117 protein-coding genes and 11 tRNA genes (1 of these 128 running past the window's edge) are annotated in these 111,632 nt (G+C 48.8%); 47 read left to right on the forward strand and 81 right to left on the reverse strand.

Going from position 1 to position 111,632, the window contains the following annotated elements; all coding sequences use genetic code 11:
- The 6 genes from HY455_00005 to HY455_00030 all read right to left on the reverse strand — a co-directional run.
- Positions 1 to 1,229: hypothetical protein (locus tag HY455_00005; GenBank protein MBI4117920.1), on the reverse strand; the 1,229-nt coding region annotated here is incomplete at its 3' end.
- 667 nt (positions 1,230 to 1,896) lie between these two features.
- Entirely contained in the window at positions 1,897 to 3,333 is a 1,437-nt protein-coding gene (locus HY455_00010) for a methionine--tRNA ligase (protein MBI4117921.1), read from the reverse strand.
- 24 nt (positions 3,334 to 3,357) lie between these two features.
- Entirely contained in the window at positions 3,358 to 4,416 is a 1,059-nt protein-coding gene (locus HY455_00015; protein MBI4117922.1) for an AI-2E family transporter, read from the reverse strand.
- 47 nt (positions 4,417 to 4,463) lie between these two features.
- Entirely contained in the window at positions 4,464 to 5,735 is a 1,272-nt protein-coding gene (locus tag HY455_00020; protein MBI4117923.1) for an insulinase family protein, read from the reverse strand.
- A 57-nt stretch (positions 5,736 to 5,792) separates the two neighbouring features.
- A complete protein-coding gene (locus HY455_00025) occupies positions 5,793 to 7,103 on the reverse strand; it encodes a glycine--tRNA ligase (GenBank protein ID MBI4117924.1) in 1,311 nt (436 codons plus the stop codon).
- Between the two features lie 29 nt (positions 7,104 to 7,132).
- On the reverse strand, positions 7,133 to 9,070 hold the full coding sequence (locus tag HY455_00030) for a hypothetical protein (protein MBI4117925.1): 1,938 nt from the start codon (positions 9,068 to 9,070) through the stop codon (positions 7,133 to 7,135).
- A gap of 140 nt (positions 9,071 to 9,210) precedes the next feature.
- Between HY455_00030 and HY455_00035 the strand changes: the two genes are divergently transcribed.
- Positions 9,211 to 10,110 (forward strand): transposase, encoded by a 900-nt coding sequence (locus tag HY455_00035; protein MBI4117926.1) that lies wholly within the window; start codon positions 9,211 to 9,213, stop codon positions 10,108 to 10,110.
- A 43-nt stretch (positions 10,111 to 10,153) separates the two neighbouring features.
- Here the strand turns inward: HY455_00035 and HY455_00040 are convergent, their stop codons facing one another.
- Positions 10,154 to 11,020 (reverse strand): MBL fold metallo-hydrolase, encoded by an 867-nt coding sequence (locus HY455_00040; GenBank protein ID MBI4117927.1) that lies wholly within the window; start codon positions 11,018 to 11,020, stop codon positions 10,154 to 10,156.
- Between the two features lie 93 nt (positions 11,021 to 11,113).
- Here HY455_00040 and HY455_00045 point away from each other — a divergent pair, with 93 nt between their 5' ends.
- Complete coding sequence (locus tag HY455_00045) at positions 11,114 to 11,710, forward strand: superoxide dismutase (protein ID MBI4117928.1); 597 nt, start codon at positions 11,114 to 11,116, stop codon at positions 11,708 to 11,710.
- A gap of 10 nt (positions 11,711 to 11,720) precedes the next feature.
- Here the strand turns inward: HY455_00045 and HY455_00050 are convergent, their stop codons facing one another.
- A complete protein-coding gene (locus HY455_00050) occupies positions 11,721 to 13,187 on the reverse strand; it encodes an ATP-dependent Clp protease ATP-binding subunit (protein ID MBI4117929.1) in 1,467 nt (488 codons plus the stop codon).
- 149 nt (positions 13,188 to 13,336) lie between these two features.
- Here HY455_00050 and HY455_00055 point away from each other — a divergent pair, with 149 nt between their 5' ends.
- A complete protein-coding gene (locus HY455_00055; protein MBI4117930.1) occupies positions 13,337 to 14,173 on the forward strand; it encodes a protein phosphatase 2C domain-containing protein in 837 nt (278 codons plus the stop codon).
- An 82-nt stretch (positions 14,174 to 14,255) separates the two neighbouring features.
- Entirely contained in the window at positions 14,256 to 15,290 is a 1,035-nt protein-coding gene (locus tag HY455_00060) for a phosphotransferase (protein ID MBI4117931.1), read from the forward strand.
- Between the two features lie 111 nt (positions 15,291 to 15,401).
- Here HY455_00060 and HY455_00065 read toward each other — a convergent pair whose 3' ends face one another.
- The 3 genes from HY455_00065 to HY455_00075 form a co-directional block, all read right to left on the reverse strand.
- Entirely contained in the window at positions 15,402 to 16,538 is a 1,137-nt protein-coding gene (locus tag HY455_00065; protein MBI4117932.1) for a trypsin-like peptidase domain-containing protein, read from the reverse strand.
- A gap of 129 nt (positions 16,539 to 16,667) precedes the next feature.
- Positions 16,668 to 17,735: a serine protease gene (locus HY455_00070; protein ID MBI4117933.1), complete on the reverse strand. Its 1,068-nt coding sequence runs from the start codon at positions 17,733 to 17,735 to the stop codon at positions 16,668 to 16,670.
- A 124-nt stretch (positions 17,736 to 17,859) separates the two neighbouring features.
- A complete protein-coding gene (locus HY455_00075; GenBank protein MBI4117934.1) occupies positions 17,860 to 19,257 on the reverse strand; it encodes a ComEC family competence protein in 1,398 nt (465 codons plus the stop codon).
- A gap of 332 nt (positions 19,258 to 19,589) precedes the next feature.
- Between HY455_00075 and HY455_00080 the strand changes: the two genes are divergently transcribed.
- The 3 genes from HY455_00080 to HY455_00090 are packed head-to-tail and all read left to right on the forward strand — an operon-like array spanning position 19,590 to position 21,554.
- Complete coding sequence (locus tag HY455_00080) at positions 19,590 to 20,300, forward strand: hypothetical protein (GenBank protein ID MBI4117935.1); 711 nt, start codon at positions 19,590 to 19,592, stop codon at positions 20,298 to 20,300.
- Positions 20,290 to 20,889, forward strand: a complete 600-nt coding sequence (locus HY455_00085) for a hypothetical protein (protein MBI4117936.1) — start codon at positions 20,290 to 20,292, stop codon at positions 20,887 to 20,889. Before HY455_00080 ends, HY455_00085 begins: the two co-directional genes overlap by 11 nt.
- Positions 20,886 to 21,554 carry a hypothetical protein gene (locus HY455_00090; GenBank protein ID MBI4117937.1) on the forward strand — a complete coding sequence of 223 codons (669 nt, stop codon included), beginning with the start codon at positions 20,886 to 20,888 and terminating at the stop codon, positions 21,552 to 21,554. The genes HY455_00085 and HY455_00090 overlap by 4 nt, the downstream gene beginning before the upstream one ends.
- A gap of 99 nt (positions 21,555 to 21,653) precedes the next feature.
- Here the strand turns inward: HY455_00090 and HY455_00095 are convergent, their stop codons facing one another.
- From HY455_00095 to HY455_00105, 3 genes are all read right to left on the reverse strand, one after another.
- Positions 21,654 to 22,109, reverse strand: a complete 456-nt coding sequence (locus HY455_00095) for a ribonuclease HI family protein (protein ID MBI4117938.1) — start codon at positions 22,107 to 22,109, stop codon at positions 21,654 to 21,656.
- A 22-nt stretch (positions 22,110 to 22,131) separates the two neighbouring features.
- Positions 22,132 to 23,832, reverse strand: a complete 1,701-nt coding sequence (recJ, locus tag HY455_00100; protein ID MBI4117939.1) for a single-stranded-DNA-specific exonuclease RecJ — start codon at positions 23,830 to 23,832, stop codon at positions 22,132 to 22,134.
- 76 nt (positions 23,833 to 23,908) lie between these two features.
- Positions 23,909 to 24,703 carry an SIMPL domain-containing protein gene (locus HY455_00105; protein MBI4117940.1) on the reverse strand — a complete coding sequence of 265 codons (795 nt, stop codon included), beginning with the start codon at positions 24,701 to 24,703 and terminating at the stop codon, positions 23,909 to 23,911.
- Positions 24,704 to 24,761: 58 nt separating this feature from the next.
- Here HY455_00105 and HY455_00110 point away from each other — a divergent pair, with 58 nt between their 5' ends.
- A complete protein-coding gene (locus HY455_00110) occupies positions 24,762 to 25,535 on the forward strand; it encodes a ZIP family metal transporter (protein MBI4117941.1) in 774 nt (257 codons plus the stop codon).
- A gap of 7 nt (positions 25,536 to 25,542) precedes the next feature.
- On the opposite strand, the gene HY455_00115 is transcribed toward HY455_00110, so the two are convergent.
- The 24 genes from HY455_00115 to HY455_00230 form a co-directional block, all read right to left on the reverse strand.
- A complete protein-coding gene (locus HY455_00115; GenBank protein MBI4117942.1) occupies positions 25,543 to 25,971 on the reverse strand; it encodes an NUDIX domain-containing protein in 429 nt (142 codons plus the stop codon).
- 5 nt (positions 25,972 to 25,976) lie between these two features.
- Positions 25,977 to 27,896, reverse strand: coding sequence for a cadmium-translocating P-type ATPase (cadA, locus tag HY455_00120; protein MBI4117943.1), 1,920 nt, complete (start codon positions 27,894 to 27,896; stop codon positions 25,977 to 25,979).
- Between the two features lie 84 nt (positions 27,897 to 27,980).
- Complete coding sequence (locus HY455_00125; GenBank protein ID MBI4117944.1) at positions 27,981 to 29,084, reverse strand: DUF2914 domain-containing protein; 1,104 nt, start codon at positions 29,082 to 29,084, stop codon at positions 27,981 to 27,983.
- 49 nt (positions 29,085 to 29,133) lie between these two features.
- Positions 29,134 to 30,144, reverse strand: coding sequence for a cation diffusion facilitator family transporter (locus tag HY455_00130; GenBank protein MBI4117945.1), 1,011 nt, complete (start codon positions 30,142 to 30,144; stop codon positions 29,134 to 29,136).
- 35 nt (positions 30,145 to 30,179) lie between these two features.
- Positions 30,180 to 30,254 (reverse strand) — tRNA-His (locus tag HY455_00135).
- Positions 30,255 to 30,326: 72 nt separating this feature from the next.
- On the reverse strand, positions 30,327 to 31,163 hold the full coding sequence (locus HY455_00140) for an aminotransferase class IV family protein (protein ID MBI4117946.1): 837 nt from the start codon (positions 31,161 to 31,163) through the stop codon (positions 30,327 to 30,329).
- Positions 31,164 to 31,264: 101 nt separating this feature from the next.
- Entirely contained in the window at positions 31,265 to 31,642 is a 378-nt protein-coding gene (locus HY455_00145; GenBank protein MBI4117947.1) for a response regulator, read from the reverse strand.
- 42 nt (positions 31,643 to 31,684) lie between these two features.
- Positions 31,685 to 32,212 (reverse strand): PH domain-containing protein, encoded by a 528-nt coding sequence (locus HY455_00150; GenBank protein ID MBI4117948.1) that lies wholly within the window; start codon positions 32,210 to 32,212, stop codon positions 31,685 to 31,687.
- A gap of 12 nt (positions 32,213 to 32,224) precedes the next feature.
- On the reverse strand, positions 32,225 to 32,509 hold the full coding sequence (locus HY455_00155) for a DUF1905 domain-containing protein (GenBank protein ID MBI4117949.1): 285 nt from the start codon (positions 32,507 to 32,509) through the stop codon (positions 32,225 to 32,227).
- Positions 32,510 to 32,593: transfer RNA gene (locus HY455_00160), tRNA-Leu, on the reverse strand.
- A gap of 85 nt (positions 32,594 to 32,678) precedes the next feature.
- Positions 32,679 to 33,152, reverse strand: coding sequence for a 50S ribosomal protein L19 (gene rplS, locus HY455_00165; GenBank protein MBI4117950.1), 474 nt, complete (start codon positions 33,150 to 33,152; stop codon positions 32,679 to 32,681).
- 23 nt (positions 33,153 to 33,175) lie between these two features.
- Complete coding sequence (locus tag HY455_00170) at positions 33,176 to 33,901, reverse strand: RluA family pseudouridine synthase (protein ID MBI4117951.1); 726 nt, start codon at positions 33,899 to 33,901, stop codon at positions 33,176 to 33,178.
- A gap of 20 nt (positions 33,902 to 33,921) precedes the next feature.
- Positions 33,922 to 34,593 (reverse strand): di-trans,poly-cis-decaprenylcistransferase, encoded by a 672-nt coding sequence (uppS, locus tag HY455_00175; protein MBI4117952.1) that lies wholly within the window; start codon positions 34,591 to 34,593, stop codon positions 33,922 to 33,924.
- Between the two features lie 4 nt (positions 34,594 to 34,597).
- A complete protein-coding gene (locus tag HY455_00180; protein ID MBI4117953.1) occupies positions 34,598 to 34,873 on the reverse strand; it encodes an acylphosphatase in 276 nt (91 codons plus the stop codon).
- A 22-nt stretch (positions 34,874 to 34,895) separates the two neighbouring features.
- Entirely contained in the window at positions 34,896 to 35,690 is a 795-nt protein-coding gene (locus tag HY455_00185; GenBank protein MBI4117954.1) for a sulfite exporter TauE/SafE family protein, read from the reverse strand.
- Between the two features lie 2 nt (positions 35,691 to 35,692).
- Positions 35,693 to 35,911 carry a hypothetical protein gene (locus tag HY455_00190; protein MBI4117955.1) on the reverse strand — a complete coding sequence of 73 codons (219 nt, stop codon included), beginning with the start codon at positions 35,909 to 35,911 and terminating at the stop codon, positions 35,693 to 35,695.
- Positions 35,912 to 35,915: 4 nt separating this feature from the next.
- Positions 35,916 to 35,988: transfer RNA gene (locus HY455_00195), tRNA-Val, on the reverse strand.
- Positions 35,989 to 36,167: 179 nt separating this feature from the next.
- Positions 36,168 to 36,239, reverse strand: a tRNA-Arg gene (locus HY455_00200).
- A 41-nt stretch (positions 36,240 to 36,280) separates the two neighbouring features.
- Positions 36,281 to 36,616: a hypothetical protein gene (locus HY455_00205; GenBank protein ID MBI4117956.1), complete on the reverse strand. Its 336-nt coding sequence runs from the start codon at positions 36,614 to 36,616 to the stop codon at positions 36,281 to 36,283.
- Positions 36,617 to 36,628: 12 nt separating this feature from the next.
- Positions 36,629 to 37,249, reverse strand: coding sequence for a hypothetical protein (locus HY455_00210; GenBank protein MBI4117957.1), 621 nt, complete (start codon positions 37,247 to 37,249; stop codon positions 36,629 to 36,631).
- A 9-nt stretch (positions 37,250 to 37,258) separates the two neighbouring features.
- Entirely contained in the window at positions 37,259 to 37,843 is a 585-nt protein-coding gene (locus HY455_00215) for a hypothetical protein (GenBank protein MBI4117958.1), read from the reverse strand.
- A gap of 29 nt (positions 37,844 to 37,872) precedes the next feature.
- Positions 37,873 to 38,973 carry a type IV pilus assembly protein PilM gene (pilM, locus tag HY455_00220; protein MBI4117959.1) on the reverse strand — a complete coding sequence of 367 codons (1,101 nt, stop codon included), beginning with the start codon at positions 38,971 to 38,973 and terminating at the stop codon, positions 37,873 to 37,875.
- A 40-nt stretch (positions 38,974 to 39,013) separates the two neighbouring features.
- Entirely contained in the window at positions 39,014 to 39,631 is a 618-nt protein-coding gene (locus HY455_00225) for a DedA family protein (protein MBI4117960.1), read from the reverse strand.
- Positions 39,628 to 40,008 carry a pre-16S rRNA-processing nuclease YqgF gene (locus HY455_00230; protein ID MBI4117961.1) on the reverse strand — a complete coding sequence of 127 codons (381 nt, stop codon included), beginning with the start codon at positions 40,006 to 40,008 and terminating at the stop codon, positions 39,628 to 39,630. Before HY455_00230 ends, HY455_00225 begins: the two co-directional genes overlap by 4 nt.
- Positions 40,009 to 40,057: 49 nt before the next feature.
- Here HY455_00230 and HY455_00235 point away from each other — a divergent pair.
- Positions 40,058 to 40,142, forward strand: a tRNA-Ser gene (locus tag HY455_00235).
- A gap of 266 nt (positions 40,143 to 40,408) precedes the next feature.
- On the opposite strand, the gene HY455_00240 is transcribed toward HY455_00235, so the two are convergent.
- Both HY455_00240 and HY455_00245 read right to left on the reverse strand, forming a co-directional pair.
- Positions 40,409 to 40,612, reverse strand: a complete 204-nt coding sequence (locus HY455_00240) for a helix-turn-helix transcriptional regulator (GenBank protein ID MBI4117962.1) — start codon at positions 40,610 to 40,612, stop codon at positions 40,409 to 40,411.
- A 27-nt stretch (positions 40,613 to 40,639) separates the two neighbouring features.
- Positions 40,640 to 41,140: a DUF2975 domain-containing protein gene (locus tag HY455_00245; GenBank protein MBI4117963.1), complete on the reverse strand. Its 501-nt coding sequence runs from the start codon at positions 41,138 to 41,140 to the stop codon at positions 40,640 to 40,642.
- 133 nt (positions 41,141 to 41,273) lie between these two features.
- On the opposite strand from HY455_00245, the gene HY455_00250 reads away from it, so the two are divergent.
- On the forward strand, positions 41,274 to 41,654 hold the full coding sequence (locus HY455_00250; GenBank protein MBI4117964.1) for a hypothetical protein: 381 nt from the start codon (positions 41,274 to 41,276) through the stop codon (positions 41,652 to 41,654).
- A gap of 3 nt (positions 41,655 to 41,657) precedes the next feature.
- Entirely contained in the window at positions 41,658 to 42,209 is a 552-nt protein-coding gene (locus HY455_00255; protein MBI4117965.1) for a disulfide bond formation protein B, read from the forward strand.
- A gap of 66 nt (positions 42,210 to 42,275) precedes the next feature.
- On the opposite strand, the gene HY455_00260 is transcribed toward HY455_00255, so the two are convergent.
- Positions 42,276 to 42,497: a hypothetical protein gene (locus tag HY455_00260; protein ID MBI4117966.1), complete on the reverse strand. Its 222-nt coding sequence runs from the start codon at positions 42,495 to 42,497 to the stop codon at positions 42,276 to 42,278.
- Between the two features lie 95 nt (positions 42,498 to 42,592).
- Between HY455_00260 and HY455_00265 the strand changes: the two genes are divergently transcribed.
- Together HY455_00265 and HY455_00270 are read left to right on the forward strand one after the other, a co-directional pair.
- Positions 42,593 to 43,006, forward strand: coding sequence for a type II secretion system protein (locus tag HY455_00265; protein ID MBI4117967.1), 414 nt, complete (start codon positions 42,593 to 42,595; stop codon positions 43,004 to 43,006).
- A gap of 33 nt (positions 43,007 to 43,039) precedes the next feature.
- Positions 43,040 to 43,537 (forward strand): hypothetical protein, encoded by a 498-nt coding sequence (locus tag HY455_00270; GenBank protein MBI4117968.1) that lies wholly within the window; start codon positions 43,040 to 43,042, stop codon positions 43,535 to 43,537.
- A gap of 11 nt (positions 43,538 to 43,548) precedes the next feature.
- Here HY455_00270 and HY455_00275 read toward each other — a convergent pair whose 3' ends face one another.
- Positions 43,549 to 44,106: a methyltransferase domain-containing protein gene (locus tag HY455_00275; protein MBI4117969.1), complete on the reverse strand. Its 558-nt coding sequence runs from the start codon at positions 44,104 to 44,106 to the stop codon at positions 43,549 to 43,551.
- A 101-nt stretch (positions 44,107 to 44,207) separates the two neighbouring features.
- On the opposite strand from HY455_00275, the gene HY455_00280 reads away from it, so the two are divergent.
- On the forward strand, positions 44,208 to 44,480 hold the full coding sequence (locus HY455_00280; GenBank protein ID MBI4117970.1) for a hypothetical protein: 273 nt from the start codon (positions 44,208 to 44,210) through the stop codon (positions 44,478 to 44,480).
- A 129-nt stretch (positions 44,481 to 44,609) separates the two neighbouring features.
- Here the strand turns inward: HY455_00280 and HY455_00285 are convergent, their stop codons facing one another.
- Positions 44,610 to 45,191, reverse strand: a complete 582-nt coding sequence (locus tag HY455_00285) for an exonuclease (GenBank protein ID MBI4117971.1) — start codon at positions 45,189 to 45,191, stop codon at positions 44,610 to 44,612.
- An 83-nt stretch (positions 45,192 to 45,274) separates the two neighbouring features.
- Positions 45,275 to 45,349, reverse strand: a tRNA-Arg gene (locus HY455_00290).
- A gap of 89 nt (positions 45,350 to 45,438) precedes the next feature.
- On the opposite strand from HY455_00290, the gene HY455_00295 reads away from it, so the two are divergent.
- Positions 45,439 to 46,050 carry a hypothetical protein gene (locus HY455_00295; GenBank protein ID MBI4117972.1) on the forward strand — a complete coding sequence of 204 codons (612 nt, stop codon included), beginning with the start codon at positions 45,439 to 45,441 and terminating at the stop codon, positions 46,048 to 46,050.
- A 77-nt stretch (positions 46,051 to 46,127) separates the two neighbouring features.
- On the opposite strand, the gene rpsT is transcribed toward HY455_00295, so the two are convergent.
- Positions 46,128 to 46,391 (reverse strand): 30S ribosomal protein S20, encoded by a 264-nt coding sequence (rpsT, locus tag HY455_00300; protein MBI4117973.1) that lies wholly within the window; start codon positions 46,389 to 46,391, stop codon positions 46,128 to 46,130.
- A gap of 161 nt (positions 46,392 to 46,552) precedes the next feature.
- On the opposite strand from rpsT, the gene HY455_00305 reads away from it, so the two are divergent.
- From HY455_00305 to HY455_00320, 4 genes are all read left to right on the forward strand, one after another.
- Complete coding sequence (locus HY455_00305) at positions 46,553 to 47,164, forward strand: class I SAM-dependent methyltransferase (GenBank protein ID MBI4117974.1); 612 nt, start codon at positions 46,553 to 46,555, stop codon at positions 47,162 to 47,164.
- Positions 47,165 to 47,241: 77 nt separating this feature from the next.
- Complete coding sequence (gene ruvA / locus HY455_00310) at positions 47,242 to 47,814, forward strand: Holliday junction branch migration protein RuvA (GenBank protein ID MBI4117975.1); 573 nt, start codon at positions 47,242 to 47,244, stop codon at positions 47,812 to 47,814.
- A gap of 7 nt (positions 47,815 to 47,821) precedes the next feature.
- The gene (murE, locus tag HY455_00315; GenBank protein MBI4117976.1) at positions 47,822 to 49,129 is read left to right on the forward strand and encodes a UDP-N-acetylmuramyl-tripeptide synthetase; all 1,308 of its coding nucleotides are present in this window, start codon (positions 47,822 to 47,824) and stop codon (positions 49,127 to 49,129) included.
- A gap of 180 nt (positions 49,130 to 49,309) precedes the next feature.
- Positions 49,310 to 50,278, forward strand: coding sequence for a hypothetical protein (locus HY455_00320; GenBank protein ID MBI4117977.1), 969 nt, complete (start codon positions 49,310 to 49,312; stop codon positions 50,276 to 50,278).
- A 65-nt stretch (positions 50,279 to 50,343) separates the two neighbouring features.
- Here HY455_00320 and HY455_00325 read toward each other — a convergent pair whose 3' ends face one another.
- Positions 50,344 to 50,820: a TrmH family RNA methyltransferase gene (locus HY455_00325; GenBank protein MBI4117978.1), complete on the reverse strand. Its 477-nt coding sequence runs from the start codon at positions 50,818 to 50,820 to the stop codon at positions 50,344 to 50,346.
- A gap of 103 nt (positions 50,821 to 50,923) precedes the next feature.
- On the opposite strand from HY455_00325, the gene HY455_00330 reads away from it, so the two are divergent.
- Both HY455_00330 and HY455_00335 read left to right on the forward strand, forming a co-directional pair.
- Entirely contained in the window at positions 50,924 to 51,277 is a 354-nt protein-coding gene (locus HY455_00330) for a hypothetical protein (protein ID MBI4117979.1), read from the forward strand.
- Positions 51,278 to 51,375: 98 nt separating this feature from the next.
- Positions 51,376 to 51,447: transfer RNA gene (locus HY455_00335), tRNA-Lys, on the forward strand.
- A 50-nt stretch (positions 51,448 to 51,497) separates the two neighbouring features.
- On the opposite strand, the gene HY455_00340 is transcribed toward HY455_00335, so the two are convergent.
- Positions 51,498 to 52,040 carry a hypothetical protein gene (locus tag HY455_00340; protein MBI4117980.1) on the reverse strand — a complete coding sequence of 181 codons (543 nt, stop codon included), beginning with the start codon at positions 52,038 to 52,040 and terminating at the stop codon, positions 51,498 to 51,500.
- 414 nt (positions 52,041 to 52,454) lie between these two features.
- Positions 52,455 to 53,186 (reverse strand): hypothetical protein, encoded by a 732-nt coding sequence (locus HY455_00345; protein MBI4117981.1) that lies wholly within the window; start codon positions 53,184 to 53,186, stop codon positions 52,455 to 52,457.
- An 89-nt stretch (positions 53,187 to 53,275) separates the two neighbouring features.
- Here HY455_00345 and HY455_00350 point away from each other — a divergent pair, with 89 nt between their 5' ends.
- Positions 53,276 to 54,049, forward strand: a complete 774-nt coding sequence (locus tag HY455_00350; protein ID MBI4117982.1) for a serine protease — start codon at positions 53,276 to 53,278, stop codon at positions 54,047 to 54,049.
- Between the two features lie 140 nt (positions 54,050 to 54,189).
- On the opposite strand, the gene HY455_00355 is transcribed toward HY455_00350, so the two are convergent.
- From HY455_00355 to HY455_00365, 3 genes are all read right to left on the reverse strand, one after another.
- Positions 54,190 to 56,565, reverse strand: coding sequence for a hypothetical protein (locus tag HY455_00355; protein MBI4117983.1), 2,376 nt, complete (start codon positions 56,563 to 56,565; stop codon positions 54,190 to 54,192).
- 2 nt (positions 56,566 to 56,567) lie between these two features.
- Positions 56,568 to 57,017, reverse strand: a complete 450-nt coding sequence (gene tsaE, locus HY455_00360) for a tRNA (adenosine(37)-N6)-threonylcarbamoyltransferase complex ATPase subunit type 1 TsaE (GenBank protein ID MBI4117984.1) — start codon at positions 57,015 to 57,017, stop codon at positions 56,568 to 56,570.
- Positions 57,018 to 57,090: 73 nt separating this feature from the next.
- Positions 57,091 to 57,570: a glycine zipper 2TM domain-containing protein gene (locus HY455_00365; protein ID MBI4117985.1), complete on the reverse strand. Its 480-nt coding sequence runs from the start codon at positions 57,568 to 57,570 to the stop codon at positions 57,091 to 57,093.
- Positions 57,571 to 57,889: 319 nt separating this feature from the next.
- On the opposite strand from HY455_00365, the gene HY455_00370 reads away from it, so the two are divergent.
- The 4 genes from HY455_00370 to ruvC all read left to right on the forward strand — a co-directional run bounded on the left by HY455_00370 (position 57,890) and on the right by ruvC (position 62,001).
- Positions 57,890 to 59,569 (forward strand): type II/IV secretion system protein, encoded by a 1,680-nt coding sequence (locus HY455_00370; protein MBI4117986.1) that lies wholly within the window; start codon positions 57,890 to 57,892, stop codon positions 59,567 to 59,569.
- 307 nt (positions 59,570 to 59,876) lie between these two features.
- The gene (ruvB, locus tag HY455_00375; protein ID MBI4117987.1) at positions 59,877 to 60,890 is read left to right on the forward strand and encodes a Holliday junction branch migration DNA helicase RuvB; all 1,014 of its coding nucleotides are present in this window, start codon (positions 59,877 to 59,879) and stop codon (positions 60,888 to 60,890) included.
- 78 nt (positions 60,891 to 60,968) lie between these two features.
- Positions 60,969 to 61,499 carry a YebC/PmpR family DNA-binding transcriptional regulator gene (locus tag HY455_00380; GenBank protein ID MBI4117988.1) on the forward strand — a complete coding sequence of 177 codons (531 nt, stop codon included), beginning with the start codon at positions 60,969 to 60,971 and terminating at the stop codon, positions 61,497 to 61,499.
- Between the two features lie 13 nt (positions 61,500 to 61,512).
- Entirely contained in the window at positions 61,513 to 62,001 is a 489-nt protein-coding gene (ruvC, locus tag HY455_00385) for a crossover junction endodeoxyribonuclease RuvC (protein ID MBI4117989.1), read from the forward strand.
- A gap of 332 nt (positions 62,002 to 62,333) precedes the next feature.
- Here the strand turns inward: ruvC and HY455_00390 are convergent, their stop codons facing one another.
- Complete coding sequence (locus tag HY455_00390) at positions 62,334 to 63,548, reverse strand: tyrosine--tRNA ligase (GenBank protein MBI4117990.1); 1,215 nt, start codon at positions 63,546 to 63,548, stop codon at positions 62,334 to 62,336.
- A gap of 100 nt (positions 63,549 to 63,648) precedes the next feature.
- Here HY455_00390 and HY455_00395 point away from each other — a divergent pair, with 100 nt between their 5' ends.
- Positions 63,649 to 66,159: a penicillin-binding protein gene (locus tag HY455_00395; protein MBI4117991.1), complete on the forward strand. Its 2,511-nt coding sequence runs from the start codon at positions 63,649 to 63,651 to the stop codon at positions 66,157 to 66,159.
- 83 nt (positions 66,160 to 66,242) lie between these two features.
- Here the strand turns inward: HY455_00395 and HY455_00400 are convergent, their stop codons facing one another.
- The 3 genes from HY455_00400 to dnaA all read right to left on the reverse strand — a co-directional run bounded on the left by HY455_00400 (position 66,243) and on the right by dnaA (position 69,231).
- Positions 66,243 to 66,500 (reverse strand): hypothetical protein, encoded by a 258-nt coding sequence (locus tag HY455_00400; protein MBI4117992.1) that lies wholly within the window; start codon positions 66,498 to 66,500, stop codon positions 66,243 to 66,245.
- Between the two features lie 4 nt (positions 66,501 to 66,504).
- Entirely contained in the window at positions 66,505 to 67,605 is a 1,101-nt protein-coding gene (gene dnaN, locus HY455_00405; GenBank protein ID MBI4117993.1) for a DNA polymerase III subunit beta, read from the reverse strand.
- Positions 67,606 to 67,857: 252 nt separating this feature from the next.
- Positions 67,858 to 69,231, reverse strand: coding sequence for a chromosomal replication initiator protein DnaA (gene dnaA, locus HY455_00410; protein ID MBI4117994.1), 1,374 nt, complete (start codon positions 69,229 to 69,231; stop codon positions 67,858 to 67,860).
- A 284-nt stretch (positions 69,232 to 69,515) separates the two neighbouring features.
- On the opposite strand from dnaA, the gene rpmH reads away from it, so the two are divergent.
- The 5 genes from rpmH to HY455_00435 all read left to right on the forward strand — a co-directional run bounded on the left by rpmH (position 69,516) and on the right by HY455_00435 (position 71,680).
- Entirely contained in the window at positions 69,516 to 69,650 is a 135-nt protein-coding gene (gene rpmH, locus HY455_00415) for a 50S ribosomal protein L34 (protein ID MBI4117995.1), read from the forward strand.
- A gap of 21 nt (positions 69,651 to 69,671) precedes the next feature.
- Positions 69,672 to 70,013, forward strand: a complete 342-nt coding sequence (gene rnpA / locus HY455_00420; protein ID MBI4117996.1) for a ribonuclease P protein component — start codon at positions 69,672 to 69,674, stop codon at positions 70,011 to 70,013.
- Positions 70,014 to 70,068: 55 nt separating this feature from the next.
- Positions 70,069 to 70,299, forward strand: coding sequence for a membrane protein insertion efficiency factor YidD (locus HY455_00425; protein MBI4117997.1), 231 nt, complete (start codon positions 70,069 to 70,071; stop codon positions 70,297 to 70,299).
- Positions 70,300 to 70,336: 37 nt separating this feature from the next.
- The gene (locus tag HY455_00430; protein MBI4117998.1) at positions 70,337 to 71,095 is read left to right on the forward strand and encodes a membrane protein insertase YidC; all 759 of its coding nucleotides are present in this window, start codon (positions 70,337 to 70,339) and stop codon (positions 71,093 to 71,095) included.
- 84 nt (positions 71,096 to 71,179) lie between these two features.
- Positions 71,180 to 71,680 (forward strand): hypothetical protein, encoded by a 501-nt coding sequence (locus HY455_00435; protein ID MBI4117999.1) that lies wholly within the window; start codon positions 71,180 to 71,182, stop codon positions 71,678 to 71,680.
- Positions 71,681 to 71,732: 52 nt separating this feature from the next.
- Here the strand turns inward: HY455_00435 and HY455_00440 are convergent, their stop codons facing one another.
- The 13 genes from HY455_00440 to HY455_00500 all read right to left on the reverse strand — a co-directional run bounded on the left by HY455_00440 (position 71,733) and on the right by HY455_00500 (position 87,623).
- Positions 71,733 to 72,965 carry a hypothetical protein gene (locus tag HY455_00440; protein MBI4118000.1) on the reverse strand — a complete coding sequence of 411 codons (1,233 nt, stop codon included), beginning with the start codon at positions 72,963 to 72,965 and terminating at the stop codon, positions 71,733 to 71,735.
- A 35-nt stretch (positions 72,966 to 73,000) separates the two neighbouring features.
- Positions 73,001 to 73,786 (reverse strand): hypothetical protein, encoded by a 786-nt coding sequence (locus HY455_00445; GenBank protein MBI4118001.1) that lies wholly within the window; start codon positions 73,784 to 73,786, stop codon positions 73,001 to 73,003.
- Positions 73,787 to 73,798: 12 nt separating this feature from the next.
- Positions 73,799 to 74,800: a hypothetical protein gene (locus HY455_00450; protein MBI4118002.1), complete on the reverse strand. Its 1,002-nt coding sequence runs from the start codon at positions 74,798 to 74,800 to the stop codon at positions 73,799 to 73,801.
- 23 nt (positions 74,801 to 74,823) lie between these two features.
- A complete protein-coding gene (locus HY455_00455) occupies positions 74,824 to 76,659 on the reverse strand; it encodes a DUF87 domain-containing protein (GenBank protein MBI4118003.1) in 1,836 nt (611 codons plus the stop codon).
- Between the two features lie 10 nt (positions 76,660 to 76,669).
- The gene (locus HY455_00460) at positions 76,670 to 77,317 is read right to left on the reverse strand and encodes a hypothetical protein (protein ID MBI4118004.1); all 648 of its coding nucleotides are present in this window, start codon (positions 77,315 to 77,317) and stop codon (positions 76,670 to 76,672) included.
- Positions 77,318 to 77,367: 50 nt separating this feature from the next.
- Positions 77,368 to 77,790 (reverse strand): PrgI family protein, encoded by a 423-nt coding sequence (locus HY455_00465; protein ID MBI4118005.1) that lies wholly within the window; start codon positions 77,788 to 77,790, stop codon positions 77,368 to 77,370.
- A gap of 36 nt (positions 77,791 to 77,826) precedes the next feature.
- Positions 77,827 to 78,594, reverse strand: coding sequence for a hypothetical protein (locus HY455_00470; GenBank protein MBI4118006.1), 768 nt, complete (start codon positions 78,592 to 78,594; stop codon positions 77,827 to 77,829).
- A 13-nt stretch (positions 78,595 to 78,607) separates the two neighbouring features.
- The gene (locus HY455_00475; GenBank protein MBI4118007.1) at positions 78,608 to 80,608 is read right to left on the reverse strand and encodes a hypothetical protein; all 2,001 of its coding nucleotides are present in this window, start codon (positions 80,606 to 80,608) and stop codon (positions 78,608 to 78,610) included.
- A gap of 17 nt (positions 80,609 to 80,625) precedes the next feature.
- Positions 80,626 to 82,173 (reverse strand): hypothetical protein, encoded by a 1,548-nt coding sequence (locus HY455_00480; protein ID MBI4118008.1) that lies wholly within the window; start codon positions 82,171 to 82,173, stop codon positions 80,626 to 80,628.
- A gap of 11 nt (positions 82,174 to 82,184) precedes the next feature.
- Positions 82,185 to 83,183 (reverse strand): hypothetical protein, encoded by a 999-nt coding sequence (locus HY455_00485; protein ID MBI4118009.1) that lies wholly within the window; start codon positions 83,181 to 83,183, stop codon positions 82,185 to 82,187.
- An 86-nt stretch (positions 83,184 to 83,269) separates the two neighbouring features.
- Positions 83,270 to 84,901 (reverse strand): apolipoprotein N-acyltransferase, encoded by a 1,632-nt coding sequence (lnt, locus tag HY455_00490; GenBank protein MBI4118010.1) that lies wholly within the window; start codon positions 84,899 to 84,901, stop codon positions 83,270 to 83,272.
- The gene (gene rsmA / locus HY455_00495) at positions 84,898 to 85,677 is read right to left on the reverse strand and encodes a ribosomal RNA small subunit methyltransferase A (protein MBI4118011.1); all 780 of its coding nucleotides are present in this window, start codon (positions 85,675 to 85,677) and stop codon (positions 84,898 to 84,900) included. Before rsmA ends, lnt begins: the two co-directional genes overlap by 4 nt.
- Before the next feature lie 17 nt (positions 85,678 to 85,694).
- Complete coding sequence (locus tag HY455_00500; GenBank protein MBI4118012.1) at positions 85,695 to 87,623, reverse strand: UvrD-helicase domain-containing protein; 1,929 nt, start codon at positions 87,621 to 87,623, stop codon at positions 85,695 to 85,697.
- A 425-nt stretch (positions 87,624 to 88,048) separates the two neighbouring features.
- On the opposite strand from HY455_00500, the gene HY455_00505 reads away from it, so the two are divergent.
- Both HY455_00505 and HY455_00510 read left to right on the forward strand, forming a co-directional pair.
- On the forward strand, positions 88,049 to 89,014 hold the full coding sequence (locus tag HY455_00505) for a M23 family metallopeptidase (protein MBI4118013.1): 966 nt from the start codon (positions 88,049 to 88,051) through the stop codon (positions 89,012 to 89,014).
- A 256-nt stretch (positions 89,015 to 89,270) separates the two neighbouring features.
- Entirely contained in the window at positions 89,271 to 90,299 is a 1,029-nt protein-coding gene (locus HY455_00510; GenBank protein ID MBI4118014.1) for an exodeoxyribonuclease VII small subunit, read from the forward strand.
- A 42-nt stretch (positions 90,300 to 90,341) separates the two neighbouring features.
- Here the strand turns inward: HY455_00510 and HY455_00515 are convergent, their stop codons facing one another.
- From HY455_00515 to rpsO, 7 genes are all read right to left on the reverse strand, one after another.
- Positions 90,342 to 91,097 carry an HAD-IIB family hydrolase gene (locus tag HY455_00515; protein MBI4118015.1) on the reverse strand — a complete coding sequence of 252 codons (756 nt, stop codon included), beginning with the start codon at positions 91,095 to 91,097 and terminating at the stop codon, positions 90,342 to 90,344.
- A 7-nt stretch (positions 91,098 to 91,104) separates the two neighbouring features.
- The gene (locus tag HY455_00520) at positions 91,105 to 92,697 is read right to left on the reverse strand and encodes a YifB family Mg chelatase-like AAA ATPase (protein ID MBI4118016.1); all 1,593 of its coding nucleotides are present in this window, start codon (positions 92,695 to 92,697) and stop codon (positions 91,105 to 91,107) included.
- A gap of 233 nt (positions 92,698 to 92,930) precedes the next feature.
- A complete protein-coding gene (locus HY455_00525; protein MBI4118017.1) occupies positions 92,931 to 93,284 on the reverse strand; it encodes a TraR/DksA C4-type zinc finger protein in 354 nt (117 codons plus the stop codon).
- A 46-nt stretch (positions 93,285 to 93,330) separates the two neighbouring features.
- Positions 93,331 to 94,647: a hypothetical protein gene (locus HY455_00530; protein ID MBI4118018.1), complete on the reverse strand. Its 1,317-nt coding sequence runs from the start codon at positions 94,645 to 94,647 to the stop codon at positions 93,331 to 93,333.
- A gap of 66 nt (positions 94,648 to 94,713) precedes the next feature.
- The gene (locus HY455_00535) at positions 94,714 to 96,942 is read right to left on the reverse strand and encodes a polyribonucleotide nucleotidyltransferase (GenBank protein ID MBI4118019.1); all 2,229 of its coding nucleotides are present in this window, start codon (positions 96,940 to 96,942) and stop codon (positions 94,714 to 94,716) included.
- A 724-nt stretch (positions 96,943 to 97,666) separates the two neighbouring features.
- A complete protein-coding gene (locus HY455_00540; protein ID MBI4118020.1) occupies positions 97,667 to 98,191 on the reverse strand; it encodes an NYN domain-containing protein in 525 nt (174 codons plus the stop codon).
- A 105-nt stretch (positions 98,192 to 98,296) separates the two neighbouring features.
- Complete coding sequence (gene rpsO / locus HY455_00545; protein MBI4118021.1) at positions 98,297 to 98,560, reverse strand: 30S ribosomal protein S15; 264 nt, start codon at positions 98,558 to 98,560, stop codon at positions 98,297 to 98,299.
- A gap of 341 nt (positions 98,561 to 98,901) precedes the next feature.
- Between rpsO and HY455_00550 the strand changes: the two genes are divergently transcribed.
- Both HY455_00550 and HY455_00555 read left to right on the forward strand, forming a co-directional pair.
- A complete protein-coding gene (locus HY455_00550) occupies positions 98,902 to 99,588 on the forward strand; it encodes a tyrosine-type recombinase/integrase (protein ID MBI4118022.1) in 687 nt (228 codons plus the stop codon).
- Positions 99,589 to 99,703: 115 nt separating this feature from the next.
- Positions 99,704 to 100,540: a hypothetical protein gene (locus HY455_00555; protein ID MBI4118023.1), complete on the forward strand. Its 837-nt coding sequence runs from the start codon at positions 99,704 to 99,706 to the stop codon at positions 100,538 to 100,540.
- A gap of 211 nt (positions 100,541 to 100,751) precedes the next feature.
- Here HY455_00555 and HY455_00560 read toward each other — a convergent pair whose 3' ends face one another.
- Both HY455_00560 and HY455_00565 read right to left on the reverse strand, forming a co-directional pair.
- A complete protein-coding gene (locus tag HY455_00560) occupies positions 100,752 to 102,221 on the reverse strand; it encodes an HD domain-containing protein (protein ID MBI4118024.1) in 1,470 nt (489 codons plus the stop codon).
- Positions 102,222 to 102,227: 6 nt separating this feature from the next.
- Positions 102,228 to 102,302 (reverse strand) — tRNA-Arg (locus tag HY455_00565).
- Between the two features lie 101 nt (positions 102,303 to 102,403).
- Here HY455_00565 and purD point away from each other — a divergent pair.
- Together purD and HY455_00575 are read left to right on the forward strand one after the other, a co-directional pair.
- Complete coding sequence (gene purD, locus HY455_00570) at positions 102,404 to 103,780, forward strand: phosphoribosylamine--glycine ligase (protein MBI4118025.1); 1,377 nt, start codon at positions 102,404 to 102,406, stop codon at positions 103,778 to 103,780.
- Between the two features lie 100 nt (positions 103,781 to 103,880).
- Positions 103,881 to 104,306, forward strand: coding sequence for a hypothetical protein (locus HY455_00575; protein ID MBI4118026.1), 426 nt, complete (start codon positions 103,881 to 103,883; stop codon positions 104,304 to 104,306).
- Between the two features lie 62 nt (positions 104,307 to 104,368).
- On the opposite strand, the gene HY455_00580 is transcribed toward HY455_00575, so the two are convergent.
- Positions 104,369 to 104,944 (reverse strand): phosphoribosylglycinamide formyltransferase, encoded by a 576-nt coding sequence (locus tag HY455_00580; protein MBI4118027.1) that lies wholly within the window; start codon positions 104,942 to 104,944, stop codon positions 104,369 to 104,371.
- Positions 104,945 to 105,546: 602 nt separating this feature from the next.
- Here HY455_00580 and HY455_00585 point away from each other — a divergent pair.
- The 5 genes from HY455_00585 (at position 105,547) to HY455_00605 (ending at position 107,136) form a co-directional block, all read left to right on the forward strand.
- Positions 105,547 to 105,620, forward strand: a tRNA-Gly gene (locus HY455_00585).
- Between the two features lie 498 nt (positions 105,621 to 106,118).
- Positions 106,119 to 106,280, forward strand: a complete 162-nt coding sequence (locus HY455_00590) for a DUF4177 domain-containing protein (GenBank protein ID MBI4118028.1) — start codon at positions 106,119 to 106,121, stop codon at positions 106,278 to 106,280.
- A gap of 56 nt (positions 106,281 to 106,336) precedes the next feature.
- The gene (locus HY455_00595) at positions 106,337 to 106,759 is read left to right on the forward strand and encodes a YraN family protein (protein MBI4118029.1); all 423 of its coding nucleotides are present in this window, start codon (positions 106,337 to 106,339) and stop codon (positions 106,757 to 106,759) included.
- 125 nt (positions 106,760 to 106,884) lie between these two features.
- Positions 106,885 to 106,955 (forward strand) — tRNA-Pro (locus HY455_00600).
- Between the two features lie 110 nt (positions 106,956 to 107,065).
- Positions 107,066 to 107,136: transfer RNA gene (locus tag HY455_00605), tRNA-Pro, on the forward strand.
- A 42-nt stretch (positions 107,137 to 107,178) separates the two neighbouring features.
- Here HY455_00605 and HY455_00610 read toward each other — a convergent pair.
- On the reverse strand, positions 107,179 to 107,730 hold the full coding sequence (locus HY455_00610) for an HD domain-containing protein (protein MBI4118030.1): 552 nt from the start codon (positions 107,728 to 107,730) through the stop codon (positions 107,179 to 107,181).
- Between the two features lie 104 nt (positions 107,731 to 107,834).
- Between HY455_00610 and HY455_00615 the strand changes: the two genes are divergently transcribed.
- The 4 genes from HY455_00615 to HY455_00630 all read left to right on the forward strand — a co-directional run bounded on the left by HY455_00615 (position 107,835) and on the right by HY455_00630 (position 110,468).
- Complete coding sequence (locus tag HY455_00615) at positions 107,835 to 109,019, forward strand: PLP-dependent transferase (GenBank protein ID MBI4118031.1); 1,185 nt, start codon at positions 107,835 to 107,837, stop codon at positions 109,017 to 109,019.
- A gap of 335 nt (positions 109,020 to 109,354) precedes the next feature.
- On the forward strand, positions 109,355 to 109,783 hold the full coding sequence (locus tag HY455_00620; GenBank protein MBI4118032.1) for an S-adenosylmethionine decarboxylase: 429 nt from the start codon (positions 109,355 to 109,357) through the stop codon (positions 109,781 to 109,783).
- A complete protein-coding gene (locus HY455_00625; protein MBI4118033.1) occupies positions 109,741 to 110,121 on the forward strand; it encodes an S-adenosylmethionine decarboxylase in 381 nt (126 codons plus the stop codon). Before HY455_00620 ends, HY455_00625 begins: the two co-directional genes overlap by 43 nt.
- Positions 110,122 to 110,198: 77 nt before the next feature.
- On the forward strand, positions 110,199 to 110,468 hold the full coding sequence (locus HY455_00630; protein ID MBI4118034.1) for a hypothetical protein: 270 nt from the start codon (positions 110,199 to 110,201) through the stop codon (positions 110,466 to 110,468).
- A 69-nt stretch (positions 110,469 to 110,537) separates the two neighbouring features.
- On the opposite strand, the gene HY455_00635 is transcribed toward HY455_00630, so the two are convergent.
- Positions 110,538 to 111,581 carry a fructose-bisphosphate aldolase class I gene (locus HY455_00635; protein MBI4118035.1) on the reverse strand — a complete coding sequence of 348 codons (1,044 nt, stop codon included), beginning with the start codon at positions 111,579 to 111,581 and terminating at the stop codon, positions 110,538 to 110,540.
- Between the two features lie 35 nt (positions 111,582 to 111,616).
- A protein-coding gene (locus HY455_00640) for an inositol monophosphatase (protein ID MBI4118036.1) crosses the window boundary here: on the reverse strand, positions 111,617 to 111,632 show its final stretch. The gene runs 770 nt beyond the window's last position; only the last 16 of its 786 coding nucleotides appear in the window; its start codon lies beyond the right edge, outside the window — the gene reads right to left on this strand; it ends in the stop codon at positions 111,617 to 111,619.

Below are 111,632 nucleotides of genomic sequence, written 5' to 3' on the forward strand. Positions count from 1 at the left end.
TCTGAGGTGAGCTTGTTCTCGAGGACTTGGAGCTGGTTTGTGAGGTCAGCTTGGGAGATGCCGGAGATGATGCGCTCTACCGTACGTTCGATGACGGTTGGAGCTTGGGGTGAGGTGATGATGAGAGGGCGGGGGGTCTGAGTTGGTGTGGTGAGGATGGGTCTGTCCTGCGTAGCCTTTGGCGAAGCAGGGGGTGTGGGCGGTGTTTCAACTAAGGTGGGTGATGATTTTGGGGTGTCAGGATTTGTTAACTCTGACGCTGGGTCGGGACTGAAGAGCGATGTTACACTTTCGTAAAGAGTTCGCGCTATGGTGGAAGAGATGTCGGAGAGAGAAATATCTGCTGTGACCGCAGCAGTTTCCACTTCAATCTCGTAGAAACTCTGAACAAGGAGGCTGGGTGCATCTCCAAGTGCCTCTGCAAACGCAACGACATTGTTCGTCGCATCAAGAAAAGTTGCCTGTATTTCTTTTTGCTTTCTCGTCGCTTCTTCGCTCATCGCGACGCGCGCACTTTCATAACCAAACCTCAACACTTCTCGGGACTCATACGCTGCTGAAGCAATATCATTACGAAAACTTTTCCCTGTCTCAACACTTGCATCAACTTTTTTTGCAAACGCAGCTGCGCTGCGCACAAGCGTACGCTCCGTTTCTCGCGCCACCCCGCCCATCATGTCATATGCACGTGTGGGGTAGGTCGTATTAAACGCGATGTGCCCGCCCACAAAGCCGGAGACAATGAGTAATGCTCCAATGGCGAATGATGGAATTGTGGTGGGAGTAATAGTGACCGGAATTGGACTAGAAGAAATTGCTGGTTCTCCTCGAGGAGGCGCGGTGACTTTGATCTCACTTTGGGCAGATCCCATCAGAGTCGAGATCTGCACATGGTGGGCTGACTCTAACGGGACAGGCGAAATACTGTTATTTTGCAGATGTTGTTTAGCTTCTTCTTGCGGAGAAACAAACTCAGGTTTTGTCACCACCTCGGGAGGAGAAAGACGAGACTCAAGTCGGAGTGATTTCGTTTTTCCGTTTTGTCCATTTGAGGCGAGAAATACGCGGAGGGAATCTTCTTCTGCGTACCATGTCTTGCCAATGCGGCGCCCGCTTACCTTTCCTTCACGGCAAAGACGGCTCACGTAGTCGTGTGTGTAGCCAAACATTTCGCCACTTCGTTTAGACGAAATATGCCGTTTGTTATTGAAGAAAAGCTCTCCCTCCATATGCTTTTAATTTTACAAAGTACCGGCCGTATTTCAGAGAAAAAAGTGTGGACAAAAACTAAGAAAAATCTTTTCTTTTTTGGGCTATTGGACCCTTTGGGCGCAAAGGAAACAGATTAATTTGCACACACAGTATAAGGTCCCGTGAAACACGTCCGCGACAAAAAACGTAATCTCCCCTGTCATTCACAGGCTTGTTCGTGGAGGTATTGAGAAACAAACATATATCGTCTAAACGACCAAGTTTCACAGAGATTCTTGGGTGCTAAGTAGCGCGCGAGTAAAACGATTTCTTGAGAAACATTGATTTCGGGTCCGTCTATTGAGTGCCGACCTTCATGAGTTTCCAAAAGGAAACAAAAATAGTAAAAAATAAAACCTTCTAATGTCAACCCCGACGATGTCGGGATTTCTGAAGAAACGACGGCGGTCGTCTAAAAGGTCATCCGGCACTACTGGGAACAAATAAAAAACGCGGGTGTCCCGCGTTTTTTATTACGACGAGCGAGGAGGGAAAATGCAATACAACGTTTTGCATTTTCTCCGAGCGAAGTCGTACCAAAGGTTAATACCGCGCGGCTTGCTGCGCATCTGTGCGAGCGAAGCGAGTCCCCTTCAATACCTCGGGGCTTGCCCCGAGGACACCTTTATTTGTTCCCCATTTTGATCAAACTCTCTTGAATAATGTTTCCGGTTTTTTGTTTTCTTTGATTGCTGTTTTTATTTTCTCTGCTGTATCTGGTAGAAACGGGACAAGCATGTGCGCAACACAAGCAAGTTCTCGGACAAGATGAGTGATATCCTTTTTTGCTCCATCGCTATCAGTTGCTATCTTTTCGAAAGGCCGCTCCTTCGTCACGTATTCGTCTGATGCTCTGATCCGTCCCCAAATGACATCGGCCGCTTTTTGGAGTTGGAGACTTTTCATGTGCGTCTCGTACTCCCCGCTCACGGCGGTGTCAAAAATCCCCTGCTCCAAAACAACTGGGGCTTCGAGATGTGTCTCGGCAAGCTTCATGACGCGCGCAACCAGATTGCCGAGCCCATTCGCAAGATTCGCATTATAGCTTGCAATAAATTTTTCTTCAGTGAAATCACCGTCTTCAAAAGTCGGCAGATCGCGCACAAAGAAATACCTGAGTGCATCAGTTCCATATTTTTCGAGAAGCGCAAAAGGGTCGACAACATTGCCAATGGTCTTTGACATCTTCTGTCCACCGACTGTGATGTATCCGTGTACAAACACCGTGTCGGGAACTCGAACCTTTGCAGAGAGAAGCAGTGCAGGCCAATACAGTGTGTGAAAGCGGTTAATCCCCTTTCCGATGACGTGCGTAATATTCTCTGCCTCTCTCCAATAACGAGAGAACATCTCGTCATCAGTCGAATACCCAAGAGCATTGATATAGTTTGAAAGCGCGTCCACCCATACAAACATAATCTGATTTTCGTCACCGGGAACCGGGACTCCCCATCCGTGGGCGCGTTCTTTTGAGCGTGAAATACTAAAATCTTCGAGTCCTTGGTCAATAAAAGCGAGGGCTTCATTTTTCCTTACGTCAGGAACAACGGCGAGTTTGCCCGAAACGATGAGTGTCCGAAGCTCCTCGGTATACCGGGAAAGGCGAAAAAAGTAGTTCTCCTCCTCAACAAGCTCGAGTTTTTTCCCAGGATGTTCGGGGCAAAAACCGCCAACTAGGTCGCGCTCTAGCTTGAACTCCTCACAACCGACGCAATAAAGCCCGGAATATGCCTTTTTGTAGACATCATTGGGGTCAAGAGCCTGCCACAGTTTTTGGGCACCATCGAAATGGCGTTTTTCTGTGGTCCTGATAAAGCCATCGGTGGCAACAGAAAGCTTGGCAGCCAAACGCTTAAACGCCTCCGCGCGCTCTTCGACAAACGTCGGAACGGTTACCCCCGCCTCGCGGGCAGCTTGGACATTTTTGAGCGCGTTTTCATCGGTGCCCGTCAAAAAGAAAACGTCGCCGCCCATGAGGCGGCGATATCGTACGAGCACGTCTGCCTGCACGAACTCAAGCGCATGACCCAAATGCGGGTACGCATTTACATACGGTATGGAGGTTGAGATAAATGATCGCATAAGGAGAAACTCGCGGTTATCGTACTAGGCCGTCTGCTTTCCCTCTCGCTCTAGCTGTTCTGCCTTCCCCCTCTGGACATCTGCGGTCAGCTCCATGAGAGCGGCAGCTACTGGCACAGCGAGGATAAGCCCCAAGAAACCCGCGAGTTCGCCTCCCACAATAAGTGCGATGATTACGAGGATGGGTGAAACACCAACAACTTTCCTCACGACAAGCGGATAAATGAGGTGGTTTTCGAATTGTTGAATAATGGCGTACAGACCCATGACCATAAGTCCGAGCGGCACGCTCTCGAGAAAACCGAGAATGACCGCGGGAATGGCCGCAAGGAGAGGACCAAAAAGCGGAATAAGTTCAAACACCGCCGCCAACACAGCGAGGAGGAGTGCGTACTTAACACCAATGATGGTGAGCCCCAAGTATACGAGAATACCAACAATGAGCCCGAGCAAGAGTTGTCCTTGCATCCAGAGACCAATCTTCATCTGCGTGCGCTCCCAGAGGTTAATGATGCGCCGCTCGTGACGAACTGGGCTAATGAGCCGCAAAAAATTTTCAATCCCCCGCTCTTGCACGGCGAGATAAAACGAGAACACAAGAATAAGTATGAATGAGAAAAGTCCGCCGAACACCGCGCTTATGGTCTGCACGAAACCGCCCGAAACGACGGAGAGCGATGAACGCAACTCATTGACGGCGTTTTCAAGGGAGAGCCCGCCGGGAATACCATTCGTGAAGCGGTCTTCTCCAAGGAGATCATTCTCAATTCTTTGGACGTGTTCCGGAAGGACAGCGAGAAATGCGGACATATCTTCGACAAGCGGGGGCAAAAAGAAATAGAGAACTCCAAAGAGAAGCGTGATGAGCGTTGCGTACATGATGAGGACCGCTATGACACGCGGGATTCTGTACTTTCCAAGGAACTGCGTTGCGGGCTCTATCGACGAAGCGATGACAACCGCCGCCAAGAGTACGAGGACGAGGTCGATTAAGACATAGAGTGCGACAAAAAGGAGAACGATTAAAATCGTTTTAAAAATTGTTTCGGTTGAGATGGTTATGGTCGTATTTGTAGATGGCATGGCTCTAATTATACCACAAAATGCCCAAAAGCCCATTCGTTACTTCGTTATGGTAGACGAAAAATCTTCTCTAAACTCTTGGTGTTTCGTATCGGGCCGATAGCCGCGAGGCACATGCGATCGTTTCGAAAAATTTCTTGAGCCGTCTTTTGTATGTCCTCTGCTGTAACACGGTGGACCTTATCGGCAACCTCTTTTGGTGTAAGGAGCTGTTGCCCCAATACTTCTTCGCGCCCATAAAACTCGGCAAGTCGACTTCCTGTCTCAAGACCTGTGGCGAGCCCACCGGCAATGTAATTCTTGACGCGCTCAAGCTCGTCGGCGGGAATTGTCTCCTCCCGAAAGCGGGCAATCTCTTCGAGGGTGACTCTAATGACATCTGTCACCCCCTTGTGCCCAATGCCTGCGTATGCAAAAAACTCTCCGTGGTCCAGGTACGATTCGTTTCCTGCATGAACTGCGTACGCAGCCCCCATTTCTTCACGTATGCGCTGGAACAATCGCGAAGAAGAACCGCCGCCGAGAGCCGCTCCCAAGACATCGGCCGCAAGACGCCGCGGATGGGATACTGGGTATGAATGAAACCCGAGAACAAAGTGGGTCTGGCTTGATTTCTTGTACTCCACATGAACGCGGGGTTTACCTTTCGTAACCTTTGTCTTTGGTTTCCGCATTACCCGCCCTTCGGGAATCCTCCCAAACGCCTTGGAAACCTCTCCCACAACTTCACGTACGTTTACATTGCCAGCTACGACTACGACGGTGTTTTTTGCTGTGTAGTATTTTTCCCGGTAGGCGACAAAATCTTTGCGCTCGAGACCCTTCACTGTTGCGCGCGTCCCCAGTATGTCCCAGCCCGCCGGTTGGTTACCATAGAGACACGACATGAAGAGATCGAAAACGCGGTCGGACGTTTCATCCTCCGACTTTCCAATCTCCTGAATGATGACACCGCGCTCTCTCTCAATCTCCTTATTTGGAAAAACTGGATTCAAAAAAATATCAGACACGATGTCGAGTGCCTTTTTGAAATGACGCGCTTCTGTCTTTATGTAGTACCCCGTCTCCTCAAGGCCCGTAAACGCGTTGGAGCGTCCGCCGATGCCTTCTATTTCTTCGAAAATTTCTCGAGGAGTCGGACGATTGGTCGTGCCTTTGAAACACATGTGCTCCAAGAAGTGCGAGAGGCCGCTCGTGCGCTTTACCTCACACTCCGACCCTGCTGTCGTCAACACCAAAACAGTCACCGAGGCGCTTGGGGGCATCGGGACTGTTATGATTCTAAGGCCGTTTTTGAGGACGTTTCTGGTGAACTGCATAGTCGGGCTATTCTATACTACAAAAACACCTTGGGGCAACTCTGCCTGTCGCGGACATTACAAGAGACTCTCTTGTACAAAGGAATAGAGATCGGCTATCTTGATTCTCTGTTGTTCTCCTGTGTCACGGTTCCGAACGGTCACCGTGTCATCTTCTAATGTGTCAAAGTCAATCGTGACACACCACGGCGTGCCGATCTCATCTTGCCTCCTGTAGCGCTTGCCGATATTCCCGTTGTCATCCCAGGCAACCTGCGGAATTTGCTTTTTGATACTGGTGAATACTTCTCGAGCTTTAGCGACGAGCTCGGGCTTGTTGCGAAGGAGCGGGAAAATCGCCGCCTTTACGGGGGCAATGGCTGGGTGCAATTTCAAATACGTTCGCGTATCATCTCCCACACCATCCTCCTGGTACGCGGAGAGTAAAACAGCAAGTACGGTTCTGCCAAGCCCGAACGTGGGTTCAATAACGTGAGGAATAAACTTCTCCCCAGAGACGGGGTCAGTGTATGAGAGGTCAACCCCCGAAGCCTCTGAGTGCTTTTTGAGATCGTAGTCAGTTCGATATGCCAATCCATACAACTCCTTTCGCCCGAAAGGATAATCAAACTCAAAATCAACAGTGCGTTTGGAGTAGTGCGCGCGATCTCCTTCGCCCACCTCCAGTTCGTGGACATACTCGCGCGCAATGCCGACGCGATCGATCCATTCCCACACCCTGTCTTTCCATCGATTGAAATGTTGTTGCCATTCGGATTCTCTGACAAAGTACTCGAATTCCATAAGATCAAACTCCCGTACCCTAAAGAGAAAATCTCTCGGTGCGATTTCGTTTCGGTATGCCTTACCGATTTGCGCAATCCCAAAAGGAAGCGTGGGGCGCATTGTGTCGAGAACATTTTTGAAGTTTACGAACATTCCCTGCGCTATTTCGCCGCGGAGATACGCCATATCTCCACCCCCCTCGGTCGCCCCCATTGCGATTGGAAAAAGGAGGTTAAACTTTTTCTCCTCGCCAAACTTCCCGTCGCACTCCGGGCACACATCCCCAACATGATCTTTCCTGAATCTTCGCTTGCACTTTTGGCACGAGACCATGGGATCAGTAAACCCCTCGAGGTGTCCCGATGCTTTCCATACCGCTTCCGGCATAATGGTAGTTGTTTCTAAGGGGTACATATTCTCCTCCTCATAAACAAAGTGTTTCCACCACAAGTCTTTAATATTACGTACCAACTCTGCTCCAAGCGGCCCGTAATCCCACATGCCTGCGAGGCCACCATAGATCTCGGAGCCTTGAAATACAAAACCTCGCCGCTTCGCGAGCGACACAATTTTTGCAAGTTTGTCTTGGGAGTCCTTTGTCATGTTCCTAAATCCTAATGCATAGCGAATCACTATTCAACCACCCTACCCTCGACAGAGGTAAACTGCGGATCACTAGAAAGTTGCGTGTTAATCGGGCGTGCAGAGGCGTTAATGTTTGTCTCTGAAAATGTGTCAAAGCCTGTAAACACGGCTTCATTAACAAGTGTGGGCACATCACCGACTTGAGAAATGCTCGGGCGAAACCCGATGCGGAACGAGACCTCGCGAGGAGAAGCCCCGACCCCAGCCCCTGCGCTCACCGCGCCCAAATCCCAAACGATGGATCGGTCTGTTTCAGAAAATGTAACTGATTCATTTGCCGGACTTGTCTGTCCCAACACACGTATATACGGCGGCAACGTGGCGCGCACTTTCCCACGTGCGACATCGCTTGCAGTATTAACTACATTCCAGAGAATGGTATATGTCGTCTCCTGCCCCACCTTGGGCGGCAAGGGGCCCGTGTTGCTGAAGGCTCCAGAATAGTAGAGTGCCCTTTGTGAAAGAGATACGTCCGTCTCAACCCTAAGAAGATGCTCTACCGAACTCTGAATTTGTTCTCTGCCGGTTTCCCCGATACGCGTCCCTTCCCCTGTCACAGTAAGTGTGATGAGTGGCTCTTTGATAATTGTTCCGCCTGACAAAACGAGTTCACGTGGCTTGAATCGGAGCGAAACTATGCCGCGCTCACCAGGCTCTAGCTCGACAAGCTCCTGAACTGTAGTCCCGTCCCAAACTACGGTTCTGTTAAACGATTGATAGAAACCCTGAATGGGTGACACAGATGCCGTATCGAGTGCTTCCCCAACCAGTTTCACTTCGATTTTTGCATTACTGATTTTAACGGGAAGGTTGTTGGTCCAAGAGATTTCTGTTGTCACTTCTTCATTCGCCGGTAAGACATGCTCCTTGCCGGGGCGGCCATTTACGAGGACTTGGAGGGCGAGGAGCGGCCGCGTCACAGCAACATCATGAAGAAGCGTTCCGAACGCAATCCCAATTTCACGTTCGTCTTTTTCTTTGGGTGTACCCGACACGACACGGAAAATCTTTTCTTCCCCGTCTTGTCCTTCCACGACACCGCGGATAACGATTGTTCGGTCACTCCCGGGAGGAAGATCTCCCAAAGCCCACGTGTCGTTGCCATATGTTGGCTTGGGTGTCGCCTCGAGGAATGAGAAGCCGAATGGATAATCGACTGAAAGCAGCACATTGCCGACGCGCTCGCTTGCATTTGATGTTATCGTAACTTCAAGAGCAAACTCCTGCCCAGAACTTATTTCTGTGACTCCTTCTACCCCGATACGGACGGGCGATGAGCTCACGACGACAGTAAAAGTCTCTTCAGCAACGAAAATTGCGTTTGAATCGGGAACACGATACTCGAGGGCAATGCGAACCTTTTTCTCCTCTCCCTCTTGGCCGAAAAACACCGCACGGACATTTTCTTCGACAACACGACCTTTGGGTATAACACCGAGGGACGTACGAGTGCGCGGTAGTGCTTCTTCAAGGTCGCCGGCAACCCGAGTCCCTTCGGGGTACTCAATGAGTAGATCCGTTGATTCGAGGTCGACGCTATTTTTATTATGTATGGAAATCTGTAGTGGAACCTCTTCCCCGGCTTCTACAGAAACAGGGCCAGTGATGGTGATGTCGACATTTCGAGTTGAAATGAGATTCGCTCCTCCCAAGACAACAAAGAGCGTAATAACGGCGGCCACAGCAAAAAAGGCAAGGGATGCGTAAAAAAATAGGAGCGCAAATGATTTATTCTTTGCCGGTGACACCATAGGTTCTGCTTCAACTTCTGTATTTTGGGGAGGCACATCCGCCCATCCGGAATGCCTTTCGATATCATGCGGGCGAAGGTGGCTACGGCTACTTTTTTCCTCCGGAGTGCCTTTTTGGTACAGAGTCTCTTCAAGGCGGCGAAGCGGACCCTTGCCGTTCTGGTCTTCTCTCATCTTGAATAGTATACCAAATGCACATACTACTTACGACACACTTTTAGCAAACTGTGCACATTGTCCCACCTACGGATCCATGATACCTTTTTCTTTTAGATGTCCCATAGGAGAGCGACGTGAGAAGCACCCCCACTTTCGTGCCTATTGATACGGCAGCTGCCGAGCGCACATTTGCTTCAGACAGAGCTACGCAATTCATTGACATCATTTCTCCGAGAGACTACGACGCGGTAGCCAAACGTCTCCGTAAATTTTTTGCCAACCTTGGGTTTGTTGAGTCCTCAACACAGCAACGCATGCGTCCTCCGCTCGCACGCCTCGCGGCATGTGAAAATCCGCATAGCATTATGCCCGTCTCGTTCTTGGGAGACACGTTGCCACTCCCCCAAACAGGACAGATGTGGCTTGAGCACGACCTCTTGCGGGACCCATCGCTCCCGGGACTCTTCTGCATGACAACGAGCTATAGAAACGAGCGGGATCCACAACCAGGACGGCACAATTTGATCTTCCCAATGTTTGAGTTCGAGACACATGGGGGCATTGAGCGCTTGCGGTATATCTTGGAAGAACTCTTGGTCTTTTTGGGTATTGTCCGCCATCACCAAGACGTCACGACCGTCGATTACGAGCGGTCAGCAGATACATACGGTGTTCAAGAAATCGGTGATGCGGAAGAAAAACGGCTATGCCAAGAACTCGGCCCCGCAGTTCTGCTTTCACGCTTCCCCGAACACACGTCTCCATTTTGGAACATGAGACGAGGCCCCGACGGAAAGGCGGAAAAGATTGATGTGCTCATGCCGATCGAAACGATTGGTTCGGCAGAGCGGAGCTGTGACCCAGAGGACATGTGGCAACGCTTCCATACCATTACGGACGGCGCATATGCCCAAGCACTTTTTGAAAGATTCGGTGAAAAAGAAACCCTGGATGAACTTCGGTACTTCCTCTCGCTCAAGTTTTTCGAGCGGTGCGGTGGCGGTATCGGCATAACACGGCTTGTTCAAGCCATGAAACAGCGCGGCCTGCTCTAAAAACACAATCGGTCCCGATCCCAGTCGGACCGATTTTTTCTTTTCATTTTTTGTACTTCAGATTTGTGCCATCGCTTTCAAAGATGATCGTTCCCACCTTCGCTGTTTCTACGATCTCAGCACCAAACTGCTGTAAGCGATCAGTTACTTCTTTGTGTGGGTGCCCATAGGAGTTCCCCTCACCCGAGGAGATGACTGCGTAGGCGGGTGATGCGAAACCGAGGAGGATCGGGTCACTTGAAGTTTTTGAACCATGGTGAGCGGCTTTCAAAACATCGATGTCGAGAGCTTTTGCATCAAGCGAAGCAACATAGCGCTCGATTTTCTTCGTCGTATCTCCCGTCAAAAGAAACGAGGTTTCCCCATAGATGAGTTTTGCAATAACCGAAGCGTCATTCGTTTCCATACTCTTCGGATCACGATCGGGAAACAAAATATCCAAAAACACCTCATCGTCTAAAACAATACGCATGCCACGTCGTGCAAATATGTGTTCGGCGTTTTCCACATCCACTGACTCCAGAAGGCCTGCGTAAGCTCCTGTATCGTGCTCGACCCCGGGTTCGAAGAAGTAGCTCACATCATATCGTTCAAGGACGCTCGAAAGCCCGCCAATATGGTCCTTGTCGGGATGTGTCGCGATAACACCATCAATCGAGCGATCATAAAAAGGCATCACCTCCGAAAGCGCCCGCAAAACCACTTGCCCTGAAGGTCCGCCATCTATAAGCATTTGATTCCCATTTGGCGCTTCTATAAAAATGGAGTCTCCTTGACCAACATCAAGAAACGCAACGGTAAGTATTCTGTTGTCGTCTGTCGCAATAACAGCATTCCACAGAAAATAGTTTGCCACCAAAAGCACTCCGAGGAGAAGATACCTGCCATACGTTTTGCCCGCTTCAAACATGCAACGATTATACGCGTGCATGCAAAAAAGAAAAAGGGTCGCCTGTAAATGGTATGGTATACTAATTACAATTATTATTACGGGGACCTTCGTATGCATTCATATACAGAACAACAATTCAATATTCCAGACCTGCAGGGGCTTTCTGCAAAACAATTGGGGGAACATTTAAAGCTCTATGCAGGATACGTAAAGCACGTGAACCTTATTCGAGAGAAGATTCGAGAACTCGAAGGAGACAAAGAAAAGAATGCATACCTCATCTCCGAACTCCGCCGTCGCTTCAGTTTCGAATTCAACGGCATGCGTATGCACGAATACTATTTTGAAACATTTGAGGGCGGTCCTACAGCGCCAATCGAATCATCACCGCTCGAACAAAACCTTGTAGAAAAATATGGGGACATTGAAAAGTGGTTGGAACATTTCAAAACTGTCGGTATGACCCGTGGCATCGGCTGGGCCGTGCTTTATCTTGATCCAAAGGCAAGAGAGCCGCACACCGTATGGGTTGGCGATCATGAGTTGGGCACACTCGCCGGACTCCCGATTTTGCTCGCAATGGATATGTGGGAACACGCCTACATGGTTGACTACGCCCCCTCGGAGAAGAAAAATTATATTGAGGCATTTTTCAAAAATGTAAATTGGGGCGTCGTCGAGAAACGATTCCAACAAACTCAAGCATAAAAAAAACCCCTTACTTTCCTTGGGGTTTGTGATTTCGTCGACGCTTATATTCGACAGTGATGACGGGTTTCTCGTCACCGTAATCCATGAGATAAAAGACTGGCCGCCCGTGCTTCTTGCCTTTGCGCTCGAGTTCGACCACGACATGATCACCTCTTTTGATCTGCCCAGTCAATCGGAGCTTCATGATAGGCCTCAGGAGATATTGCTTCAAAGTCTTGTCTACGAGACGAGCGCCTTCAATGCGCTTTCTTGTGGACCGTTCATAGAAGAAGCGGATAACTTCATCAGCAATTTCAAGTTTGATGGGGAATCTGCTTGCGAGATGCTCTTGGTATGCTCGCAGTTTTGATTCAAGAATTTCCCTGATTTCCTTGGGCATAAGCATGCGCGCAAGAATGAGCTCATCAAGTCGTCCCATAAACTCGGGGCCAAAAACCTTGATCGCAGTGTCGCGCACCAAACGATACAGTTCCGTATCATCTTGTTCTGAAACCCCTTGGACGGACCGGTGGAAACCCATGGGGACAACTTCGCCGCTTTGCACTGCGACGAACTGCGCAATTTCTTCTTTGCACAGATTCGAGGTGAGCACGACGATTGAACCATGAAAATCAACGGTTTCGTCTTTGCGAGTGACGATAACGCCATCGCCCAGCACACCGAGGAACAATTTGAAAAGCGAATCGTGCCCTTTTTCAAACTCATCACCCAAAACAACTGAAGGATAAATGAATCTGTTTGGGTCGTAGATAACGTGCGGAGTAATGCCCTCTACCTCTTTTATGACCTTGAAGATTTTTGGCTGGAGTTCACCAAGCTCCTGAAGCAGTTCCCTTTTCCGTGTTTGATCGCGAGTTTTTGCCACCTCGTTCCTCAAACTTTGGGTCTTAAGTGCAAACTCTTGATACTCCGCTTGCAGACGATCATGTTCTGCTTTGTCCTCTGTCGAAAGAGCTTCGATCGCTTTCTTCCGAAGGTGGAGGAACCCAGGCTCATCCAGTTTTTCCTGCGTCAGCACGGGTTCATTATCAGAACCGATGTAGCCCGGAGGCGGGTGGAGCAATGTCTCGACGGCGTGGCGTTCCTGGTAATTTTGTCCTGGGATAAAGAAGAAACCGCGCTCTCTGCCCGTCAATACTTTTGCAATGAGTCGAGCAATATATGTCTTGCCCGCACCCGAAGGACCGGGGACAAGAACGCTCGCGATGACACCGTTCGCGTCTTCGTCTCGTTCTCCTGACTTCATGAATGACTCGAGATCATCGAGAGCTTCTGCGCCAAACTCCACAAGTCGTGGCTGTCCAATATACCTATCATGGCAAAGTGCAAGGAATTCTTCCGCGAGCGAGCCGCGCTTCCCGAGGTCGAGTAGGAGCTTCTTAGGCTCCTTTTGTACGGGAGCCTTCATGACTACTCCACGCGAACCCTCTCCCTCCTTTTTGTCTTCACTACTCTTTCCGTTTCCGTTACCCATCTCTCTCTCCCGGAGGGTTTGAATCTTTTTTAAGAATAACAGAAATAAGCATCGTGGAGCACTGTGTGCAACAAAAAAGGACTTAAGTCAAATGACACCACGCCCTGGGGTAGATACGTTATAGGGAGAAGATGTAGCGGAGTTTAAGGATGAAAGACGTTTCGGTGCAGGTCATTCACAGCAAGGGTGTTGGGGTCATTAACGAAGATGTTCCCCTTGTCATCGGAAATACTTTTGCGGCCTTTGATGGCGTTACCAGTTTGGTTGGCTACAAGAACGCGCACGGGGAAACGGGCGGGAGAATAGCCGCACGCCTTGCGGCAGAGACATTTGCAAAAGGGGAAGGGTATCTTCGCGCACGAGCGTTGCACGCCAATACCGCGATTCGACATGCTATGGAAAAGGTCGGGGTCAATCTCTCTGCAGAAGACCACAAAGAAAACCGCTGGGGTGCAGTATGCGCAGCTGTTGAACTGCACGAAGACACATTTGATGTTCTGACCATCGGTGACTCTTTTGTTCTCGGCATCACCGCCGATCATTGGGGTATGGGAGAACTCTTGACGCCCTATGTTAATCTCGATATCAAAACACTGAGACGCTGCAAAGAATTGGCGGACGCGCGCGTTAGGAACATTAATCAGCAATTGCGCCCGCACATTCTCAAGGTTCGGAATCAAGCGAACGAAGCATATGGTGTTTTGAATGGCGACCCGAATGTTTCGGGTTTCATCCAAACCAACACCCGTAACATACGCGACTTCCAATCGCTTCTCATCTTTACCGACGGATTCTTAATCCCACATGAAGATCCCGATGCGGAGGAAGAGTGGGACTTGATGGTGAGGTTGTACAAAGAAGGTGGCCTTAAGGCGGTACTTTCGGAAATCCGGGCTCGAGAACAGACCGACCCGAATTGCTGGCACTTTCCACGCGTGAAAGTGGGCGATGACGCAACGGCCATCGCAATCGACTTCCTGCCGTAAATAGTTATATTTCGTGTTCAAGGCGGTTTTCCGCCTTTTTTCTTGCTCCAGTCGTTTCAATACGTCACAATATATATACTTCGTGCCCATCATCATGGAACCACTTGCTGCCATCCAACACTTCACAAAAAAGCCACTACTTAGTGTTTCTCCTTACGGCCAGGGGCGTATTCATCAGACGTACCTCGCTGAATGTAGTGAGGGAGAAAAATATATACTTCAGAAACTTCACTCTATTTTTAAAGCGCCCGTCCTCGAGGACATAGAAGCGGTCACCACCCATCTTCGAGAGAAAGGGCTCACGACTCCGCGTATCGTACGCACGCTTGATGGAGAACTCGGGTATTGTAAAGGGGGTGAGTGCTGGCGAATGCTCACATACATTCCTGGAAAAACATTTGAGGCTTCCATTACCCCACTCCAGGCAGAAAGTGCGGGGGCTCTCGTTGGCGTCTTTCACAATGCCCTTCTTGATTTGGAATATTCCTATAAGCACGCACTCCCAGGTTTCCATGACACAAAACACATCATGGAGCGACTCAAACAGGTCGTCGACGCCAACGTGGGTGGAGAAAAGTACCAAGTTCTTGCTCCGCTCGCAGAAGAAATACTTTCAGCATATAGGCCGGTGCGCGGGGCGCTTGCCTCACTCCCCCTGCGGCATGTGCATGGCGACCTCAAGCTCAACAATATACTTTTCGATAAAGATGGGGTCAGCGCCCTGGCACTTCTTGATCTCGACACCTTGGGGAAAATGAGTATTCCTATTGAAATGGGTGATGCTGCACGAAGTTGGTGCAACCAAAGAGACGAAGACGCAACCGATCCTCAGTTTGATATGGCTATTTTTGAGAGCATGATGCGAGGATATTTTAGTAAAGCAACATTTCTAAGTCGTGTAGAACGAGCAGCGATCCCTACGGGAATCGCAACAATTATACTCGAGCTCTCTGCGCGCTTTGTCACTGATGCGTTTGAAGAGTCATATTTTACCCTCGACACAAGCCGCTACCAATCCCGATATGTGCAAAACATGGCAAAAGCAAATGGGCAGATGAAACTGTATCGCGACTTTATCACAAAAAAAGAAGTGGCAGAAAGAATCGTCGGTTTATAAAGATGTCCTCGGGGCAAGCCCCGAGGTATTGATTGTCTTGCATTTTCGCTCCTCGCTCGACGAAATAAAAGCCCGACAATGGGGTCGGGCAATAAAACAGCGTGACATCGACTAGCGGCGGAGAGGTGGGAGTCTCATAAATGAGATCGGGATAGTAACGAGTTCATCGTTGCGCTTAACAACGACCTCTCCTCTCGTATTTGGCGACACTTCAAAAAAGATAAACTCTTCAAGGGCACGCCTCGTAGTCACGACGTGCCTTCTTTCTGCGAAGCGAACTTCTTTCAACAAATCACCCATTCGGAGTCCTGCGCGCTCTGATGCCGTGTCTGTGAAAACCTCGTACACCATGACGCCTTCTTCGGGGGGTGGATAATCCTTCTCTGTATAGTATTCGTACATGATAGGCGAAACTTCGCGTGTTTCCCTTATCGAGAAGTCAAACGAGGCGTGCTCTACCAATTTGTCTCTTTCAAGGCGAGCGAGAAGACGTCCGATGATGCGAGCGTTGAGAGAGAACGACATTCCCCCTCCGTCACCACCTACAACGGCAATGCCGTTAGGGGTATTCAACACCGCGGCAGTTAACGGAACAATGCTTACGTTTATGCCCACAACTTCACGGTTACGGTTCAGGAGGGGGCCTCCTGAATTGCCGGGGTTAAGCGGCGTTTGCGTCGTAACATAAAGCCAAGAAGGAAACTGAACGGGCAATGGTATCTGCTCAAGCGCAATGACGACGCCAAACGTCGTTGCCTTCAATTCGTGCGGGAAACCAGCGGCAAAGACCACATCGCCGACACGAAGAGCGTCCGAGAAGTTAAATCGCGCGGGTTCGATACCTTCGGTGAGCCATGCCGGGACCTTGAGAAGTGCGAGGTCGGCGGCTGGATCTCTGCCGACAATCTCCGCCTTTCCAAATCCGTTGCCGAACGTCACCCAAATGGTGGTAGCTGTTGGTGTTGGCCCTAGGGCGTGATTAACAGTGACGATGCGAAGCTCTCCTGCGTTGTTTCTGTAGAGAAAGCCGGTGGAGTTGATTTCATTAACAAAAGGTTCATTCTGGTTTTGGGGATTGGGGGAAGTCCGTGGAATCTGTATCCGCGCAAGATAATTGTTCTCAAGAGCAATCTGCTTCATGATGGCGCCAACCTCGCCGATATCGAGGTTTTCGGCCGCGTGCACGCTCGTGCTTACAGTAAAGAATGTCGTGACAATGAACAGAGCAAAGATTCTGGCAAAGCGCATGGTATACCTCTTCGTGAAGCGTTGCCTGTGTCTTTAAAAAGTATAGCATGGCATTTTTCTAACATACCAAAAGGACACAGAAACAAAAATTATACAAAAACGGCCGCCTAAAGCGACCGAGTTTTTATATTACAATTGAAAAATGAGGAGTTCGCTACCACGCTTGAGAACAAGTTCTCCCCTCGTATTTGGCGACACTTCAAAAAAGATAAACTCTTCAAATGCTTGCCTTGTGGTCACGACATGTACTTTTTCTCCGAAACGGATTTCTTTCACGAGGTCGCCAGGGCGCACAAAGGACGCCCGTGAAGTAGTTGCGAAAACCTCATACACCATGACGCCTTCTTCGGGGGGTGGATAGTTCTTTCCTGTATAGTATTCGTAAAAAATAGGTGACACGTCGCGTGTTTCCCTTACAGAGAAGTCGAGCTGGACGTGCTCTACTACTCCACCCCGTTCAAGGCGGGGAAGGAGGCGCCCAAGGGCATATGCAGTAACACTGAATGCCATGCCGCTACCGGCAGTGGTCGAAATAATGCTCTCATTGATGGCAACAACTTCACGGTTACGGTTCAGGAGGGGGCCTCCTGAATTGCCAGAGTTGACTGGTGCCTGAGTCGTTACGTACAGCCATTGAGGAAACGGGTCTTCCAATTCCCGCTCTTTCAGGGCTGTGATAAAGCCAAAGGTGGTGTTTTCCATTCCAAAAGGAAACCCAGTAGCAAACACGGTATCGCCAACCTGAAGGTCGTTCGAGAAATTAAATCGCGCGGGTTCGACACCTTCGGTGAGCCATGCCGGGACCTTGAGAAGTGCGAGGTCGGCGGCTGGGTCTCTGCCGACAATTTCCGCCTTTCCAAATCCGCTGCCGAACGTCACCCAAATGGTTGCCGTGTCTGGGGTCGGCCCCAGGACGTGATTAACTGTCGCAATGCGAAGCTCTCCATCGGTATTTCTAAAGAGGATACCCGTGCCAATAGCTTCATTGATGGCGGGCTGATTTGGATTACGAGGATTGCGAGAGGTGGGTTGGAGCGTATGTATCCGCGCAAGGTAATTGTTCTCAAGGGCAATTTGCCTCATGATAGCACCTGCGTCGGCTGTGAATGGCTCGTTTGTTGCGGCGGTGCATCCCGCAAGAGTCCCGGTAAAGAATGTCGTGACAATGAACAGAGCAAAGATTCTGGCAAAGCGCATGACATACTCCTTTGAAAAAGCGCATGCTCTATCTATTTTTGAGTATACACTCCCCTCGCTAAACGCCTAGCCGCTATCGAAACACGGAACAAAAAACGTTATTTGTAAACCCCACAATAGAAAATTATATCGAGGCAAACGGCAGCTCCGCAAACAACTTCACAATCCAAAGCTCATAATCGAGCAGGATATATGACACAAGAGCGAAGGGCCAAGCAACGGCGTCGCTCACAAAACCAAGAGCCGCAGCGAGAAAACCGAAGAGCATGGTGTAGGGAATGGTCGGAAGCACAAGGATGTTTGTAACTGGGGCAATAAGGGACACCTGACCCATCATGTATATGAGGAGTGGCAAGACAAAAAGCTGTGTCGAGATGGTTGCGATTGCCGCCTCACGAAGACCGAGCTTTGTCGGCATCCATCCAAAATATTTTTCAATCCTTGGCGCTAACTGTATAAGACCGAGTGTCGCGAGAAAAGAGAGTTGAAACGACGGATCAAACATGAGTGTGCGCGGATTCCACAAAAGCATGCCGAGGCCTGCGACAAAAAGTGCGATGGTGATCTCGTACGCACGACCAGTTGCTCGAGCGAGAAGAATGAGGAGCGCCATGACGCATGCGCGGACCACCGTCGCTCCAGCTCCGGTCATGACGGCAAATGCAATAATGGTCGCTCCCGCAGCGCCAATACCGAAAAAGCGTGGGGCTAGCAATTGAAAACCGCGCGCAACGTTTTCCGCGACGATAGTGATGTTATACCCGGATAAGACGACAATGTGAATGATTCCCGTTTCCCGGAAGGCCCCCAAGAGGTCTTCCCCGAGCGATTGCTTAACGCCGAAGTTAATTCCAGCAAGAAGTGAGTTATGCGGTTCGGGAAGGAGACGCGCCGTGTTCTCAATCATTTTGTGTTTGAGCGAAAACAAAAATCCCTTTATCGGGTTCCCCCTCTCGTGAGCGACGAGTTCGATACTCGGATAAAAAACTTGGTAATGTATGTTGTCTTTTGCAAGGTACGCGACGTAGTCAAAGGGGCGGCCAGGTTCTTCTTCGTCTCTTACAACATTCTTTGGCTTCTGGAGCGTCCCCCTAACCACGAGCTCATCACCGTAACGAAACTCGGGATAATGTTCGGCAGTGAGAAGTATCTTTACCCCCTCTGGCGTCTTGAACAAAAGTTTTGTATGGGTCTCTCGAATATCCGGCTCATCAATAGTAACGCCCTGGAGTACAACGTGTGTCTCGGTTTTTTGGTCAAGCGCAGGATTACCTTGGCGCATGTCAGTAACATCATAGCGGAGCATACCAAACCCCACCGCGAACAGGGCAACTCCGGTGACAAGTGCCGCATGAAATACTATTCTCCTGTTCGAGCGAATTAGAGAATAGTAGAAGAAAAAGACCACCCCAAGAAAAACAACAAAGACGGAGAATGCGCCGCCAAAGTTATAAACGCTCCGAAACGCAACACCTACAGCAAAAGCAATGATGAAGAGGAGAAGCCATGTGCTTTTGGACATGGCATTACTATAGCGCAGACGCAAATGAATCTCTACGCCTTTACGGACGTGGAGATTCATTTTCTAGAACCCACGGTTCTAGAAGCGCGATGCTCCCGTTCTGCTCGCATCGCTTAACTCCTCCACGGGGAACCTTGCAGGTTCCCCGACCCCTTCCGGCATTCCCGCATTCATCCGACGCTCTTACGAGCGTGGTATTCTGCGGAAATTAACAAAAGGCACCCCGCCCCGTGTCTATCCCTCACGCTATCAGGGTTGACTTATCTCTATGTAAGGAACTACACTGGCATTAGATATCTTGACAACCGTAAGGAGATTTTGCCGTGGGACGCATGGATATTCGAGACCTTGGAAGTGGCGGGAATACTGAGTATGTCATGTTTATTCGGATGTTGATTCTTAACTCATTCTTCGTTGCAATTGCGTTTTGGGCATATGTTGAGGGATGGGTTGGGGCAGTGCTTGCAGCCGATAGTGTTTATATTTCGCGTGGCATTGCGGGGCTTGGCCTCTTGGGCCTTGTCATGATTACCGCCCGCATATTTAATGTTTCCCAAGAACTTAATATTGCCCGAGGATACCGCCGACGCGTGGGGAACAGCGCGGGGAACACGCAAGAAAAGGTAGACGCGTGGCTCCGGTCCACCCACTCACGAATCGCCCTCTTTGTTGATGCATACCGCTCCGCAAGGGCGGAAGATAAACCAGTTTTGCTTGAACAATTCCGTCTTACCATGACAAGCAAACTCCAGATCTTCAGTTCGATTGCAGAATGGTTGGTTGTTCTGGGATTGATTGGCACGGTAGTTGGTATCAGAATTGGCACTGGAGCAATTGACCCAACCGCATTCCGAGACATCAACCTGGTCGTGCCACTTTTGAAGAATGTAATCGGAGCATTCTATATTGCATTCGACACAACGATTGTGGGTGCCTGTGCCGCTTTGTGGCTGGACGCAAACCTGAAATGGATTTTGCGCCCTGGCATGGCCCAACTTGTGAACGAAGCAGTTAGAATAGGGGTTACTCGCAATGGAAAATGAATCAGGGGGCCGCATTTCAGGCGTGGTCTTACGTGATCTCCCCTTCGCTGTGGCATTCGTCTTCATCATCTTGTTCGTCTTTCTTGTGCCATTCATTAACCCTTCTCAAGAAGAAGACGTGATGATAAAGATGCCAGGCAATATCATGATACAGATTGTGTGGCAAGACAATGTTGATGTTGATGTTGATCTTTGGGCGCGCGCACCCGGTGATGAGGTGATTGGTTATTCAAATCGTGCTGGCCAGACATTCAACCTTTTACGAGACGATTTGGGAACTCTCCGCGATACAACTCCTTATAACTACGAGGTGATGTTCGGACGAGATATGCCGAATGGGACGTACACTGTAAACGTGCACCTGTACCGAAACGGGTCGGAATCACTTGAAGTTCCGGTGTACGTCGATGTGTACATAAGCCGCGGAAGTAAAACTGTCTCCATCGCAAAAAAAAGTGTTGTGCTTAGCTATTTGGGTGATGAGATTACCGTTGTAAATTTCACCATCGAGAATGAGATTCTCATTGGGCAACCAAATAACGAATTCACGCCACTCAGAAGTCAAGCGCTATTCGGAGGGGCCCCATGAACGAGTTCATGATTGATATTGGCCCGTATTTCCTTGGGTCACTCGTTATTGCCTTCGTCCTCGCCATTGTTTCGGCATGGTGGAATCGTTCTGTGCTCTCAAAAGCTGCTGCTTTTGCCGCATTAGCGACAATGGTCTATCTTGTTTTTATGGCAGTTACGGCCACAAACAACAAAATAGATTACATCGTAAACAATCTTCTCTCGAGGCCAAAGGTTGTCACGTTTGAGGAACTCCAGGCGATGCTCCCAGAGGGGCACACCGGACACCTTGTGCTTTATGGAGAGACAAAAAGCAATGCTGGAGTTTACCTGCTTTTGCGCTCGCCTGGTGTTTCCGAACCTCGCTACTATCTCTTGCTCGCTGATGAAAAAACACAGGAAGAGTTTAAACGAGCGAAGCGTGAAGCTAAAGACAAACAAACCCAACTTCTTCTTGGAGGAAGGGTCGTGAGGAAGGGCGTGTTGGATGCCAATGACGGAAGATATGGTGAAGAAGGTGCGGCGAATGAAAGAGAGTGGGGCGAAGGAGGTGGTTACATTATGGAGGGAGAGAATGTTTTTCACCCGGCTCCTATAGCAAGGGGGCCTGAAAAACCGCAGTTACGGCCACAAGACGAGCCCGTCATTCTCCGTACACCTAGCGGGGCCAACCCAGGTCCGTAACGCACTGCGAATTTTTTAGTGTACACATCCCCACTCATTGTGGGGATTTTATTTTTTATTTCCTCGAGCGAAGAGACAATATGGGGGTTAATCCCTTTATTATTTTGAGGTAAATAAGGTCTTTGCCTTTCTTTCCACCTCATCCATTGCCTCATTCGAGAGGGCGTCTGCCTCCGTGTTTTCTTCGCGACGTATGTGTGTGAAGGACAAACGTGGAAAATCGGCCACCTTGCTATTCCAAACTTTTATGAACTGTGGGAAAAGAGTTGGTTCTTTAATCTGATACTCCCCGCGCAACTGCTTGATAATGAGCTCACTGTCTGACCGCACCTCGACTTCTGTCTCTCCACGCTCATCTTTGGGGATTATCTTCTTTAATTCTTGGAGCGCGTGGGCTACCGCTTCGTACTCTGCCCAGTTATTTGTCTGCGTGCCTAGTGGCAGAGCGATTTTCTTCAAAACCCCTTTCTTTTCGTCTGTAATGACAATTCCAGCGCCGGAAGGACCCGGATTGTTTCTTGCTCCCCCATCAGTGTAGATAGTAATTTTCCGCATGATTAATGATGCACCAAGAATATCACTCCTCTCCAATATCTACAATTCGGAGGCGCAAACTGTCGCGGCCGGCAAAGACATTCTTCTCGATGTGGGCGGAGAACTGTACGTACTGCCCCACCGCAAAACGACCGAGTAAGTGTTCTGCAAAAAATTGTATTGCTTCTATCTCTCTGCCAAAGCTATTTGCAAAGATAAGTTTGAGATGGTTCTTTTGCTTCCCGAAGCCCTCGACACGCCTGACCTCCGCATTCCGAAAAAGAAAAAGTGGTTTGGGGTTGCCCATCCCATAGGGCGAAAGCTTCTCTATAACGCCATACGCCTCCCTTGTTACATTGTCGAGCGAGAGTGTTGTGTCTGCTTCCTGCGCCCCCTTTCGCTCTCGACGCGGTACTGTGTTACTTGCCTCCGCAAGGGCATCGGCAAGGAGGTGTAGCTTGTCCCTTCTTACCGAAAAGCCGCCTGCGCATTCGTGTCCTCCGTACGCCGTGAGTATCTCATCGGCACATTGCATAAGCTCGAGCAAATGGACACTGCCATCTGAACGGCACGACCCCTTGAGGGTCCCATCCCCGCCCTCGCCCCACAAAAATACCGGGCGCGAGAATTCCTGCATAAGGGTGTTCGCCGCAAGTCCAAGTAGGCCCGGCTGCCAATTCGTGTTACCCAAGACAAGGACCGATTTGAGTTGGGACTCCTGAAGGCGTGCGCGCGCCTCCTTTACGATAGCCGCGACAAAACCCTTCCTTTTATTGTTCAGTACCTCAAGTTCTTTGGTAAGGGCGAGCGCTTCTGCATCGTTTTCTGTCGCAAGTAGGCGAAAAGCTTTTTCGGGAGAATCCATCCGCGAAGCGACGTTGATACGCGGCCCAATAACAAACCCGACATCATCTTCGGTGAGTAAGCTCTGTCTCACGCGCGCCGCACGCAAAAGTTCCTGGAGTCCCTTCCTCCTGTTCCGCTTGAGCACTGCGAGTCCATAGTAGGCAAGGGCCCTATTTTCCCCACGAAGCGGCACCATGTCGGAGAGTGTCGCGATACCCACCATATCTAGGAGCCACTTTTCCCAACCATCGTGGACCACAAACACACCTTCTTCGTTTCCTCTACGCAAGACTGCTGTGACGAGCTTCCAGGCAACTGCCGCTCCACATAGGTCCTTGAATGGATATTGGTCCCCTTCTTGTTTCGGGTTTATGATCGCGTATGCAGGGGGCATCTCCTGCGGCAGGTGGTGATCTGTTACGATGACATCAATGCCGAGCTCGTTTGCGCGCTCAATCGCCTTAGAGTCCGCCATGCCACAGTCGGCGGTGATAATGAGAGCGGTCCCCTCGCCCGCAAGCTCCTCAACCGCGCTTACGTGTACGCCAAACCCTTCGTTGTGGCGATGCGGAATATAATTTCTAAAATTAGAGAAACCGATTTTCTTAAAAAAGTCGTGGAAAATAATCCCGGCAGGAATACCATCCGTGTCATAGTCGGTATATGCAACAATCCGCTCGCCACCCTTCACAGCCTTGAGAACGCGCGAGACACTTCGTTCCATGTCCTTTAAGAGAAACGGGTCATGTGTGTGGAGGTCGTAGTCAGGGTTTAGAAAAAACTCGCGCTCATGCTCTTCAATCCCGCGATTTTGAAGGAGGAGGGTAAGTAGTTCTGAAATCTCTGTTTGAACGATTTCTTCGCGTTCACCTCGAGATACTGCCGCGCCGTATGTCATCTCGATATTGTAGCGCACTTTCCGAACAGATTGTTAAAAACAAAAGCCCCCTGATTCAAATCGGGGGGCTTTTGGGTTAGTCAATCGCGTAGGTAACGTTCACATTCACCATTACTGTGTTTTCTCCCACAGGAAGTTCCGGAACTGGTGGGGCTCCCTTTTCCATATCGCCCCCCATGCCAAAGGCCGCCTCACGAGCAAAGTAAATCGGGCCGCCTCCTGATTCATAGAAGTTTACGACTTTCACAAGCCGTACATCGAGGTCGTCTGCGAGCTGTTTTGCTTTGTCTTCTGCGTCTTCAATCGCTTCCTTCCGTGCTTCCCGTCGTACTTCGTCTTCATCTTCAACGGTAAAGTTGATGCTAGAGATATTGGTTGCGCCACGGCTCCCGAGTTGTGCGATCATCTCACCTGCCTTGTCCGTCTTTTTGGTTTTAACAGAAACCCAATGAGACACCTCGTACCCAATAAGCACGCGCTCGCCAGTCGGGAATCCTCTATTGTTCTGGTAATCATAGCGCGGGGAAATGTTGTAGCTGGTGGTCTTAAGATTTTTCTCTTCTACTCCCGCGTCCTTAAGGTACGAGAGGAGGGCATTGCTGGTTTCTGTCACCACTCGTTGCGCGTCTGCGATTGTTTTTGCTTCTTCGATAACAGCAAAGGAGAATTCGGCCGTATCAGCGACGACAAACGCTTCCCCGGATCCGGAGACAGTAATCGTCCGTGTAAACTGGGCGTCTTGACCAATAAAGCGAAGCGCCTTCAATTCACCCGCGAATGACGCGAGCAAGAAGAGTGCTCCGGTAAAAAGAAGCGCGATAAAGCCATAACGTATAACCTTGTCATTCCCCATTTCTTCGAAAGTTATCATAGATGATTAAATACTATAGGGTTTAATACTCTTTATTCCTTCATGGTATCATAAACTCATGTCAGAAATCTATCTGTATACATTGGGGAGTGTCGCTGCCGTGAGCGCCATCTCCTTTGTGGGCCTGTTTGCTCTTTCGTGGAAGGAGCGCTTTTTGCGGAGCATTATTTCTTTTTTGGTCGCACTCGCTGTCGGGGCGCTCTTGGGGGACGCATTTATTCACCTTATTCCGCAAGCGTTTGCCGAAGCGGCAAATCCATCTTTTGTTGCAATACTTATTATTGCCGGCATTGTCCTGTTCTTTCTTCTTGAAACATTGGTGCATTGGCACCACGCGCATAGCCTAGAGTTGAGTGGCGAATCTCGAAATAGCGCAAAAGGCGTGCATATACATCCCACTGGCTATATGGTTCTCGTTGCCGACGGCTTACATAATTTCATTGATGGCATCATCATTGCGGTTTCTTATCTTGTTTCTATCGAAGTTGGTGTCGCCACAACAATTGCTGTCGTCTTGCACGAAATTCCCCAGGAGATCGGGGACTTCGGTGTGCTCTTACACGCAGGATTCGGAAGGATGCGGGCGCTTTTTCTTAACTTCGTCTCTGCAACACTTGCCATTTTAGGAGCAATCATCGCCCTTGTGGCGGGCGAGAGTATCGAGCAGTTTGTCTTTTGGGTGCTCCCGCTCGCAGCTGCAAGCTTCATCTACATCGCAACCGCAGACCTCTTCCCCGAGCTTCGTACTGCATCAAAACCAGTCTTTTTCCTGCAACTGTGCGCAATTATTCTCGGCGTTGCCGCAATGTATCTCCTTGTATTTGTTGAATAGCTAGTGGCTAGGCGTCAAAAAAACGTTTCCCGGTCTTGAGCGCCTCCATGTGTGCGTGAAAAGCTTTGTACACAGGATTTGGGACATGCCTGGGGTCGTGCCACTCCCACCCTTCACACCTATCTCTCTCCATAACCTTTGGTTCACCGGCCTTCCAATCGGCGGTGAGAGCAATATCAATATAATGATGTGGCGGATAATCTTTCATGTTCAGTACATGCAAAAACTGAATGTTCTCAATTTCAATCCCGGTTTCCTCCAACACTTCCCGTATCCCACAATCGACAATAGCCTCCATGTATTCAAGGTGGCCACCCGGAAGCGACCACTCCCCTTCGCCGTGAACTCCTTTGCGCTTGCCCATTAAAATCTTGCCATCCTTGAAAACGATGACCCCGACACCAACCTTTGGATAATGTGCGTGAAAATTGTCCATGGATATTACGCATTTCGCAACAGTGAGGCATTTATCGCGACGATAACAGTCGAAAGCGACATTAAGACCGCGCCGACGGCCGGTGAAAGCACGATACCTGCACTATAGAGAACCCCAGCCGCAAGAGGAAGCGCGACAATATTGTATCCTGCCGCCCACCAAAGATTCTGGATCATTTTATTATATGTTTTACGAGAAAGTTCCATGACTTGAACGACATCGAGCGGGTTGTTGCGTACCAAGATGATACTTGCCGTTTCTATAGCAACATCAGTGCCAGCCCCTATGGCAACACCGATATCCGCCTGGGCAAGCGCGGGGGCGTCATTTACCCCGTCCCCAACCATTAACACTTTTTGTCCCTCCTCTTGGAGGCGCATAATGACTTCGGATTTTTCGTGGGGCAATACTCCTGCGAAATAGTTATCGAGACCGAGTTCTTCGGCAACACGTTTTGCAACAGATTCATTGTCGCCGGTTAACATCACAACGTGATGCCCTTTTTCTTTAAGCACCCTCACGGCGGTGCGGGCTTCCGCACGTACCGTATCGTCAAGGGCAAGGAAACCTATCGGCAACCCTTCTTTCAAAACAAATACTGCGGTTTTGCCTTGAGCCAACACCTCGTCTGCGCGTTTTGTATCATACGACACGCGTTGCTGTTTTACATACGCTTCGGAGACCACCTGCACCAACACTCCCTTCACTTGCGCCTGGAAACCACGCCCGGGAATAATGCTTTGATGTTCCGCTGGGTAGGTTTCCGGAGCCGCCTTAACGATTGCCTTAGCGATTGGATGAGACGAACCCTGGTCAACACTCGCCGCGTACTTTAAAACATCTTCCTTTGAATATTCTACAAACGGAACGACATCACTTACCACAAAAGCCCCTTCGGTTAATGTCCCTGTCTTATCGAACACAATCGTAGTGACACCGCGGGCGGCTTCAAACGCCATGCGATCTCGTATCAAAAAACCTTTCTGAGCTGACAAAGAGGTGGAGAAGGCGACAACAAGCGGTATCGCGAGGCCGAGTGCGTGCGGACAGGCAATCACGATGACCGCAATCGCACGCTCAACCGCAAAACCAAGAGGCTGGAGCAAAAAGAGCCAGGCAAAAAGAGTAACCGCCCCCCCGCCCAAAGCGACGACGGTGAGCCACATCGCGGCCCTGTTTGCCAAGTCCTGGGTCTTCGACTTGCTCTTCTGTGCCTCCTGCACAAGCGTCACCACATATGAAAGGTAGGTGTCTTTCCCCGTTTTTGTCACCTGCACAATGATAACAGCCTCTGCATTGAGGGCTCCTGCAATAACGCGACTTCCGGTTTGTTTTGAAACAAGCTTCGACTCACCTGTTAGCATCGATTCATCAACTGCCGTGAGACCCTCGACAACAACACCGTCGACAGGGATCCGCTCCCCCGGCTTAATGATGACCTCGTTCCCAATGTGGAGATCGGCAATGAAGACCTCGGAAACAGAACCATTGGCGTTTCGTAGGTGAGCGGTCTTCGGCAGAAGCCCCGCAAGTTCTTCGAGCGTGCGTGATGCGCCCATGACGCTCCGCATCTCGATCCAATGCCCGAGGAGCATAATATCAATAAGCGTCACAAGTTCGGAGAGAAGCTCCTTCCCGTTTCCCGCAAAGCCCAGAACAACTGCTCCGCTGTAGAGGAAGGCGGCCGTAATTGCCGCCGCAACTAGGGTCATCATCCCCGGCTGGCCATTTTTTAGCTCACTCCACGATCCCCTGAGAAAAGGCCAACCACCATAAAAATAGATAAGCGACGCGATGAGAAAAGCCAATTCAAAGCCGTACGACACCTGCAACCCAAAGAGAGACTGCGCGTGCGGGGAAAGCGCGAGTACTGGGAGCGAGAGAACAAGCGCTACCCAAAAGCGCTTTTTAAAATCCTCCGCCATGTGGTTTCCATGCGTTCCGTGGGGAGCCCCATCATGACCCGAGTGTTCTGTGTGCATACTGACAGTATATAAGACGAAGTGCTTTTATTCACCCTTTTTGGCGACAAGCTCTGGGGTCTCTGACACATATTCAAGAATAAACTGCGCGCGACCGAGAAGTTGCCCCCGCCCCGTCTTTGCATTGACGCGCCATCGCCCCGGAGCAAGGTTCTCTATGAGGGAATATCCTCGGTACCCGCCGTCACGTCCGCCAAGAATTGGGAAGGGGATGCGGGATGCAATGACCCATTCCCCCGTCGTATCATCATAGTGCTCCCACTCATGCACGATTGAAGTTGCAAGATCTGTCGGCGCAAAGATGGAACTGTAGAAAAAGACCGGGGCATGAGGTGTAATATGCACGATTTCAGGGGATAGCAGTGTCGCGAACCACAACCTCTTTTCGTCTCGAATGATATACTCATCTCCAACTCGTCGAACTTGATGGGCCACCTCTGCCCCCTTGAGCGAGAGTGGTATGGGCGGAATAATATTGGCAAAATAAAGCACATTCAATGCGACAAACATCGTTCCGATGCTCAGGACAAGGTAGCGCTTGCTCTCGGCGATACGCGCCGGGATGAAGAGGGCGAGGGCAAGAACGAATCCGGCAACAAGCGCGAGGCTTATTGCGCCGCTAAAGAGAAATATTTCTCCACCCATGGCACCCAACACTATCGGGACGTAAAAAATGGTAAATGAGAATAATACAAAATAGAACATGCTCACCTGGAAGACGAGACGCTGGTAGCGGGCTCTCAAAAACTCATTCCCAATAAGGAGGGCAATCAGGAATATGAGAAACGGCCAACTTGTGACGAGTGATGCGCTCTTGCTGTAGAAAATGAAAAACCCGGAAAAAAGAGCTCCGAAGGAAAATTGCATGAGAAGCGGCGCAACCCTCCGCATGAATGGTCGCGACTGCGCGGCGAGCGCTTTTCCTTCGTAGAAATTAATAAAGGTGATGCAGGCCGCGACAATGACCAAATGCGTCACAATCACAAACTGCTCAAAGGCAAGATCAATACGCCTGAGCGTCAACGTATCAACGATAAACCCAAGAATCAGTGCGCCAGACAAAAAACGTCCTTCATATCGGAAATACCATGACTCAAACTTTTTTGTTGTCCCCTTCAGTTTGCTTAACACATTTACTACTTCTTACTTCCTGTGGGCCTGAGGTGGTCACAAGGAGTGTTTAATTTATTTCGATATCAATATACTTGACCGAGGGAACCGCGGCTATGATCTTCTTCTCTACTTCATCAATCTTCCGACCCACGAGGCGCGGGATGTGGTTCGTCTGGTACGCAATGAACCTTTTGAACTCTTCATAGTCGTCTTTAATGATCTCGTATTCCCCCTCAAGATCCCCTCGATCAAACACTTCTTTGATGAGTGCCGCTCCATTGAATTCTATTTCGCACTTTATCCGGTACTTCCCAATATCGAGGACTTCTGATTTGAAATCAATCACCTTTTCGATATAGGGCTCCGCAACGAGCATTTCCGTGATTTGTTCTGCGAGTTCCTCTGGAATACTTTTCCCTATGAGAAATTCTCGATTCTTTTTGATGAGAAAAACGGCGATAACGGCCAAGATAAGCCCGACAATAATAGAACCAACGGCATCCCACAAATAGTTGTGCGTGAAATATGAAAGGGTGACCGAGCATAAGGCTACGATTACTCCCAAGACGGCAGCTGTGTCTTCGTACACAACAGCGATGGTAACTGGATCTCCGTGCTCAAGTGCCTCAACAAATGTCTTTTCTTTGTTATGCAGTCGCAGTTCTTGAGCCGCCTTGTACAGGGTAAACGACTCAATAACAAATGCGGTGATGAGAATGGCAAATATTGTGGTGCTTAGCTCCGCTTCATGGTGCGACAGAAGGGACGAGATACCATGATACACAGTAACTCCTGCACCTAAAAAGAAGATGCCGCATGCCGAGATGAGCGCCCAGAGGAACCGCTCGTTCCCGTAGCCATATGCGTACTCCTCGTCTGCAACACGGGTTGAACTACGGAGTCCAATAAGGAGGAGAGATTGGTTCATGGTGTCCGCTAAGCTGTGCACCGCCTCGCTAAAGAGAGAACTTGAGCCAGAGAGAAAATATCCAATAAACTTAAGGACTGTTATGCAGGCATTCCCTCCCAAAGCAAAAATGACCGAGGTAGTACCGGCTATTGCTTTATTGGGCTTCATAGAGAGGAATTATACCACACTGGAGATGATGCTTTTGGGGTGCCCAAAGGGATTCGAACCCTTTCTGGATCCTTCACAGGGATCAGTGCTAACCGTTACACCATGGGCACCATCTTCTACTATCTTCTACTAAACGTGTGGTAGTGTACCATGAAAAATGCGGGGTGAAAATGGGTAGCGTGCTACCAGCCGCCGCGTTCAACAAGACCTTTAAAACGAGACATCATTTCTTTCGTATTCTCCCCAACAACACCATCACCGATTGTGTGGGCATCAATGCGTGTAACCGGCACAATGCGACGCCCCGTTGAGGTGATGAACGCTTCGGTTGCTTCACTCAAAACTTCTTCGAGAGACAATTCGCGCTCTTCGACCTCAAACGTATCTCTCGCCAACTTAAGTGTGGCGTAACGAGTGATGCCTTGGAGAATATTCTTTTGCGGAGTGATGAGTGTGTCGCCCTTAAAAATACAGAAATTGCACGTTGAAGCTTCGAGCACATTACCCTCCCATGTGTAGAGGATCTCATACGCCCCAGCCTTCTTCTTTTTGCCCTGGAGAAGGACGGGGAAAATATAATTACTTGTTTTTGCTTCCGGGAAAAGACGTAGGTGCTCTGCCGTCATGAGCTTTACTCCTTTTTCATAGGCTTCCTTCTTCGGACTAATGTCGCCTTGGAGAAAAATGAAGAAGGTTGGCGTCTCTGGGTTGAAGATAAGACCATCGATTCTTCCGGCGTTGAGTACCGCGCGAAGAGAACAGTCTTTCATTTTGTTCTTCCGGAGCAAGAGCCCCACCTGGCGCCTGAACTCATCCTTTGAGAGCGGAATTCTTAAGTTAAGTTTCTTTGCGGAGTTCTGAAACCTGTTCCAATGTTCATCAAAAAGGAAAATCTCGCCGTCATGGATACCCATAAAGTCGAAAATCCCATAGCCGCGCAAAATCCCCCCGTCACTTATGTGCAAGGTCGCGTCATCGCTCGGAATAATCTTTCCGTTAAGGTAACAATACTCGTGCATATAGGTAGTATATACTCTGTAACACTCCGAAATCAAAAAACGACATCCCCCTTCGCCTCCGCCAGACGGCGGATGGCGAATGGTGGAGCCGCTTAAACCATTCACAACTTCAGTATCGCGATGAGCCGACGAGGAAGGTCGCGTTTCTGACATTCGTGGGTGCATCCCATCGCTACGCAACGCATGCGAACAAACTCATCACTTGAAACAGAAATCATTGGACCCGTAAATGTGGGACTAAACTCCTTAATGAGGGCGAGCGCTTCGGGTACCGTGCTGTGACCACTCAAATAGCCATCCAAGACGATCGCAGCGAGATCAGGATTGGCCTTGAACTGTTCTATCGCCTCATCAACAGTAAAAGCCTGAACTATCTCTACTTTATCGCCCAAGTCTGCAAGCTGCAGTTTCCACGCCGCGTGGACACCCCTTTCGTCATCAACAAAAAGAACCTTCGGCTTCATTGGATTCCTCGCCATGTTTGCTCCCTAGAGGATACTCCTCAAAGAAGTGCGGGGCAACTAGAGACCTTGCCCCGCTCCTTTCCTCGCACGATGGACGAGTTCATCGCGAAGTTTTTCTGCAACCTCCCTTGAGAGACCAGGGAGGGTCCCCTCTGCTCCAACCCCCCAGACACCACGACGACGAACAACTGCGCTAGCTCCCGCTGTTTGAATCTCGAGATCGGATAAGCCCAATAGCCGAGCAATAATCCCGCGATGAATATCGACGTTTTGGATACGGTTGTAAGGAATGGTTACGTATGTTTTCCAGATGATGCCGTGCTCTTTGCGAAATCCTTCTTCGCGGAGTTCGTAGCGAACAAAATGGTAGGTAAGTTTGGCAATAACCCAGAGGAGAATAATCACAAGTACCCCAAGGGAGAGCAGTCCACCCCACCACAGTACGGGTGATATTTCGAGTTCTTCCAGTAGTACCGCACCCTCGTCCCCCAAAAAGGAAAAGATGATGATAATTATGGGTAAACCAAAAATGAGCAGGTTTTGAATGAAAAACATCAAAACGGCTTTAGGGTCGAGTTGTTGCATGTGTAAAGTATATCACTTGCTCGCTAAAACGTAACGAACAGTTACCTCTTCTCCGATGACGAGGGACTCTTTTCTGCAGACCGACTTTTTTATCGGGATGAAGTACTGTTTGCCTTTAATAGGAAAGAGTGAGGTCCGCCACGTCGTCTTGCCAACCGTCGCCATGACAGGGATGCTCCCCCACCCACCGCGCGGCACATCTGGCACCTTCGAGTCCGGAATAGGGACATAGGTCCACGGCGCCTCCATTGGGAACACGTGGAGTTTTTCTTTTACGACAAAAGCCTTAGTAACCATTGGTGCGCAGGGGGGGATTTGAACCCCCAAGCCTTGCGGCATACGCCCCTCAAGCGTACGTGTATACCGTTCCACCACCTGCGCATACTTCAATCTCTACGTGGTTTCTAGTATATGGTAAATCGCATGGTTCGTAAAGAAAACGACCCGTTTGAGACGGATCGGTTCCTTACTCCTTCTTTGCTGGTTCTGCGGCCTCTGCTTTGACTTCTTCTGCCGGAGCTTCCGCGGTTACCACTTCTTCTTCCATGGCTTCTGTGGGTACCATCTCTTGATATTTGACGGTTGCGAAATCGGAGAAGCGCTTCATCTTGCGACGGGTATCCTTTGCTGTCTTTTCGCGAACATAATAGAGTTTGGCGCGTCGCGTCTTTGAACGGCTGAGGATCTCAATCTTATCAATCGTTGGAGAGTATAAAGGAAAAATCTTCTCTACGCCGACACCACTCGCAATCTTGCGCACCGTAAAGGTAGCGCCCGACTCTGCGCCGTGCTTGCGTGCAATGACGAGACCCTCGAAGGCCTGGAGACGAGTTTTGTCCCCTTCTTTGAGCTTAACCCACACCCGGATCGTGTCGCCGGAGCGGATGTCGATCTTTTTTCGCTCTTTAATATTAACGGGGGAAAAAGTAATAGTAGTCATAGACAATACGCCACTCTAACAGATTATCCGCGGCTTTGCAACCCTGGGAATTGGGCATGTACGAACCGCGCAAATTCCTCAGGCAGAGGCGCTTCGAGGCGCATACGGGTGCCGTTTGGGTGCGTTAACGAAAGCCCTAAGGCGTGAAGCGCGAGACGACCCATCTCTCCTGGGCACTCGCGTCTTGGCGCATAGAGCGGATCACAAAGTATGGGGTGCTCAATCGACTTCAGGTGGACACGCAGCTGGTGCGTACGACCCGTTTTGGGGAAAAGCGCCATATACGAATAGGCTTCAGAGGTACCGAGTGTTCGGTAGAGCGTCTTTGCTTCACGCCCGTCTACGCCGACTTTCCTCCTTCGATAATCTCTTTTGCTTCGAGCAATGGGGGTGTCGATGACGCCCTCTTTCTTACTCACATTGCCGTACACAATGGCACGATATTCTTTTTCTATCTCTCGCTCTTGAAATTGTTTCTTCAGTGCGAGGTATGCGTCTTGCGTTTTTGCGATAAGCAAGATGCCGGAGGTGTCTTTGTCGAGTCGGTGCACAATACCGGGGCGATTGATAATGGCGCCGTCGGGCAAGACAAAGGGCTCTCCGACTTTCCCGATCTCTGGATACCTCTCCTCGATCCAGGTAACAACTGTTTCTTCGCTACTCTTTTTTGATGGCGAGTGCACGAGTAAACCCGCCGGTTTGTTCACCGCAACAATATACTCATCTTCATACACAATTGCTATGGGCATAGTAGAGAAACGAACGCCTGTTACTTGCCGCGCCGACGCGAGCGTTCGGGAAACTCTTTTAAAATAGCATCAAATTCTTCTTTCGAAAAATCGGGCCAATAGCTGTCGACAAAGAAGAGCTCGCTATACACCGACTGCCATGGGAGGAAGTTCGAAAGTCGCTGTTCGCCGCCCGTGCGAATAATAGCGTCTGGATCGGGAAGATTGTTGGTCCAGAGATGCTTCGCGAATGTTTCTTCGGTAAACCCTAGACCTTCGGCAGAGGCCTTGCGTGCGGCCTCGACAATCTCCTTGCGTCCGCCGTATGAGATTGCGACAGCAACGGTAATCGCTGTATTGTTTTTTGTCTTCTCCTCCAGGTCGCGCACGAGCGTTTGGATGTTCTGCGGAAGTCGCTCTCGCTCGCCTATGCACACGATGCGCGCGTTTTCTTTTTGCAGTTGACCAAACTCCTCTTTGAGAGCAGTCTCAAAGAGCCGCATGAGATACTCGACCTCGTTCTGCGCGCGATTCCAGTTCTCTGTCGAAAAAGCATAAAAAATGAGTGTTCCGATACCCGCCTCTCGCGCCCACGAAACCACCTCTTTCAACTTTTCGTAACCACGACGATGCCCTTCAAAGACAGGGAGACCATGCTCCTCTGCCCAGCGGCGATTGCCATCCATAATAATACCAATGCTTTGGGGAATCATATGATTAATATACTATGGTAAATCCTCGAAACTCCTGTGTTGGGGAACGCCAGGCGACCTTAACATTATCCACGCGCGAGAGTAGCGAACCTTTGTGGAGATGCTCAACAAGTTTCGCGAGGCTTTCTTCGTCTCCCTGCGCCACAACATAGACAGAACCATCTTTGATATTTTGTACAAAACCGAGAAGAGAGAGTCCGCGTGATTTGCGTTGCACAAAATCACGGAACATCACCAATTGCACCCTGCCCGTTATTTTTGCTTCAATTTCTTTTTTCATCTTGCAATCAGGGGCTTATGCATTAGAACAAGCTATAGATGAGATAGGTGAGATATAGAGAAACCACGGTCAGGAGCAACACCCTAAGGTATTTCTCGGGCACCTTGCGGATGTGCCTGGTCATGAAGTTCGCACTGATAAACGAGGCGACAAAAATCACGAGGAAATGGGGCCATGCGATGAGCCCGGAGAATGCCGTAACGACTGTTGAAAAGAGTGTTGGCGGCAACGCGATAAGACTTGCGAGACCAAGACCCTCAACGAAACTTATGCGAAGGATGCTTTGGTATGCAAACCGACTGAATGTCCCGACTCCGACACCACTCACGTTTCCGTACACCCCAAGTATAAACATCAGGGTAAAGATGAACGGGTAGTGTCTCATGCTAAGGTGTACATTCTCTACTGCTTGCATCTCTGCCTTCTTCCCAATCAACACATATATCAAGAGCACGGAGAGACCCAGTATCAAAACCGCTTTCAAAAACACAACAGGGATGTAGATGAGGAATGCTGTGCCGATGACCCCACCAACAAACATGGGGAGGGCTAACATAAAGAGCAGTTTCTTGTTGCTCAGCACCTTCCGAGATGACGCGAGAACTATGCCTATATCTGCCCCTTGTGAGCCGCCGATGTCTGTCGCCACAACGACTGCGAGCGGCAATCCAATAGCCGCGAGTGTAAACTGTATAAGCACGCCCCCGCTTCCGACGATTGTTGCGTAACCCTCACCGATAAACCCAGCGAGGAAACTTGCGAGTAAATGCCAGACTTCAAAATACGGCGGCAGAAGATGCAAGAGAAAATCGGGCATGATTACTTAGTGCTCTTTTCTTTTTTGATTTTAGCGAGCTCGACGGTTGCCGAGATAATAAACACCGCTTGGAGTATGACGAATATTATTTCGTCGATTGATACGCTGTATATAAGGAGTGAGATACCACCAATGATAAAGACGATGTTTTGCTTCACCTCATCACGCACCCACAGTGCACAAGAAACTGCCAGCAACCCAAAAATGCCAAAAGTGATCATACGGTGCGCGGTGAGGGACTCGAACCCCCGACATCTTCAGTGTAAATGAAGCGCTCTACCAACTGAGCTAACCGCGCATATTACTTTCGAGCTTAGACCTGCCAAAACAGCTAACTGCACATTATATCGAGCTTAGACCTGCCAAAACAGCTAACTGCACATTATATTGAGCTTAGATTTATCAAAACAGCTAACCGAGCATATTACTTCCGAGCTTAGACCTGCCAAGACAACTAACCATCCTTGTCTCTAGCTATCCCCCCGGCAGGAATCGAACCTACATCAATGCCTTAGAAGAGCACTGCTCTATCCATTGAGCTACGGGGGGTATCATACAACACGCACCGCGCATTGTACCTCGTTTCCGCTTTATTGTGAAGGATCGCTCATGCGCGGCGGCGGTGTCGTAAGGAGTTCCACAAGCGTTGCTTCTTTTGCTTTGTAAATCTCTTCGAGATCCCCGATATCTTCAATGCTGAGGGCGGTCTCTTCGCTCTCACTCAACGCATGCGAGGCAAATACCTCTCCATCGGAAATCGCAATAAACAAATACACACCAACGCCCGCAGACAATATAAGAAGAACGAAAAGCCCAACAACAAGAAACATCCAGTCACGATACGGGGATGGTTCCGTTTTTGCGGAATCATAATCAAAAACCCCCTTAATGCGTTCGACGATATTTTTTGTGCTTAAGGTTTTCATTTGTTGTGCACGTTACGCGGCGTCCTTTGCAATAAAACTTTTTATATCCATCATGAACGCGCCCTCCCATGGGCCAACGCGCTTCCCGTCTTCAAAACCACCATCTGTGTTCCTGATGACAAACTGCTCAAGTGCCGTGTTGTAGGGAAGCGTTTCAATAAGGGCGAGTAGGTAGTACACACTTCCGAACTCCCCATACACCTTGAACCGCACTCTAAGAAACGGATTTGACCCACCACCGCGTTCGATAGTTACGTGTTCAATGGTGGTTGTCACCCCCGCGCGCCTCCCGACAGTCTCCATCTCTTGGAGGAACAGCGCAACATTATTTTCTGAGACAAAATATTTCTCGAGGGCGTCGCGGGTCGCCTTCGTTTCAGTAAGCGCATGTCGTATCGCGCGATATGTTTGTTCCTTCTTTGCCTCGCCTCCAAGCTCTTCGAGGAGTGTTGCTGTTGTGACGCTTTTCTTTATGATCGTATACAATACGGTGCCATACGCACCAATCGCTATCGTGATGAAAACCATGAGCAACACGAGTAACCGAACACCCTTGGAAAGTCCGCGCGGACGCCCCGCTCTTGGTGGCGCGGTGGAGGGGTCTTCTTTTGTGTTTTGTCTTTCTTGGTCCATGATACGAGACTACTCTCCAAGCATCTGTTCCTCGCCTAAACGATAGGTAAGCGTAATCGAAAAGGGAATATCAACACTCTTTGCCAATTGTTCCACGGGGAGCGCAACCTTGCCCACAAACGAAAGACCTTGGAGTCCCTCGGAAAATGACAAAAGAGAAGCGCGGTTCTCGCTCACGCCGCGTACGACCAACGTCTGGGTGATTCCCTTCGGTTTTTTGGGCTCCTCGCGGTAGAAAAACTCCTCAATAACGACCCCTTTCTCCTGCTTCCCAATAACAGCCTTCACTATTTCGGTGTGGGTAAGGAGAACCCTCTCTTCTCCCCTAAGAAGCCCTGTTTTTTTCTTTGCGGCACGGGACTGTTCTGTAACGAGCGCTTTCTCAGCCCGCTCTGTTGCTTCGCGTGCAATAGCCAGCCGCTCTCCCGCGGCACGTATGTTCACTTCACCCAAAAAGAGGGCTGGCAAGGTAAAAAGTGTACTCAACGTGGCGAAGAGTATGAAGAGGATAGCGGCAACAGTAAGGAGACGCCCCCGATATCGTCGGTAGACTGCTCGTTTCTGTATTTGCGGAAGAAGGTTAATTGATGTCATGCATTAGTAACAAGGAGAATCGCGAGGGATTAGAGATGGGAACGCAAGGCAAGGCCTATGGCGGTGACATAACGAAGCGCGTGATTCTGTGAAATCGGTGGGACATATTTTTCGGTCGACGCAACGTTCTTCCACGGGTTGCCGAGAGTTACCTTCATACGCATCGTAGACGACAGGTATTCGGGGAGTCCGGGTACGTTTGCCTCTCCCCCACAAAGAAGAATCTCAGCCTCCTCGCGACGCCCGGTTACTGGGATGTTCTGATGTGTGTGCCAATAAATATAGTGCCGCTGTACCTCATCTCTCAATGCGCTGACTGTGGGCTCAAGGATAGAAAAGAGTGCGTCTTCTTTGTTGCCGTGCGAAAGTCCTCGTGTTTCTTTATAGCGTTTTGCTGTCTCCCAATCGAGACGCATTTTCCGTGCAATGACTTCGGTCAACATGTTGCCGCCAACTCGGAGTGTCGCGGTGAACCGCACGACACCTTCGGAAATGATGGAGACGCTCGAGCGCGTGGCGCCGAGGTCGACAATCATGTACGTCTTGCAGTCCCCAGGCGAGAGAAGGGCGCGAGCGAGCGCGTGGGCCTCGAGTTCAAACGAGAGCGGGACAATACCGGTGGTCGAAAATAACTCGACATACTCCTCAACGCTTTTCCTTTGCATCACCGCGAGCCCAACATCGTGCACATGTGCTTTCTTGCGGGCCTCCTCATCGCCGCACGTGATGAGTGAGTAGTCAAAAATAGCATCCTTGGGAGAGAGGGGTACATGTTCTTCGAGTTGGAGCTCTACTGTGGAATAGAGCTCGCGCTTGGCGACACGGGGAATTTGGATTTTTACGAGATAGCTCTGCTCTTCTGACAACGCAACACGCACGAACGAGAGGGTAAACTCACGCTCGAGCCGGAGGAGTTCCGTCTTCAGGGCGCGCGGGTTCTTAATCTCCCCCTCAACAACAATCCCTTCGGGGAGAGTCCTCTCCCCGAAACGGCTAAGTTCTAGATGCCCGTTTGCGCTTTTGAGCTCTGCAAATCTAATAGAACGATCTGATATGTCGAGCCCAACACTCGGCATGAGCAAAGACTTCGGCGGCGGGAAATATTCGAAAAAAAGATTGCTTGGACGCATCACTTTAAGTATAGCAAACTACGTTGCGCAATTGTGGACTCTACTTCACTAGCAAGAAGGCAACAATAAGGAGTAGGACGAGTGCGATGGTACCAATGTTGAAATAGCGATACGCCAGATCTGTCGCCTTCTTGCCCCATAGTCGCATGAAGAGCCCTATCGCAAAGAATTGGAGGCCGCGCCCAACGAATGACGCGACAACGAAAGTGAGGAGATTAATCTTAAAGAAGCCCCCCGCAATGGTAAAAACCTTAAACGGAATGGGGGTAAACGCGGCGGTGAAAAGGGCGAGGAAGGCATTGTCCGCAAAAAGTTTCCCCGCCTGCGCAAATGCGTCTTCTAGGCCGTAGAACGCGATGAGCGGCGCGCCAATGAGGTCAAAGAGGAAGAAGCCCACCGCGTAACCACCGAGACCACCCAAGACAGAAGTGACGGTAGTGAGGAGGGAGAGGTACACCCAGCGGCTCACATCGGCCATTAATACGGCAATCAGGAAAAAGGCGATCGGAACAGGAAAAAAGATTGACTCAATGAACGAAAAAAATCCAAGCCATGCGTGTGCGTGCTTGCCTTGCGCATGCCTCACAAGCCACGCATGAAACTGCGCTTTATAGTGTTCTTCTTTCGCACGAAATGACGTGAACCGTTCTTGTATCATTTGTTTTTATCGATGAAGTGTTGGAGGATAAGCGCCGCCGCAGAAGCGTCTAAGTCTTCGCGCTCTCCTTGATAGCGCTTCGCCTCGGCAGAGGTGAACATCTCTGATTCGAAAGAAACAGGGAGACCAGTTTTTGACTCCAGTTCTGTTTTAAACTGGCGAATTTTCTCCATAATGGGATTTTCGCGTTTGCTGTAGCTTATGGATTCTCCAATGATAATGTGCCTCACTCCTTCAGTGCTTGTTATATCGACAATCTTCCCTAAAAGATTCCTGTCGGTCGGTACTACTGAATGCGGAAAAGCAATGGTTCCTTCATCATCAGAGAGAGCTACCCCTGTCTTGCGGGAACCGTAGTCAATGCCCATGTATCTCATAGAGGTAGTATATGATATATAGTATATGGTATAAAAGCGGGATATATAAGGAGGGGTGGCAGAGTGGTCTATTGCACTGGTCTTGAAAACCAGAGCACCGCAAGGTGCCGTGAGTTCGAATCTCACCCCCTCCGCAGATCGAACGCAGTGAGAGCTGCGGAGGGGGTGAATTGTGAAGGGGTCGGGAAACGGTAGTTTCCCGTGTAGGAGAGCAGTCCCGACTTGGGTCGGGACGTTGAGAACCGTGGGTTCTCAAGGAGGAGCGGGAGCGACGACGTCTCACTCCCCTCCGCCAAAATTGAAACTTCACGATTTGCGGTGAAATTGTATCTTTTGTACGAACCTTTTAAAAAAGAACGATTAAAAATCGTTCTTTTTTGTTTGCGTAATGATATTGTATTTACTTTCTATATTCCAAAATATCTCCAGGCTGGCATTTGAGTGCCTCGCAGATCGCCTCCAAGGTTCCCAGCCGGATCGCTTTAGCTTTGCCATTTTTCAATATGGAAATATTGGCCATCGTGATGCCGACTTTGTCGGCGAGCTCGGTGACGCTCATCTTCCGCTTCGCCAACATGACGTCGATGTTAATGATGATTGCCATAGGGTTATGTATCGTGAGATTGTCGAACTATACAGTTAAGTCGTTCTCGGACTTTATATCTACAGCATTCTGCAACACTCGTTCAAACACGGCCGCGGCAGTTCCAACAACGATAGCGATGAAGGCAGCGACAATGCCCAACACAACGGCACCCTCGGGGCCATCCTGGGCACCAAGTTCGGGATAAAGGCGTGCGTGTATCATGAGGAAAGCATCTGCCGCGACGATTGCACCGGCAGTGATTAGTGCGCAGTATTTGATAATCCGCAAAGCTTTAACCGCGCTTCTCGAGAATGTTTTATTTTGCCCTACATATCGAAGCACCTTGAATGCCTCCCAGAGGCCCACGAAAAATGGGATTGATCCTAAATACACATAGGCCAAGAAGGGGTCTTTGAAGTAAATCTCGAAGAGTGTTGCGTTAACATTCCTGCCCTCAAGGTGGGGTTCCCAAAGCAGAGCGACGAGAACACCGATGCCTAAAGCCACGACGACTACCTGAAGAAATACTGTTGAGCCTTTTTTCATGACTAATTCTTATACATTTTTAATAGTTCCATTGTAATTTACCGCTTATCGTATGTCAATATATATTTATCGTTATTTGTAACTTGGTGTGAGTGGGCGACTCAAGATTACAAAAATTTGCTACAATAATCCCATGTCTAAAAAAACAACCTTAATTATTTTCTCTGTAGTTGGACTTGTCGTCATTGGCTCATTGTATTTCGGAGTCTCTGCGTACAAGACGCCAGGCAAGCTTGATGCGTTTGCGATGTGTCTCGAAGAAAAGGGGGCTATGTTTTACGGCGCGTTCTGGTGCCCGCACTGTCAGAACCAAAAGGCAATGTTCGGCAAATCGGCCAAACTCCTCCCCTACACAGAGTGTTCTACTCCAGACGGACGGAGCCAGACCGCTCTTTGCAAGGAGCGCGGCATAGTCTCATACCCGACATGGGTGTTTGCTGACGAGAGCCGAGAATCTGGTGAGGTGTCGTTGCAAAAGCTCTCCGAAAAAACGCTCTGCGCACTACCCCAGTAAACCATGGACTTTTCCTCACTCTTTAACCAAGCGATGGCGCTTTCTACCATGGGAGCGCACGTTGGTATTGTGGCGATCGTACTCGCGGCAACACTCTTCCGCGAACAGTCGCGACCACTCCTCTCGTGGCTCGGCAAACACGCCTTGTGGCTTATTCTCTTTGTCACACTAGGCAGCGTTGTCGGGAGTCTCATCTACTCCGAAGTCGTTGGGTACCCGGCCTGCTCTCTGTGTTGGTGGGGAAGAATCTTCCTCTACCCACAACTGGTCATTGTCGGGGTGGCGCTCTGGAAGAAGCGTCACGACGTGGACGTGTACCTCTGGCCGCTCACTGTGCTCGGCGCCATCGTGGCCCTCTACAATGTGTACATTCAGTATGGCGGCAAGGAGTTCTTCGCTTGTGCAAGCACTGAGGTCTCGTGCGCCCAGCGTTTTGTCTTCGAATTTGGCTACATTACTATTCCCATGATGGCGCTCACTTCTTTCGCCCTCATCGCTCTATTGTTGTGGCTTCAGAAGGATGGGGGGGAATCAGAACACAACGCACATCACTAAAAAAGACACCGTGGGTGTCTTGCTGTCGTAGGTATCCTCAAAAAACGAAAGGGTGCAATTACTGTGTTATCTCTTTTTTCCTGCCAAGGAGATACTTGGGCCACCAACTAGCTTTGGTAACGAACGATTCTTTATCGCCAAATACATAGCATAGACCATTGCTAGGTCTGAAAAAAGCACGAGGACAAGGACCACCATACCAAGCTGTGCCGACACCGCACTCCAAATGCCCCAGATGATAATCGGCGATACAAGCAGTAGGAACACCATAGATGCGACCTCGAACATGGGCGTCTTTCCTGTCCAACCCTAGACTGCCGACAGTTTAACAAAAAAGTAAAGTGTAGTAAAATATAAAGACTACCAACCTCGTCTCACTTATCATGCACACATACAAAGGATTCACTATATTAGAGCTTCTGGTCGTTCTCGCGGTTATTGGTATGCTTATGTCAGTGGTTATCGTCTCAATGAGCGGCGTCAAAGAAAAGGGACGCGACGCGACGCGCATGCAACACCTGCAGGAAGTACAAAACGCGCTTAACCTCTACTACACCAACCACTCGAAGTTCCCTGTTTTCGCAAGCGCGACCACAATTACGGGCGACGACGCGTTCTCTGTTGTGCTCGAGGGTGAGCTGGTCATTAGCGAGGTGCCACCAGACCCACAACACCCCGTCCGCACGTACACGTATCAGTCAAACGCATCTGGGTCAGATTACACACTCACCTTCTGTCTTGAAACAAATTCAATTAAGGGATACAGCATGGGGTGTGCAAACACCAAGAAACCGTAAGAGAAATTTCTAAGTCTTAATTGCTACTATCTAATGGGTACTCCTCAAGCACAAAAAGGCACTGACGCGGGGCCCGTGCTTTCATGGACCGCGGACGAATACCCCCACCGTGAACAAGGTATTGAGTGGTACGGGATACTCGCCCTCATTTTCATCTCGCTCATTGGCGGGACAATCTTCTTTGGTAACTACCTTCTCGCGGCGCTCATCGCTGTAGCGGCGTTTGCGTTATTCGTTCAATCGTTTCGGGCGCCGCAGAAAATACGTTTAGAGATTTCTTCAGAGGGTATTTCTCTAGACAAAGAGTTGTTCCCCTACGAAACACTTGTGTCCTTCTGGATTGCAAAGGGAAACGGGGAAAACCCAAAACTCATTGTCGACGCGAGGCGGCTCTTCTTGCCCCATTTGGTTATCCCTCTGGGAACCACAGACGCAGAGGAGGTTCGCGAGTTTCTAAGCGAGTATCTCGAAGAGTCTGACGAGGAACACGAGCCCATATCTCACGCAATTATGGAAAAGCTGGGGTTTTAGTTGATTCTGGCTCAACACGATAATACATAGAGCGTCACCGGAAAAATCCTCATCCACTTTTTAGATTCCACATTCTGGAAACTCATCAACTGAAAGAGGTCTCTCCACCCACTTTCACTTCGATAGAAAAACGTACTTGGTACACCGTGCGGACTATTGGCGATAACATCCCAGATTGCATTCAGCCACCACCAGAATGCATTTGGTGGAGTTACCTCGACAATGAGAACTTGTTTTTTTGTGACGCGACGCACTTCTCTCAAGAGCACCTCTTGATCTTTGAATGTTTTTAAATGATGAAGGACGAGCACCAAGAGTGTCGTATCGAAATGCTTATCGGGAAATGGAATTGTATTGCCATCAAAAAGTTGTAGTGGTAGTGGCACCGTGTGATAGTCGGTAACATCGAGGAGGGTAAACGAAGCACCCGTTATTTTTTGAAGTTCGTACGCGAGCATCCCTGACCCAGCGCCGATATCAGCAGCTGTCTCGCCTTGGTGAAAATAGGGGGAAAGTTTCTTTGCATCATTCCTCCTTGGTCTGAGGTTGGGTAAAAGATGCTGGAACATATTGGTCCGATGCTAATCCTTAAAAGTATACAGGAGAGGGGTTGTGTCGTGTAGGTGGGCGTGCTACTGTTTCCCCAGATTACCGCCGGAACGAGGCAACCATGTCACAAAAGACGCAGGGTTATGTGCAAGCATTTTTTGATATTGAACGCATGTTTTTCAAGCGCGCGTTCAAGGTGAAACCCATTTTCGGTTATGGAGTCCTCGTGATAATGTTCGCGCAAATGTTTCTTATGTACCCCTCCAATCCCCTTACGCCCTTGTGGAGTGCTTCATGGTGGATGATTTCTCTCGTAACGGTGTTCCTTTGGTTTGTGCTCTTGCCAGCCGCAATGTATCGCCTGAACCCAAAGCTTTTTGAGGAAATGTTATAAACCAATTGAAAAAGGTACGCATATGCCGGACTACTCCGGCTTTTTTAGTGTTTAAACTTGCAGCGTCATACTAAAAAACCGCCCGATGAGATTCGTGCGGAATACATGACCTTACCCTGGAGGGTTATACTACAAGCGTGCGTCGGCAAATTTCTTCAGGCGAAAAAATAACTCGGCCTGTGCTGCGGCATCGTCAACTGGGTCGTGCGAATGCGGAGTGTTGGGGACTCCTAGCGCCTTGCACACATTTGTCCTCGACACTTCTCCAAACGTCGCGGCTTTCATGACAGCCATGGCGTACGTCTTGATGTCGATACCATCGTGGCCAAACGGAGGATCACCAACGAATGCTACGTAGTACCAGTATAGAAATGTGAAATCGATTGGTAGAGGCCACCCTAGAAGCTTTGGTGGGCCAGGTAATGTGTCGAGCCAATTGGCGAATTGGAGCATCCCATCTTTTGGTGAAACAGCGTCTGTCGTTAGCGCCTTCCACATATCGGGAAACTTGCTCCACCACTCCATCGTCACCTCTTCTCGGCTAGCGCCGGGGAGTTCTTCCAAGTGGACCTTGAACCGCGAGATCTCGTCACCCGCGTGCGTGTAGGCAACGGCGCCAAGCGCAATCATGGAATGGGGTCCCGGGATACGTCCCGTGAATTCTCCGTCGACACTCACGAGAACTTCGGGTGTCTTAGCCCTCTTGGCCATGGTCATGCCCACAACATCACTGTCTGATGAGAATGATGCCAGGAATGCTGTGGCTTCACAAGCGTTTGCTTTAGACTCTGTATTGGTGCCCTCGAGAGGAATCGAACCTCTATCACGGGATCCGCAATCCCGTGTCCTATCCGTTGAACGACGAGGGCAATGTAAAAACACTATACCACGAATGCGGCACTTTGCCATTTATGCTCTGTTTGCTACTATCCGCGATAGAACAAGGGGTGTATACATCGTGGCACTCATCATCGGACTCGTCGGGAAGCCCAAGCGCGGCAAGGGTACATGCACAAAGATAATTACGGGAATACTCAAAGAATACGATGTGGGGATACGGGCAAGAACACTCACATTCTCTGCTGACCTCTTGGCTCCAGAGCTCGTAAGACGTGCTCTGCCGCTCTCCAGAGAAAACATGCAGAGACTTGCGCAAGAGTGGGTGACAACCGAAGGCGCGGGGGCTTTGAGTCGGCGGATGAAAATCCTCATCGAAAGTGAGAGTCTGGCCGGGGTTCATGTCATCTTTGTCGACGGAGTGCGTTGGTTTTCAGACAGAGACTTGATTCGCTCGTTTCCTCTCAACTTCCTTTTGTATGTGTACTGCTCTCCGGAAGCGGCATATAAACGTTCGAAAGAGCAAAACGATAAGGCGGGAGATCAGACGATGTCCTTCGAAGAATTTATGCGCCTCGATGGAGCATTGAACGAGCGCTCCATTTCCGAAATTGGACGAGGTGCAGATTTTGTCATCGACAACGAAGTTGGTGATAGAGAAGGAGAGCTCCTCCGAGCAAAAATCGAGCACAATGTTATCCCCAAAGTTCTTGCGCGACTGGGCATCTCCTAAACGCAAAACCCCAATCGCTTTCCGCCAACTGGCGGAGCGACTGGGGTTTTTAATTCACACAAAGACGCGACGAGGGGTTATTGTATCTTTTTCACTAAAGCGACGAGGCGCGACTTCTTCCGTGCGGCGTTATTTTTCTTGATAACTCCGCGCTTTGCTGCCTTGTCTATGGCTTTGTAGGCTTCGGACAAAAGCTTCTTGGCTTCTGGCGCATTTTTAGCCTCTGCGGCCTTGCGAATACTCTTCAAAACATCCTTCATCGCTCGGCGACGACGGTCGTTAAAGACACGTTTCCTCTCTGAAACTCGAACGGCCTTTTTGGCTCCACGTGTAATTGGCATGTTTCGCAGTATAAAGCATCGGGGCGAATGTATCAAGTCTCCCGACATTTTGGGGTGCGTTGGGCGGCTTTCAGGGACGTAACGATTGTCTCCAATGGTTGACAAAAATGGTTTTATGTTTACTCTTTCATAAGACACCAGGGTTGTGGATTTGAGTGGCGATGACGCTTACGGGACCCGATCAGCGCACGGTGCAAATATACAACAGAGACGCCCTCGCAGGCAGAATGCATGACCCAGTTTGGGCAGACCCGTTCAGCCGTGGCGCCTTTGGCTCCCTCCCACAGAACCACCTTGTCGTTGATGTGGGGTGCGGATACGGAAGGATGGTCGACATTCTCGACGACCTCGGTATTGAGAGATATCTCGGTGTTGACCCCGCAGAAGAACAGATCAATCTGGCTCGGCGGCTTCATGCCGACTCTCCTCTTCGCACATTCGAGGTGGGCAACATATACGAGCTTGGAGAAAAGTACCCAGGACGATTTGACGGCTTCATGCTTATGGCTGTGCTCATGCACATTCCCGCCCCAAGACTCGAAGAGGCTTTTCGTTCGTTGCGCAAAGCACTCAAAGTACCAGGAACAGGAATGTTCTCAACACCTTTTAGCACAGACCGAGAGGAAGGAGAGGTGGTTGAGGTTGAGCCGGGCTTCTTCCTCACCCTGCACAACCCGGACACCATTAGGGACATCTTGCTCCGCTCTGGTTTTTCTACTGGGCATCCTTTGCGCTCGGGAAATATGCTCCTCGGCTCCATAGAGACCTGCTAAATTCGACGTCGCACATTGCTCTGTGTGGCGTTTTTTGTTGCGTAAACAAGCTATCTTCACTGTGCTAATATTAATGCATGATTATTCGTCTTGCAGGCATGATATACGCCAAGGGGCATAACTACGCCGTCATTGAAGCCAATGATATTGGATACAAGGTGCACGTAACGCCCGAGATGCTTTCGAGAATGGCGGAGCGCGAACGCGCAACACTCTGGACACATCAGGTGGTCCGCGAAGACTCGACGGAACTGTTCGGATTCGAGACACGCCCGGAGCTCGAGTTTTTTGAAATGCTGATTGGTATTTCGGGCATTGGTCCTCGTTCCGCCATTGCCATCCTCTCCCTCGCTCCCGTTACGACGCTCAAGCGCGCCATTGCTGGAGAAGACACCACGTATCTGACAAAAGTCTCTGGAATTGGTAAGAAAACCGCCGCAAAGATAGTTTTGGAGCTCAAAGAAAAGATTGTCCTTGAGGATGGAGAAGAGGTGGGGAACACCCGTAGCGAGGAAGGAGAGGTTCTCGAAGCTTTGGTCTCCCTCGGATACCAATTGCGAGACGCGAGAGAGGCACTAAAAAAGGTTGGCTCGGAAACACTTGGGACAAACGAGAAGATTAAAGAAGCGCTCAAGGTTCTGACGCACTAGGGCACGTATGGACACGATTCTCTTTCAATTAAAAAAACTTATACCACAAAAGCTGTTTTCCATATTACAGCCCATCTATCACTATGCGCTTGCGCTCTTCGGGGCGCTTGTATACCGTTTCCCTTCACGAAAAATAATTGTCGTGGGTGTCACTGGCACCAAGGGTAAGACGAGTGTCATTGAGCTTACCAACGCACTCCTTGAACACGCGGGGTACAAGACTGCCCTTCTTAACACCGTGCGTTACAAGATTGATGACGAGTCATACGACAACAAATTCAAAATGACGATGCCTGGTCGCCTGTTCGTCCAATCACTTTTGCGCAAGGCAGTACAAAAAAAGTGCCAGTATGCGCTCATCGAAATGACCTCCGAGGGTGCGCGACAATATCGCCACAAGTTCATAGCTATGGATGCCCTCATCTTCACGAACCTTGCGCCGGAACACATCGAGTCGCATGGCTCGTACGAAAAGTATCGCGAAGCAAAGTTGAGCATTGCCAAAGCGCTTGCGGCATCCAAAAAGGCGCGCACGATTATGGTCGCCAACAAAGACGATAACGAGGGTGGGCGCTTTCTTAACGTCTCTGTAAAAGAAAAGTACCCCTACGCACTCCCGGATGCCGAGCCGTACGAGATTTCGCAAGATGAAATGTGGTTTACGTTTGGAGGTGCGCGCATTCAAACGCGCCTGCGGGGACGTTTTAATCTCTACAACATTCTCGCCGCACTTACATTCGCCAAAAGCCAAAATGTGAGTACTGAAGTGATGAAGCGCGCGATTGAATCGTTTAACGGAATCCCCGGGCGCATGGAGTCCATTACCCTTCCCTCAACAAGCCCTCTACGGAGTAAGCAGGACTTCGTGGTTGTTGTGGACTACGCGCATACTCCCGACTCGCTCGCTAAGGTCTATGATGTCTTCCAGCACTCAAGAAAAATCTGTGTTTTGGGCGCAACGGGGGGCGGAAGAGACCGATGGAAAAGGAAGGAGATGGGGCGCATAGCAGGCGATCAGTGCACGCACGTAATCCTGACAAACGAAGACCCGTACGACGAAAACCCGCGCGACATTGTTGAGGATGTCGCGAGCGGCATGACCCAGCCAATTTATCGCATTATCATGGACCGTCGAGAGGCAATTAGGGAGGCCCTCAAAGAAGCCGAGACGAGCGACACGGTCATCATCACCGGGAAGGGCACAGACCCCTACATTATGGGACCCAATAATACAAAGCTCCCGTGGAGCGATGCTCGCGTGGCGCGAGAAGAATTAGAGCGCGTGTTACAATCAAGAGTATCAGTAAAACAATGAGCGTAGCGATTATGTTTTACTAGACCAGAGCACATACAATCATGCATCATGTATACTTGATTAAGAATCAGCGTTGGCAAACTGTTCGTAGACTAAAAGAAAAGCTCCGACGCAGTCCTGCATGATTGTATGTGCTCGGTGCACAAATTTTTTACTCGTTAATACTCGTTAAAATTTGGCATGGAAGTCTTACGTTGGGCACTTGTTGGTTTGGGGATTATCTTTGCAGTCTGGTATTTTGGTGGTGGGCAGGGACGCAGCTCTAGCTTTAGCGGACCTTTCTTAAACCCACCCGCTCCGATTAGTACCGGGGATGCATATGGACCCAGTGGGAGTGATTTCTTCTATTCCGGAAATACAAATACTGGAAACACTGGTTCACAAACTCAAGAAAAGCCGCCGTACATACAAGAGGTTATAAAGATACTTCGCGAAAAGGGAGAAACGGAAGAGACTATCAATGGCGCAACGAAAACCTCTATTTTTGGGGACAGGGTTTCTTTCGAGAATGCATATAACACGCGTGAGACCGACCCGCAAAAAGAGTACATTTTAATTCGTGCCTCGTATCAAAACGCGGAACCCATCATCATCACTGGTTGGCAAATAAAAAGCCTTCTCACTGGAAACTCGGTAGTTATTGGATCTGGAACCTATTTGCCCGATCAATACACCATTACCACAGCGCAAGCAATCGCGCTTTCTCCGGGGGGGGCCGCGGCGCTTGTCACTGGTCGCTCCCCTCTTGGCGCCTCATTCCGCAGTAATATCTGCACCGGCTATTACGAATACCTCCAAGATTTTGTACCCCCACTCCCAATCGAATGCCCATTGCCGGAGGATGATTTCCAATATGCAGGAACGACAAGTGATGGGCAGTGTCTTGATTACCTCGAGTCATTGAACCAATGCCAGCCGCACTTACAAGCGATTCCCCTCTCGCTCACCAATAACGCGCGGTGTCAGGAGTTCATTTCACAATATGTGAATTACAGCGGGTGTGTTTCCCTTCATAAAAACGAGCCTGGATTCTACAAGAACGGGTGGCGCATCTACTTCAGCCGTGGCCAGGAGTTGTGGCGAGATAAGCGCGAAGTGCTCGTGCTCTACGATCGAGAGGGTAGAATAGTGGACTCAATTACTCCATAGGCCATTCCATCGCAGGCAAAACGACCAATCAAAACCTCTCGAAGGAGAGGTTTTGATTTAAAAATCTAGACGTTGAGGATTCGAAAGAGCGCAACCCCTCCGGCGACAGCAACATTCAATGACTCTTTCGTTCCCCTCACTGGTATTTCTGCGGTCACGTCGGCAGAATCAAGTATCGCTTTGGAGAGGCCACGCACTTCATTGCCAAGGACAAACGCCGTCTTCTTCTTGGGGTGTATCTTTTTGTAATCAATTGACCTTGGAGCCTGCTCAATCGCGACTATAAAGTATCCTTCTTCTTTGAGACGCGTAAGTACGCGCGTAATGTTCTTTACAGCTTCCCACGAAAGCGCCTCTGCACCGAGAGCTGTTTTGGCAATCTTGCTTTGTGTTCTACCAAAGCGATCGGTCGGTGTTGGGGTATAACCCGTCAGATATATCTTCCCAACCCCCGCCGCATCAGCGGTTCGAAAAATGGCGCCAACATTGTGGGCACTCCGAACGTTGTGGAGGATAACAACTACGTTGTCGGCTTTTGTCATACAAAGGTCATACTACCATACTGGTGAATGTCTACGGAGGGGTCGGTTGTTGGGGTTTTGTCGTGTACTAGATACAAAATACTAGATACCATATACTTAATAGATGCTTTCTGTATTTCCGGATCTTCTTTCGTTCGCTATACTGGCGCCTTTCATTATCCGTATTTTCTTGGGGGGATACTTTGTTGTAAGTGGGGCATACGCTCTTCGCACTGCGTATGCAAAAGATAAAAACTTTATCTCGATTGCGAACGCGGTGACTGTCATCGGCGTTGTTGCGGGCGCGTGTGTACTTGTCGGCCTCTACACACAGCTCGCCGCAATCGCCTTGGCGGTCCTCTCCGTATATCTCGCGCGTGATAAACGAGAACGCGTTACATTCCTTCTCCTCACGGGGTTGGCGCTTTCGCTCCTCTTTTCCGGCGCAGGAGCATTCGCGTTTGATTTACCTCTCTAACCGACAACAGGCGACAATCAACCTACAACCCCTCCCGATTTGCTGGTTTAGCTTTTTTGTTGTAAAGTTGTAGGTTGTTTGTTGCGGGTTGATTTTTCCCGCCCATAGCTCAACGGTAGAGCAGCTGCCTTTTAAGCAGTTGGTTGTAGGTTCGATTCCTACTGGGCGGATTTAAGTAATAAATAAAAGGAACCACTTTTAGAGTGGCTCCTTTTTGTAATCAATTCCTCTGCCCCAACAAAACTCTGCCGACAAGAGCATCTTCGTAGGTAAAGATGGCCTCACGCCATTCCTGCTCAAACCCAACAGTTATCTGAAATCCAACCGCAAGCACAAAATCACCAGCCTCAAACCCACGCACCAGTTCTTCATGATTTGTGAAATACGCAAAGAAATCGTTGTAGATATCTATCTCTTGAGTAAACTCCTTCAAAGAAACATGATTTGTTGCCCAGAGCGCTTCGAGACATTCCTGCGATTCCCAAAGGGCAAAACCGGTTCCCCTCCCCAACGGACCATTCTCAAGCTCCAGTGACTCGCGCGCAAATGGGACCTTGCGATAGGGCTGAAAGCCCTTGCAGAGGGCCACATCAGGATATCGGGGGACTTCAACCCTCAGGTGTGGGTTTTTGTTTTCTCCGGTAACAAAAACGCTTACTTTGTCATCTTGGGCCGGGAGATAAAGGCCTATGATGCCCGCATTCGCCAACGACGGGGCAAGGATGATAAGGGTTACAAAAATCGCCCACATCCAAGTTCTCATGCAATTTCTCTGGGTTACCTGAAACTGAGTAGTTTGTAGCATGCATGCCCCACAACAAGCAAGTAACTGGTACAGCGATCAAAATACAAAGTCATACATAACATAAGGCCCCTGGAGAAAGTTGGGGCCTTGTTTGCGCTTGCGCGCCAATCTACGGAGAACGAGCGGTGCTATGTCATATTAAGTTGTACTACAGACCAAAGAACTGTTTCGAAAATCTGTTTTCGGAAGAAGCTTGTGAACTGACCCAACGAGGGTGTAACGTTGCTCTCGAAAACGTCTTTCGAGGTCTACCCACAGTCTACCCCGCTCTACGGGTTGACGCAATCAAATGGGTGTGGATAAACTAGAAAGACCTATTATTGTCCTTTTAACACAAGGTTATTTGAGATACCCTTTTCGAAAAGAGGTGGCTTATATATTCAGTACAAACCGTTCCAATGCAACATCAAGATCTTCTCCCCCAAGGCGTGCTTCGTGGGATATCGACACGAGTGTGCTTGAAAGTTTTTGCAATTCTGTTTCTGAAAAATTTTTTTTGAATTGTTTTGCTTTTTTCTCAACAAAAGGATTGAGTCCGAGCGCTGTTATAGCCGCGGGTCCTTCTTGTTCCGCCTGTGTGAGTGAGAGGAGATTTTTTACTTGCCAAAAGAGTGTTCCGTGGATCTGCTCTGGTTCGTGCCCACCCCGAAGTGCTTTCTGGAGCAAAACCCATGCTTCTTGCCTATTCCGTGCACCCAAAGCATCGGAAAGCTCGAAGGTAATAGTGTCTTTTCGCTGTTTTTGTTCAGGTTTTTCAAGAAGAAAAGCCTTCTTTGCATACTTAGCAAGGACTCTTTTAAGAGTCGCGGATAGCTTTGCCTCTTTAAAAACAAAGACGGTTGCCGAATCGGCAAGTTGCGCGACCTCCTCTTCTACGAATTCGGCTATGGGCTCAAGCGACAACGTGTTGCTTAATACAACTATGTTGTTGGATTCGAAAAGACCGTGCGCCCTCACAAGCTCCTCAAGAGAAGAGACCGAGACTGTCTCTTCATCAAAGACCAGTATGGGCGCCTCCGGCTTTTTTGCCCGGAGTGCATCAACAAAAGCACTCGATTTCTCGGCAACGCGCGCGGTATCAGACCCCCAAAATACGTATATCACATGTATATGATACCCCGCAGGTGCCTGTTGGACAATTTTGGGTACAATGCTACCCTTACAGTAGTATTGAAAACTTGACGGAGACGGCCATGTTCCGAAGTGTTTACACGCTTTGCGCCGCCGTCGTTGTTGCGGCGATTGCGGCTTGCAAACCTTTCCCAAAAGCAGCAAACGAGTACCCCGCGGGGCATGTGGTTCATGAAGCAGCAAAGGGCTATCTCTCAATCAGCGGAGCTTGCGGGCTCATTAGTTGGATGGGAAGCGCTTTCGTTGTTGAAGTGAATGGTGTTTCAATGGGTTTGGGTAACGGTTTAACCGCCGCTCATAATCTCTGGTATATGTGCGGCGACATTGGTGAAGTGATGGCGGAAACACATACGGGCGCAAAATTTAAAGTGAACGCCGTCGGCTACGAAAAGGAAACTGACATTGGTGTTATCTACTCCCCGTCCTATCCGGGCATGAAACCCCTTTCTTTGGGGAACTCAGACGACTTAAAGTTGGGCCAAATGTTGTATGGACTTTGCACCACGGTATGGAATCCTTCCGTAATTCCTTATGGACCGCTCATTGCAAAGGATATCACCGATTACTACACGGATCTCGAAGTCACTCTTACGGGTCTTATGACCTTTGACGGCGCGCGGCATCCCCAGGGGTGCTCTGGCGGCCCCGTACTTACAGAGGATGGAAAGGTTGTGGGTGTGATGAGTGGAATACCCACAATTACAGTAACTAACTTCGAGGCGGGACGCGGAGCAGTGTCCACGTACGAGGAACAACGGGGACGAGAAATCTATTTCGTTCCCATTAACACAGCTCTCGAAGCGATGCGTCGCATTGTTGCGAAAAACGGTCACTAGAGCCAAAGCAAACATCCCGAGTCCTGCCCTTGGCAGATCAGGACTCGGGATGTTTTTATTTCGTCGAGCGAGCGGGCAAAATGAAAATGTCTTCATTTTCATTTTCTCCGAGCGAAGACGAAATATAAGACGAGGTGCTTTTATGTTTTAACTACCTCCATCTCCCCCCAATTTTTCCCCAAAGAAGCATCTGCGATGATGGGCACATCGTGTTTAAGGACGGCCTCCATCTCCCTCTTAATTAGAGGTATCACCTCTCCAACCACATCGTCGTTCACTTCGTACAAGAGTTCGTCATGTACCTGGAGAAGAAGGAGCGCCCTGTCTTCCCACCCGTGTTTGCGGAGCATTGTGTCAACATTAACAATCGCAAGCTTGATAATGTCCCCAGTGGCCGTTCCTTGGAGTGGGGCATTGACTGCCATGCGTTCAGCAGCAGCTCTAATATAGGGGATGTTTGAATTGATACCTTCAAAATAGCGGCGTCTCCCAAAGAAGGTTTCGGTGTATCCTTGCTTTGCTGCCTTTCTTTTTATTTCTTCGAGAAAGTTGGCAATTCCGGGAAATTCATCGAAATAGCTATTATAGAAATTTTGAGCTTCCTCGCGCGTGCCACCAAGAGCTTTCTGTAAACTGGAAATCCCCATGCCGTAGATAATGCCGAAGTTGATTGTTTTTGCTTTGCGACGCATCTCTTTTGTTACTTCTTCCTGTGGCACCTTAAAAACTCTTGAGGCAACAGCCGCGTGTACATCACGACCCTCTTTAAAAATGCGAGTGAGGTCTTCGTCTTTGGAGAGAATGGCGAGGACGCGAAGCTCAATTTGGGAATAATCGAACGCCGCGAGCGTAAACCCCTTTCGTGCAATAAACGCTCGGCGTATCTTCCCGCCGTGTTCCCCTTTTATGGGAACGTTTTGGAGATTCGGGTTTTCTGAAGCCATCCGCCCCGTTGTTGTGCCTGTCTGTATAAATGATGTATGCAGTGCGCCTTCGGCATCGACCATTCCCGGAATATTGTCGATATATGTGGAAACAAGCTTTTGAAACTCGCGAAATGCGAGAATGTCCGCAATGATTGGGTGCACATCTTCGAGCTTTAGGAGCTCTGATTCGCGCGTCGAGCGAGCGCCGCCCTCGGTCTTTTTAAGACCCTTCGCGGTGAGGCCCATTGTGTCAAAAAGCACTTCGCCGAGTTGCCGCGGGGAATTGATGTTGAATCGCGTACCCGCGCTCTTCCAGATACGCTCGGAGAGTTTGTCGAGCTCTTTGTGATATTCTTTTGAAAGATTTTTGAGATACGACGTGTCGATTAAGACCCCGCGTTCCTCTGCTTTTTTGATAATTGGTGTGAGTGGTAGCTCTATTTCACGATACACGCGCTCGAGGCCAAGTGACTTGATCTCTCGGAGAATCCCTTCTTTTGCCTCGACAAATGTCTTCGTGCGTGCGTGGCGCATGATATCCTCTAGAGTTGGGTTCGTTATGTCTGAATTGACAAGCCAAAGCGCAATCGCCGTCTCAACAATCTCTCTCGGATCTGGTTTTTCTTGTGTTTCTTCTTTCTGTGTTTCTTTTTTCTCACCCAAGACACCTCGCAATCGATCCTCAAGTGTTCGAAAGTCGAGTTCTTGAAAGAGGTTAGACGCCTTTGCAATATCGAATGTGTCTCTCCATGTTTTTTGTGGGAGAGAAAAATCAATTGGTGCGTCTTTCCTAATTGATGCAAGTGTTTTTGAAAAAAGTGCCTCCTCTTCGTTGTCTTTCAAGAGTTGCACAATACGCGGTTTAATCGCCTTCTTCTCGAACGCCTTCTCGTCCTTCTTAAGTTTTTTATAAATATCTTCAATGCCACCGAAGGCGAGGATGAGCTCTGTTGCCGTCTTTTCGCCGATACCGCGAATGCCCGGGATGTTGTCGGAGGGATCACCGCGCAATCCTTTGTAATCCGCGAGGAGTTCTGGTCCGAAGCCGAAGCGTTCGCGCACCGCCTTCTCGTCATAAAGAATCGTGTCTGAAATACCTTTTTTGAGTGTATAGACCATAACCCGTCTATCATCTACCAAACTTAAGGTGTCCATGTCACCTGATGCGATGATGATTTCGAGCGCCTCTTTCTTGAGCGCGCCCTTGGATTCTTCGACAATGGTGCCAATAACGTCATCGGCTTCAAAGCCTGCTTTTTCGTAAATGGGAATGCCGAGCGCCCCAAAGACATCTCTTGATCGAATCATTTGCGCAACTAAATCGTCCTCGGCCTTTGGCCGCTTTGCTTTGTACCCCTCAAACGCTTCATGACGAAATGTCGGCCCCGCCAAGTCATAGCACGCAATGAGGTAATCGGGCTTCAGGTCGCTAATAAGTTTGATTAACATTGCCGAAAGCCCATACAACCCACCAGTTGGCTCACCCTTTCTCGAAGTGAAGTCTGGGAGTGCGTGATACGCACGATGCAAGATTGCGTGAGCATCTAAGAGCACGAGCCGTCTTTTTGTTGTTTCCTTTGTTTGTTTCATGACTACGGATTAACGATTCTGATTTTTCTTGTGCGTTCGTCTACTCCTTCAAAATACATCTTTATCGCATCGTACGGCAATGCGGCCTCTATCCGGTCTGCCCATTCTATGAAAATGAGGTTCTTCGGATCTTTTGAGATCTCCTCCCACCCGAGACTCAACAATTCGTCACTGTCCCGTAAGCGATATGCATCAATATGTATAAAGCGGGCAAAGCGCGGGTGGTCCATGGCATACACGCGTTCAATGATGAACGTTGGGGAGACCACAGGTTCCACAACACCGAGTGATTCTGCGATGCTTTTTACAAACGTGGTTTTGCCACTCCCCAAATCGCCATACAATCCTATGACGGATGCCTCCTTGGGCGCCACACGCCCAAATACTTCTTGCGCGAGTATCGCGGCCACAGCCTTCAGGTCATCGGGGGTTTTTGCGTAGAGCTCTTGCATGCGTCTATTGTACCAAATGAAAGGGCGCGAGGGGGGGTAACCTCCTCGCGCCCGTTTTGTTGTGGTCGACGTGCTACTGCACGCGCCACTGACCGTCTGGCTGCCGACAGGCGGTGCCAAAGGCGTTCTGCGTCTGGCCACCAACGGTGACCGTCTGCTGGTACTCGCGGCAGTAGACGCCTGAACGTGGCTCTGTCGTGTTGGTGGGCGTCACCGTGCCGTAGTGGCCAGTGTCCGGGTTCCGCCACGTCGTCGTGGTGTTGCGCGGGGTATCGTTCAGCGCACGCTCTGTCGTTTGGTGCATCAGACGACGGTCTGTCGCATCCACGGACCGGCCGAGTTCGCCACCAATGGCGGCGCCCAGGAGGGTACCGATGCCGACTCCGACGAGCTGGCCCGTGCCACGCCCGAATTGCGCACCAGCGAGACCGCCAGCGATAGCGCCCAGGACTGTGCCGGCCTGCTGATTTTCGCCACCAGCGCAGCCGATGGGGCCACCAAACGCCAGGGAAACTCCCAGCACTGCAACCAAAAGCACTTTATTTGACTTCATTTTACCCGTTCCTTCCTATAAGCTGGATTGCCAAGTCAATTATATCATAATCGGCTAAAAAGTCAATAAAAATGAGGTTATGTAGCGCAGAACATAACAACTACCTCACACCAAAATCACGTACTCGCAGATGGTACTTTCGTTAGTAAGAATGAGCACTGGGGCTAACAAAACAATTGGGTTGTGTTTACTGTCGTGATGGTGCACAGTGATTCTCTGCACAGAACCACTGTTTCAACAAAGTGCAATATTGTTTTACGTAGAAGCACGCGCTAGTATTAAAAGCAAGAGACGCTCCTCCTTTGCCCTCTTCATTTTCATGGTCACGTTTGACGAAGACAAGCAAAAAAAGAAAGTAGCTGAACTGCAAACGCAGGAAGCTGAAGAACTTGCTCGATTTATAGCAGAAAGGCATGATCTTCCTTATATAGACCTTTTAACTGTTCCCCTTTCAAGTGACGCTTTGCGCCTTCTAAAGGAAGAAGAGGCGCGTACGGGGCTTCTCGCTCCGTTTCGTTTGGTTGGAAAACAGGTTCATGTTGCCATTGCGGCGCCCAACAACCAAGACACAATAGACCGAATAAAAGAGCTAGAAAATGCGGGGTATTCTCCGATCCTCTATGTTGCATCCAAAAAGAGTCTTGGGCGCGTATGGGAACGATATGCGGAGCTTTCTTTAAGCTTAGAGACGGAGGAGGGCGTTCTTGAGGTCTCCTCAGAACAAGTTCTGTCTTACTTGGCAGAATTTAAGAGCTTAAACAGTGTCGCAGAGGTTATTGCTGGCGTACTTGCGGGGAAGGAACGATATCAGACCACAAGAATCCTTGAAATTTTGATTGCTGGGTCCCTCGCCACCGACGCGTCAGACATTCATATTGAACCAGAAGAGACGCAGGTGATGCTCCGCTATCGTTTGGATGGTGTTCTTCAGGAGGTTGCTGCCATAGAGGAGCGGGTGTTCACACTCCTTGTTTCACGTATTAAAATTCTCTCCGGCATGAAGTTGAACGTGCGTGATGATGCGCAAAACGGCCGGTTCACCATCAAGGTGCATGATGCGGACATCGAAGTTCGAATCTCGACAGTGCCCGGAGCATATGGAGAGTCTGTGGTGCTTCGTATCCTAAACCCCAAGGCGATAGCGGTTCCATTTGATAAGTTGGGTATGGAAAAGAGACTTGAGGAAATTGTGAGACGGGAGATAAAAAAGCCCAATGGCTTGATCCTAAACACGGGTCCTACTGGTTCTGGAAAGACGACAACGCTTTACGCGATCCTACGTCTGTTGAACGACCCGACAGTCAAAATTATTACCATTGAGGACCCGGTTGAATATCATCTTCCCGGGATAACACAGACGCAGGTTGATAGTAATACCGCGTATAACTTTTTTGAGGGGCTCCGTTCGGGGCTCCGCCAAGACCCAGACGTCATCATGGTCGGAGAAATCCGCGACAAAGAAACTGCGGAGACTGCGATTGATGCCGCGCTCACGGGTCACTTGGTGCTTTCGACCCTTCACACAAACAACGCGGCGGGAACCATACCTCGGCTCATCGACCTTGGAGTAAATCCAAAAATCATCGGCTCTGCGCTAACGCTTGCTCTTGCCCAACGACTCCTACGAAAACTCTGTGAATACTGTAAGAAGGAAGACACACCAACGGAAGAAGAGCGAAAGATCATCGCTCATATGGAGCCGCGGTTGCGCACCGCATTCGCCGACATACAAACCACACGAGTATGGCGGGGAAGCAAGTGTGACAAATGCAACAACACCGGCTATAAAGGACGTATTGGTATTTTTGAGGCGGTGCACATGGATGCCGAAATTGAAAAACTCGCTTCAGAAAACCCGAGCGAGCGTGAGATAAAAAAGTTAATGGATACACAGGGATTGCTTGATATGGGAGAAGATGGTGTTTCAAAGATTCTTCATGGTGTCACTTCTTTTGAGGAGGTGATGCGTGTAATTGATTTGAGCTCTTACGCCACCTGAAGATTTGAATTGGAGGGGTCACTTTAAACGTTAAAGTCCCCAACCTCCAGACAATCCTTTAAGTTCCGTGCAAGGAATAAAAAGGCAGATATAACCTTGAGAAACACCTCAGTTATATCTGCCGAAGCAGAAAAACCAAGACGCTCTTAGGAAACACCCAAATGATCAAAAAATGATCTGATTGCCTGGAGGTTGGGGACTTTAAATGTGCTATCGTAAAGAGGAAGACACGAGCTAGAGAGTTCGTGTCGTATACAAAGAAGGCTCGTTCGCCTCTTTACGCATACGTTATCATAAAACACTTAAAATGTCAAGTAACCCAACAGAGCCTCTTAAGAAGGACGCCGCCCTAGATCACCTCTTGCGCCCCGCAACACTGGGGGAGTATATAGGACAAAAACGGATAAAGCAAAACCTTGAAATTTTGCTCAAGGCGGCCAAAGAACGCTCACATCCGCCGGAGCATCTTCTTTTTTACGGCCCACCGGGCTTGGGAAAAACAACGCTTGCAAACCTTATCGCCCGAGAACTTGGAGCAGACATTAAAACTACATCCGGGCCAGCAATAGAAAAGGTTGGTGATCTTGCTTCTATAGTTACCAACCTCTCTCCTGGGGATGTCCTTTTCATAGACGAAATCCATCGCCTTTCAAAAACAGTCGAGGAAATGCTTTACCCAGCAATGGAGTCTGGTAAGCTTGATATTATCTTGGGCAAGGGCCCTTCGGCCCGCATCATCCAGCTTGAGTTGGCGCCCTTTACGCTTGTTGCTGCCACAACACGCGTCGCCCTTCTCTCTGCGCCACTTCGTTCCCGCTTTTCGGGCGGAGTGTTTCGTTTGGAGTTTTATACCCTTGAAGAAATGAAGCAAATCCTTAGGCGCTCCGCCCAAATTCTTGGGGTTTCTTTACCTGAAGATGCCTGCGAGGAGATAGCAATACGAAGTAGGTGTACCCCAAGAACAGCAAACTATTTATTAAAACGGTGCCGAGATTTTGCTCAGGTCGCCAAACGCCCCCTTGAGAAGGATGCTGTGCAAAAAGCGCTATCACTTCTTGAAATCGACGAAAGGGGGCTCTCTGCCCTCGACCAGCAGATTCTTGCTGCTATTATCGAAAAATACCACGGTGGGCCCGTTGGTATTGGGACCATTGCTGCTTCTCTTTCTGAGGAACGCTCGACCATCGAGGAGGTTAATGAGCCCTACCTCATTCAGCTTGGGTTTCTCGAGCGAACATCGCGTGGACGTGTGGCGACAGACGCGGCATACAAGCACCTTGGCCTTAAGGCACCAGAAAACAGACAGGAGCGCTTGATTTGAGCAGCGTGTCGTACGATTTTGCACTTCCTTTAAAAACTTGAATAAAAATATTTTCTTCAGTTACAATACAGATACCATATGTCTGGTCATAATAAGTGGTCACAAATTAAAAGAAAGAAGGGCATCACAGACGCAAAAAAGAGTCGCGAGTTTTCGAAGTTGGCACAGGTAATAACCATGGAGGCAAGGAGGGTTGGTGGCGACACAAACGCATCAACGTTAAAAAATGTCGTTGAGCGCGCCCGTGTTGCAAACATGCCTCTCGCAAACATTGAGCGGGCAATCAAGCGAGCCACAGAAAAAGACGCGGCCTCTCTTGAGGAGGTCACGTATGAAGCATATGGTCCTGGTGGTACCGCTATTATTGTCGAGTGTTTGACTGATAACAAAAACCGGACGGTTGCGGAGGTAAAGAAAATCCTTGCTGACAACAGCGCCGTGTTCGTCGAGCGCGGCGCCGCCAAGTGGGCTTTTGTAAAAGAAGGTAACGAATGGAACCCAACCTCCACCGTGTCCCCCGAAGACGATGATCTTGAAAAGCTTGGGGCCTTGGTCGACGCACTTGAAGAGCAAAGTGACGTGCAGGGGGTGTTTACCAACGCCTCGTAAATCTGCCACGACAATGAGAATCATTGCTATAGACCCGGGCTTTGAGCGTGTTGGGGTTGCTGTGTTGGAAAAATCAGCGGGTAAAGAAGTTCTCATCTTCTCTGATTGTATTAGAACAAATCCTAAAGATGTTTTTGAAGAGCGTTTGCGCGTCATTGGAACCGCGTTTGGAAAGCTTGTCGAAACGTACGCACCTGAGGTTCTCGCGATAGAAACGCTACTGTTTAACACCAATCAAAAAACAGCGATGAAGGTTGCCGAAGGGCGCGGAACCATCGTTTTCAAAGCAAAGGAGGCTGGGCTCCACGTCGAAGAATATACCCCACTTCAAATAAAGGTTGCCATTACGGGTTGGGGGCGAGCCCCAAAAGAACAAGTGACACTCATGGTGAAGCAGCTTCTGCGCGTTCCTGAAAAGAAGGGGCGATTGGATGATGAATATGACGCAATCGCTGTGGGGCTTACCCACTTTGCCACAGAGAAAACTCGGTCACTCTCTTGACGTAATTGGTTATCCACAACCCAATCTTTTTTACTCTTGCATTACCAATAGAATCTGCTAAAAATAGAAGCACTGCGTCTTAGAGACGTAAGAAGTCCAATTAAAAGTTTTAGGTCGCAAATAAATTTTTAAATCATAAGCGCATGTTACCTGACGAATTTGCACAAAGTGGAGAGCTCGGCCTCGAGGAAGAGGAGGCGGACGAAGAGGGTGAGGATGGAGTGGAAGGAGATGACACCCTTTTTGAGAGCGAAGAAGAGACCGAGGAATAATTTGCATTGAACATAACAAAACTCGGTCGCTCAAGGCGACCGAGTTTTGTTATGTTGGGCTCAAAGAAGAACGCGTAGGAACCGCCGCTTTCCGATTTTGAACGTTGTCGGTTTTGTAATGACGTGTTTTTCGTCTTCGATCAGGTGTGCTTGGTCGAGATCTGTTACTGCTCCCTCTTTGACCAAACGTCTGAATTCCGTCTTTGATGCTACAGTTCCTTCTCGCAACAAAACATCGACGAGCAATTCTCCTGACGAAGCGGTCGTTTGCGGCGCCTCTCTTGGTGTGTCTTTTTTTTGAAATGTCGCAACAAAAAACGCCTCTGCCTCAATGGCATCTTTTTCTCCGTGGTATGTTTTCACAACCTCACGCGCAAGCAACATTTTTAGATCTCGCCGATTCTCGGGGTGTGAAAAATCTTTTTCCATTTTTCTAACATTAGAAATCGAAGCAAGTGTGGAGTGTTCGAGAACAGAGACTACTACTTCGTCGGGTAGCGCCATTACTTTACCGTACATGTCTTGCGGAGCGTCGTTCAGTGCAACATACCCACCCTCACTTTTGCTCATGAGTTTCTTTCCTGTCCGCGGATCTTCGAGTAGTGGGGTTGTGATGACAAATTTTTCTTTATTGTTATAGGTTTTTTGTAAATCACGACCAACAAGCATATTAAACGTCTGGTCGGTGCCCCCAACCTCTACGTCGACATCCATTGCGACACTGTCGTATCCCTGAAGAAGTGGGTAGAAAAATTCATGAAGGTAGATCGGTTTGTGCGCAATAAGGCGACGCTCAAACATGTCACGCTCAATCATGCGTTGCACAGTTACGTGTGCAGCAAGTTTAAGAATCTCTTCGGGAGAAAGTTTAGAGAGCCACACACTATTCTTTTTGATGACAGCTGGGTTTTCTTTGTCGTCTAGATGCAAAACTTTTCCCACTTGTTTTTTCCATGTCTTGATGTTCTCTTCAATTTCTTCTTCTGTAAGGGCTTTTCGTGCTGCGTCCTTGTCGGTGGGATCCCCGATTCGTGCCGTAAAATCGCCAAAAAGGACGATTATCTCGTGTCCAAGCTTTCTCATTCTCTCGAGGAGAATGAAGTTGGTTGCGTGACCAAGGTGAAGGTCGGGGCCCGTCGGATCTGCTCCGATATAAAAGCGGAGGCGCTTGCCCGTAAGGAGTATTTTTTTTAACGCTTCTTTGGAGGGAAGAATGTTCGCGACGCTTCTTTCGAGTGCCTCGTCAATTTTTTTCTCATCGGTCAGAACGTTCATATACGGTATTGTACCATACGATTTCATTGGGCACGCAGGCTTCTTTGGTACCAAGAAAAATTGTCAATCAATCTTTTGCGTGGTATTATAGCGCCATACCATGCGAAAACGAAGGTTTTTTCTCAAAAACACACTCTTGGTCTTGTTCGCCATCGGCCTTTTTTCTACCGGTGGTCTTTTGTTGTGGGCTTCAACCCTGCAAATTCCTGATCTCGAAACGTTTGATGAGCGGCGCGTTGTTGAAACAACAAAAATATACGATCGAACTGGTGAGGTGCTCCTTTACGAGGCCAACCAAGACATTCAGCGCACAAGTGTGCCTTTTGACCTCATTTCTCGGCACCTCAAAAACGCAACGGTCGCTATTGAAGATGCTGAGTTCTATGATCACTCGGGCATAAAACCGACAGCGATACTTCGAGCTGTTATTGTAAATATTTTTTCCTTGGGGTTCGAACAGGGAGGTTCTACAATTACGCAACAGGTTGTTAAGAACTCTTTGCTTACCTCAAAAAAGACCATACCAAGAAAACTCAAGGAGTGGGTGCTCGCACTTAAAATTGAGGGTGTGATGACAAAAGAGGAGATCCTCGAGCTTTACCTGAACGAAGCACCCTACGGAGGAAGCATCTACGGAGTTGAGGAGGCAAGCAGGGCGTTCTTTAACAAGGGGGCTGAAGAACTCTCCTTGAATGAGGCGGCCTACCTGGCCTCTCTTCCGCAGGCGCCAACATACTACTCCCCTTACGGAAACAACCGGGAGGCTCTTGATCAACGAAAGGATATCGTCCTCGGGCGCATGCTTGAGCTCGGTTTTATAACTGAGGAAGAACATGCGGGGGCAAAGGGCGTCGTCGCGTCCTTTGAACCAGCCGCAACCCTCGGCATTCGTGCTCCGCATTTTGTTTTTTATGTCCTTGAGCAGTTGGAGGGAACGTACGGGCGCGAGCGAGTAGAAAATGGTGGGTTTCGTGTAATCACGACACTTGATTACGGCCTACAAGAAAAGGCCGAGGAAATCGTACGTCGTTACGCTGAAGAAAACGTTATAAAGTTTAAAGCAACAAACGCCGGGCTTATTGCTATTGACCCAAAAACTGGGCAGGTCCTTGTTATGGTGGGCTCAAAAAACTACTTCGCGGAAGACATCGATGGCAATTTTAATGTAACAACAAAGCCAAATCGACAGCCCGGGTCAGCCTTTAAGCCGTTTGTGTACGCAACGGCCCTAGAAAAGGGGTATACAGCCGATACGGTCGTCTTTGACCTCCCGACGCAGTTTAGTACCGAATGTGATGCAAAAGGAAAGCCCCTCAGTCCGGATGTTAAGGAAGAGACGTGTTACATGCCCCAAAACTATGATGAGAAGTTTCGTGGACCAATAACATTCCGAGATGCACTCGCCCAGTCAATCAACGTTCCTGCGGTTAAGGTATTGTATCTCTCTGGTTTGCAAGACTCTCTTAAAACTGCCCGAAATATGGGCATCACAAGCCTGAACGATCCAAATCGCTACGGACTTACTTTGGTCCTTGGTGGTGGCGAGGTGTCGCTCATTGAGATGACGAGTGCGTATTCGGTCTTTGCAAATAAGGGGGTTCGGAACCCACACTACAGCATCATTGAGGTAAGAGACGGAAATGGGGAAATGCTTGAGTCGTCAACTCCAAAACCCAAGCAGGTCTTGTCCCCCGAGATTGCTGGGACAATCACTGATATTCTTTCGGACAATAAAGCAAGGACACCCGCTTTCGGTGCCTCTTCCCCACTTTATTTTCCAGGAAGAGACGTGGCCGCGAAAACTGGTACAACGAACGATTCTCGCGACGCCTGGATTATTGGGTACACACCCAATATAGCTGTTGGTGCGTGGGTTGGAAACAACGACAACAGTGAAATGGTGAAAAGTGTTGCTGGGTTTATTGTTGCGCCGATGTGGAATGCGTTTATGAAGACTGCTCTTGAGAAACTTCCTGACGAACCTTTTGCTTCTGTTTCGTATGATTACCCAGACGGCTTTAAGCCCGTGCTTCGTGGTGTCTGGCAGGGCGGGGAAACGTACACCATAGACACCGTATCTGGCAATCTTGCAACAGCACACACTCCTGAGGAGACGAGGAGAGAGGTTGTTCTCACTGACGTGCACTCAATTCTTTATTGGTTGAACAAAGGAGACCCTCGAGGCCCCAGGCCGGCATTCCCTGAAGAAGATTCTCAGTTCCTGTTGTGGGAAGAGCCCGTTCTTCTCTGGGCGGCGGGGTTGGGCCTCGCAAAAGAAGCCTCACCGAGCATCCCACAAAAATACGACGAGGTGCACAAACCCGAGTATGCGCCATCACTTGCTGTGTTTGGTCTCGATGAAACCACGTATCACAAGCGAAACGAGCGTGTTTCGTTTGCTGTCACTGGAAGTGGTGCACACACACTAAGCAGGGTTGATTTGTTCATAAACAACACGTATGTTGGCATGTCTGACCGAGCGCCGTTTCAGTTTTCTTTCGTTCCTGGGAATGTTTCTGGGCTGAAAAATGAAAACAAATTAACCTTGGTTGGATACGATACTGTAAAAAACAAAGGTGTGCGGGAGTTTGTCTTTCTTGTCGAGGACTAAAAACACCCCCTACTGGGGGTGTTTTTTAATACTTAATTGCGGAAGACCGGGGTCGTAGTGTCCCAACTAGAGTACGGGGGGAATCATCGTATGTCAGAAAACTGCCGTTCTTTGAGTTCGCTGTTTGCTATCTTTAAAATCCTTCCTCTTTCCATAAAGATTGTTGCCTTAACTCCGTGGCGCTCTTTAACAAAGATTGTGTTGCCTTTGAGTACTATGGCCTTATCGTCAATGGAGATCCCCGTAACCTCCTCGATTGCCTTACTGATACAAGTTTTTATATACGCCTCGGGTGGTGTGAGTGCTTGGTATTTACTGAGTAGGTTCTTTATCCAAGACATGGACTTATTGGTTTAAGGGCATAATCAGCGCCGTAAACGAACGGTCCCCAACCCCCTGGACCACCAATGGTTTTGATCCACCGTTACATTGCAAAGAAACACTGTCTGTTGTTATTGATTGTAAGGAATCAACAACATACCTGTGGTTAAAATTGAGAGAGACGCCTTCTCCGGAAAAAGACGAGTCGATAAAGGCCGTATTCTCACCAACATCGGGGTTCCTTGAGGTAATAGAAAAAGTTTTCCCTTTTGGATCAACAACCAAGGTGATTTGGTTAAACTTGTCTGCAAAGAGGGTTGTTGTTTTTAGTGCGTTCACAAAATCCTGTTTCAACACAATAACCTCTGTTGTGTGCTCTTTGGGGATGATTTGTTTGTAGTCTGGGAAAACGCCCTGGATAAGCCTTGAGGTGAGGTAAATTCCTCCGCTCTTGAATGATATTTGGTTGTCGTCAAAAGATATTTTAATGTCTTCTTTTGTTGCATCAAAAACGCGGATAATCTCTGCGACATTTCTAATAGGAACAAGGAGTGTTTCTCCATCAACCTCTGTTTCGTAGTCAATAATTTTTTCAGCGAGTCGGAAGGAGTCGGTAGCTGTAAATGTAATTGTTTTGTTGTTAATACCGAGGAAAACACTGGCTATCTCGGGTTTAATATCGGAAACTGATGCACTGTACCAAACTGATCTTAGTCCGTTTACGAGTTTTTCTGGTTTAATCTGGATTGTCTTTTTATTCGATGAAACAACAGGGAGTGTTGGGAAATCCTCGTTCGGGAAACTTTTAATAACGGCTTTGTTTTTTTGTGATTGAACAAAGAGATTACCATCCTTAACTTCAAGAGATATTGTTTCGTCGGTTATGTTTGATAAGAGATTGTTTAGTATGTTTCCAGGAACAGCAACTATTCCTTTTTTGTGTACCTTAACAGGTAGTGTGATCTCTATTCCAATATCAAGGTTGGTTGCTCTAATAGTGATTGATTTATCATCAACAACAAGCAGGACTGTTCCAAGGATAGGTAGGGTGAGGTTTTTCCCAGTCATCTTCTCTGCAAAAGAGAGTGCGGTTTTTAATTTGTCCTTTCTGCTTTCTATTTGCATATATAATTAAAGATAGTGAACTAATGATTATTGTTATTATTGGTATGTGGAAACAGTGGAAATCTATTTTACCCTTTAATATCAAAGCAAAACACAGCACCCAAAAAGAACTACTTGTTTATTGCATGTGTATAACATGTTGTTAAAAACACTAGCATACAACCCACACGTCACCAACTCAAGAAATATACCAATCTTTTCAACAACCAATCCCTACGTTATACCCAAACTTTCAACAACTAATCCACACAACTAAAACATTGATCGGATCTGCTCAAGGTCTTGAGAAAGCACCACATCCATCGCAATATCCCTCTTAACCTTTTCACATGAATGGATAACTGTTGTGTGATCTCTTCCCCCCAACTTTTGTCCTATTGTCGGAAAAGAGATACCAAAGTCCTCGCGAAGCAAGAACATGATGATTTGTCGAGGGCGGACAACCTCCTTTCTCCTTGTTTTTTCATATATCACCCCTTTTTCTATGTTATAAAATCCGGAAACAATACCAACAACATCATCAACAGACAATGATTTTCGAGGTTTTTCACTATTTTTTATAAGCGACTTAACCTCGTTTATTGTGAGATTGCGCTTTTTGAGCTGTGCTTGGCACACAATAACATTCAAAACACCCTCAAGCTCACGTATGCTTCCTCGCGCTGTGTTTGCGACGTGATCGATAATCTCGGGAGAAGGGCAAAAATCAATATTCTTTGATTTTGATTGTAAAATCGCCACCTTTGACTCAAAGTTGGGGTCTTGAATATCAATAATCATACCCGCCCCAAAGCGTGAACGGAGGCGGTCCTCCAGAGTGCCAATATAGTTCGGGTGCTTATCGGAAGAAAAGATAATCTGTTTGTTTTTGTCGTAAAGCTCATTAAAGAGGTGGAAGAGCTCGTCTTGGGTGCTTTGTTTGCCGGTCAAAAACTGGACATCGTCCATAATTAAAACATCATATTTTCTATATTTTTCTTTAAAGGTTCCAACCTTGTTTGCCCCAACGGCGTTCACAAAATCAAGATAAAAACGTTCCGCCGTTACATAAAAGACCCTTTTGTCTTTTGCTGTCTCCTTTATTTTATTCCCCGTCGCTTGTAGAAGGTGTGTTTTGCCAAGACCAGTTCCTCCATAGACGAATAACGGATTATACGAGTGCCCAGGAGACTCTATAATCGAACGGGCGGCGGCATAAGCAACCTCGTTGAAGGGTCCCACGACGAACGAATCGAATGTGTACCGCGGGTTTAAGTTATCTTCCTTGTTAACGTAAAGATCCTTAAGAGGAAGCTCGTTTGTGTATGACGGGACCCCACGCTCCTTTTCCTGTTTTTCGGTGTATTTTTCTCCTCGAGGGACAATAACGTAGTCAACACCCCGTACGTACGGAGAAACATTGCGCAGAGACTTCAAAATAAACTTGTGATATTTCCCCTGAAGCCACTCTTTCACAAAACCATTAGGCACAGAGATATGTATTACCCCCTCCTCCTCCTTTAAAACACAAGTATTTTTAAACCACGTAGTAAAATTTGCCTTCGAAACGCTAAGTTCTATCTCAGTGAGGGCGCGTTCCCAGAGTTGCTCGATGTCGGTTGCTGTTTTTGTCTCTGATTCTTGCATGAGGAGAAAGTTACAAGTGAATGAAGTGAAAGGCAGACACCAATAATCTCTATAGTATATCGGTAAACCAAACACGAGAGAACTTGCGAAAAGAGCCTCAATATGTTGATAAGCTGTTCATAAGGTGTGTATAGCAACAAGTTGAACAGTTTTGGCTCGCGTGAGCAGATTTTTTCGTTGAAACGAAACATACCAACCCAACAGCGAACTTTTTTGACACTTTTTGTGCCACTTGCGCACCACAATTTTGTTTTTAAGGCGTTTATGGTAGACTATGAAGCATAATGGCAAAGAAATATCATCCCAAAACAAGGAAAAGGAAGAAGACCCACGGGTTTTTGGTAAGGAAAAGAAGCGCAGGGGGGCGCAAAACCCTAAAAAGAAGACAGCGCAAAGGACGAAAGAGGTTAGCGGCATAATTCCCCACAGAGTCTCCTCCTATGTTCCCCAAAAACCGTAGGGTGGCGAGGAGTGAATTTGCCCCCATTCTAAAAAAAGGGAGAACACTCCACTCCCCCCTTCTGTCTTTGCGAGTGCTCGAAAAGAAGCAGTGCGAGAAGGAACCAAGCACGTTCGCTTTTGTTGTGTCGAAAAAAGTCGCCGCAAAAGCAACAGCCAGAAACCGCATTAAGCGACGCGGCTACGCTACCCTTCGCGAGATTCAAAGCATTTCCCCGTGTCATTCTTGCGTGGTTTTCTTCAAAAAAGGAGCAGACACAGCGTCGTTTGCTGCGCTCAAAAAAGAAATCCTCTCTCTTTTTAAGGAGGCGCAGCTCGTGTAAGCTACAGATCGTGGAGCGAGAACCCTTGATATAACGGCTCGCGGTCATACATATCATGCGATATATTGCCGTACTACTCATCAACTGCTATCAAACACTTTTCTCCCCCGATAGGGGGATGCTGCGGGTCAGGAGCAGCACCGTGTGCTGTTTTTATCCATCGTGTTCCCAATATGCAAAAGAGGCAATAGTAAAGTATGGCGTTTGGGGTGGTGGCATGCGGGCTCTCGCACGGGTTTTTCGCTGTCACCCATGGCAAAAAGAATGGATTGACCCCCTGCGATGATTTTGCGCCACCACGCAGATTTAGCTAGAATACAACAATGATCGGAGATGCTTTTCACATTGTTTTCTATCAACCCCTATACAACGGGTTGGTTTTTTTGGTTTCATGGGTGCCGTTTGCGGATGTCGGAATTGCGATTATCACCCTGACCATCCTGGTCAAGTTTGTGCTTCTTCCGCTCACACACAAATCAACAAAGGCACAAAGAAAAATTAAAGAAATTGAACCTGAAGTCACAAAGCTTCGCGAAAAGCACAAAGAGGACAAGCAAATACAGGCACAGAAAATGATGGAACTGTACAAAGAACACGGAATTAACCCCTTCTCGGGCTGCCTCCTCTTCATTGTTCAAATCCCCTTCATTATCGCGCTTTATTGGGTGTTTTGGAAAGGTATCCAAAACGGAAATTTTGACCCCGGAGCACTATATTCTTTTGTCGACGTACCCGCAACGGTAAACCTCAATTTCCTTAGCCTCGTTAATATGTCTGAGAAGAGTGTCGTGCTCGCGCTTTTGGCTGGCATCTCACAATATTTCCAAATTAAACTTTCGATCCCCACTCTCCCAGAGAGCACGAACGAGGGCAATAAACCGTCACTCAAAGACGATTTCATGAGAAGCTTTCAACTGCAAATGAAATACGGACTCCCGATCTTTGTTGCGTTTATCGCGTACACCATATCATCGGCTGTTGCATTGTACTGGGTAACATCCAACGTGTTCACCATCATTCATGAATTGTACGTTCGACACAAAGCAAAAAAGGTTACTCTTATCGCAAAAAGTAGAACATAAGATGTAGAGGATTTGCAAAAGAGGGGCAATGCGGTATAGTGAGGAAAATTCAAGGATTTGCCTTAATTGATCTATCACTACCCCATGAATCAAGAGCGTGCCCAAAAAATCGTTGAAGATATTTTGTCCCGTTTGTGTGTGGACTGGCGTTTTGATGGTGTCAAAGATCTCCACGACGGTGCAATCACAAAGATTTCTATTGTAACAGAGGAACCCCACCTTCTTATTGGAGAGGAGGGCAAAACACTACTTGCCATAAACCATTTGATGAAAAAGATATTGGAACGCGATGAAGAAGAGGGTGCGCGCGAGACAATGTCATTTATGGTGGACGTAAATGATCACCAAGAGAAACGAATTGAGGAACTCAAAAACAAAGCAACAATCATGGCGGAACGGGCACGTTTTTTCAAATCGAGCATTGAGTTGGAGCCGATGAATCCGTATGAGCGCATGATTGTGCACTCCTTTTTCTCACAGACTCCAGATATAAAAACAGAGTCTACGGGCTCTGGGCGCGAGCGCCGCGTTGTTATGAAGTTTGTGGATCCCGAGAGTGATAGCGGGCGCGCTCTCTCATTTTAGTGTAAAAGAACAGGAGACAAGGGATACATCGGAACGTTCTAAAAAACAACCCCTAGTATAGGGGGTTGTTTTTTAGAAGCCAGAGCGTGTTGTCGATTTTATTCTTGAAAATAAGGTATGTTTCGTCTTTTGAGAGCACTGGATTCACAGCATCTATTGGTGTTCGAGCATCTCTCTTCGAAGAGACGAGGAACGTTTGTATTCCCCCATCGGCATCAATGCGCCACAAGTCGTCTGATGTCGCGGAGCCCCCGGCATACCACGTTTCAAGGGAAAACGATCTCTCTGGGACAGCACAGAAGAGCGTCCCCGTGTTTTTGTGACCCCAGACGCACTTTTCTGGGAGTAGAGAAAGTGAGAGGGGTTGAGTGGTTGCTGTTTTTCGATTGAGAACGAAACTTTCAAGAATACCACTTTGGTATGTGGAATAAAGGAGCAGGTTGGCGTCTGGAGAGAGATTTGAGGTGAGACCGCGCCCTTGAGTGAGTTTTGCAAGTGCCCCGGTTTGCATGTTGAGTGCGTACGAAACACCCGTTATATTCTCCGATGGCCTTGTGGTTAAGAGTGTAATTCCAGCGCTTTGCCATCCGCCCAACCACTCTGCAAACGGGAAGTTGAAGACATTTTTGAGATTCTTGTTTTCAAACGACACACGCGTACCCACTGCACGAGTGCCGAAGCGCGCGAGATAAAAGACCTCTTTTGCGTCTGGTGATGGGGCGACAAATAGGATGTCGTCGGGCATGAACACGCCCGTAATTTTTCCAGGGCTTTGTCCGCCGTTCTTTATAATCTCTCCGAGAAAGGTTTTTATCGTGTCATCTTCCCCCAAATAGCGAAGGATAAGCCTGTTGCCAGTTTCGTTCCACACGACCTCCTCTACTGTAAGAAGTGTGGTGTTGGTAATACGGCTCTTTTCACCACTTTCAAGGCGAATATCGTAGACATGCCCTGTCGCTCTCTCCATATATCGCACTGTTGTTGAAGCCCCCTCCCCAAGAATTGTCGCGCCAGAAACAGGAATGCGTGTGAGTTGAGACAATGTTGCGCCAACAGGAATCCCCATCTCAGGAGCTTCTTCGCCGGTGCCCTCTCCCTCCTCTGTTAATCCCCGGTCATCCACAATGGGACGATCTGCCACCTCGCCCCCAAAAGGAAGAAAGTCGAGCAACACCTCACCTGTTGATTGTCCCGTGTCGCGTGCAATGTAAAACGCCGCGCCAAAAAGCCCCCCAATCAAGATGGTAAAGATGATAACGATGATGAGTAGGGTTTTTTGTGACATGGGATAACAATTTTTAAGCAACGCGTAGAGTGGCCTCATCCACCAAAACAAGAATACCGAAGTATTTCACAAACCGTGCCCTCTCGAGGAAAAACACATCTTGCCGTCCACGTCCCACTGTTCGTTGTGCACCTGGTGCGATAATTCTCAATTTCCGCAGTGTCCTCAACGGCAAAATCTTCAGACTCCGGTCTTCCAGAGGGAGCCGGTCTCTCTGGTTCACGTAACATACAACAAAACGAGGAAGAATCCGGCTTCCCGAGAGAACCACCAGAACAGAATCGATCAGCGATGGGTGCTTGTCTTACGCCGCGGACGTCTAGACACAAGCGATCCTCGCTCGAATTAACATTTGTCACCCAGGTGTAAGAATATCCCGGCGGCGCACTTGGTGGGGTGGCAGGACTGATGCCCTCTAGGCGCAAATCAATATTTAAGAGGTTGGGGTTTATGGTTTGGAGAATAAGCACTGACGATAGGATAAGGATGAAACCCCATATGGCATTTTGCATTCTCTTCATCCCCTCTTCTTTTCCGCTGATTATCTCACTTGCCATGTACTGTATACCCCCAACGACAATAAGAAGGACCGCCAATACAGTTGCTGCGCCGACAGCAAGACTAAAAAACCCCTCAATATAACGTCCCACGGGTGTCTCCGCCTGTGGGGTACCACCCAAAGGCGGAAGTTGCTCAAGGGGCACGTACCCCCCGGGGGTTCCTTGGGCAAAGGCGATTCCGAAAATACCAAAAATACCGACAAGTAAAAGAATGGCAAGAAGACCAAAGAGAGGCAACCTTTTTAAGTATGAGCGGTGCATATGTGTACAAAACTAAATTTTCTCCTCACTACCAAAGTTTACCAAAAATTCGGCTGTTGTGGCCTGGAGTGCGCGCGCCGCATTTTCAACAACCAAAGAGATCTGCGCCACGCTTGCGGATTGCTGAGATCCTTCCTGGCGCAGGGTAATCTCGCCGGATCTTTCTCCACCAGGTACCATACGTCCATTTAACGACCAAACAAAAGAAATTTTGCCCAAGCGCACGTCGTTCAAAGAAAAATACAGTGGTTCAGCACGCAGTGTCGTTTCCTCTGTCTCCAGATCAATGACTCCTGGTAAGGCCTTATTATACAGGACCCCCAACAGTGGGTGCCGTTCATACAGAAGAACGCGTGAGTCATGGGGAACAAGACGCATTTCTTTTTTAACAGAAAAAGAATTTTGAAGGGAGGAAACCTCAACCATGACGTCAACGGGTCGGAATCCCGATGGCATTGTCAGCTCAACCACGTCCCTTCCGTACCCAGAGAGATTTCCAAGCACAGTACGGTCCTTAGACCACGTGAACACTAGCTCACTTGAAGCGAGGCGTGTGCCGTTCCCAAGTACGAAGTGTGGGACCGCAGTGACTCTGACCGTGCTTCCTGGCGACGCCAGAGCCTTGCCTCGATAAAACGGTGGAGTATACGTGTCTGCCTCCCAAAGGAAGTCGACCTCTGCTGGTCGGATGACTGTCTCGCCACGCAACTGTTTGCCGTCGATGGTTCGCACAAGAGCCGTGATGGTTGTTGCACTTCCCAAGGGACCCGCCGAAAAGCGAAATGTTTTTACCCCTCGCCCGCTTGAAACAACGCGCCCACTTTGTGTCCATGAAATAGTGGAGCGATTAAGGTCGGCCGCGGAGGAAGAAAGTGAAAGAGTGACCTCCTGTCCAGGTCCGGGCGTTGTTGGTGAAACAGCAACCTGGAGAACCGGAGCAATAGTCTGTGCACTCGTCCACAGAGGGAAGAGTAAAGATAGCGAGATGAAGAGTGTTGTTACAAGCTTAGACATTTTTAGAATGCAGAATCTAGAATTTAGCTTTTGGAAGCTTCCTCGATGGGTGGTTCTCCCGCCGGAGTCTCGCGCGCCCTCTTAATTGCGAGAAGCTCTGATGGGTCTGACGTGATAATTTGGTCTTCGGCGTATGAGGCAATAGTTTTCATTGCGACGTGTTTTAACCCGGCAAAGAAAATCCCCTCACCAACGTCTGATTCGAGAAGGAGAAACTTCTCCTCATTTGTGAGGTTAAAGGTTTTTTGCACGAGATCGATAGCAGAGGTTGATTGTTTAAGGAGAAGACGGATCGACGAGTTGTTGATAATTGCCTCACCATAAGGTGAACGAAGAAAGTCGTTTACGTCCTGTGTAATTGTTGCGAGTCCAAGGTAGTACTTTCGGCCACGCTTCGCAAGCGAGAAGAGGAAAGAGGCTGTATCTTCTTGTTTCATCATCCACCACGCCTCATCGATAACCATAAGACGTTTTTTGAGATTCTTTCGGACTGCGTTCCAAATGAAATGCGTGACGATATACATCGCAACAGGCTTAAGCTCATCCTCCATGTCTCGGACGGAGAAAACAACGAACTTTTTGTTGATGTCCACATTTGTCGGGCGGTTGATGAAGCCGCTCCATGTCCCCTTGGTGTATTTGGTAAGGCGCTGGGAGAGTGATTCCCCGCCCTTCATTCCAGCGAGCACGAGCTCAAAGTCAGAAAGTAGTGGAGGTGCAATGTTTGAGAAGTTTGAATCAGGCGTAATATCTTTGAGCGCATAGGTTTCAGTGATCGCACGGTCGATAATAGAGTCTTCTTCCGGAGTAAGCCCACCCAACATAATACGGAAGAGTCCGACTAAGTTAACAATATTAGAGCGTAGCACGTCTGCTGGCGCCTCCCCCTCTCCCACTGGGGGTAGGTCAAAGGGATTAATGTGGTGCTCGGAGGTCAATGAAATATTGAAGTATCGTCCACCCGTCGCTTCTGCAAGGTATTCGTACTCACGTTCCGGGTCAATGACGATAACATCAATGTCGAACATGAGCGATCGCAAGATTTCAAGTTTTGTGGCGTATGATTTCCCAGCACCTGATGTCGCGAACATAATAGAGTTGTAGTTCGGCATCGAGAAGCGATCAAACAAGACGAGGCTTGAGTTATGACGGTTTACTCCATACAAAATACCTCGGTCGGATGTCAGATCGAAAGACACGAATGGGAAGAAAGAGGAAAGTGGCGACGAGTTAAGTTTCGAATGAACATTCAGGCGGTCATCTGCGATGGGGAGCACACTTCGATACCCCTCCTCTTGTTGGAAGAGGGCTGGGCGGATATATACCAACTTCGACTCGAGCATCGTTTTAATCTCCTGTTCGATTTTGTCCACCTCGCTCTCGGTGTCACCATAGATAGTGATATAGAGACCCACGTCGAAAAGTCGCTCTTGTGCTTGCTGGAGCTTGTCTCGGAGCGCTTCGAGGTCTTGGTATGCAGTGTCGAGCTTTGGGTCGCGCACAAGACCCTTTTCTTCGCGGATGCTGATCTGGCTCTGCACCTCGGCAACCTTTTTTTGGAACTCACGAAGAGCCTGGCCAGTGTCAATTGGGTGCACAAAGATGGAGATATCAAAGATTTTGTCGAGATTGATGATGGGAGAAAGCCAGTTGTCTGAAAGAAAGCGTGGATAGGAAATTGCAAAAAAGGTACGCGCTATTTTCTCGCTTAAGTAGAATTGTCTCGGCTCGATCTTCAAGGCGGCGGGAGCGATAATGTCGCGCAACTCCAAGACTCCCGCTTCATAAATTTCTTGCGGAAGAATTGGTGAAATCTCCGTTTTCTCTTCTCGTTTTAAGATTTTGTCGAGCAAACCCATGATTAATTGATTATATCTTAGCCGCTTTCTCTGATGGAATTGGTTTTTCTACTTCGCCGGGGTTAAACATCTTGAAGAAAAGCTCTATAAGCTCTTCTGTCCCAAGGCGTGCGACGCGAATACCCGTTGACGCAAGTCCCTGCTCGACAACGGAAGCGCGCTGCTCAAGTTGAGTACGGTTTTCTTCGAATGACTCTAGGTGTGCCTCTTTCCCCTCTTGCCGCGTCCTCCCAGTGAAACGACTAATAAGGTCACCACCCGCCTTGCCGAGGACCGAGGGAGAATATGGGATTACGATAAAAAAAGTTTTTGTCATGATATTGACGGTTTCCGAAAAACTTTTGATGAATTCTATATACTCCCCCACCTGGAGGCGCATAAGATCCGATGTTTGCTCCTTTTCCCGCTCCTGAAGGAGTGAAATGTAGGGTCTAATATCGAGTTTGCGCGACTGTACGAAGAATTGTATCGAGAAATCGAGAGAGTTTAAGGTGTTCTGAAACTGCGAAAGGATTGCCTCTTGTTCATCTTCTGATTTGAGTGCCAGGTTGTGGGAAGAGGCCATAAGCACCAAGCGGAGAGAACCATCCTTAAGGATGATAATGCCGTTTCGGATTTCCCTAATTGGAACGAATTCTTGAGTTGATGTTGAAACCATAATTCGGTCAGTAGTCTTTAGTCCTTAGTCTGTAGGCTATCGACTACGAGCTATCGACTATTTTTTTCTTGTCCGGCGTAAATGCTGTCGTGGACGTCTAAACTCCAGGCAATATCTTTGAGCTTGCTTTCCGATAGCTTTGGCACTACGAGACCCGACTCCTGCGGCAACGCCTCCGGTCTTTCGGCAGCCTTAGGCTGCTTCTTCCATAAATACAGTTTACCACGTGTCACATACCGGAACAGCGCCTCAAGTGCGTAGACGAAGCTGCGGTCATTCACTTTGTAAAACGCGAGCGCAAGTGACAACCCCCCCACTCCCACGATGAGCGGAATGGAAAGGAAAATGGGGAGAAGCCGCCACAAGAGAAAAACCATACCCGCCCCCCCAGCAAGATAGATGAACTGTCGAAACGTCAGCGGGCCGAAAATCCTATCTTCTATCTCAATAAATTGTGGTGTTTGGAAACGCATAATTAAGTTACCAGTCTTTAGCCTATGGACCACAAACTATTCTATTGGCTCACGGTATGGGTCGCCTTCTCCGTAATGCTCAACTTTTTCGTGGGGCGTATGCACAGTTTCTTGAAGTTGTGTGCGCACCAGATCGGTTGGCGCACTCGGGGTAATCCCTGACGATACAGACTCATTCTTTGGCGTAGGAAGGGTTGCGCTCTCTTGCCCCCCCTCGATCATTTGCAAGAGTTCTAGCTTGCTTTCTATTGGTTCGGTAATCGGGTATTCTTTGTCTATTTCTGGAGCGGGCTCCCCCTCTGTTTCTTCCGGTAGATTCTCCGGAACGTCTCCCGCTTTTTCGGATGCTTTTGGTTCAAACGCCTGATTAGATTTCGTGGTGTCTGTATTCCCCACGGCTCCTCCTGTGACAATAGCGGGAACTGTAGATTTTGGCGCGACTTGATTGTCCGACACAGTCTCAACCGAAGAGGAGTCCCCCGTTATCTGGTGAATTTTTTTCAACGATTCACGGATTGGTCGAAAAATCTGTTCATTGATATCAGTGGCAATTGTATGCGCACTTCCCGCATCAACACCTAGGCGGTCAGCAATTTTTCCCACGAAATCTTTTGGGTGTGTTGCGCCAATCATGACCCACCCCACCTCATCATTCAGATCCGCAATTTTATCAACATGAAGATTGTATTTTTTCCCAATATTCTCAATTTGTTCTGTTACTCCAACTGATGAATACGCCTCCTTCACATTTTCAGGAAGATTTTTATAAAGTGTACGAAATTTTTGTGGGTCGATGATATTCATATGTCACTTTTGATTATGCGAAGCCATGGGCCCTCAGGGTGTTGCTTCCTTCACGGCTTTGGGCCCAAGTAGATAATCTTTTATTGCCGATAGCCGAAAGGTAGGTTTTAACATTGGAGAGGCTTCTCCCGACGGGTCGTGGGCCAAATACCGGGTCGGTGTACATCATTGAAGAAAGCTGATCAAAAAACCCGGTTGGCACAGCTGCGTCGTTGTGTTCCAATATTGCCCTAACGTGTCCCCCATGAAATTGCCTAAACATTGCCGCAGTCACCGTCGGGTCCGTAAACCAGCTTCCATTCAATTTCTCTACGGTGGCAGGGGTAACCGTCCTAATGGTATCTGGGTGTGCCCGTTCTGCTGGGGTGGTAGAGTATTGCCACCTGAGGCCTTCAATCGGCTTTGTACTTATGTTCCTACTTTTAAGTTCAGCAATGGCCTGCGTTACGTCATCGGCGTTAAAATCTCGAGCCGCGCTAAGATTCCCCTTTTGAGCAAGAAGGCGTACTGCGGCAGCGCGACGCGTGCCAGAAAGCGTTGAGGCAGCAACGTTCTTAACCGCGTCATCAGACAAAGCCTTGAGTTCAGCCTCCATTTTTTGGATATCAGTTTCTGCCCGTGCGCCAACTCGGCCCAATGCCTTAGTTGTTGCTGTGCCCAGAACGGGGATTCTACGGAGTGTTCCGGCAATGCGTCCAGTGACCCCCTTATCTGCCTTTTGAAATCCTTCTGCCGCCCTAGCTGCCTCTGCGACGAACGCAGTTCCAATAGCAGCCAAGGGTCTTTTAAAGACAAACCCCGCTCCTCCAGAGGCAGCCCCTGTTGCAAATCCGATGGCTTTTCCGCTCCAATTTGTGGCAATCTTACCCGCCTCTCCGGAGAGTGACTGCGCGTAACTGACCGCCATTTTTATCAAAATATAGAGTACTGCAAACTTAAACAGGACACCTAGAATAAGGAGGATGAGGTCATTTAACTCATCGCCCAAACTTCCGTTAGCGGGGGTGCTTGTGATGCCGACACTGTCAAAGAAAGGGGTGTCGACGATGAAATGCACGATGAGATACAAGAAGAAGAGGAACAAAGCCACAACAACCGATTGTTTCCAAAGCGTGCTCCACCATTCGTTTGACTTCCCACGCATCCCAGGCACAATCCACGCAGCAAATGCGGCAGGTGCGGCGATCATGAGGAGCCAAAGTACCGGCACACGAATGAGGAAGATTGCGCTTGCGGTAAAGAGTGCCCACGCGAACATGAAGACGATGACTGACGCAGAAATAAACACAAACGCCATTCCTATATGGCCGCTTGCCGAATCTTTCCATTTTGCGAAGCTTTCGTCGGCAAAAAGGGTTTGCGGATCGAATCCTGCAACAAGAGCGTCACTAATATTTTTTACGGGCACACCCCCAATATATTTTTGAGTTGCTCCGGTAATCTCGAAGCTGTTATAAAACGCAAAAGCAAGGGTGTTGCCCGCATCGATGACAACACGAGTGAAGAATAAGCTGAAGTTAATGAGAAGGGCCACGACAATGAGATTTGCAAGCGCGGTGCGCATGTTTACTCCACCCATCTGAAGCATGGTCGCGAACGCGATATAGAGGAGGATGAAGATAAATGTAAGATTTGCGAGGTCGCGAACAATTTTCCACCCCTCTCTTGCAAACTCGGAATCAATTACTTGGCTCGAAAGAGAAAAAGCGATGGCGTAGTTAAACACGTTCCCGACCAGATGAAGCACCAGCGTAGATAATTTAAAGATAAGGCTAGTTAACTGCACTAAGCAGCCACTAATTTTGGTAACGCCACAGTCTGGAAGTGGATTGTCTTCTCCGGGTCGCTGACCCTGAATTGTTATTGGGCCGCTATTCGTCCCCCCTGGTTCTACTCCTTGAGCTTCAACGGTACCAAAAGAGGCAAACATTGAGCTGAAAAGCACCCCCAAAAACACCAACGTCAAGATGGCTTGTTTCCCGTAGGTTATTTTTTTGTATAACGTTGGCGACATCGTGGTCGTAATTGTGTCTATTCTGTTTCGTCTGGTGGCGGGGTGGATGGAAAGACGTTGCAGGCCGCGATTTTTTCCTCCGTTTCGAGGTCAAGCGCAGTTGTCTGTTCTTCTGCTCCGCGTATCTCGTCTTCTGCTCTTACTACGTCAAGACTTGTGTGAAAGACACTTGCCGGAGAAGAGGTGCCCACTACTTCTGTTGCTTCACGGAACGCCCTAATTGCCTCCTCAATCTCGGCGGGCGAATTCGCACTTTCCATATCAGCGAGGATAGAGGAGAGGCGTGACAGGTTCGCATCAGCTTTGGCGACGTCACCCGCGATACGAGTTTTTTCCGGTGTAATCCGTGTCGCTATAGTGGTTGTGGCGCTCAGGGCTCTCGATAGAGCTTCAGAACGATTTTCGGGAGTCAAAGCAACCTCCTCGCTTTTTCTTACATAACAAGCGTTTAATTGGCGAAGAAGATTTTCGGAGTCCTGAATGTGTCCAAGTGTCGTGCGCTTTGCTCTTCGGTAAGCGGTTTCCGTGTCACGGATAAATGTCACCGACTCAATGGCGACTATTTTGGCGCTTTCAGAGATGGCGCCGGATTCATTGCGTAGCCGGTTAGTGTACGAATTCCCACCGCCCGAAAGGGCGCGCAATCCACCAGCGAGCGCCTGTTCCGTGAGCTGTGTCATCAGGGCCGTTATAATCTCGTCAATTTCGTCTGCTATCTCGATTCGGCGTTTGTTGCTGTCGAGGGTATCATTCAGCTGGTGCTCGACGACCTTACCAGGAGTTGCGGTCTCGCAACGCTGTCGCGGCGCATCTACCTCCGGAGTGTCGGGGTTGTCCCACTGGACCGTCGTACACTCTTTCCATTCGAGAAAACCGTCTCCCCAACCAAGTCGCTCGAGCTCGCTCTGTCGGTTTATATCCAAACGTCGAGAGGCCTCATTGCTTGCGATAAGGTAACGTCCGTAGGCGTTGTTTTGTCCCCAAAGCACCATTCGTACAAAACGTTCGGTTCCGCCGTATCTGAAGTCGAACAAAAATTGCGCAAACGCCTCCTCAGCAATGTTCGGAGAGAGTAAATCCCCTCCCCGAATCGTCGCGCACGGGTCAGTGAGAGCAATGCTTCGTGCAAGGAGTATCTGTGAGCGAGAGTTTAGGCCTCTTGTGCTGCCAAGTTCATTAACAAAATCGTCGAAAGTGCCATAACAGGCGTTGGTGAGATGGCGATCAAGGTCTGTTATGAATGCGGGGTTTCCATCAAAGCCGGAGTTAATCCAGTCGATAATGTTTGCGGTCATTTGGCGGATAATTGAGTTAATGAGCGCGAAAGCGATAGGGTCAAACACATACTCTTTAATCCACTCTGCATTGGCCCTAGCCACTTGCGTTACCGAGTTTGCCGCGGAGAGGGCGTTTTCCACCCAGTTGGTTGGGTCGTAGACAACGCTACCACTTGCCACCGCGTGCGCTTCTCTCGGCACCAAAAGGAATCCTGCCGAGGGCGCAAAAAGTGCCACAAGAAGGATAAGGGCGCACACCTTCTTAATTTGTAGAGGTAAAGCGTTCATATTCATCTCTCTTACTGTTTCTGAACAAGCTCCAAGGCCGCGTCAATCGCATGTGTAACGAAATATCCCGGCTCGTTTCCCGAAAAGGTAATACCGTGTTTTGTGAAAAGAAGTTCTGACTCCGAGAATGCGTTGTAGAGCAACTCGGCGTTTTCTTGATATTGTCGTACCGAGATCAAAGTTGCCATGGGGTCTTCAAAAGTGCGAGTGAATGTTTGTATGGTGTAGCGCATGCGTGCAAAACCTGTAAGGAACTCTGCGTGAAGTGTGGCGACGCTTGCCGGCGGAGTGAGCTTCTCAAGGTCATAGACGACGGCACCATACGCTGCTGCGACGGGATATAGTTTCTCTAGTTCGCTTTTGTCGCCCGTTGTAATGGCGTCGCGGAGGATGAGCGCCTCATGTTTTGTTTTAAATGCATGCTTTTGAAGAATAGCCCCCAAATTGTTGCCATACTGGCGTATGCCCGCCTCCCCTCCGTCAGGGACTGTTTTTATTTGGGCGCTCGAATATGTTGGAAGCTCGGAGAGTGATGATGAAACAGATTGTTCCGCGAGCGAAAGGGCAAGCGCGTCAGGGTTGGGACCAGAAGAGCTCTTTTTTGAGGCAAGGTAATCAACAAAAAGAGATTGTGCCACCTCCTCGGTCAAGTTGTGTTCGCCCCCACTTTCTCCGGCAAGTTGAGACGCTGTTTCTTTGGTGGTCGGGTCACGTTCTGCGAACACCTCTTTTCTGTCAGACACCCCATCTCCATCGGTGTCCGAGTTGGTTGGATTGGTTCCAACAAGTCTCTCTTCCCAGTCAGCGAGTCCGTCTTCGTCGGTGTCCTTTGAAAAATCTGGGTTTTTTGCCGCAAGGGTTATATGTTCTGTTTCACCAACTGTCGTCTCAACGCTTGACTGGTAACGCAAAGCAAAGAACACCACGGCAATGAAAAGGGCCGTCGCTATGAAGAAAAAAGCGAACTTTTTCTGTGCAAAATATTTCACGCTCGGTAATGCGCTATGCACTTTAAATTATAGCAAGACGACACCCCTTTTGATATGGGCTTTTGAAAGGTCTTGTGTGGATAAAGACCAAGAACTATAAGCGAGGATTACAAAGCAGGAGCTGGGCGTTTTTTGAAATAGAAGAAGAGTTTCCCGCTAATCGATATTACTAGCGCCATGAAGAGGATTAGGTCCCCAAAGCGCGTATAGGGGGTGGCGCCAGTCGTCGGTGTGGTGGTTGCGAACAAAACAGCATTGCCAACACTAGCTGTTTCTGCAATAACAGCACCGTTTTCGTTAAGGACAAGGGAAATTGTGCCGTTTCCCGAGCGTATAAATGGGCGTCCGTGTTCAGCGGCACGTATACTACCCATATTTTTACTTTGTTTTTCCATGAGTTTTGAATTGTGGAACCATGAGTGTGAAGCAACATTTACAAAGACGCCAGGGCTTTTTTGTGCCATTTCACGATACAGTATGGGGCTCATGACGTCAGAGCAAAAGAGACCCCCGACCCTAACCCCAGCCACCTCGCCGGTTTCCATGGAGAATCCCCGCGCATAGGAATGTCTTTCGGCCAGGCGATCAAACAAAGCACTTTTCCCAGCAGCTTTCTCTATGATTTGGTAAAAAAATGGTCGATACTCCCCTTGCGGAACCAACAATTGCTTGTCTTGTGTCGGCATGTCTCCCGTTTTCGTATTGAAATAGTACATGCGCAGGTGCATGGACGAGGAAGTGTCCCGAACAGAGCCGGAATCGATAATTAACCGCTCTTTTTCTCCTAGAATTGTATTGAAAAAATACCCAGCCCCTTCTTTGGGGAGAAGAGATTGTAAGAAAAGCGAGTCTTCCGGGAAAATGATGATATCCGGATTTTCCCCAGCTTTTCTTATTTGCGCAACCAATGACTCTAGGGCGAGAAAATTCCTTGTTTCCCCAATTTTCCCTTGAAAACCAGGGGGAAAATTGGTTTGCATGACAGCGACACGCAGGGAATGCTCATGATTTTGCTTTATACCCACGGAAAAGGGTGCAAAAAAAGTACTTAGAGCGACAAACGCCACCAAACCCCCTAAAAGTACGACTTTGCCCCTAAGGGCGCCGTGCCCCCGGAGGAGTATCCAAGAAACAGTGCTTGTCACCCCGACAACTATGAACGAAAGAAGATAAACACCCCCAAGACTTGCAAATGAGCGAAGGAACGCATGTTCAGCAAGGGCATAGCCAAGTACGCCGACGCTCCAGTGCCCTCCGACAATCGTCCCCTCCCCATAGGCGAAAAGCGAAAACGCCCACGATCGAGCATATTCAAAAAGTATCCACAATGACGGGAAGAGCAGTATGTCAAAAGGTGTTTTTGTAAACAAGAAGCGTGCAGAAAGTCCCCAAAGAGCGGGAAAAATACCAAGAAAAAGAGAAATCGTACCCCAATACAGGAGAATGGCGATTCTTTGGAGTGCCGGGTCGGTAACGCCAAGCCAGTTCAAGGGAAGTGTGTGCCATAGCCACCACAAAACTCCCCCAAAGAAGATGGTTCCCCATAGCAAGCAAAGGAAGAATAATCGTTTGTTAAGAACACCCTCGTTGTAGATGCTCACGAGAAGAGGAGTGGGCGATAAGAAAATAAGCCACCAAAGAACGTCATATGAGAAAGCAAGAGCTCCGAGCAGGGCGCCAACAATGACGAGGCAATGGAGCATAAACGGTGAACCAAAAAACTTGAGAGATTGAATCATAAATCTGAAATTGTCTGCGCGAGCCTTTTCCACTCGTCGACCGAAAGATTTTCTGCTCGAGCGTTTACATTGACGGACGCCTTTTCAAAAGCATTTTTGTCGATGCCAGTGTGTGCCAAGTTACCCAAGAGTTTTTTCCGTGGATGCGCGAAGCCGGCGCGGAGAACAGTAAAAAATCTGTCTTCAGAAGTGGTGTCAAATGCACCACGGGAAATGTTCTCTATGCTTAGGATTGCCGAGTCTACCTTTGGTGTCGGATCGAAGGAGCCTGCTCGTATTGTTTTGACATAGCGTGGTTCACCGTAGACCTTTACCGATATTGAGAGGAGAGACTCTCGCCCACCCCCGATAATACGCCGCGCTACCTCTTTTTGGATAATGAGCGCGATCGTTTCTGGTTGTGGGTCAATCGAGAGGAAGCGTCGCAAAAAGAAACCCGTGATGTAGTAAGGAATGGAACCGACGAGCTTGTAACTCCCAGCTCCCAAGTTGTAGTTTTTTGGATCAAAAAGAAGAATATCAGCGGAAACGACCGTTAGTTTTCCATTTCCCACTTCCTCTGAGAACGTTTGCGCCAGTTCCGCAGCAAGAGCCTCGTCTTTCTCAACGGCAACGACTCGCAGTGCTTTCTCCAGGAGGATTTTAGTTATCATTCCTTTGCCCGGACCAACTTCAAGTACAGTATCTTCGGGGCCAACCCCTGCGGCACGTACAAGGTCACGAGCGATGGATTCGTTTTTTAAAAAATTTTGTCCCAATGATTTTTTTGCTTCCATACAGTCGTGATTCTAGGTCAAAAACTAATACTTGGCAGGAGCATCTCATCTGACACAACTTCCGTCTCAAGCAGTTGTGCTGGAATGTCACTCAAGAATTCCGAGGGCATATTGAAATCACGCGAACCAAAGATCATGCGTGTTTCCGCATATGACAAAAATAATTTTTTCTCCGCACGCGTAAGCGCAACATAAAAGAGCCGTCGTTCTTCTTCGCCCTTTTCGGCGTCTCTTTCATTCCCTTCGCGCTCCGATGGGAAGAGACCCTGCTCTAAACCAGTGACAAAAACATAAGGAAATTCAAGCCCTTTTGCTGCATGAACGGTCATGAGTCGCACACCACGCCCCTTGCGCTCCAGTGTATCTTGATCGCTTGCTAAGGCCGCGTCTTCCAGAAACTTTGTGAGGTCGCTGTAGCGGGACGCGAGTGTTCCGAGCTCTTTAATGTTTTGTAAACGCTCCGCCCCCTCCCCGCCTTCTTCCTCAAGGTGTTGTTTCAAACCTGAACGCTCGAGCACAAACTTTATGAGTTCTCCCGGTGTTTTTTTATCAGATTCATTTTTGATTGCTCCAAGCAGTACGTAGAAATCATCAAGAACACCCCTCGTTTTTTGAGGCAGAGATTCTCGCTGTCCTGAAAAGAGTTTCACAATCGTTACTTTACCGATACCACGAGGTGGGGTGTTAATAACGCGTTTGATATCACTCAAGCTCTCAATATTTCGCGCTGCATTGATGTAGGAAAGGACATCCTTCACCTCCCGGCGCTCAAAGAAACGTGTTCCTAGTACAACGTAGGGCACGCCCAGAGCTAGAAGTGCTTCCTCAAGCGCACGCGACTGGAAGTTTGCTCGGTAGAGCACGGCAATGCTTTCTGCTAAAACCCCACTCTTTATGAGCTCGTTTGTTTTTGATGCGACAAAAAACGCTTCTGCCATCTCTTCTGGTGCAACAAAGAGGCCGATCTTTTCTCCCTCACCCTTGTTCGTAAACAGCGTTTTGTCTTGACGAAGGGTGTTCTTCTTTATTACCTCGTTTGCCGCGGCGAGAATGGTCTTTGTGGAACGGTAGTTCTCCTCAAGAAACACAATCTTGGTGTCGGGATAGTCTTTTTCGAAGCGGAGAATGTTTTTTATCTTTGCCCCACGCCATGAATAAATAAGCTGATCTGTGTCCCCGACCGCGCAAATGTTTTTATTTTTTTCTGCAAGGAGTTTCGTCAAGATGTACTGCGCATGATTCGTATCCTGATATTCATCAATATGCATAAAGCGCCAACGTTTTTGAAAGTACTCCAGAGTCTCCACGCTCGTTCTCAAGAGATGAACCGCCTTAACGAGAAGATCATCAAAATCGAGTGCATTTTCGTTTGCGAGAGACGTTTCGTATTCTCTCCACACACGCACTGCAATATCAGGAAAGTAGTCTCCACCAAACTCTTCTTCGTATTCATCCACCGTCTTTAACTCCCCCTTCATTCGAGAGATATGCCCGAGCATTTTCCCCGGGTCAAACTGCTTGGTGTCAACTCCGACATTCTTAGAGGCCTCTCGCACGAGGGCCTTGGAATCCTCGCGGTCTTTGATCGAAAAGCTTTTCTTGATACCGATGGCACCACCCTTCTCGCGGAGAAGATAAACACCGAGCGAATGAAAGGTGCCAATAAACGGAAAATCAAAATCCGTGCCGTATCCCCGCATTGTTGCCTCGTTGCTAGATGAGAGTAACTTGCCGATACGGGAACGCATCTCGGTTGCCGCCTTGTTGGTGAAGGTGACAGCAAGAATTTCTGCTGGAGCAACACCCCCGCGTATAAGTTCGGCTATTCTGTGGGTCACAACCCTTGTTTTTCCAGCCCCGGCCCCAGCAATAACCAAAAGCGGGCCTTCTTTGTGGAGAACAGCTTCTTTCTGATGCGCATTCAAGCCCTCGAGATGTGGGTGCATTGTCCTGAATTGTAGCACATGCACCTCCAGGTAAACATAGAAAACCCTTGTTTTAAAAGGTTTTTTGTTCATAATGACGGTAAAATAAGGGTAAAATGGGCGAATTTTTGCCACGGTGGAAAACTTCCCTTGCCTTATCACCCTGGTGGGGCTATACTACTTGGTATTGCCCTGAAAGATTAGAAAAAGCCTTTGTTTGCTTGATATTTCCGAATTCCTAACCGCTTTTTGGAATCCATTCGTATGGCGTGACTAGAGTTGACGGTCGACGGATTCCAAAGGCCTTACTTAGCCTTATTATAGAGATCAATCATGACCCTGTGAGCAGGGAGAAGGGTAGCTCACGGGCGACATATAGGTCTCGTCTTACTCTCTTTGTTTCTCAAGCGATTACCACAATCGCGTTTGTTTCTGTGTCTTTCGGAATGCCAGCCGCACCCCTCTATGCTGGCGTTTTCTCTTTTATTACCAAGTGGCTTGCCCCCGTTGAGGCTGAAGTCATAGAGCTTTCTGAAGAAAACTCGCAGACAGCCACAGTTCTTAAGGCTGCGTTGAACTACGACCCCAACCCTTCAAAGGGAGGTGGTGATATAACCATTGTTGGTGGAAGCGCGCTTCTCTCCGAGGCTGGACCACTCGGTACGATTGCCGATATCGAAAACCAGCCACCAAACTCGGACCAGATAAGCATCTATGTTGTGCACGAGGGTGACTCGCTCTCGGGTATAGCAAAAATGTTCGGTGTCTCGATTAATACTATTATTTGGGCGAACAACATTGGCTACGGCGGTCTTATCCGTCCAGGTCAAACACTTGTAATCCTCCCCGTTTCTGGAGTGCGCTATATTGTAAAAGAAGGAGACACCATTTCTTCGATTGCAAAGAAGTACAAGGGAAGTGTTGAAGAAATAAAACAATTCAACAACATTGCGGATGCCGCAGAGCTTAAGGTTGGAGACACTGTCGTTATTCCTGATGGGGAGATTGGTACACCGACATATGTCGCAAGTGCTCCTTCGCGTGCCTATGGAACCAACGGCCCAGAGTATAGCGGTTATTACATCAGACCAGTTGATGGCCGGAAGACCCAAGGACTTCATGGCTTCAATGGTGTTGATCTCGGGGCTCCTTATGGCACCCCAGTTGTTGCTGCGGCACACGGACGTGTCCTCATTGCCCGAGTAGCGGGGTGGAATGGTGGCTACGGCACATACGCGGTTCTTTTGCACGGCAACGGAACCCAGACGCTCTATGCCCACTTGGGTGCCCTGACTGTTTCTGCGGGGTCAGAAGTCGTACAGGGACAGATCATCGGTTATGTCGGCTCAACAGGCCGCTCGACGGGTCCACACCTCCACTTCGAGATTCGCGGTGCGCAAAATCCTTTCTAGTCAACAATACTAAAAGCCCCCAATGGGGGCTTTTAGTATTGTTGACTCTCTCCACACCATGGGCAGAACCATTGTTTCTTAGATTTTGGAGCATCAGCAACCGACCACCATTTTTTACACGAAGTACAGTTAAAGTGAGCAATATATTCGTCGTGTCTCACACGAGCAATCTTAGGATTCGGATGTTTCTTTGTAGACATCACACTTCATTGTAGCAAACAGACAGTCTTTGCTATAATAAAAATAACATTTTCTTATGCCCGCTTTTAAAATCCCAACATTTGTTGTTCTCTCCCTTGTTGTTTTTGCCTCTGCCGTTGGTGGTTCCTATGTCGTATTCAAGCAACAATTCGCGAGTAGCCTGGAAGAACGGGCGGCAGCGGCCTTTGCTGAAGGCAATTATGCTGCGGCACTTCGTTATTACAGCGAACTCAACGAGTCAACCCCCGAAGATGAGGGGGTTGCCGTTGCAGAAAAAGCGGCAGAATCGAAAAATCTCCTAGTTGCCGAGGAGATATTAAAGAAAGCACAAGAAGCCGCCGCAGAGGGCGATTGGTTTGAAGTGAAGGCGTTACTCCAGAAGGGTGATGTGTCACTCAACACCTCTTTTAAAGAGTATAAACAGGCTATTGAGCTATACGTCGAAGCATCAGACAAGGTAAAAGAACTCGAGAAGAAAATAGAAACCGAGCTCGGCGATCTAAGAGATGAAGCTTTGTCGGAGAAGACGAAACGCAAGGAAGTCGAACGCCAAGCGGAAGAGACGAAAGAAGAACTCCAAACAACGATTGCAAAAAATGAAAAGCGTGAGGCGGAGCTCAAACAAGAGATACAAGTGACGACGGCCGGAAAGGCAGAAGCAGAAAAGAAAGCTGCCGAGGAGCGCCTTCAGAAATTCCTCAATGAAACAGAATTGTATCTTGGAATGCTCGAGAAGGGTGCCACGAAGCTTTCTGAAGCCGTTGATGAAATCAACAAAGACAAAGATTCAACTGCTCTTGCGCTCTTAAACCAGGCAAAAACTCTTTTTGATGAAGTGAATGATCGAGCCGAAGAGCTTCTAAATAATCGCACGGAAGAGGCTCATAAAGATGAGGTACAGAAATTGCTCCAAGCAACCGCAATCTTCATAACTTCTTCACGCAATATAGGCACCGCTGTGTTCTATCTCGATCAAAAGACAGGCACTGAATTTACCACCTTTCTCAAAAATGGTATCGAAGGAAAGAATTCGGGCCTGTCGATTGTCGGAAGCCTCAAATCATTTGTCGTCTCACTCCGCTAGTGTGCCGTCAACAAAAAACTCCCTCAAGGGAGTTTTTTGTTTTTACATCTCTTCGAGTAATTGAGCGATAATACGCTTTGTTTCTTCCGGGCCCGAGGTTATCTGACTCGGAACCCCAACTTCTTTTACAGGGTAGTCGTTGCCGCCGGGGAAAAGTGCGTCTCCAATGAAAAACATTTCATGTTTAGGAATACCGAGGTGCTTCTCCATGTTTCTGATGCCGTGCGCCTTGTCTATCCCCCGCCTCGTCACATCAATCGACGTTGTGCCGCCGATTCTCGCCTCAAAATCTGGTATGTGTTTTTGGAGGGCATCGACGATGACTTTGCGCTTTGCTCCATCAGGGTCCCACGGCCTCTTTAACTCAAATGGCGCGTCTTGTCCAAGCGCCGAAAAGGCGACCATTGATCGGCGGTCTTCTAGCAGTGCCCCAAATGGATTTTCTGGTTTTTTGAAGCCAGTTTCCTCAAACGCTTTTTCGAACCCCGCAAAGATTTTCTCTTTCTCTTCGTCACTCAATGTCTCTTCGTACATTTGTTGCCAACCGTTGTCGTAACAAAAAGCAGATGATGAACAGGTGGGAAAAAGATAGAGGTTCTGGAGCTCCACGTCATCTGGCATGTTCTCTGGAAGTTGTTTCTGGATTTGCGAAAGTTTCGCACCTGATATGATGGCGACCTTCTTATGTTTAAGAAGCTCGCGGAGAAGCCCCATCATCTCACTGTCAATCGGCGTCTTGGAGGGCGCCAGCGTATCGTCGAGATCAAATGCTACAAGTTGAATGTTGTTTTTTGTCATGGGTGATTTAGATTGCACCAAAAAGTTCTCTTGGTCTGTATTGGAATGCTTCAAGGATATGATTCTTAGAAATGTCCTGACTGCCTTCAAGGTCGGCGATCGTGCGAGCGAGCTTAATGATGCGGTGGTACGCACGAGCGGAGACATCTCGAGTCGCAGAAGCGTCCGTTAGTGTTTTCTGTGCCTCTGGTGTCAGGTGTGCAAATTGTTCAAGCTCGCGTATGGTCATCCTGCTGTTTGTGCGCGCTTTCCCAAATCGTTTAAACTGCATCTCTCGTGCTTGTATAACTTTTTCCTGCATAGCAATGGTTGCCGCCATTCTTTCGGAGCGCTCTTTGTCTGATGCTGTTTTAAGTTCGAGCCTCTTTGGATCAATGCGCGGCACCTCGATCCACATATCAATACGATCCATAATGGGCCCTGAAATTTTGCGTGCATATTTTTGTAATGCGCCCTGCACACAAATACATGTTTTGCGCTGATCTCCGCGAAATCCGCACGGACACGGGTTCATTGCGGCAACCAAGATAAACTCGGCTGGGAATGTCTCCGACCCACGCACGCGTGCAACAGAGACCGTGCCGTCTTCGAGTGGGACGCGCAACGCCTCAATAACACGCTTATCAAACTCTGGGAATTCGTCCATGAAAAGCACTCCGCGGTGCGCGAGTGTTGCTTCTCCTGGGCGCGGGAATGAGCCGCCCCCGACAATTGCCGTGTGTGAAGCAGTGTGATGCGGAGAGCGAAAGGGGCGTATTTCTACAATGGGCGCACTAAGTCTGCCCGCCACTGAATGAATTTTTGTTACCTCAAGCGCTTCTTCTAATGTGAGTGGCGGAAGTAGCTCCGTAAACGCTCGCGCAAGAAGCGTTTTTCCTGTGCCCGGAGGACCATAAAAGGCGATGTTGTGTGCCCCTGCTGCAGCGATGGCGAGCCCGCGCTTGGCGCTTTCTTGTCCAACAATGTCTTCAAAACTGGTCTGAACAGCGCCCACCTTCGGTTGAAACACGGTTTCTTTTTGGACTTCAAGTTTCACACCCATAAGAGAGGTGCGTTTCAGTGTTTCGTGGTCCAACTTCTTTTCATTGAGGTGATCTACGATGTCACGGAGTGTTTTTGCCCCGTATACCTTGATGCCGTGTGCAAGAGCCGCCTCTTCCGCGTTTGCCGCAGGAACATAGAGCTCCTGAAAGCCTTCCTCACGAGCTTTTTCTGCAAGAAGAAGGGCGCCGCGCATTGGGCGCAGTTCACCCGACAACGCGAGTTCTCCGAGAAACATCTTTTTCTCTGGGTTAAAGCGAATATGTTCTGCTGCAAGGAGATACGCAAGTGTTATGGGAAGGTCAAAAAGTGGCCCCTCCTTTTTCACATCGGCAGGTGCCAATGAAACAACCACTTTGTGGCTGTTGCCCATCTTGGGAGAGGGGAACCCAGTGCTTTTAACAGCGGAGGATACCCGATCGCGCGATTCCTCGACTGCTTTATCCGGAAGTCCAACGACAGAAAACGAGTGAACGCCAGAGAAAAGGTCGACCTCGACCGTGATAATCTCTGAGCGTAGTCCAACCACCTGTGCGGATGAAACGCGAGCGAGTTTCATATTGATGTAGTGTATCAAAAAGGTACACCCGTTCACCACTTGCCCCCACAACCTTTCATGTCATTATTCTGCTTTTCTTGGGGAGTTTTTTTATTATTCATCCTCGTCGGCCCACTTCTTGATATTTTGTGTTATCTAGAAAGAATGAAAGCAATGACACAAAAGGTGTGGGGGCTTGCACCAAAAAGCACCCTGTGGCCAGGGCGCTTTTTGGTGCTGCTAGTGCAACACGTTTAAGCCATGTGTGTGGTACATGTGGCTGCTGCGGGGTTTGCGAGAAGTCGGTCCTCTTCAATTTCTTTTCCGCATACATCACACTTGCCGTACTCACCCTCTTCAATGCGGGCAAGAGCGGCGTTTACCTCTTTAAGTCGCTCCTCGAGGGTGTTGGTAAGCCCGTGGCGCTCCTCCACATCTTCAAGTGCGTCAGCGACAATACTGGGATCTGCTTGATCGGATGAAGGTTCTTCGCGCGCCTCCCAATCATTCGGATTTCGCGGCTGTTGGACGCCGACTGAGGAAAGTTCCTTTACGAGAACCCCTCTTTCTTCCTCAAGTTTTTTCTTGTACGTATTGATGTCTATCATAAAAGCACTATATGAAATTTAATAAAGGTATGCAAGGAAGAAGCCACTACCGCGTTACACGCTCGGGTTGCTTGAGTCGTTTCACCGCCTCGTCAAAAGTGACTTCGTTTGTCGCGATAAGAAGCGTTTCCCCATCAATAAAAGAGTAGAGGAGAAGGATTTGGTTGCTTGCGTCACGAAGCATGCGCGCATCTTGGTTTTTAACAATGACATCCTCGAAGCGCGCATCACGCGAAAGTCCGCGTGGCGCAGTGCCGAGGAGAAGAGGCGTTAACCCCTGAAGCATTGCTGGTTCCCACTCAAGCATGCCGCCGAACGCTTGGTCGTACGAAGAGACCTTAAGAATCAGGAATGGGTGGTTCTGTGACAGCGCGTGAAAACCAAGGACGTAGATGGAGCCAAGCGTGCGTGTCAACGCGGAAGGCATGTCGGGGCTTATACTGAGAAAGAGTTCTTGGGCGCTGATTGCGGACACTGTCGTGCCCGCGCTACTTGCAGGAGAAGGGGTTTCACGCACCAAGCGAATGCGTAGCATGTCGTTTATTGTTAGCTTAACTTCGTTCACCCGCTTTCTTATCTGGCTTTCGATGTGGGAGCGCGAAAGTGATGTCAGTACGACGTCGGCCACTTCTTCGGTGAAAAGGGTTTCGTTTTGAGCGACCTCTAGTTCCACCTGTTCTTCTTGTTGCTGTGTGAATATGTAAAAACCAAGCCCGAGCGTTCCTGCGATAAGGATAACCCCCAGTCCCACGAGGAGCAGTTGTTGCAGTGGGAAACGACGCTCTCTATTCGTTGCATCCACCCCCAGCGTCTCGCGTTTTGCATGTTCGGCGAGGGCAATGCCCGTAATCGAGCGCTTCTCTCTCTGGATAGTTTCAGTGACGTCGGTCTTGAAAGTGCGAAGTGGTTTTAGGAACGAAGCAATACTGGGATTTTCAACTACTGGCTTTTCCTGAATCTTTGACGGTGCTACCAACTCCGTTTTTTCTACAGAGTTTGTTTTTTGTGGAATGGTGGGGATATTGCTTAGCGGAATACTTTCTGGCGCTCGGGATTCCACCGTCTCTTCTTTGGGCACAGGTATCTGCTTTCCCACCTCAAGTTCACTTGGAGTGATGGGCAGTGTCTCCGCATCCTCGTCTATAGCCATGGGTTGTACACCATACTTTGTGATGTCTTCTTTTTTTTCTGTTGTGCCGTTCCAGATTTCGCCGACCTCATTTGACAATGACCTGTTGGGAGCGGCTTCGGAGGCTCCGCCAAAAACAAAGAATCCCTCTTTCTCTTGCGTCTCTGGTTTCTGGGGTGGCATCTCTGTGCCGTCGGCCTTTTGTTGAGGAGTGGTGTTTTCTTGTGGGGGCATTGTTTCTAGTATATCGCGTTACGTTTGTTAGAAAAACCCCTCCGACCTAAGGTGGAGGGGTTTTTGCTATGAATGGCCGTTTGAGCGGTAGGGACGATGGTTGGACGGTCTTGGTGGGCGCGAGGCGTAGTCTGCAGGAATCTTTCCTCGGAAAAAGTCTGGATCTGCACCCTTGATAGAGAGATTGATTCTTCCCCTCTCGTCGATTTCTTTTACAACAACAGGGACGCGGTCCCCTTCCTTCAAGATATCACTAGGCTGGTCGATGCGTATCGGGGCAAGTTCGGAGACATGTACAAGCCCATCGGCGAACGGTGAGATTTTGACCATTACCCCGAATTCAAAGAGGCGGACCACCTCTCCTTCGACGCGCTCCCCGGGAGTCCACTCGTGGGCTATCGCTTGCACTTTTTGTAACGCTGTTTCTGCGGCGCCGTTTTTGCCTATAACAAAGACCGTGCCGTCTTCCTCGATAGAAATTTCAGCACCAGTTTCGGCAATAATCTTGTTGATTGTTTTGCCGGACGGACCGATAAGAAGTCCTATTTTGTCTGTAGCGATTTTTTGCGTTAACACTTTTGGCGCTGATGGTTTTGTTTCTACGCGCGGCTTCGGCATTGCCTTCTCCATAACATCCAGCGCAAAGAGTCGTGCGAGTCGCGCCTTTTCAAATGCGTTGGCAAGAATGGCAATCGGAATACTTCCGATTTTAATATCCATCTGTACAGCGGTAATGCCATCGCGCGTGCCCGCGACCTTAAAGTCCATGTCTCCGTGGTGATCCTCGGGCCCTTGGATATCGGTTAGGATTTTATAGTCGCCATTTTCCCCAAGCATAAGCCCCATGGCCATTCCAGCAACAGGTTTTTTAATTGGCACCCCGGCGTCCATAAGGGCCAGTGTTGCGGCACAGACCGAACCCATTGATGTTGAGCCGTTTGAAGACATAACCTCCGAGACAACACGTATCGTATACGGGAATACCTCTTTTGAAGGAATAATAGGGAACAACGCTTTTTCAGCGAGTGCCCCATGTCCTATCATGCGGCGATTTGTTCCCCCAAGACGTCCTGTTTCTCCAGATGAAAAAGGTGGGAAGTTGTAGTGGTGCATGAACTGCTTTTTGGTCTTGATTTCCATGCCCTCGATAATCTGTGCTTGCTCAGGCCCCCCAAGAGTTACAATAGAAAGCACATGAGTTTGCCCACGATAGAACAGTCCCACCCCATGAAGCATTGGGGATATGCTTCCCGCCTCTGCGTAGAGTGGGCGGATCTCATCCATACCCCTTCCGTCAACGCGCCTCCCCTCTTCGAGGGCCGCTTTGTGGACCAGCGCATCCATCTTCTCTTCAAAATATTCACTTGCAAGAGCGGTACTCTCCTCGGGGAGGACAGCTCTTACCAACTCAAACCACTCCCCGCGTAAGTCATCGTAGGTTTTAATGCGACTACCAGTGCCGACGTTGCGCGGGTTCAGTCTTTCCTCAAGTGGAGGCAAGCACTCCATAAATGCACACTCCGCAAATCGTGGTTCGATTTTTTCTGCGAAAAGAATTTTGAGCGCATTACCCGGTTCTTTAAAGTTAATCGGCGTTTTTACAAGACCCACTTTCTGTATTATCTCTTTCTGCCAAGCCTCGAGTTTCGTTATTTCCGATACTGCTGTAGCAAGTGCGGCATTGATTTCCCCCTCGCCCACCTCTTTAGCCCCCGCTTCGATCATGTTGACGTTCCCATCCTTTCCACAGATAAGCAGGTCTAATACACTTTTTTCATCCTGACGGTGTTTGAGTGCGGGGTTAGTGACAAAGTCGGCATTGGTGTCGTGTTTTCCTATGCGCACAGCGCCTACGGGTCCGTTCCATGGAATATCTGATGTTCCGAGTGCTAATGACGCCGCATTAATCGCGAGTACACCCGGGTCATCTTCTCCCATGGAGAGGATGGTGATGATGACCTGCACTTCATTTCGCATCCGCTTATCGAAAAGTGGCCGTATGGTTCGGTCAACGGCTCGCCCACCCAAGATGGCCTCGTCTGATGGGCGCCCCTCTCGTCGCATGAAGCGGCTCCCCAAAATTTCTCCTGCCGCGTAAAACTTCTCTTCATAGTCAACGGTAAGCGGGAAGAAATCCGTGTCCCCCCTCGTGCCCCTCGCCATCACCGCTGTTGCAAGTACGGTTGTGGTGCCGCACGAGAGAATAACCGACCCGTTTGCCTTTTCCGCTAGATCACTAAAGGTAGCTGTAAGCTGTTTGCCGCCGATTTCAGTGGAGAACGTTTGCGTTTTCATGCCAAAAATTAAGGAGTGAGTGATAATAAACGACTATAATTTTTGCGCACCCGCCTAAGTTTTTGCTTCGCAAAAATTTTGGCGGGTCTAGTAAAATATGTTCGCTATACTCACTATTTTACTATGATAGTTAAAAGGTACCACAAAGCCTTTTCTTTGGAACGGTTGCGTTACGGCTTTATTCATGGCATCTTGTGTTGCAGATACTTCTATTGGGGACTTTCATGGCTCTTCTAGGCGGTTGCGCAAGGGATGCCTTTGAATGCCAATGCAGTTGTCACCACGAAAATGAAAACGATGGAGATAGTATGGTTGTGGGGGTGCACATTGCTGCGTGTTGTGAGCGGTGCCCACAGTGTGGCACGCGCATCATGATTGGGATGCTCGAACTGCATCTGTCATCGGCGCACAAAGAAGACGCTCGTCCTCTTCCCCCTCTTCCTCCCGATCCTGTTGTTAGGGGGGAGGACCCATTTGACCTTTGACGAAGATACACCCAAAAAGGACGATGAGTGCACGCACACGTGTCATCTCGGAGAGGGTGGCGTAATAGATTGTGGAAGCTGTTGCGCCGGTCAATGTCCCCATTGTTGGAGATTCATCAAGAGGGATAGATTCAATGAGCACGTGAATCGCTGTGGACTCACGGAGGATCACGGAAGAATTATTCCTCAAATTGGGTAATGCAAAACCGCCCCGATGTTACATCGGGGCGGTTTTTTCTTTAGCGTTTTCGTGGCGCATTTCCTATGAGGAATTTCTTTGGTTCTTCGCCAAGGTCTATAAAGTCATCTGCGATTTCTTTTAGTCTTCCTGACGCAGAGCGGCTGAATGAAATAACCTCTACTTGTGTATTCCATTGTGCCTTTAGATACTCGACAAGGGTAATAAAGTCTCCGTCACCCGAGGCGATTACAACCGCATCTAATCTTGGTGCGAGCTTGATCGCGTCGATTGCCATGCCAACATCCCAGTCGGCCTTTTTGGCACCACCCAAAAAGATTTGAAGTGGCTTCGTTTTTGTCTCTATCCCCGCTTTTTCAAGCGCTTCAAAAAATGCCTTCTCTTCGCCAGATTCTGTGGTGATGACGTATGCAATGGCGCGGACAAGTTGTCGTCCTGCAACCGCTTCTTTCAAGACTGCACTAAAGTTAACGCGAGCATTATGTAGATTCTTTGCGCTGTGATACAAGTTTTGTGTATCTATAAAAACCCCAACACGCTGATTCTTATGTTTAATAACTGCCATATGTAAAAATTTCTAATAATAGCTTCTAATCTGTAGATTAAAATACTTTCGACCTTTACACAAACGGCCCCATAAGGGCCGTTTGTGTAAAGTATTGCTACTCTGCTACTTCAACCCAAGCTTCTTCACCGTGCTCGCATACCGTTTTTCATCTTTCTTCTTCAAGTAGCGAAGGTGTTTTTGCCGGTCAGCAACCATTTGGAGAAGTCCCTTCCGGGAGTGTTTATCTTTGCGATTTTTCTTCAAATGTTCCGCGAGTGCGTCAATTTGCCTTGAAAGAAGGGCAATTTGCACCTCAGGAGAGCCTGTATCGCCCTCTTTTTGGGAAAATTTCTTGAAAACATTATCTTTTTGCCGTTTCGTAAGCATTACCGAAAGCATAGCATACTTTATTAAAAAATGCAAATAGTGTTATGTCAATACATATATCGACCAAAAGAAACAATTCGACCGAGCTGGTGATTGCGAAGTGATACAATAAAAGCATGCCTCTCGATGCTTCCACACTCAAAAGAGAGTTTTTGGAATATCTCGAAATTGAACGTGGCCGAGCACGACGAACTATTGAAAATTATGACCACTACCTCTCGGAGTTTTTGAAGTGGAGCGAGGTAAAATACCCCCAAGATGTCACTGAGGACCTTGTACGAAAATATCGTTTACATCTCAATAGGAAAGAGTATACAAAAAAAACACAAAATTACTTTTTAATTGCACTTCGGCAGTTTTTGAAGTACCTGGCACGCAGGGATGTCGCATCCCTACCCGCTGATCGTATCGAGCTTGCTAAACAAGGTGACCGCGACCTCGATCTCATTTCTGCAGAAGAACTAGGGCGGTTACTTGCCTCCCCGGCAGAGGCGCTAGCAAAGGCAGAAAAGCCCGAAGAAAAACTCAAGGCGCTACGCGACCTTGCTATTTTGGAACTCCTCTTTTCAACCGGTCTTCGTGTTGCGGAGCTTTGCTCCCTTTCGCGCTACTTGGACTGGAAGAGAGATGAGGTCTCTGTGCGTGGTAAGGGCGACAAGGTGCGCCTCGTTTTTATCTCGCCAAAGGCAAAGCAAACGATTAAGGAATATCTTGATATACGAACCGACGTAGATGACGCACTTTTTGTTAATGTTTCAAGAGCAAACAGCGCTTCTCGCCTTACTCCTCGTTCGGTTGCCCGCATTGTGAAAGAACACGCCATCCGCGCGGGCATTGATAAGCGTGTCTCCCCCCACACGCTTCGGCACATGTTTGCAACCGACCTCCTTGAGAATGGGGCTGACATTCGTAGTGTCCAAGCTCTTTTAGGTCACGCCAACATAGCCACCACGCAGGTATATACCCACGTTACCGATCGTCATTTGAAGGATATCCACAAAACATTCCATGGCAAACAGCGTAACTAAACGAGGCATTGACAAATAAGTATATAATTGGTATAGTCAAAAAGGACGCCATCGTGTCCCCATAACGGGGCATTTCGGCGCAACAACCGCACCAAGTAACAAGGAGTAGTGGGCGATGGAACTGACCACGTCAGCACACGCGGGTCGCGAACTAATGCACGTTCGCGGACCGCGTGACGTTGCCCCCTTTACCGGTGGGCGAGGGACCATGTTGTTTCTCCGCTGGTACGAAGGGGAATTGTGGATCGTTGGCATCACCGATGTTGATCCGCGAAAGTGGAAGGGACGATACCTTTCTCCGCGTCGTGCAACACCAGGGGGTATGCAGAAAGACTGGACTCCCGAAGGTGGCGACATCGAAACATGCATTGAAGCCGCCATGAAAGAAGGTTTGGAAGAGGCTGGTGTCATGGGCATTCATGCCTCTGATGTCTACCCACTGACCACAGTCGTCAAGGGTGTACCTGGCCGGGACTTCAAGAACGATACGGAGACGGGTAGTCGTATGAACGCAATGTACCACGTCTTCGTTCACTGGGGTGATGTTGCCCTGCACGAAACCGATGACGTGGACGCCAAGGACCCGACATGGATTCGTGTCAAAGACGTCTTGTCTCCGACAAGTGAATGGTATCTCTTGCACGTAGTGCTTGTTGCTGGGTCGCTCAAGATGCTTGCCACTGACATTGAGCGGCATTTGAAAGGAGAGCTCAGTGGGCGGGCAAACCAATTTTTCGAGCGTATGTTGCGCACGAATGATGCCAAAGCAAATACTGCTGCCGCCTTTGAGGTGCAGGAATTCCGCGAGGCGCTTCGCGAATGCCTGGATGCAATCGAGCCGCTCTCGGTTATTGAAGGCTTCATGGAGGCGAACCCGCAACGCGGTCGTTCGCCTGCTCCGGAGAATTTCTTGGCCGGATTCCAGTTCTTTCCCCCACCCGTAGTGGAGTAAGGTATGACGCATCCGTTTCGGTTACGACCGAGGCGGATTTTTAGTTGGAACCCATCTCAAAAATCGCTTTCGAGTCGAGAAGCGCGGTTTCCTTGTCGAGCCGCGAGTCGGAGGTCGAGGAATAGTGTAGCTATTGTGAGGCCGAGACGAGGCGTCGCAGACGAAAACCGCGCTTCAGAGGGCCGGAATGGATTTTTGAGATGGGTTCTAATCACTTTACCCCATGTCGCTTTCTAATTTCAGAAATTTCTTTTTCTTCTTCTTCCAATCGTTTCTCTTTTCCTGCTTCACCAAGTTTTTTAAGTTCTATATCAGAGAGTTGTGAGAGAGCGACAACTCGTGCTTCAAGATTCTCCGCTGTATTCAGTGTTGGATCATCAAGCACTTCTTCCAGAAGCGCATGGAGCACCCACCCGATTCGTGGGCCAGGGGTTTCTCCTCCGAGCTCCATAATGCGCGCACCATCAATGGTGAGCATCCCCACCGTCACGGGCGCGCGAGTCGCTTCCTCAATCATTGATTCGTATTTGCGGAGACGGTACGGCTTCTCTTTCGGCCGCCCCATACCAATACGGTCGCATGCGCGCACTTTCATAAGGTCCCAGACATTCTCGGGGCCGACATTGCGCACAAGACGGCGCACAGCAGAAAGCGTGATTTGATCTATGTCGCTGAAGAATAAGTGCCAGCGCACAAGTTTCGCCACCGTCTCTATGATGTCATTTGAATATTTAAGGCGCTGTAAAGCATTTTTTGCTTGGCGCCCCCCTACTACATCGTGCCCGTAGAACGTCCAATCCTTCTTCTCGTCTGACCACTGTCGCGTCTCTGGCTTGGCGACATCATGGAAAAGGGCAGCAAGACGGACATGAAGCGGCCACTCACGTTCTGCGGCGTGTTGTACAGCACGTAGGTTGTGCTCCCAAACGTCATAAATATGATCCCCGTTTTGTTCAACGCCGATTCCTTCTTCCAACTCGGGTGCGACGTACTTGAGGAGCCCATGCTCATGAAGCATTTGTATACCCTGCATGGGAGACGGTGACATAAGAAGGTGAGAAAACTCATCTTGCACACGCTCCTTTGCTATCAGCTCAATATTTGCTGCGAGTTTACTAATAGCATCCCCCGTATCGGTCTCTATTGCGAAGCCAAGTTCTGCGGCGAGGCGTATTGCACGCATCATACGGAGTGCATCCTCATCAAAACGCTCCTCACTTTTGCCAACAGCACGGATGATTTTATCTTTTAGATCTTGTTCGCCGTGAAAGAAATCAAAAATATCTCGATTAACAGGGTCATAAGCAATCGCGTTCACCGTAAAATCTCGGCGCTTGAGATCGTCCTCGAGTTTTTCGGTGAACCTCACTGCATCAGGTCGGCGTTTGTCAGAATATTTTTCTTCAATGCGATACGGCGTTACCTCCACCACTTTCAAGGTTTCATCAACCACCTCTTCATTCACCACACCGACGGTGCCGTACTCGTTTTCGTAAAAGGTGTGGGGAAAAAGTTCTTGGATCTTCTCTGGCGTTGCGTTTGTTGTTACATCCCAATCTTTTGGTTTCTTACCTAAAAACAAATCGCGCGTACAACCGCCGACAAGATATGCTGCAAACCCCTCCTTTTGGAGAGTTGTTACAACCTCGAGAACTTCTTTGGGGACACCAAATTCTTTCATTGTTTTTGGTGCACCCGGAGGGATTCGAACCCCCAACGACAGGTCCGAAGCCTGTTGTGATATCCATTTCACCACGGGTGCGTTAAATAACGCTACATTTGTAAGCGTACCGCAAATTGTGGGGAGAATAAAGGACGTGGTATGTTGCCTACAGATATGAGCAGGCATGAGGGGCCTTTAAAATGGGTACGAACGTTCTCGTTGTTGGCGGTGGAGCGCGCGAACATGCGCTTGGATGGGGCATTGCACAGTCCCCTGGTGTTGGGAAACTCTTCTTTGCTCCCGGCAATGCCGGCACTGCAGATATCGGCAAGAATGTTTCCTGGTGGGATCCGAAACGCCCTCTTCTAGAGCAATGGATTACGATTCAAAACGGAATCGAGGAGAAGAACATTGGCCTCGTCGTTATTGGCCCAGAGGGGCCGCTTGCAGAAGGCTTGGCAGATATGATTCGCAAAATGGGTGTCCCCGTCTTTGGTTTTTCGGCAAGAATGGCTCGGCTCGAGTCTTCAAAGGATTTTGCAAAAGGGATAGCAAATAAGGCATGGGTCCCAACGGCCCCGTACAAAAACTTTATCTGTAGTGAGTGGAGAGACGCCATTGCGTATGTGGAGGGCCTCGGCGTTAATATCCCAGTTGTTCTTAAGGCAGATGGTCTTGAGGGAGGCAAGGGTGTCCTACTTCCCGTGTCACTGAATGAAACGGTGGTGGCTATTGAGCAGTTGGGTAAAAAGGGATGCTCGGGTAATCAGTTTATTGTTGAGGAGAGGTTTTTTGGAGACGAGCTCTCACTTCATGCTCTGGTGAGTCGTGGCAGTTTCAGTACACTTGTTGCAACAGCAGATGAAAAGCGTGCTTCAAAAGAGCCCAATGCACCTAACACTGGTGGCATGGGTGCCTATGGCCCCGTACCGTGGGTTGGACGCAAGGAAATAGATCTTTACGAAGAACTATTTGTGAGGCGCGTGCTCCGCTATTGTCGTGACGTTCTCAAAATTGATCCCAACGAACTCAATGGCTGTCTCTATCCAGGTCTTATGGTGACACCCGACCAGGGCCCCAAGTTGCTTGAGTGGAATGCGCGCTTTGGTAACCCGGAGGCGCAGGCCATCATGCGACTTTGGAAGATTTCAAGCTTTGGAAATCCACTGTTGGTGCTCGACTCATGTGCAAGGGGTACATACAACCCACATATGATGGGTCCCTACTGGCATAGTGGACGCGTCGTCTGTGTGACTCTTGCGGCGCGAGGATATCCCGGTGATGTGTCTGCAGTTCAGGGCGCACTGATTCGAGGCATTGAACGAGCAGAAACCATCCCAAGAGTTAAAGTATTTCACGGCGGAACGGCCCGAGACAGCAATGGGGATCCTGTGGTTGCTGGCGGGCGCGTGCTTTCAGTCACCGCCGTTGCAGACACGTTTCGTGAGGCGCGCGAGCGTGTGTATGAAGCAATCCCCCGCATTACCTTCGGCGCCCTCGACAGCAATCTTGTCATGTACCGCGACGACATCGGTCTCAAGGCCGAAAAGTGGGAAAAAGATAACCGTAAACGATAAGAAGATGAACCCCCCGCACCATACGTGCGGGGTTTTAATTTTGATTGACCTTATTCCCCCGCCCGCTATACTACGGGTAGAGTATTTTGGGAGCCAGGCCATGGACATCCTGCTCAGGCATGCTCGCGGGGAACTTGTCCAAAAGCCCGCAGAGTGCATCAGGAAAGGGCACCTTAGGGGTTGGTGTATCTTTGATGAAAAGGGCGCAGAGTTTAACGTCGATCGTCTAAGGCCGATTTCAGCTATTGAAACGACGTTGGCATTTCCTGAAGGGGTTTGGTGGTTTTTCCTCTTTGTTAATAGCGCTGTCTTCGTGCGTTGTTATGTGGTATCTGACCGATATCCACTAGGAAGCGAAGAGCGCGTTGTAACCGATGTCGTAACAGATTTTAGTTTTGAAGGGCGCGACGTCAAGGAGATTAAGGAGAAGCTTCAGGATAGTATCGAGTGTGGCGGGAGATCACTCCGCCTTCCTCCCCCGCTTGTCGAAGCAATACTCGCTGTTGGAGAACGTGCCCAAAAGTAAAAAACATAATTAACTAAGCAACTGCCCCCAAGGCGGTTTTTTTTGCGATTAAAAAACCGTTATCAAAGATTAGATAAACGGTTAGGAAGTCTTCGCAAAAAAGCGTCTATTGTTTTTGGGTAGAGTTCATGTTCCACATTTTTGATGCGCGCATGCAGGGTTTCATCTGTGTCCCCGTCTAGTATGAGAACCTCTTGCTGTGCGATAATGGGCCCCTCATCCAGTTCGGCGGTCGCTATGTGTATCGTGCATCCGGTTACCTTAGCGCCAGCGCGGAGAGCATCCTCCACGGCGTGCCCACCCTTGAAGTTCGGCAAGAGCGAAGGGTGGGTGTTTAAAATGCGTCCGTGGTAGCGGGTAAAAATAACCGGACTCAAAACAGTCATGAACCCCGCCATTGCCACCGCATCTATTTCGGAACTCTCCAACGCACCCAGTATGTCGATTGTAAACTTCTCTCGGTCAAAGTTTTTACCGAAAACCCTCTTAAGAAGTAGGTGGGGTAGTCGGGCGTCAATTGCCATGTCGAGCGCTCGACATTCCCTATCGGCAATTACGAACGCAACAGGAAGCGGGTATTTGAGTATTGCCTCAAAATTGGTACCGGCGCCTGAAACAAGAACCGCTAGTTTTGGCATTTTTTTAACATATTTCTCTACTTTAGAGGGTACCACTATCCGTAGGCCAAAGGAAAACCTTGCGTTATCTGCCTGTTTGTGCTATGGTGTCCTTTGGTAGCGTCCGTGCTGGAGATAGACGTTGTGGACCCGGGGGCAGTACCCGGCGCCTCCACCAATCGCCCCTCACGAATAGTCACGCCTAGTGCTGACGACGTCGTGTGTATCTCGCACTGATCGCGGGGTATGGCTAGACAGCTACGGCTGGTGACGGACTCCGTCGCAAGACAGAGGCAGGTCGCTTTATCTAGCTAGGGTCTTTGGGGGCGAAATAGGATCGACACACGTTGAAGGCCAGCACAGCTCTAAGAGTTCGCTCAAGGAGCAGGATTCTGCCAAAACCAAACGCCAACGATAACCATCGGGCGTTCGCTGCCGCTGCATAAGCGGTAAGCGGGGCACGGGGGACGCCTGGCAACAGAAGTCCCCCACTAACCAAAAGTTTTGTTCCTTAGTTGTTCGATCGTACGGCCGTGGATGAAGAATCCCGGCTTTTTTGTTGAAGGCATCGAGGAAAAGATGTATACTTTTCGGAAAGGAAAAGCTGTCTGGTTTGTTTATAAGCGGGCATGGTTTAGTGGCAGAACGTATCCTTGCCAAGGATAAGACGGGGTTTCGATTACCCCTGCCCGCACCAAAACAAATAACAAAAACAAAAAGCCACGATTACTCGTGGCTTTTTGTGTTACATCTATACAAAAAAGACTTAATAAAACCCAAGCCACATTTCTCTGTTTTTAAAGGTTTTTTAAAGACAAACTGTGGATAAAACTGTGGATTTGTGTATAAAGGACGTCCTTTTCTTGTCTTTATTTATGCATCAAATGTTTAAAATCAGCTTATTTATCAAGTAATTTTAGACTTTTATACCATAATAATCCTCTAAAATATTTTGTGAAACCGTGAAACAGACAATGATAAAAAATATGGTAAGGTAAATACATATCCATAAAATAAAATTAACCCAAAAACATCAAGAGAATAAATAGAAAAATGAGGATGTTTTCACACGAAACAAACACTATTTAGTAATCTGCCAAGAATCCTGAGTGTTTCATGTGAAAAGTCGTAGATGAGATCTAGTTTTGAAAACTATTTCTTGCTAAAATTATTAAAGAAACTCTCGAAAGGAACAATGATGCCTAAGTGGGAGTATAAGGTTGTCCGATTTAATGAAGAATCACAGCTCTCAAACGATTATTTCAATACTCATGGAAATGATGGATGGGAGCTCGCCGCCATTGGAAGCGTTAATATGCTCAAGTGTGCGATCTTTAAGAGAAAGAAGAGTGAATAATTCCTGCCACATCCGCTTTTAAGTAAGGCGGTTTTTTTGTTAAGATAGGTTTTGTTATGGGTACTCATAATGAAACAGGAAAACTTGGAGAAGACATTGCGGCAAGATATCTTGAGGACAACGGTTTTGAAATCGTAGAGCGGAATTATAGAAAACCTTGGGGAGAGATCGATATCATAGCGAGAAAGAGGGGAGTCCTTTATTTTATTGAAGTTAAAGCTGTTTCACGTGAAATATCCAGAGAAGAGTCTGTAGATATTTCACGTGAAACATCGAATTGGTTTCAGCCTGAGGATGCTATTCATAAAAACAAACAACAACGTCTCAAACGAGCAATCGAAACATATCTTGCTAGCAAAAGTTCAGTTTCACGTGAAAATGGCGGAGAAATAAAATGGAAGTTTAGTGTCATTGCTGCTTTTCTCGATACAGACAAGAGGTTGGCGAAAATTAGATTTCATGAGGATTTTGCGCTCTAAAATCATAAAGGACATTTGTCCTTTATGATGTCCTTTAGAATAACAGCTATTAAATCGCAAGGCTTTAGTGTATAGTTAAGCGTAAATAAGCAGAGGTACACATGCTTTGGGGTCAAGCCTCTAGTCGGGGCGTAGTATAGTGGTAGTACACATGCTTTGGGAGCATGTAGTCCGAGTTCGATTCTCGGCGCCCCGACTGGGGGATTGACCAGAAGCGCCAAAGCGCTTCTGCGGAAATTTCCTCAAGAAGTTTATGTAGTCCGAGTTCGATTCTCGGCGCCTCGTCATTGGAATTAATCAGGTGAGCGGGCCGTAGTATAGTGGTAGTACGTATGCATGGGGTGCATATAGTGGGAGTTCGATTCTCCCCGGCCCGATTTCAAAGTAACAAAAACACTTAGCATTGCTAAGTGTTTTTGTTACTCAATCACCTCGTCTTTGATAAGGACCCACCATTGTCGTGTGTCGCCCTTAAGCTTTTCATACTCGCGGTCGTAAATGGGACGGAAGTATTCGTTACCCGCCTTCACCTCTTCGTTGCACTTGGCGAGGAGGGACAAGCGGTCAGCGGCTTTCACAATCTGTGCCTCGATTGACTTTTGCTCGCTCTCTTCATTCCAGAGCGCAATGTAGTACTCCTGGAGTTCTTTTGGAAGATCGCTCCAAATACCGTGCACCAGAACTTTGTTTACTTTGCGAATGGCAAGGTTAACTTCTTTTGAATGATGTTTGAAGGGGCTTAAGATGTCGCCGGAGAAACGTTCCTCCATGTCGTGAATGAGCGCCATGGAAGTTACCTTTTCTCGGTTTACTCTTTTACCGTTTTTTTCGAGGAGAAGACAAAGCAGAGAGGCGATGTAGGCGACGAAGAAGGAATGGTCGGCGACGGACTCCTCGAAGTGCTGGGGGTGTCCGCTAAAGCGCACAATGTGTGCGAGTGATCGATCACGAATGTGGTCGAAGATGGGCATGTCTTCAGTATATCGTATTTGGTATTTGGTATGTAGTACTTCGTGGTTTGACTTTTTCTGTTTTGAGTAGTATGGTCTGTTCAGACGCAACCACGGGAGTAACCATGGCACGCAAACCTGTTGACGCACATGGCTCTATTGTGCCGCCCATTCACTTGGGCGTGACGTATGCTCACGCATCTCTCGCAAGTGCTCGCGAGGCCTTTGAAACACTTGGGCATGGATATGCCTATGGTCGCATGGGTAATCCGACTGTCACAGAGTTCGAGCGTTTCTTGGGGGAGATCGAGGGAGTTCCACAGGCCAATGTTTGGGCTACCAGCTCCGGGCTTTCTGCTTTGACGCTTCTCGTTTTCGGTTTGACGGCCAAGAGCGCGGGAGGCAAGAAGCGCATTGTTACCTCCTCCTACATTTACGGCGGAGCGTATCACCAACTCAAGTTGTGGGCCGATGAGCACGGCTATGACATCGTCTTCCTAAACAACCCCTTCTCACTTGAAGCATGGGATAGTGCTCTTGCAGCAACTCCTGCGGCATTTGCACTTCTTGAGACCCCGTGTAACCCGACAATTGACGTTTTTGACATTAGGGCAATTGCCGAAGTCACGAGTCGGTATGGAGTTCCGCTTGTGGTAGATAATACCCTGGGTGTTGCCCTGCAGAGGCCGCTTGAACTCGGAGCGGATGTTGTCCTGCACTCAACAACCAAAGCAATCAACCGCCAATCCACAGGACTGGGCGGGGCACTCATTGCGAGCGCCGCTTTTGTGGCTCGATTCGAAAGTCTGCTCAATGATTTTGACGTCTCAAACGGCCTCATTGCCCACCCGATGTCGGCGTGGACATCGCTCAATAGCAGAAAAACGCTACGGCGTGACATGCTCGACTTCTCGCGCATCGCCCTCGGTGTTGCCACGTTCCTCAACAAGCATCCAAAAATCAGAGAAGTGTATTATCCACTTCTACCGTCGAGTCGGAGCTATGACATTGCTCTGCGGCAAATGCCAGATGGTGCTGGCGGACTCTTCTCGTTTAGAGTCAAGAGTTTCGAGTCAGCCCAAAAGCTTGTCGAACTGCTCAAGGTGCCCTATCTCGCACCACACTTGGGACACAGCGAGTCACTCGTGATCCATCCGGCTTCAACCACGCACGGTAAGCTTACCCCCGAGCAGTTGGCTAGTGTAAACATCGCTCCAGAAATGGTTCGGTACTCTGTCGGCCTCGGCGTGCCCGAAGATGTCATCAGAGAAATTACGGAAGACTTCGCCCAGGCGCTTGATCAAATCTAATTTTAAGTTACGGTCGGGTTCCCCCCGGCCGTTTTTTGTTGCCTCCTGAACACGCGCGGAGTTATTCACAGTATTTGCATTTTTGCAGAGTATGCTATAGTTTATTTCAACACCCTTTTTAGGGGTTAATTTGTTCTCCCTACCGAGCTACTCCGGCTTTCGCCTCTGCCAAATAGCGGAGACGGAATTGCTACGGGGCAAGAGACAGCACATTGGTATTATCCATTAATGAGGGTTCATTTCGAATTCTGTTTTTGGAAAAGATTTTCGAAATGGGCTCTTTCACCCCACCACATTTCGACGCAAGGAGAAATGTCTCAAGGTCTTCATCTGAGATGAAACAGTCGGGGAGCGTTGATCAGGCGTTTGATTTTTTCAATTGCGAAAATATCGACGCGCTGGTCCAGAGCACTATTCGTCAAAAACTCGAACGGTGCATACAAGAGTCGGGGTTTACGTTTATCGAGTCGGTATTTCACAAGTTTAAGGGATTTGGCGAAGGGTATAGCTTTCTCGCTATTATCGGAGAATCACACGTTGCCATACACACATGGCCCGAGAAGGGGGCGGCGGAAATAACGCTTCATTATTGCGATTTCTCTCGTAACAACGGAGAAAAGGCGGAAGAACTCATCAAGCTTTACAAAGAGATTTTTCGGCCGGCACGCATAAGCGCTTACAAGACAAGGATTCGTTGTGTTGTGGAGCCAATACAAACAACATGGAACAAAAAAAGACAAACAATGAAAAAGAGTTTGGCGTAGAGCTCATCCTCGACCTTATTGATTGTGATAAGGATGCCATTAGCTCAAAAGAGCATATCACTGCGTACGCAAAAGAACTTTGCCGCGTTATTGAGATGAAGCCATTTGGCGAGCCATTTGTTGAGCGGTTTGGACTCGGTAAGGACTTCACAGCCGGATACTCATTGGTGCAACTTATCGAGACGAGCTCAATCACTGGACACTTCTCCGAGCTCTGGGGAAGGGCGTATATCAACATTTTCTCGTGTGCAGAGTTCGACACCAATCGGGCCGCAGAGTTTACGATGAAACACTTTGGGGCGAAAGATGCCAACAAGCACGTGTTGCATCGTGGGTAGGGAAAGGGACGGACGCGACAGAATGAGTCTGTTATACTAATAACAGAAACTTGATGGACAACTGACGGAGACCAATCATGGCCGTTTTTCTTGCCGCGGTACTTTGTGTCGTAGATAACGAAGGTGAGAATGCTCGTTTTGATGTACGCACCTCTGTTATCCTCGCCGACTCGGCTAAGGATGCCGAGGCTACTGCGCTCGTCGAGTGGCGGGAGACGAACCCTGAGTGGGCTAAACCAACAGACGAGATCATTCAGAGGGTGCACGCTACGGAACTTTCAGTAGAGCAGTTGTCCCAATGCGCTTCCTGTGCGCGGAGGGAAGCGGAGATCACAAGAAAATCTTGAGAAACTTTGGTTACTCACAACAAACAAACCCGACACTAGTCGGGCTTTTTGTTGGCACTTACATAAGGTCTAATATGGCCGCTCTTTTTCCATGTCGCTCGAATACTCGCCCTTGGTGGCCAAGGCGTTCATCTTGGAGCGGAAGAGAAGTGCTTCTACGGCTTTTGCGCTGTTTTTGTCAGGATTTTGAGCCCAGATTTTAAGCACGGGGTTTTGGATGGCGCGGGAATATGAGAATGAAAGCGGCCACGGTAATTTGTCTGCCGTGAGCGCAGTCGAACGGTTCATTTCGTTCAAGTTCTCTGTTGCCTGTTCGTCACCTTGACCCCCAGAAAGGAAGACGACACCCGCAAGTTCGCTTGGTACTGCCTCCTTTAGGGCGCGCACGGTCTCTCGCGCCACCTCTTCAGGAGTTGACTGTCGTGCTGCTTCTTTACCAGCAATAACCATACTTGCCTTCAAGATAACACCAGGCAAAAAGACATCTTGTCCCGCGAGCTCTTCGAAAAGCTTTTTTTGTGTTTTCACCGTTACCTCGTAGCATGTTTCAATAGAATGATCTCCGTCGATCAAAACTTCTGGCTCAACGATGGGGACGATGTCCACTTCCTGGCAGAGCGCTGCGTAGCGTGCCATTGCGTGGGCATGGGCGTGGATACACGCGTCGGTTGGGATACTGCTTCCTATGGTAATCACAGCACGCCATTTTGCGAATGTCGCACCGAGGGTCTTGTATTCTGCAAGTCGCTCGCGCAACCCGTCTAATCCTTCTGTAATTTTTTCGCCTGGATGTAGTGCTAACTCTTTTAGTCCAGCATCAACCTTGATACCAGGGAGGATACCTTTATCGACAAGAACTTTGGCAAAGGGTCTGCCATCGGAAGTTCTTTGGCGAATAGTTTCATCAAAAAGAATGATACCGCTCACGTACTCTTCGAGACCGTCGGCCGTGATGATGATTTCCCTATAACGTCTACGGTTTTCTTCTGTTGAGGGAATTCCTACCGCATCAAATCGCTTTTTCGAGGTTGAGGCACTTTCGTCTGCCGCAATAATCCCTTTTCCAGGTGCGACCATTTGTTTCGCAACCCTTTGCAACACGTCTTGGTTCATAGATTCTTTCTTTTGTTTATAAACTAGCAAATGTATTAAGAAATTTTCCCG

Source organism: Parcubacteria group bacterium (genome assembly GCA_016204045.1).
Lineage (GTDB): Bacteria > Patescibacteriota > Minisyncoccia > Phycocordibacterales > UBA2135 > JACQLQ01.

Excerpts from the sequence above, each read along its gene's own strand:
- HY455_00010 (MBI4117921.1), bottom strand. The coding sequence starts at position 3,333 with ATGCGATCATTTATCTCAACCTCCATACCGTATGTAAATGCGTACCCG.
- HY455_00015 (MBI4117922.1), bottom strand. The coding sequence starts at position 4,416 with ATGCCATCTACAAATACGACCATAACCATCTCAACCGAAACAATTTTT.
- HY455_00020 (MBI4117923.1), bottom strand. The coding sequence starts at position 5,735 with ATGCAGTTCACCAGAAACGTCCTCAAAAACGGCCTTAGAATCATAACA.
- HY455_00025 (MBI4117924.1), bottom strand. The coding sequence starts at position 7,103 with ATGACAAAGGACTCCCAAGACAAACTTGCAAAAATTGTGTCGCTCGCG.
- HY455_00030 (MBI4117925.1), bottom strand. The coding sequence starts at position 9,070 with ATGAGAGAAGACCAGAACGGCAAGGGTCCGCTTCGCCGCCTTGAAGAG.
- HY455_00040 (MBI4117927.1), bottom strand. The coding sequence starts at position 11,020 with ATGTTTGAAGCGGGCAAAACGTATGGCAGGTATCTTCTCCTCGGAGTG.
- HY455_00045 (MBI4117928.1), top strand. The coding sequence starts at position 11,114 with ATGCATTCATATACAGAACAACAATTCAATATTCCAGACCTGCAGGGG.
- HY455_00050 (MBI4117929.1), bottom strand. The coding sequence starts at position 13,187 with ATGGGTAACGGAAACGGAAAGAGTAGTGAAGACAAAAAGGAGGGAGAG.
- HY455_00055 (MBI4117930.1), top strand. The coding sequence starts at position 13,337 with ATGAAAGACGTTTCGGTGCAGGTCATTCACAGCAAGGGTGTTGGGGTC.
- HY455_00065 (MBI4117932.1), bottom strand. The coding sequence starts at position 16,538 with ATGCGCTTTGCCAGAATCTTTGCTCTGTTCATTGTCACGACATTCTTT.
- HY455_00070 (MBI4117933.1), bottom strand. The coding sequence starts at position 17,735 with ATGCGCTTTGCCAGAATCTTTGCTCTGTTCATTGTCACGACATTCTTT.
- HY455_00075 (MBI4117934.1), bottom strand. The coding sequence starts at position 19,257 with ATGTCCAAAAGCACATGGCTTCTCCTCTTCATCATTGCTTTTGCTGTA.
- HY455_00080 (MBI4117935.1), top strand. The coding sequence starts at position 19,590 with ATGGATATTCGAGACCTTGGAAGTGGCGGGAATACTGAGTATGTCATG.
- HY455_00085 (MBI4117936.1), top strand. The coding sequence starts at position 20,290 with ATGGAAAATGAATCAGGGGGCCGCATTTCAGGCGTGGTCTTACGTGAT.
- HY455_00090 (MBI4117937.1), top strand. The coding sequence starts at position 20,886 with ATGAACGAGTTCATGATTGATATTGGCCCGTATTTCCTTGGGTCACTC.
- HY455_00095 (MBI4117938.1), bottom strand. The coding sequence starts at position 22,109 with ATGCGGAAAATTACTATCTACACTGATGGGGGAGCAAGAAACAATCCG.
- recJ (MBI4117939.1), bottom strand. The coding sequence starts at position 23,832 with ATGACATACGGCGCGGCAGTATCTCGAGGTGAACGCGAAGAAATCGTT.
- HY455_00105 (MBI4117940.1), bottom strand. The coding sequence starts at position 24,703 with ATGATAACTTTCGAAGAAATGGGGAATGACAAGGTTATACGTTATGGC.
- HY455_00110 (MBI4117941.1), top strand. The coding sequence starts at position 24,762 with ATGTCAGAAATCTATCTGTATACATTGGGGAGTGTCGCTGCCGTGAGC.
- HY455_00115 (MBI4117942.1), bottom strand. The coding sequence starts at position 25,971 with ATGGACAATTTTCACGCACATTATCCAAAGGTTGGTGTCGGGGTCATC.
- cadA (MBI4117943.1), bottom strand. The coding sequence starts at position 27,896 with ATGGCGGAGGATTTTAAAAAGCGCTTTTGGGTAGCGCTTGTTCTCTCG.
- HY455_00130 (MBI4117945.1), bottom strand. The coding sequence starts at position 30,144 with ATGAAGCCCAATAAAGCAATAGCCGGTACTACCTCGGTCATTTTTGCT.
- HY455_00140 (MBI4117946.1), bottom strand. The coding sequence starts at position 31,163 with ATGCACGAGTATTGTTACCTTAACGGAAAGATTATTCCGAGCGATGAC.
- HY455_00145 (MBI4117947.1), bottom strand. The coding sequence starts at position 31,642 with ATGGCGAGGAATCCAATGAAGCCGAAGGTTCTTTTTGTTGATGACGAA.
- HY455_00150 (MBI4117948.1), bottom strand. The coding sequence starts at position 32,212 with ATGCAACAACTCGACCCTAAAGCCGTTTTGATGTTTTTCATTCAAAAC.
- HY455_00155 (MBI4117949.1), bottom strand. The coding sequence starts at position 32,509 with ATGGTTACTAAGGCTTTTGTCGTAAAAGAAAAACTCCACGTGTTCCCA.
- rplS (MBI4117950.1), bottom strand. The coding sequence starts at position 33,152 with ATGACTACTATTACTTTTTCCCCCGTTAATATTAAAGAGCGAAAAAAG.
- HY455_00170 (MBI4117951.1), bottom strand. The coding sequence starts at position 33,901 with ATGCCCATAGCAATTGTGTATGAAGATGAGTATATTGTTGCGGTGAAC.
- uppS (MBI4117952.1), bottom strand. The coding sequence starts at position 34,593 with ATGATTCCCCAAAGCATTGGTATTATTATGGATGGCAATCGCCGCTGG.
- HY455_00180 (MBI4117953.1), bottom strand. The coding sequence starts at position 34,873 with ATGAAAAAAGAAATTGAAGCAAAAATAACGGGCAGGGTGCAATTGGTG.
- HY455_00185 (MBI4117954.1), bottom strand. The coding sequence starts at position 35,690 with ATGCCCGATTTTCTCTTGCATCTTCTGCCGCCGTATTTTGAAGTCTGG.
- HY455_00190 (MBI4117955.1), bottom strand. The coding sequence starts at position 35,911 with ATGATCACTTTTGGCATTTTTGGGTTGCTGGCAGTTTCTTGTGCACTG.
- HY455_00205 (MBI4117956.1), bottom strand. The coding sequence starts at position 36,616 with ATGAAAACCTTAAGCACAAAAAATATCGTCGAACGCATTAAGGGGGTT.
- HY455_00210 (MBI4117957.1), bottom strand. The coding sequence starts at position 37,249 with ATGGACCAAGAAAGACAAAACACAAAAGAAGACCCCTCCACCGCGCCA.
- HY455_00215 (MBI4117958.1), bottom strand. The coding sequence starts at position 37,843 with ATGACATCAATTAACCTTCTTCCGCAAATACAGAAACGAGCAGTCTAC.
- pilM (MBI4117959.1), bottom strand. The coding sequence starts at position 38,973 with ATGCGTCCAAGCAATCTTTTTTTCGAATATTTCCCGCCGCCGAAGTCT.
- HY455_00225 (MBI4117960.1), bottom strand. The coding sequence starts at position 39,631 with ATGATACAAGAACGGTTCACGTCATTTCGTGCGAAAGAAGAACACTAT.
- HY455_00230 (MBI4117961.1), bottom strand. The coding sequence starts at position 40,008 with ATGAGATACATGGGCATTGACTACGGTTCCCGCAAGACAGGGGTAGCT.
- HY455_00240 (MBI4117962.1), bottom strand. The coding sequence starts at position 40,612 with ATGGCAATCATCATTAACATCGACGTCATGTTGGCGAAGCGGAAGATG.
- HY455_00245 (MBI4117963.1), bottom strand. The coding sequence starts at position 41,140 with ATGAAAAAAGGCTCAACAGTATTTCTTCAGGTAGTCGTCGTGGCTTTA.
- HY455_00250 (MBI4117964.1), top strand. The coding sequence starts at position 41,274 with ATGTCTAAAAAAACAACCTTAATTATTTTCTCTGTAGTTGGACTTGTC.
- HY455_00255 (MBI4117965.1), top strand. The coding sequence starts at position 41,658 with ATGGACTTTTCCTCACTCTTTAACCAAGCGATGGCGCTTTCTACCATG.
- HY455_00260 (MBI4117966.1), bottom strand. The coding sequence starts at position 42,497 with ATGTTCGAGGTCGCATCTATGGTGTTCCTACTGCTTGTATCGCCGATT.
- HY455_00265 (MBI4117967.1), top strand. The coding sequence starts at position 42,593 with ATGCACACATACAAAGGATTCACTATATTAGAGCTTCTGGTCGTTCTC.
- HY455_00270 (MBI4117968.1), top strand. The coding sequence starts at position 43,040 with ATGGGTACTCCTCAAGCACAAAAAGGCACTGACGCGGGGCCCGTGCTT.
- HY455_00275 (MBI4117969.1), bottom strand. The coding sequence starts at position 44,106 with ATGTTCCAGCATCTTTTACCCAACCTCAGACCAAGGAGGAATGATGCA.
- HY455_00280 (MBI4117970.1), top strand. The coding sequence starts at position 44,208 with ATGTCACAAAAGACGCAGGGTTATGTGCAAGCATTTTTTGATATTGAA.
- HY455_00285 (MBI4117971.1), bottom strand. The coding sequence starts at position 45,191 with ATGGCCAAGAGGGCTAAGACACCCGAAGTTCTCGTGAGTGTCGACGGA.
- rpsT (MBI4117973.1), bottom strand. The coding sequence starts at position 46,391 with ATGCCAATTACACGTGGAGCCAAAAAGGCCGTTCGAGTTTCAGAGAGG.
- HY455_00305 (MBI4117974.1), top strand. The coding sequence starts at position 46,553 with ATGACGCTTACGGGACCCGATCAGCGCACGGTGCAAATATACAACAGA.
- ruvA (MBI4117975.1), top strand. The coding sequence starts at position 47,242 with ATGATTATTCGTCTTGCAGGCATGATATACGCCAAGGGGCATAACTAC.
- murE (MBI4117976.1), top strand. The coding sequence starts at position 47,822 with ATGGACACGATTCTCTTTCAATTAAAAAAACTTATACCACAAAAGCTG.
- HY455_00320 (MBI4117977.1), top strand. The coding sequence starts at position 49,310 with ATGGAAGTCTTACGTTGGGCACTTGTTGGTTTGGGGATTATCTTTGCA.
- HY455_00325 (MBI4117978.1), bottom strand. The coding sequence starts at position 50,820 with ATGACAAAAGCCGACAACGTAGTTGTTATCCTCCACAACGTTCGGAGT.
- HY455_00330 (MBI4117979.1), top strand. The coding sequence starts at position 50,924 with ATGCTTTCTGTATTTCCGGATCTTCTTTCGTTCGCTATACTGGCGCCT.
- HY455_00340 (MBI4117980.1), bottom strand. The coding sequence starts at position 52,040 with ATGAGAACTTGGATGTGGGCGATTTTTGTAACCCTTATCATCCTTGCC.
- HY455_00350 (MBI4117982.1), top strand. The coding sequence starts at position 53,276 with ATGTTCCGAAGTGTTTACACGCTTTGCGCCGCCGTCGTTGTTGCGGCG.
- HY455_00355 (MBI4117983.1), bottom strand. The coding sequence starts at position 56,565 with ATGAAACAAACAAAGGAAACAACAAAAAGACGGCTCGTGCTCTTAGAT.
- tsaE (MBI4117984.1), bottom strand. The coding sequence starts at position 57,017 with ATGCAAGAGCTCTACGCAAAAACCCCCGATGACCTGAAGGCTGTGGCC.
- HY455_00365 (MBI4117985.1), bottom strand. The coding sequence starts at position 57,570 with ATGAAGTCAAATAAAGTGCTTTTGGTTGCAGTGCTGGGAGTTTCCCTG.
- HY455_00370 (MBI4117986.1), top strand. The coding sequence starts at position 57,890 with ATGGTCACGTTTGACGAAGACAAGCAAAAAAAGAAAGTAGCTGAACTG.
- ruvB (MBI4117987.1), top strand. The coding sequence starts at position 59,877 with ATGTCAAGTAACCCAACAGAGCCTCTTAAGAAGGACGCCGCCCTAGAT.
- HY455_00380 (MBI4117988.1), top strand. The coding sequence starts at position 60,969 with ATGTCTGGTCATAATAAGTGGTCACAAATTAAAAGAAAGAAGGGCATC.
- ruvC (MBI4117989.1), top strand. The coding sequence starts at position 61,513 with ATGAGAATCATTGCTATAGACCCGGGCTTTGAGCGTGTTGGGGTTGCT.
- HY455_00390 (MBI4117990.1), bottom strand. The coding sequence starts at position 63,548 with ATGAACGTTCTGACCGATGAGAAAAAAATTGACGAGGCACTCGAAAGA.
- HY455_00395 (MBI4117991.1), top strand. The coding sequence starts at position 63,649 with ATGCGAAAACGAAGGTTTTTTCTCAAAAACACACTCTTGGTCTTGTTC.
- HY455_00400 (MBI4117992.1), bottom strand. The coding sequence starts at position 66,500 with ATGTCTTGGATAAAGAACCTACTCAGTAAATACCAAGCACTCACACCA.
- dnaN (MBI4117993.1), bottom strand. The coding sequence starts at position 67,605 with ATGCAAATAGAAAGCAGAAAGGACAAATTAAAAACCGCACTCTCTTTT.
- dnaA (MBI4117994.1), bottom strand. The coding sequence starts at position 69,231 with ATGCAAGAATCAGAGACAAAAACAGCAACCGACATCGAGCAACTCTGG.
- rpmH (MBI4117995.1), top strand. The coding sequence starts at position 69,516 with ATGGCAAAGAAATATCATCCCAAAACAAGGAAAAGGAAGAAGACCCAC.
- rnpA (MBI4117996.1), top strand. The coding sequence starts at position 69,672 with ATGTTCCCCAAAAACCGTAGGGTGGCGAGGAGTGAATTTGCCCCCATT.
- HY455_00425 (MBI4117997.1), top strand. The coding sequence starts at position 70,069 with ATGCGATATATTGCCGTACTACTCATCAACTGCTATCAAACACTTTTC.
- HY455_00430 (MBI4117998.1), top strand. The coding sequence starts at position 70,337 with ATGATCGGAGATGCTTTTCACATTGTTTTCTATCAACCCCTATACAAC.
- HY455_00435 (MBI4117999.1), top strand. The coding sequence starts at position 71,180 with ATGAATCAAGAGCGTGCCCAAAAAATCGTTGAAGATATTTTGTCCCGT.
- HY455_00440 (MBI4118000.1), bottom strand. The coding sequence starts at position 72,965 with ATGTCACAAAAAACCCTACTCATCATCGTTATCATCTTTACCATCTTG.
- HY455_00445 (MBI4118001.1), bottom strand. The coding sequence starts at position 73,786 with ATGCACCGCTCATACTTAAAAAGGTTGCCTCTCTTTGGTCTTCTTGCC.
- HY455_00450 (MBI4118002.1), bottom strand. The coding sequence starts at position 74,800 with ATGTCTAAGCTTGTAACAACACTCTTCATCTCGCTATCTTTACTCTTC.
- HY455_00455 (MBI4118003.1), bottom strand. The coding sequence starts at position 76,659 with ATGGGTTTGCTCGACAAAATCTTAAAACGAGAAGAGAAAACGGAGATT.
- HY455_00460 (MBI4118004.1), bottom strand. The coding sequence starts at position 77,317 with ATGGTTTCAACATCAACTCAAGAATTCGTTCCAATTAGGGAAATCCGA.
- HY455_00465 (MBI4118005.1), bottom strand. The coding sequence starts at position 77,790 with ATGCGTTTCCAAACACCACAATTTATTGAGATAGAAGATAGGATTTTC.
- HY455_00470 (MBI4118006.1), bottom strand. The coding sequence starts at position 78,594 with ATGAATATCATCGACCCACAAAAATTTCGTACACTTTATAAAAATCTT.
- HY455_00475 (MBI4118007.1), bottom strand. The coding sequence starts at position 80,608 with ATGTCGCCAACGTTATACAAAAAAATAACCTACGGGAAACAAGCCATC.
- HY455_00480 (MBI4118008.1), bottom strand. The coding sequence starts at position 82,173 with ATGAACGCTTTACCTCTACAAATTAAGAAGGTGTGCGCCCTTATCCTT.
- lnt (MBI4118010.1), bottom strand. The coding sequence starts at position 84,901 with ATGATTCAATCTCTCAAGTTTTTTGGTTCACCGTTTATGCTCCATTGC.
- rsmA (MBI4118011.1), bottom strand. The coding sequence starts at position 85,677 with ATGGAAGCAAAAAAATCATTGGGACAAAATTTTTTAAAAAACGAATCC.
- HY455_00500 (MBI4118012.1), bottom strand. The coding sequence starts at position 87,623 with ATGCACCCACATCTCGAGGGCTTGAATGCGCATCAGAAAGAAGCTGTT.
- HY455_00505 (MBI4118013.1), top strand. The coding sequence starts at position 88,049 with ATGCCAGCCGCACCCCTCTATGCTGGCGTTTTCTCTTTTATTACCAAG.
- HY455_00510 (MBI4118014.1), top strand. The coding sequence starts at position 89,271 with ATGCCCGCTTTTAAAATCCCAACATTTGTTGTTCTCTCCCTTGTTGTT.
- HY455_00515 (MBI4118015.1), bottom strand. The coding sequence starts at position 91,097 with ATGACAAAAAACAACATTCAACTTGTAGCATTTGATCTCGACGATACG.
- HY455_00520 (MBI4118016.1), bottom strand. The coding sequence starts at position 92,697 with ATGAAACTCGCTCGCGTTTCATCCGCACAGGTGGTTGGACTACGCTCA.
- HY455_00525 (MBI4118017.1), bottom strand. The coding sequence starts at position 93,284 with ATGATAGACATCAATACGTACAAGAAAAAACTTGAGGAAGAAAGAGGG.
- HY455_00530 (MBI4118018.1), bottom strand. The coding sequence starts at position 94,647 with ATGCCCCCACAAGAAAACACCACTCCTCAACAAAAGGCCGACGGCACA.
- HY455_00535 (MBI4118019.1), bottom strand. The coding sequence starts at position 96,942 with ATGAAAACGCAAACGTTCTCCACTGAAATCGGCGGCAAACAGCTTACA.
- HY455_00540 (MBI4118020.1), bottom strand. The coding sequence starts at position 98,191 with ATGGCAGTTATTAAACATAAGAATCAGCGTGTTGGGGTTTTTATAGAT.
- rpsO (MBI4118021.1), bottom strand. The coding sequence starts at position 98,560 with ATGCTTACGAAACGGCAAAAAGATAATGTTTTCAAGAAATTTTCCCAA.
- HY455_00555 (MBI4118023.1), top strand. The coding sequence starts at position 99,704 with ATGGAACTGACCACGTCAGCACACGCGGGTCGCGAACTAATGCACGTT.
- HY455_00560 (MBI4118024.1), bottom strand. The coding sequence starts at position 102,221 with ATGAAAGAATTTGGTGTCCCCAAAGAAGTTCTCGAGGTTGTAACAACT.
- purD (MBI4118025.1), top strand. The coding sequence starts at position 102,404 with ATGGGTACGAACGTTCTCGTTGTTGGCGGTGGAGCGCGCGAACATGCG.
- HY455_00575 (MBI4118026.1), top strand. The coding sequence starts at position 103,881 with ATGGACATCCTGCTCAGGCATGCTCGCGGGGAACTTGTCCAAAAGCCC.
- HY455_00580 (MBI4118027.1), bottom strand. The coding sequence starts at position 104,944 with ATGCCAAAACTAGCGGTTCTTGTTTCAGGCGCCGGTACCAATTTTGAG.
- HY455_00590 (MBI4118028.1), top strand. The coding sequence starts at position 106,119 with ATGATGCCTAAGTGGGAGTATAAGGTTGTCCGATTTAATGAAGAATCA.
- HY455_00595 (MBI4118029.1), top strand. The coding sequence starts at position 106,337 with ATGGGTACTCATAATGAAACAGGAAAACTTGGAGAAGACATTGCGGCA.
- HY455_00610 (MBI4118030.1), bottom strand. The coding sequence starts at position 107,730 with ATGCCCATCTTCGACCACATTCGTGATCGATCACTCGCACACATTGTG.
- HY455_00615 (MBI4118031.1), top strand. The coding sequence starts at position 107,835 with ATGGCACGCAAACCTGTTGACGCACATGGCTCTATTGTGCCGCCCATT.
- HY455_00620 (MBI4118032.1), top strand. The coding sequence starts at position 109,355 with ATGAAACAGTCGGGGAGCGTTGATCAGGCGTTTGATTTTTTCAATTGC.
- HY455_00625 (MBI4118033.1), top strand. The coding sequence starts at position 109,741 with ATGGAACAAAAAAAGACAAACAATGAAAAAGAGTTTGGCGTAGAGCTC.
- HY455_00630 (MBI4118034.1), top strand. The coding sequence starts at position 110,199 with ATGGCCGTTTTTCTTGCCGCGGTACTTTGTGTCGTAGATAACGAAGGT.
- HY455_00635 (MBI4118035.1), bottom strand. The coding sequence starts at position 111,581 with ATGAACCAAGACGTGTTGCAAAGGGTTGCGAAACAAATGGTCGCACCT.